Raw genomic sequence first — 111492 nt, 5'->3', positions numbered from 1 at the left:
GATTGACCTGCTGCGAAAAAGAAAGCGTGAAGGAATAGTCGAAGAAAAAGCTTTGGAACAACAAGCTGAAAAGCATACGTTTGATAGTAAGGGACACTCGGTCGAGCTGCTGATTAGCCAATTTACGCCGAAGCAAGCGGTAATCTTTTTCTTAAAAGAAGGATTCCGCTATCAGCTGAAAGAAATCGCTTCGATTTTACAAACGTCAGAAACAGCGGTAAAAAGCAATTTGCATCGTGCCAAGCAGCGGTTAGAAAAAGACGGGGAGCCATTTTCCACAGATTCTTTTTGGAATGAAAAAGAACGAAAAGAGCTGTCAGAGCTTTTTTATAAGACGCTAGAAGCGCAGGATCCAGCACTTTTGATTCAGGCTTTGCCTTCCTTAAAAAGTGTCATTCAAAAACCAACGTATACTCCGACGTGCACTCTCTGCATGGCTGCATAGCCGTATTACGTGTGATAAGGAGGATATATATGAGCACGATTCCATATGTAATTGAACAAAGTAACCGCGGTGAACGTTCGTATGATATTTATTCGAGGCTGTTAAAAGACCGAATTATTTTAATTGGTGATGAAATCAATGATCATATTGCCAACAGCGTGGTCGCACAACTCTTATTTCTTGCGGCAGATGATCCTAAAAAAGATATTTCACTTTACATTAACAGCCCTGGAGGTTCGACTTCAGCAGGGTTTGCGATTTATGATACGATGCAGTATATCGAACCGGATGTTCAAACGATTTGCACGGGCATGGCTGCTTCTTTTGGCGCACTGCTTCTCCTAGCAGGAGCAAAAGGAAAGCGCTATGCACTTCCGAATAGTGAAGTTATGATTCATCAGCCGCTAGGAGGAGCTAGAGGGCAGGCAACTGAAATTGAAATTAGCGCCCGGCGGATTTTAAAATTGAAGCAGCATATTAATGAAATCATATCAACACGAACGGGACAGCCGGTTGAAAAAGTGGCAAACGATACGGAACGAGATTATTTTATGAGTGCTGAAGAGGCAAAGGAGTACGGAGTTATTGACGGTATTCTGTTGCCGAAATAAAGAGGTGACAAGGAAGCATAGACGGCAGCGTCTATGCTTGCTTTCTATAGAAATAAGAAAAAAGACCTTAGTATTATCTTTATTTTTCTTAAAAAGGTAGGTATTATATAAAATATAGCAGATTTTAGAAAGAAGGTTTTACACATGCAAGAAGTGATTGGAGTAGAGCAGCGGTCTCTGTTTCAAAAAGTATTAGTAACATTTATTTTTTCGTTATTTATTTCAACAGTTGGCTTATACGTAGGTCAATATGTGCCGCCGGCTTATTTTATTCCGTTAGCGATTGCTGAACTTGTGATGCTGGTTGCGGCATTTATGTTACGAAAGAAAAAAAGCGTAGGATACGGTTTTACATATGCGTTTTCGTTTATATCAGGCATCACGCTGTTTCCGATTGTTAGCCACTATGCCTCAGTAGCGGGAGCGCAAGTCGTTCTTTATGCGTTTGGAAGTACGTTCGTTATTTTTACGGTGATGGGTGTAATTGGCGCAAAAACAAAAAAAGATCTAGGGTTTTTAGGCAGCTTTTTATTAGTGGCGCTGTTAGCATTAGTGTGCATCAGCATTTTCTCGCTGTTTAGTCCCTTAACAACGCCTGGACTGATGGCATTTTCAGTGATTGGTACCATCGTTTTCTCACTATATGTGCTGTATGATTTTAATAAAATGAAGCACGGTGAAATCACTGAAGAGCTTGTTCCGATTTTGGCATTGTCTTTGTATTTAGATTTTATTAATCTATTCATCAACTTGCTTCGCTTTTTCGGTATTTTAGGAAGCGACGATTAATAAGAAAGAGGCTGGGACAAAAGTGTTTTAGCTGAAGGAAGATCCGAACGTTGAAGATTCTTGATGGAGAATCAACTTCGTTTGGATTTTTTTATTGGTAGGATGAGCGTAGATTTAATCTACTTAGTTGCTTCTAGCTGTTGATTGGAGGACAAGACGGAGACTCCTGCGGGAGAAGCGGAACAGGTGAGACCCCGCAGGAGCCTATGCTACGAGGAGGCTCAGCGGCCGCCCGCGGAAAGCGAAAGTCTTGCACGGAAATAAACAGCGGTCTAATAAGCAAGCCATAATAGATCATTTGCCCAATTTGTTCGTCTTTAGATTAAAGTGATGTAGTCATGTCTCAATCTTTTTTTGTTTTAGTTATTCTCCGCCATCTCCATCCTCGCTAACGTCATCCTCTGTTTTTTCATAGTTTGGTCCGGTAGCGTAAGGTTCTTTAAAAAACTTGTCAAACCACGTGGAGCTTGTAGCGACCGCGCCGTTTTTAGCGTGAATAAATTCACTGATTGTATATATTTCAACGACTTGCTTTCGATATTTCCGAAATAAAAATGCGCTGGCAACAACGCCAATGCTGATGATTATATACGTATTCATGAAATCCTCCTTATAAAAGGGTTAGTGTTATGTATGCCGGATAAAGAAAGGATATGCGAATCTAAAACAAGTTCGTTTAGTGGTGCGAGTCTTTGAAAAAATGGTAGTATAGAGCGTGCTTAGTACACAGAGAACGTAAACTTTTTTGGAAGGATGCATGCTAGTGGTGAATTTTAAAGAGTTTTTTACTATTTCTTCATATGAAGTAGTTGAATATTGGAGTCGAACAGAAAACGGAAAGAATATAGATGAATACGAAGTGATGTTATATAACGAAAACGTCAGTCAAACAGAAAATGTGATGATTAAGTTTAAAAAGGTGAGCGATGAAATAGTAGTTGAAAAGGTCCAAACTCTCTCTTATTTTGATCAACAGCGTCCTAAACACCCCTGTAAGATTTGCGGCAGCGAAATGATGGCAAAAGAGAACAGTAGCGAAGAAACAGAAGTTTACGTGCATGATTGTTCATTTAACGGTGAGGAAATAGAGGATTGTTTAAGGGAACTAGTACAAAATGAACTTTTGCAGGATGGATTTACTCAAGAAGAATTTGAACGGAACTATGGAGTTAATTATCGTGATGAAAGTAATAAAGAATATGGCTTTTACGATGCGCAGCAACGAAATACTTTTTATACCATCTTTAACGATAGTGTTTATCACACCTCTTACGCAGGACCACAAGAGCTGCGCTGTAAGTTTTGCGGGATGGATGAAGAGCTGCTTGTTGTAGACGGAGCCTTCTATCAGAAATGCGCAGTGTTAACTCCACATACCAATCGAATTATTGATATGATTGAAGCAAGAAAACAAAACGAGCCGAACGTAACAAAACGTCCATGAGAGGAAAGGGGGTTGGCAGCTGCTTTATAACCTTCTTGGTAGGAGTTTGCAAAAAACATAAAAAAAGAAGCTTCCTTTTGAGCGAAAGGAAGCTTATCAAGTTTGTACCTATAGGGCTGAGTGCTGCGTAATTAAATAGCTATCGGAATAACCGACGAATCATTAAAGTAAACAACTTCTGAAAGAATACTGCAGCCTTTCAGCTTTTTTAGCTGAGAGAGCGCTTCTTCTTTACTGTCAAACTCGTACATTCTCATTTCACCTTTTCCTACATAACACGTAATTACATACATTTTAGAAGTACCTCCACCTATCATTTATCAATTTATTAATAAAAAGCCATGACAGCTTTTATTCCCTATTAAAATAGTGTAAGTGCGCCTGTGATGATAGCAAGGACAATCAGAACAAGAGACGTTAAAACGGCCCATTTAAATGCAAAGCGCTGATGTTCACCAAGATCAACACCTACCATACCTACAAGTAAGAAAGTAGACGCAACGAGCGGACTTAACAGATGAACAGGTTGTCCGAGTACTGAAGCTCGCGCAATTTCCATTGGATCAATTCCGTAAGAAGCTGCAGTTTCAGCGAAGATAGGTAAAACACCAAAGTAATAGGCATCGTTACTCATCACAAATGTAAACGGCATGCTTGTTAAAGCGACGATTGTCGGTAAAAACGAACCGAGTGAATCAGGGACTAAATGAATTAACAGGCTGGCCATTTCGTCAACCATTTTAGTGCCGGATAGTATTCCTGTAAAAATACCAGCTGCAAAAACAAGCGCTGCAACGGTTAACGCGTTGCCTGCATGAGCCATTAAACGTTCTTTTTGATCCTCGAGTTTTGGATAGTTAATCATAAGAGCAAGCGCAAAACCAATCATAAATAAAACGGAAACAGACCAAATGCCAGAAACTAACACGACCATGAGTGCAATGGTTAAAGCTAAGTTAATCCAGATTTTTTTAGGCTGTGTAATATCTTCTTGAGAAGTTAAGGACGCGTCTTCAGCAAAAGCAAGCGAGCTTTTTAATTCAAACTGCTCGATGTCAATAGCACCAAGTCGTCTTCGCTCTTTTTTCCCAAGGATATAGCCTGTAAAGATTACCCACAAAGCTCCGCCAATTAACGTTGGAAGAAGTGGAATAAAGAACTCTGATGCATCGAGGTGAAGGGCGACAATCGCACGAGTAGCCGGGCCTCCCCAAGGCGTCATGCTGCTCATGATACTAAGAGAAAGCATCGCAACTGTCGTTAACACTAACGGACTCATATTCAGGCGTTTATAAAGGGGAAGAAGAGCAGAAACCGTAATCATATAAGTGGTTGTACCGTCTCCGTCTAGTGCAACTAAAAGCGATAAAAGAGCCGTTCCGATGACGATTTTAAGCGGATCGCCTTTTACGATTTTTAACAGCTGCTTAATTAGTGGATCAAACAGTCCGGCATCAATCATAACCCCGAAATATAAGATGGCGAACAGCAGCATCGCAGCTGACGGAGCTACTTGTTTTAACCCTTCTAGCATCATGTCTCCGACGCCTTTACCAAACCCTCCAATCACCGCAAAAAGAAGTGGAATGACCATTAAAGCTACGATAGGAGACATCCTTTTTGACATAATGAGATACGTAAAGACAATAATCATTGTAAAACCTAGTAGTGCTAGCATTCAAACAACCTCCTTTATTTTCCCTCTTTTCTCTGAAAGCGTTTTCTTTTAGAGTAAAAAAACGTGACTAACATCTCTCATCCCCATGTATGAGTCGTAGTTTGATTATTAAGAATTTTTAAAGCCGCTCTTTACTCCCGCTGATGTTTCTTGTTTTCATGTTAGTACATTTTTAAAAATAAAGGAAATATAGGTTTTTTTAGAAAGTTCATAAAAAATTTTTATAATGGTAGTCTAGAAAAAAGCTTGGCCTAAAAGAGAGATTCTTCCAAGACGCAAACTTTTTAGCTTTTGCTTTATTTTTCACTTAGCTTTAAAAAGTCAATAAATGCTTTCACGACCGATAGATTCAAGTAAGAAGGATCATACATGAGCCACGTGTTTCGAAGCAAAGGTGATTCATCTCGGTATGAAAGTCCGTATGTATATAAGTTGTCGCTGGAGTGAAGGCAAATTTCAGGTAAAATTGCAAAGCCTAAATCATTTTTGACCATTTCTTTGGCCGTTTCTTGCCGGTCAACTTCCATTGCCACAAACGGAGGCTCTGAAAACTTGTCATGCCACCAGTCTTGAATGAGATCTTTTAGCGACGTATCGGTTTTATAATTAATATAAGGCAGGTTCGGCAAGTCATCGATCGCAATCTCTTTTTTCGAAATTAAGCAGAGTCGTTCTTTCGTCAGCAGTGATTTTTCTCCGTTCCACGGATAATTGCCTCGTAAAATACCAACGTGCACACGCGAAGAGTCTAATAGATTCATAACTTGCGTACTCCAGCCGGTATTGACGCTGAACTGTACATTTGGGTAGTGAAGAGAGAACTGTTTTAAAATTTTAGGAAGCTTATGCTGTGCAAAGTTACTCGATACCCCTAAGCGAAGCGTTCCCGTAACGGTTTCGCTCATATTACGCATGCTGTCTTTTGTTTCCTGCAGCTGCTTCCACATATTTTCCGCATAGCGAACAAGATGCTCACCTTCAGATGTAAACTCAATTCCTTTTTTCGTTTTGAAGAAAAGCGACACGCCAAATTCTTCTTCAAGATTTTTAAGGCGGTAGCTTAAAGAAGGCTGCGATACGTAGAGCCTTTCAGCCGTTCGCGTAATGTTCTTTTCTTCGTGAAGCGTTTTAATTAATATCCAATCTTTTTGATCCATCCCAATTCCCCCTTGCATTTAGATTATAAAAAAATTTTTAAAAAGACAATAAATTTTATGTATTTTACTTATGACCACCTCTATTATACGATAAATGGCAAATGAACCGGTTCTAAATAGTAAAAAAATAAAATGGTTTGATGAACGCCTCGGCGTTTGTTAGTAGGGGAGAAAGGTGATTAATATGACGCGCATTCCTGTAACGGTTATGAGAGGTGGAACGAGTAAAGGGGTTTTTATCAATCATGAAGAAATGCCTGTGAACAAATCTGATTGGGAACCGTTTTTGCTAGATATAATGGGAAGTCCGGATCAACGTCAAATTGACGGGTTAGGCGGAGCCAATTCGCTGACGAGTAAAATTGCGATTATAAAAAAATCAGATTTAGAGAAAGCTGACGTAGATTACACGTTTGCACAGGTCAGCATCAGCGAATCCCTCGTTGATTTTAAGGGAAACTGCGGCAATATCTCTTCAGCGGTCGGACCTTATGCCATCGAACAAGGAATTGTACAACCTGTGGAACCGGTGACCAAAGTGCGGATTTATAATACGAATACGAAAAAAGTAATCGTAGCGGAAGTAGAAGTAGAAAACGGAAAAGTGAAAACAGAAGGATCGTGTATGATTCCTGGAGTGCCAGGTACGGGTTCACCCATTTATCTTTCGTTTGAAAACGGAGAAGGAGCCGTTACTGGAAAACTGCTTCCGACCGGGAACGCTATTGATCTTCTGCAAACATCCATCGGGACAATAAAAGCATCAATTGTTGATGTAGGAAATCCGCTTGTATTTGTTAAAGCAGCGGATATTGGCCTAAAGGGAACAGAACTTCCGCATGAATACACGGACAAACAGCTGAAGCTATTTGAAGAAATTCGTTCCATTGCAGCGGAAAAAGCGGGGCTTGCACCTCAAAACAAAGCAACTAAACTATCACCAGCGGTTCCAAAAATGACGATTATTGCTCCTCCTATGGACCATCGCGACGGGACGGGCAGAGAAAAAGCTGCTTCTCAAATGGACGTATTAATTCGCATGATGTCGATGCAAAAACCGCATCAAACGCTTGCGATTACAGGAGCAATTTGTACAACGGCGGCTATTTATACAAAAGGCACGCTTCTGTCAGAAATGGTTCAACTAAAAGGCGATACCGTTCGGCTTGCTCATCCAATGGGAATTATGGAAACCAGTGTGGATCTAAAAGATGGACAGGTTAACGGAATCAAAGTAGTGCGTACAGCCCGTCTTATTTTTGAAGGATTTGTTTATACAAAGCACACGTACGATGTATGTTTATCAAGTTAATAATGTTCTCTAAAAAAAGCTCTTTCTAGGAAACTAGGAAGAGCTTTTTTATGTTAGAATATTTTTACTGAATATTGAAAAAGTGGGTGGGAGTATGAAAAAAAGAACGTATATTGATCTAAGCCACATCATTGAAGAAGGAGTTATCACACATAAAGGCTTGCCGGCACCAAACATTTGCGACTATTTAAGCCGAGAAGAGTCTAGAAAGCTTTATGAACCAGGGACTGAATTTCAAATCGGTAAAATTGAAATGGTCACGAATACCGGTACGTATATTGACGTGCCGTTTCACAGATATAAAGACGGAGCGGATTTGGCTCAAACGGCTATTGATAAAACAGCCGGACTGGAAGGAATAGTCGTTTCGGTTGACCCGACTTTAACGGCTATTGATGAATCTCATTTTCAACATATAGACGTAAAAGGCAAAGCGGTATTAATTCATACGGGATGGGATCGCTACTGGAATACAGACGATTATTTAGAAAACCATCCATACTTAACGGAAAGCGCGGCAGCTTATTTAGTGTCTCAACAGCCCGCTCTTGTCGGAATTGATTCGATGAATATTGACGACACAAAAGGAAAAGCAAGACCAGCTCATACGCTGCTGTTAGGGGCGGATATTGTGATTGCTGAACACTTATGTCACTTAGATCAACTAACCGAGTCCTTTTTATTTTACGCTGTGCCTCCTAAAATAAAAGGAGCCGGAACGTTTCCGATAAGAGCATTTGCGGAGGTAGAAAGAAAATGATCCAGTTACATAGATATAGAGAAGTGCAGGAATTTAAAAACCAAGTAGAACCGCTTTTATCAAAGAATGAAGTTCTTCATAACTTAGCGCTTGGCATTTTACACGGCTTAAATGAAAGCAGCAAACCAAATTTTATGGGCGTTATTTTTAAAGATAGCCGTGTTGTGCTTGTGTTACTGCAAACGCATCCTAAGCAAATCATCCTGTCTCAAATACAGAAGCTAACGGAAGGTGAACTAAGCGAAGCGGCAGAGCTATTACAAGAAATCGACATACCGGGCTTAGTTGGAGAGAAACAAACGGTTTTATATCTTTCTCAAAAACTAGCAGATTTAAAAAATCAAGAAGCTTCTTTGAAAATGGATCAGCGCATTTACCGGTTAGACAAAGTGAAAAAAGCTGCGGACGCGGAAGGAGTGCTGGTAAAAGCAAGGTTGGAGCACCTTCCGCTCGTGACAGAATGGATTTGGGAGTTTATGGGCGTCATTGGAGAGCCTGTGTCAAAAGAACAAGCTGTCAAAACAGGCGAAGCTTTTATTAAAGCAGGAAGGTTATTTTTATGGGAAGTGAATGGCAAGTACGTATCCATGGCAAATGCCGCGCGTCCAACAGCTCATAACATTACGATTAACTTTGTGTACACGCCCCGAAAAGAACGTAAAAAAGGCTATGCCTCAAGCTGTGTGTCCGCGCTTTCTCAGCTTATGTTAGACAGCGGATTTCAAACAACAAGTCTATACACAGATATGGCAAACCCTACGTCTAATAAAATTTATATGGATATTGGCTATGAACACGTAGCTGATTCAGCATTAGTTTTATTTCATGAAAAAAAGTAGCAGGCTGTCTGCTACTTTTTCTATTACTTAAGGCTTTTCAACTAAGTTTACGTGATTTAACGTTTTGGTATCGTCAAAAATAAATTCAAGATCATAGGCGCCGGCATGATACGTGTACTTTGTTTGAGTCGTACCATCACCTTTTACTTTACTTGTAAAGTTCGGTTGACCTAATTCTTTCTTTAAGTTAACTTGCGTAATGGAACCTAAATTTGTTTGACGCTCTACATTTGTACCAAAATAGCGGATTTCGTTAACGACGTTATTTTGGTCATAGCCAAATGCATAACCAGGGTGACCCATTTCCGCATGATAGTAGTCAAAGTTGTTTGATGAACCTTCAGGCGGTGGGCCGAACTGATCACGAACGTCTTGACGCAGTGTTTTGCCAATTTTGAAGTCTGCCGTTAAGCGTGGCACTTCACCTTTTACTGCGGCGTTGTAAATTTCATTAATGTTTTTTACAGCTGTTTGACTTTGACTGCTTGTTTCTTGAGATGTAGCTGCGTGTGCTGGTGTATCAAGCTGAGCGACAGGGGCAAATCCAAACGCAGCAATTCCTGTAATCGTTGCAGCCGCCGCCGCTTTTGATAGTCGTTGTTTCATTTTCATGATTTTTTCCTCCTATATATAACGATTTAGCAACCTCAGTCTACCTAAAAGAACAGGTAGGCCAGAATAGTCAAGGAGTCTTAGTTGAGTTGGTAACTGATATATATAATTTAACACGTCTTTTAGAATGTAAACATCAAGTAAAGTGAAAAGCAAAAAACGATTCATTTATCATAGGTGAAAAGATTGGTTTCTATTCCTTTATTAGGTAAAAAACGTAGTATAGGGACAATCCTAATTCATTATAAAACATTAGATATTAACCGAGATTACTATATACTAAAGCAGCTAAAAGAAAACACCACTTTACTAATAAACTTTACTAATAAAAGATGGTGCTTTATCTTATCTTAATTTCGCTCTTGCTATACCTGTTACTACCATACTACTAATAAAAATAACTACGATTCCAATATTGGTCGGGGTATCAAAAAAGATTTTTGAAACCGCCAAAGCGATAATGAGTCCAATAGCTACTCCAGATAATTCTTTCATCAATTTCAACGTTAACACCTCTTGAAAAATATCGCTCAGGAAAAGTCTAACATTCTTGGTAAAGTGATTTCAATTGATAGTGGATTAACAAAAGACATGTAATAAAAGTGCTCTGATCCAAATGACTCTTCTAGAAGACTAGCAGACTTACCGTAAGCGCTTTGCTAGGAAGCATACGATAATTAATTTAGAAGAGGAATTGACCTGTATTTTAGTAGCCTAAAACCGTATAATCCTATCTGTTTTTAAAGTTTTTTTACATAGAAAAGAAAAATAATATTGACAATTGTTAAAAAACTATTAATATTGACTATATTACATAAAACAAATAGCTATTGTTTTCCTTATCAAGAGAGGTGGAGGGACTGGCCCTGTGAAACCCGGCAACCGCTGTCTATGACAGAATGGTGCCAAATCCTTAAGAACAGTATGTTCTTGAAGATGAGGAAGAGACGTTTGGTTAACGAGCTCTTCCTTTATATAAAGGAAGAGCTTTTTTATATTATGGGGGGAGTAAGTCAAATGAAGAGATTTCTTGTTTTAGCAGTTGCGCTTGTACTACTCGTAACTGGCTGTCAGTCAAAAAGCACAAAAAGCAGTGGAAGCGAAGAGAAAGGAAAGAAGCGAATAGCTCTTGTTTTACCTGAAAAGATTGGAGTTAACCCGTTTTTTCAACAAATGGATGATGGAGCAAAACGCGCTGGGAAGAAGTATAACATTGATGTAAAAACAATTGAGTCTACGGATCAAGCAGCCATTGAAAGTAACTTGCGTGCTGCCGTAGCAGAAAACTATGACTTGATTATTACATCTTCTTTTGAATCCGAAGATGCGTTGAAAAAAGTAGCTCAAGAAAACCCGCAGCGTCAATTTGCGATTATTGATACAGTGGTCGATTTACCAAATGTAAGAAGCGTTGTATTCCGTGAACAAGAAGCTTCATATTTATTAGGAGCAGCGGCAGGATTGGTTACAAAAACGAATAAAGTAGGAATGGTTGCAGCTGATGATATTCCATTATTAAAAAAATGGACCGTAAGTTTTAAAGAAGGATTACAATCAACAAATCCAAAAGCAGAATTTCTAGTAAACTATGTTGGAAGCTTCTCCGATCCAGCTAAAGCAAAAGAACTTGCTATTTTACAGGCTTCAAAAGGAGCTGACTTTATCGCCGGAGCTTCAGCGGTAGGCGACTTGGGTGTATTTGAAGCAGCAAAAGAAAAGGGTTTTTATACGGCAGGCCAAGATATTGACCGTACGGAAGTAGATCCTGAGCATATCGTTTTATCGCAGTTGAAAGGATCTGATGCGGCTGCTTATGAAACGGTAGAAGCACTCGCAAATGACAAATTTAAATCCGGTGTAGTGACATACGGCTTAAAAGAAAAAGGTGTTGGGTTAACGTATGTGACTCAAGACAGCAAGACGCCTCTTAATGACTTTGTAGGGCAAGATGTAATTGATCAATTAAAAGAAATTAAAGATTCGATTATTGATGGAAAAACAGTGGTGAAAGATCCGTTAGCAAAGTGAGTTGAGAAGAGAAGTCGAGTAAGGCTGGCTTCTCTTTCTTATTTTTGAAAAAAAACTAAAGGAAAAGGAGCAACGAATAAAATGAGTGAGCTGCTGCAGTTAACGAATTTGACGAAGAAATACGGTTCATTTTTAGCAAATAATAACGTGTCCTTTAAACTGAAAAAAGGCGAGGTCCACGCGCTGGTTGGAGAAAATGGCGCTGGAAAAACAACGTTGATGAGGATGCTTTACGGAATGGAAAAGCCGAGTTCAGGAAATATTCAGCTACATGGGAAAACCGTCTCGTTTTCATCTCCTGCAGATGCGATTAAAAATGGAATAGGCATGGTGCATCAGCATTTTATGGTTTTTCCTCATTTTACAGTGGCTGAAAACATTGTCTTGGGGCATGAGCCAAAGAAGGGCCTCTTTTTTAATAGAAGGCAGGCGAAAGCAGATGTACAGCAATTAACCCAAACCTATCAAATTTCAGTAGATGTTCATAAGAAAGTAAAACATTGCTCAATTGGAGAACAGCAAAAAATTGAAATTTTAAAAGTGCTGTATCAAGGAGCAGAAATTATTATTTTAGACGAGCCTACCGCCGTTCTTACTCCTCATGAAGTGAAGGAACTATTAAAAACAATCCGTTTTTTAGCTTCTCAAGGTAAAAGTATCATTATTATTACACATAAGCTGCAAGAAGTGATGGAAGTAGCGGACCGCATTACGGTTCTTCGAAATGGTAAAGTAGCCGGCGTCACAAGTAAAGAAGATACCAATGCTCACCACCTAGCCAGGCTGATGGTAGGGCGAGAATTAAAAGAGCGTCCTGCAAGAATACCATCACAAGGTACCTCTCATTTAAACGTACAAAATCTCTTTTTAAAAGGAAAAGGACAAAAAAACGTATTGCAAAATGTGTCTCTTCACGTTTCTGCAGGCGAAATTGTCGGTATTGCAGGCGTTTCGGGAAATGGACAATCGGAGCTGCTTCAAACAATTTCTGGATTAGTAGAAACAGGTAGCGGAAGTATTAAACTTGGAGATGAAGATCTTACAGGGCGATCTGTGCGTGAAAGAAGAGAGGCAGGAATCGCCCATATTCCAGAAGACCGCTATATGTGGGGAGCCTCTAAGGACGATACGATCGAAGAAAATGCACTAATGGGCTATCAGTATAAAGCTTCTTACTCGAAGATGGGCTGGCTGAAAAGAAAGATATTCAAGTCGAGCGTGGAGGAATGGATAAATGAATTTTCGATTAAAGCCACTTCATCTAAGCAAAAAGCTGGAGAACTGTCAGGGGGAAATCTGCAAAAATTGATTGTTGCCAGAGAGCTTGGGCAAAACACTTCTTTTCTACTTGCTGCTGAACCAACGCGAGGAGTGGATATTGGGGCAATGGAACGTATTCATGATGCCTTGATTCAAAAACGGAATAATGGCTCCGCTATTTTACTTGTGTCTTCGGAACTGTCGGAGATTATCTCACTATCAGATCGAATTTTAGTTATGTACGAAGGCAGTATTGTTGGAGAGCTTACAAGGGAAGAAGCAACAGAAGAGAAACTAAGCATATTAATGGCAGGAGGAACGGTAGAAGGTGATACAGTTGCAGAAACTTCTTAAATCATTAATCCAGCCGGTTATTGCAGTCATTTTTGGCTTAGCAATAGGAGGCATTATTATTTCCTTAACTGGTGGTTCGGTTCTTCAAACATATACAGAGCTCTGGAATGGAGCGTTTGGTAATTTTTACTTCTTCTGCACTACGCTGGCTCGCGCTACGCCTATTCTTTTAATTGCGTTAGGTGTCGGGTTTGCTTTTAGAGCAGGTGTGTTTAATTTAGGGGGAGAAGGACAGATGGTCGTTGGAGCGATTAGTGCAGCAATTGTCGCTTATTACCTACCAGCTCCAGGGATAGTCAAGCTTATAGCGGCTATTGCAGCTGCTGTTGTGGCAGGAGGTTTGCTTTCTGTTTTAGCAGGCTGGATGGAAGCCGCGTTTAAAATTCAGCTCGTCATTTCTACGCTTTTATTAAATTATATCGCTGTTTTATTTGCAAGCTATTTAGCAGGCCATCCGTTTCAAGATAAAACAGGCTCAGCTGCTCTCGCTCAAACGCCTATGATTGAGCAAGGGGCGTGGCTTGGAAAAGTGTTTCAAGGAATGCCTCTTCATATTGGGTTTATCATTGCTCTAGTAGGTGCACTTCTGCTGGGGACTGTGCTTCGCTACTCTGTGTTTGGGTACGAAGTGAACGCATCCGGAAAAAATCCATTATTCGGGGCGTATGGAGGTATTCATCAAGTAAAAGTCATGCTGTTCAGTATGTTTATTAGCGGGAGCTTGGCTGGATTAGCCGGAGGGTTTGAAGTTCTTGGTTCACAGTACCGTTTTGTAGACGGTGCGCTCACCGTTCCTGGATATGCGTGGACCGGAGTGATGGCTGCCCTGTTAGCAAACTCGAATCCGATCGGCATTGTTTTTACGTCTCTTTTACTTGCCGCTTTGCAAACAGGAGCTATGGGGCTAGAGCGTAATACAGAAATTCCGTTAGAAATTGCGAGTATTATGCAAGCTGTGCTCATTCTATTTATCTCAGCAAAATTCACAAAGCAGTGGTGGAGAGCAAAAAAGAAAGGAGCTGATATTCGTGGAGCTGCTTGATTGGTCACTGTTAAATGCAACGTTACGAATGGTTGCGCCTATTTTATTAGCGGCGCTGGGTGGAATGCTTTGTGCGCGTGTGGGCATATTTAATGTAGGATTAGAAGGTCTGATTTTAATTGGGGCTTTTAGCGGGATTGCCGGCAACTATTATACTCATAATGTCTTTTTTGCTATCGTGATTGCTGCTGGAGCAAGCTTACTTTTTGCGTTGCTGTTTGGAATGATGGTCGTGGTGTTTAAAGCGAATGAAATTGTTGTTGGGGTGTCTATTAATTTTTTAGCACTGGGCTTAACGACATTTTTACTCCGGACTATTTTTCATACAAAAGGTGCCTATTACGATAAAAACATGCAGGGAATAGGCACATGGGATATTCCTTTGATCAAAGACATACCTGTAATCGGCGACATTATTTCAGGACAGTCACCGCTTGTCTATTTTGCATTTTTAGCAGCTATTGCTTTTTATATCTTTTTTTATCGAACGATTTTTGGTTTCCGTCTTCTAGCGGTAGGCTACAATAAAGTAGCAGCAAGTACGCTTGGTTTAAAAGCGATCAGATATCAGCTGTTTGCGATTGCAGCATGCGGAATCCTGTGTGGGATTGCCGGAGCACAGCTTTCATTAGGACAAGTCACGATGTTCTCAGAAGGCATGACTTCAGGACGTGGATTTATCGCACTTGTGGCGATGATGCTTGGTCAGTCTCATCCGCTTGGTATTTTAGCATCAAGTATACTTTTCGGCTTAATGGATGCTGTGAGTACACGGCTGCAAGGTTTTTCAATACCGACCGAGTTTACGATGATGGTCCCTTACGTGCTGACATTAGCAGCGATGTTTTTCCTGCGAGATAAAGGAGTCGAAACGAATCAAACAAGTCAGCAAAGTGCACGCTGATAAAAAAATAAAGAGGTGGTACCTATGAACAAAGCAGACCGTATTAAACGAATGAAAACACCAGAAATTGATCCAAAGTACGAAGGACGAGTGCCTCCGGGTCAGGTAGTAACAGAGCGCTTTCCTATTTTACATGAAGGAGACGTGCCGGAGTATAACCTAGAGGAGTGGACGCTTCGCGTATTTGGATTAGTAGACAAGGAAGTGACCCTTTCATATCAAGAGATATTAGACATGCCGCAAACGACGGTGAAATGTGATATTCACTGCGTAACGAGATGGACAAGACTTGATAATGAATTTACGGGCGTGCTGTTTACAGACTTTTTAAAAGCAATCGGCGTAGAGTTAAAAAGTAAATACATCATGCTGCACGGAGACAATGACTATACGTCAAACATTGAGGTAGAAGATTTACTGAGAGACGATATTCTTCTTGCTCATTCCTTTAACGGAGAGCCGCTTACAGCTAAGCATGGATATCCGCTACGATTGGTTGTTCCGCATTTGTACTTTTGGAAAAGTGTTAAATGGCTTCGAGGCTTTGAAGTCATTGATGAAAATCATCCTGGCTTTTGGGAGCAAAACGGCTTTCATCTTAGAGGAGATCCGTTTAAAGAAGAGCGTTTTTCTGGAGAAGATTTAGGCATTCCAGAAGATGAGTGGGTACATAAAGACTATGATTAATGAAAATGCCTATGCGCGCGCATAGGCATTTTGTTAGCGCTGGCGTTTTAATTCCCACACAACGTGGCGAAGCTCAGGTAAAATCAGCTTGGTCATGGCTAGACGAACAGCACCGCTTGATCCCGGTGTAGAGAAAACGGCTTTTTCGTTAATCGTCCCGGCAATTGCCCGGCTCATAATTGCTGCGCTGCCAATGTCTTCGATGTAGCTCAGCATGCGAAACAGCTCACCAAATCCAACGATTTCTTTATGAATCAGCGCTTGAACGGCTTCAATTGTGACGTCTCGTTTTGTGATGCCTGTCCCTCCATTTGTCAGAACAACGTCGATGCCATCATCACTGCATCCGGCAAGTATCGCTTGTTGAATCGACGTTTGATCGTCTTTTACAATTTCATAGGAGGCGACTTGCATGTCATGTTCTTTCAGAAGTTCCATCATCAGCGCGCCGCTTTTATCGGTTTCTTTTGTACGCGTGTCTGATACCGTAATAACTTTGCAGCGAACGGGCTGCGTTGCTTTGGATTTATGTTCGTGTACGCTCATTATGTACCTCCTTTACGCTTCTGTGCGTTTGTAGTCACCGTTTTTGCCGCCTGATTTTTCAAGCAAATATGTTTCGCCGATAATCATTCCTTTATCAATGGCTTTGCACATATCATAAACGGTTAGTGCACAGGCGGAAGCAGCGGTTAAAGCTTCCATTTCAACACCCGTTGAGCCTTCGGTTTTAACCGTTGCTTCTATTAATAAACGGTACTGATCATTGCTTGTGTCCCAGTCGAATGAAAGGTTTACACCTTTTAATAGAAGAGGGTGACACATCGGAATAATGTCAGACGTACGTTTTGCTGCCATGATTCCCGCTACTTGCGCGATAGCAAGTACGTCGCCTTTTCCGATTTTATGTTCTACAATGGCTTCGTGAATTTCTTTGTTAACAAGTATACTTGAACGAGCTGTTGCAACGCGGCGAGTGATAGATTTTTCGCTAATATCGACCATATTGGCACGGCCTTGGTCATTAAAATGTGTAAAAGAAGACATCGGTGTTTTCATCCTTTTTCAGTAAATTTTGTTGTATGATAGAAATAGTGAGATATGCTATGATTTTACACCATAGCGTAAAAAGTGAACAGACATAAAGGAAGTGAAGAATGTATGTTAGAAAGCAGAACACCTATTTCAATTCCTGAAGCAATTGAAAAAGTTATGACATATAAAAGAAAAGGCAGCATTGAACGCGTATCAATCACCGAAAGCTACGGACGCTATTTAGGAGAAGATATTATCGCCGACCAAAACGTTCCTCATTTTAATAAATCGCTTTATGACGGCTTTGCAATTCGAGCGCAAGACTGTGTAGAAGTCTCAAGTGAACATCCTGTCGAGTTCGAAGTAGTAGGTGAAATCGGCGCCGGCTCTGTTTTTGAAGGAGAAGTAAAGCCGTTTCAAGCGGTGCGCATTATGACAGGAGCGCAAGTGCCTCATTCATGTGATGCGGTTGTAATGCTTGAAGTAACGAAGTCTTATGAAAAAGAAGGAAAGACGTATATGGCGTTAAGCCGGCGGGCTTCAAAGTGGGAGCACATTGCATTAAAAGGAGAAGAAACGAAAAAAGGAGACGTGCTTGTTTCAAAAGGGACGCGAATCAATCCGGGCGTCACGGCTTTTTTAGCTACGTTTGGCTATGCCGATGTCGCTGTCGTGAAGCAGCCGGTTGTTGGGGTTTTAACAACGGGCAGCGAACTGCTTGATGTGAACGAGCCGTTAGAACCAGGAAAAATCCGCAACAGCAACTCCTATATGGCACTCGCGCAAATTATAAGAAGCGGCGGGGTTCCGAAATACTTAGGAAAGCTTGAAGACGACTTTGACCGCTGCTATGAAGCGGTAGAAAAAGCGCTCGAAGAAGTGGATATTTTACTGACAACCGGTGGGGTATCCGTTGGGGACTATGATTATTTGCCGGCTATTTATGAAAAGCTTGGTGCGAATGTGCTGTTTAACAAAATTGCGATGCGGCCGGGAAGCGTCACAACAGTCGCAGAACGAAACGGGCAGCTGCTGTTTGGACTATCAGGAAACCCATCTGCTTGCTATGTCGGGTTCGAACTGTTTGTTCGTCCAATTGTTCGCAGCTTTTTGCATTCACCGGCGCCCCATTTACATAAAACAAAAGCGGTGTTAAACGGACGTTTTAAAGAGCCTAATGCATTTACGAGAATGGTGCGAGGAGAAATTACAGACGAAGGCGGAAGGCTTGTTGTAACGCCAGTTGGAATGGACAAGTCAGGCGCTATTTCGTCATTAGCTGCAGCAAATGCGCTGGTTGTTCTTCCAGGTGGAGAGCATGGGTATGATAAAGGAACAGAAGTGAACGTGCTGCATCTTGAAAACGAAGGCACGAGTTCGCTTTGGGTATAAATAGCAGTCTGCTTATTGCTTGTCCTTTTTTTCAATAAGAACTTGAAGCAGCTCTGTAATTCGATCTAATTTGCTTTCAATGCGAACAAGTAAGTAAAAAGATAGGGCAATTGGAAAGCCTAAATCTTTAATATAGCTAACTAAGTTTTCCATAATAGCATACCTCCTTCACTTAGAAGATATATTATAATATGTGATTTCTAAGTATTTGTTCGCAGGGCAGACGTCCATTTTTAAGACAAAAGTCCTTGAAAAATAAGAAAAAGCAGCCTCGGCATTGAAGACAGCAAAGCATTACTGTACTTTTATTAATGCTAGGAATAGCAGCCATTTCTTTAGGGCTGGCTTTGAAAGATGTATTCGAGCACTCTCCTACGGTGGGCTGGCTTCTAGGAACCGCAATATTAATAGGTAATTCTATTTATACAGGTGTACAAATTAAAAAGAAAAGTCATACATAATTAATTTTTAAAGTGCTTGGATAATATTTATCCAAGCACTTTTTTAGCTTATTACATTACAGTAACTACTCGTGTATAGGCCATATCTAAAGTACACTAATCTATTAATAAATATAATTTATATTTAAATTTCTTCTTTTTCTATTGCTCTCGCATTAATAATTCTGTTCTTATGCGTTTCTCCCCAGTCTTTCATAAGCAAAATGATTGGTTCGAGAGATCTTCCGAATTCAGTTAGGGAGTACTCTACTTTTGGGGGGATTTCTTTATAGATTTCACGGTGAACAATCCCGTCTTTTTCTAACTCTCTTAATTGTAAAGTCAGCATGCGCTGTGTAATGGCAGGATATAGTTTTCGGAACTCATTAAAACGTTTCTTTCCATCAATGAGATGATAAAGTATAATCCCTTTCCATTTTCCACCTATTACGTCTAATGTGGTTTCGACCGGGCACCCGACTTTACTGGGGGAATAATCGAAGCCTACTTTTTGGTTTCTCATCCATTTTCACTCCCTGTAGTATACAGTTTTATACTATGTTTAATTAATGTGCGTACTTCCTCTAATTTATTACAAAATATACAATATAATCATACCAAAAATAACAAGGAGGTCTATATATGAAAACATTAGTACTCATTGCACATCCACATATTGAATCTTCTCGAGTAAATAAAAAATGGAAGGAATCAGCTTTGAATCAAACGGATGTAACGGTTCATGATCTTTATGAAACATATTGTGATCAACCCATTGATGTGAAAGTTGAACAGCAGCTGCTTCTTGCTCATGATCGTATTGTTTTTCAGTTTCCATTATACTGGTACAGCAGCCCGCCACTTTTAAAACAGTGGTTTGATGAAGTGTTTACCTTTGGGTGGGCTCATGGCCCTGGCGGAACGAAGCTTACGGGAAAGGAGTGGGTGTTGGCTATTTCCATCGGTTCGCCTGAACATTCTTATCAAGCGGGTGGGTATAATTTATTTTCAGTAAGCGAAATAACAAAGCCATTCCAGGCATCTGCTAGTTTAGTTGGCATGACCTACCTTCCTCCTTTTATTGAATATCGTTCAAATAAAATCAGTGACTATGATATCACTCAAAGTTCAATTGGCTATGTAAAGCATATTACAAATACAGAATTAAATCCGAAAATTCGTTTTCGTAATTATTTAAAACAGCTAGACGAAAGTACCTTGTCTGTTAATGAATAAACAAAGGGAAAAAGAAAGAGCATCTAGTGTGGTGATTAGATGCTCTTTTTAATACTTAGAAGCAGCATATGGCATACATTCTATTTTCTGAATAATTGAAGGTTTTGAGAGGACATAATCGTATAAATATCGAACTTAGTAGTAAGTCACTGCCTGTTATATGATTAAAGATTCTTGGTTTACAGTGCAAACGATTGATGATAAAACTTATGCCATTAGCGAATGTGGGCATTGGGAAAAAGTCCATTCTTTTTTGCTTATCGGAGAAAATAAAGCTGTGCTTATAGATACAGGGCTTGGGATTGATAGCATAATGTATTTAGTAACAATAGAAGGTACTGTAAATAGGTAACTTTCTTTAAGGTTTACGAAAGAATTTACTAAAAAAATTTGTATTTTACACACTAAATATAAGGTGGAATTAACTTTATTTTCCTTTTGGTCGCTATTAACATGAGAGGAATGGTTGTTTTGTCTAATAAATTAGAAATAAATAATGATATTCGAGATAATTTACGTTCCGACTGTTCAAGTTGTTTTGGTTTGTGCTGCGTAGCTTTACCTTATGCACAATCTGCTGATTTCGCATTTAATAAAGATGGCGGGACTCCTTGTCGTCATTTACAGCCAAACTATTCATGTTCCATTCATAAAAACCTTATCACTACGGGATTCAAAGGCTGTGTGGGGTATGAATGTTTTGGTGCAGGTCAAAGAGTTTCTCAAGCTATATATATAGGAAATGATTGGAGAGCTAACAAAACAAGGGCTAAAGAAATGTTTGAGGTATTTCCTATTGTTCAGCAGCTGCATGAAATGCTGTGGTATTTAAGTGAGGCACTCCAATTTCAAGCTACAAAACCAATTCACAATGATTTAAAAATTTCTTTTGAAGAAACTGAAAGCCTGATCAAACAAAGCCCAGAGGATATTTTAAAAATTGATGTACATGAACATCGAATGAAAGTGAAGGACTTGCTTGTACGTACAAGTGAATTGGTACGTCCTAAAACATCTAATAAAAAGTTGGGAAAGAAATTCAAGCGTAGTAGTGACTATATCGGTGCTAACCTAAGAAGAGCTAATCTTAGAGGAGCTAATTTAAAGGGAGCGTTATTTATAGCTGCTGATCTTAGAGATGCGGATCTCCGGTTAACTGATCTTATTGGTGCAGACTTTAGGGATGCTGATTTGAGCGGTGCCGACCTGACAGGAAGTATTTTTCTTACTCAGGCACAGGTGAATGCGGCAAAGGGAAATGTACATACAAAGTTGCCGTCTGCTTTAGCAATCCCAGAACATTGGGTAAAAGGAGGAGCTCAAGAACTAGTTCAATAGTTCTTGAGCTCCTTTTTTATGCTTAGAACCGCGCTTATATAAACTGTGTTTATATAAATGGTAAATTTTTAAAAATTTAAGTGATTATCTTTTTAAATAGTGATAACTTTTTCATTGTAGTAAATATTGATGAAAAAGGGGCAGAGTGATATGAATATGAAGATTGATACTTTACCAAATTACCGAATTGCATATGTGAGACAAGTTGGGCCATATGGTCCTCATAATGTTAAAGTGATGGAGAAGTTAAAACGTTTGGCTAAAAAGAAGGGATTGTTTACTAAAGATTCAATAATTCTGAGCATCGCACGGGACAATCCTGAAGACACAGCTCCTGAGAATTGTCGCTATGATGCTGGTATCGTCATTTCTAGTGAATATTACGTTGATGATGATTTTGTGAAGATCAATTAGTAGGGGGACAGTATGCAATATACAAAGTTAAGCATACTGCAGAAGAAATTCAAAAAGCGTGGGCTACCATTTTTTCTGGCTTGTTAGAAGCGGGTTATGAAGTTGATCCAAGGCCAATCTTTGAACGATATTATGGTGACAATAATGAGATTGATTATTGTAATATTTGTGTACCTATAACATTAAAAAAATAAGAGCTTTTTATTTGAAGATCCTGAACTTCCCTAGAAGTTTAAGATCTTTTTTCTACTTGTAACGCGTGTTATGATAGCTATTTTTAAGGCTATACAAACTAAAAAACTTCTATCCATGCTACGCGAAGATTTATTTGAAAAAATAAGTAAACTTAATTCTGTCATTATTTCTTGTTAGGCTTTAATTGTATTTGAAAAGGGGTATAGTATTCTTTAGTCAAGGCGCCAGAATAATTGCCGCAAACGTTATACCGTTTGCAATCAATATAGCTACACTGCTCTAAAAACAGCTGTACACCCCAAAACAAATGGGAGAACATCCAGTTTTGACAGACAAGAATGCAAAGCGTAGAATTGTTCTAACGAATAGACAATTTACTAGTTTAAGATTCTTGAAATTTAGGTTGATTTTATATAAGGGAGCGTACACACTTGAAAAATCAGTTTGCTCAATTAATACAGAATAATGAAAGCGTTCATATTTACTATAATATTGACGACATGAGAAGTTACTTAGATAATCTTGTGTCTTATATTGTGTCGGGAATTGAACAGGAGAGGCATACGTTAGTTATAGAAAGTGAAAGATTAATTCCATTAATTTTTGAAAAGTTAGAGGAAATTCTAACTGAAGACCAATTAACATATATACATACTATTAATAATTTTGATTATTACTGTTCAAGTGGAAGTTTTCAGCCTGCTATAATCTTTGAACATCTCTCTCGACACTTAGATCCCTTCTATAAAAACAATAGATCTTTTCAAATATGGGCTCATGTAGAATGGGGACAGCAAGAAGGAATTGTACCTATTTTAGAAGAGTTTGAAAATGAAGCAGACAAATTAGTAAATAAAGGCGGATTACATTTAGTATGCGCTTATGATGAAGAGAGAGTACCAGAAGTTCTTAAACTTGCTTTAATGAAGTGCCATCCATACGTAATTTTAGAAAACAAAATTATCCCATCCAATTTATATGTAATGACAGATGCAGTGTAATTGATATTTTAGTTGGGATTTACTACTGAAAACACACGTAAATAGAGAACAAATAAAGAGGCTTATAATTTAAGGCTCTTTATTTGTTATTTTCTAAAATTATTATGCTAGCTGAAATTGCACCTTGAATAGCTTATTTAAGTTTGTAGGAACTTATGAATAGAAGGAAAAAGCCTGCATAACTGTGCATGAAATGTCGGATAGCCTTATTCAAATCCTGCTATTCTGATAATAAGGGAGGTCATACAAATGGATTTGCTTAGAAATATGAATAGAGCTTTACACTATATTGAGGAGAATTTAACCAATGATATCGATTTTAGAGAAGTAGCAAGGCTGGCTCTTTGCTCTGAGTATCACTTTAAAAGGATGTTTTCTTTTCTTGCAGGCATTACTTTATCAGAATATATTCGCCGAAGACGTCTTACACTTGCAGCATTTGAACTTAAAGATAGTAACATCAAAGTCATTGATGTTGCGATCAAGTACAATTACAGCTCACCGGATTCGTTTACAAGGGCTTTTCAAAATCTACACGGTATAACTCCTTCGGAAGCTAAAAAAAATGGGAGTTCACTTAAAGCATTTCCAAAAATGGCCTTTCAGTTATCAATTAAAGGAGGAAATGAAATGAATTATCGAATTGAGGAAAAAGAGGCCTTTCATATCGTTGGTATTAAAGAAAGAGTTCCGATAATTTTTCATGGAGTTAACCCAAAGATTGCTGCTATGTGGGAAAGCTTGAACGATGAAACAATACGTAAATTAAAAGAACTTTCTAATGTTACACCATTAGGTTTGCTTAGTGCATCTGTGAACTTTTCTGAAGGGAGAATGGAGGAAAAAGGGCAGCTGGACCATTATATCGGTGTAGCCACAACTAAGGATTGTCCCGATCATTTAGTACAACTTGAAGTGCCCGCTGAAACATGGGCTGTATTCGAAGCAGTCGGGCCATTTCCTGACACATTACAAGATGTATGGGGACGAATTTATTCAGAATGGTTTCCATCCTCAAATTATGAACAAGTAGAAGGACCGGAAATCTTATGGAATGAACATAAAAATGTAACGTCGCCAACCTTTAAAAGTGAAATATGGATACCGGTGTTAAAAAAGTAATGATGACTCCGTAATGGAGAGAAAAGGTAGATCGCAAATGTGATCTACCTTTTCTCTTTTATAGCTTTCTATAAAATACATTGCGTTGACTAAATCTGTACAAGCCTTACATAAAAAGCAGAAAAAGCTCCCTATTTCCGTAGGGAGCTTTTCTGCTAGGAGAATTATTTCTCACATAGTCGATACGTTGCGGTATCTTGAGTAGTTTAAGCAAAAAGTGGAATATTATTCGCTTTTTAACTTACAGCTTTTAATTTTAATCTTGCTTTAGAGTTCAAGCTCCATAAACTAAGTAATACGGTCATTAACCCAAGTACGACGCTAGACCAAAGCACCCCGTCTGTTAATGAATAAATAAAGGGAAAAAGAATAAACCATAATCCGGTAATGAGCGAAATCCAATTTTGCCATGAATTCCATCCGGGTTTAGTAACTCCCCAAAAAGACATAATCACTTGAAGGCTTCCAAATACAATACTTGCTGAAGTAGCCCCTGCATCGTATGAAAACCCAAGCATCCAAGGGGCAATAACAAACCAAATACCGATTACAGCGTTAATAATACCGCTTGTTTTCACCATTATCCCTCCTCGATGTATGACACTCTGTATGATGTCATACTTAAACTACATGTTTGTAAGTAACGTGTGTTGAGTATTCTTCAACGTTTGTTGAGATTTTTTCAACTTTCCATGTAGGAACAAGCACTTCTGTTGATGAGTTCTCATAAGATGTTTCAAAATCAAGTATAAGAAAGAGAGTGAAAAACAAATGTACTATTGTGTTAATTGCTGCAGATTGCAAAATGAAAATCTTATTAAGAGTAAGTTATTTGAAAATGGAGTCTATATAGATCCATTTGTAGGAGAGAAAATTCCTTTAGGTATGTGTGCGCATAGATGTAACCATGAGTCATGCAAACCATGTGAAAAAGAAAAAATCATCAAAAAGATTGTGCCAAAGGAATTATCTAAATTAAAGAAAGCAATAGAGTATTTACCTGCTCATCGTCCAGAAAAAGTTCCGTTTTCACAATAAAAAGCGGTATGCCGCGTTCAGTTCCCTTAATAAAACGCAGTCTTTATTCTGTAAGTTGATTCATCACTAGTTGTACAGCTATTGCATCGTCTAGATATCCAATTGGAAAGACGTAGTCTGGGATAATATCGGTAGGCAAAATAAAATACAATAGCGCACTTCCCAAAATAGAGCGCTTGGCAGCCGAGGTTTCTTCGCTACAATATTCAAGATACATTTGCTTTAATTGATCAATAAAGGTACCAACGCTGCCTACTTGCTCTATTTTGGATTGAAAGTTATCTAGAATCATGCTGTGTCCTTCGTCGGTCTGTGCATATTGCTTGTATTTTGTTAGTTCTTGTTTTACACGTTCAATCGTAAAGTTTGTATCCACTATATCAAAAGATTTAAGTATTTCTTGAATTTTATCAATGGAGTAATGAATGCCTGTTTCTACTTCGTTTTCTGTATTGTTTGAAGCAGCTCCAGCAGGGTCAATTAATGCTTCAAGAGGCGTATTTAAATAATGCGCAAACTGCTTTAAATGATGTAGATTTGCTTGCTGCTTTCCATTTATAATCCGTGAAACAGTCGCCGTATCAATCCCCGTAAGTGAGCTGAGCTTCCGCATAGATAAAGCATTTTTCTTTAATAAAGACCTCAATAACAGACCAAGGTTTTGTTCATTTTTGGTGTTAGACATTGCGATTCACCTCTTTATATTTTTCAACGCGCAGTATTTATTTTATTGAAGGTTTATCAACAATATATGCAACAAGTAAGCAAATTTCCTCAATATTATCATCAAAAGGAGAATACAAAATGGAATGGTTATTCATTTTAGGTTTTGCCCTATCATCAAGTATAGATAACTTTGGCGTAGGAATATCTTATGGAGTACGAAAAATCAGGATAAGATGGCTTTCTAATTTACTAATAGCAGCTATTTGTTGATTTCTATGGTAACTACTTTTGAATATCGTGTTCATTCACAAAATTATGATAAAATGGAAATATAATCAATGTATTTCTATATATTAGGGGGATGTAAAGTGGAATATATTGATCAAATAACAAATGCGGCGGTGAATGGAGAAAGTGAAGAGATAAAAGCGTTATTAAATAAAGAGCCATCTTTACTTAGCGCTTTTAATTCAGATGGGTGGACGCCTTTACACTTAGCTTGTTATTTTGGGCAAGTGGATAGCGCTAAGTTATTGTTGTCGCTAGGGGCGGATATTCATATTAAGGCTAAAAATTCGAATGAAAACATGCCTCTTCATGCAGCAGTAGCAAATAAGCAAATTCAAGCTGTAGACTTGTTGCTTACAAAAGGCGCAGATGTAAATGCAAAACAAAGCGGTGGATGGACTAGCCTTCATGAGGCCTCGTTGCTAGGAGATGAAAATATGATTAAACTTCTCATCGAAAAAGGTGCAGATATTGAGATACAAAAAGATGATGGGAAAACACCTTTAGAGGTTGCAATAGAGAAAAAACAAGACAGCGCAGTTCATTTACTTACTCAGTATTTAAATAATAAAGCTTAATATATAGTAGGAGATTTTATGTTAACTAAAAACATATATAGTATGTATTTTCTATTTTCAATCTTTAATTAATTACTTATCTTTTTTTCATTTTCCATAATAAGTTTGCAATGAATGCACTAAAAAAGCCAATAGCAATTAAACAAAAACCAATTTGATATAAAATGAAATTCCAGCTGTCTCCCAAAGAAAAAAGTGTAACTCTTCCTGATTCTACGATATCAACGATAATAAATAATGAAAGTGTAATAAAATATACTAAAAAGAACTTACTGTAGAAATAGCTTTTATAATTATTGCTCATTTTAATCACCTCACCTTAATCTTACGGAATGTTTATCTATACGGTTATTATTTTAGTTGAAAGTGGCCTTAATTTAGAGGAATACTTATCGTGAACCATAGTAAAGGGAGACTACATTATTTTTTATTGGGGATAAACGGCAATATGCTAACTGAAAGTGTACACTGTATTCACAATTTGGAATACTTTATCGGGAAGTATGGATTCTGAATATTTAAACTCATATGCACCTAAAGTTGCTATAATAGATATTGATAGCAATAGAAAGGGATGAGGGTGTATGTTTAATCAATATCCGATTGGGAAATTTACGGTGAAAGAACATATTCAAAAAGAGGATATTCAAGGTTGGATTCATGACATTGAAGATGCACCAAAGCAATTAGCTGATGCTGTAGAAGGGCTGACAAACGAGCAGTTAGCTACGCCTTATCGAGAAGGCGGTTGGACATTAAGTCAAGTTGTCCATCATTTAGCTGACTCCCATATGAATGCTTATACCCGTTTTAAATTAGGGTTAACAGAGCAAGAGCCTACTATTAAGGCATATGATGAAGTGGCTTGGTCGAATCTTCCTGATAATGAGTTACCGATAGAAATTTCTCTCCAGCTTTTTTCAGCTTTACATAAGCGTCTTCATAAAGTGTTAAACTCACTTGATGAAATAGATTTAAAGAAAACGATCCACCACCCTGAAAACGGGGAAGTGACGATTGAGCAATTAATAGCCACTTACGCTTGGCATGGAAAGCATCATATTGCTCATATTACCACATTAAGAAATCAAAAAGGATGGTAGAATAACATTTAATATATGTGACTTCTGAAAAGAGGCTGGGACAAAAGTATTTTAGTTGAAGAAAAATCAGAACAGTTAATCAATAGTATCGATTAATTGTTCTGATTTTTTATTGATAGGGTGAACGTAGGTTTCATTTATCCCATTTGTTCGTCTGTAGATTCGATTGATTTAGCTATGTCTCAATCTCTTTTTTTATTAGTACCAATAGCGGTGAGTATGCTAACTAAGAATGTATGAAGTATACAATACAGAAATTTTGTTTTTATGCGTAGAATTGTTACTCAACCTTAATTTTGGAAAATGGTGATTATAAATGAAATACGGTGAGAGAGAATTCACATTACAGCTAAGAAACAGAATCAATAAAATCGAACAAGAATTAAGAGATGTCACGATGAAACTCGAACAAATATATACGCCTTTATTTCAGAAACAAAACTTAGACCTTTTTGTGAAGTTTGAGGTTACGAACGGTGATCATTTTGATGAAGGGTATGAATCTGTAGTCATTATATTTATCAATGATGATATAGAAGGAGATATGCTTGATTTTTATAACGTAGTAGTTTGGAAATGTAGCCGTACGTTTTTAGGTATACCACTCTCGAAAAAAATCTTTGGAAGCAAAGTAATAGGAGAACTAGTTGGTGAGTCACTTAGCGATATAAAAGTTGAGCTTGAAACACACTTAGATGATTTTTTAGAACTTCCCGATTAACAGTGTTTTTTCTTGAAATATTTCAATAGGTTGTCTAAAAGTAGTTTTATAATTTGTTTTTAATCTTTTGATTTTAATTAGAAGGTTGTGAGAAGCAAATGTTATAGAACATGATTAGTTTATTTTTAGACAGAATAAGTCCTCTTTTAGAATTAATTAATACTGTTGCTTTGATATCGATTGTTATTTTATTAAGAAATAAAAGGAAATTGTAATGACATTTAATAAATTCAAATGATATGGGAAAATATGCAGAAGTTAGAGAGTCGCAATCAATAAAATTTTAAACAGAAGACTGCCTGAATAAGATTCTTCATACAGCTTTTTTGGTTCTAATAAATGACATTATGCTAACTAAAGAGTATACAGCTTAAAAACAGAAAAACTTCCTCAATGTGTTAAGGAAGTTATCTCTAATCCTGAATAGTAATTCATTCATCCTGTATCTGGCCATTATATTGTACGGTGATGACTTATTTTTATAAGCCATCAGGTCTAACTTTTGAAACACCTAAGGCAAGATTTTTCCACAAAGTTTGTTCAACCGCTTCGGCGTCCGCAGCATGACAATCAACAATGAGTATGACTTCGGAATGTTTGCCACGTAGAAGCCGTTGATTTTTCCTGATTACTTTAAACATAAATATTTTAATTCCTAATCCTAAGATAAATCCGCTAAAAGCACTAATAATCCCCCAATAAATAGGTCCCCAGCTTAGTTTAAAACCAATACTTGCACCAATGACTGAAAAGGCTGTGGCTAGAGCCATTCCTAAATCAATAAGAGAAACACCATCTGCTCGATGAAGGCTATCAAAAATCCGGCGGTCTTCCGTTCTATTATTAAGAGGAACGATAAATATGTCCTCTTTCTTTATTCCTTTTTTTTCTAGATCGGAAATAGCTAATTCTATGTAACTGGAGTATTCAAATGTAGAAAAGATTTGCATATTTTCACTCCACCTTTTTTCCTTTCACAATACAAAAGCTTGGGTGTTGATACATTTTCTCGAAGAAGTTTTTCTGCACTCTTTCAACAAGTTTATTATTCTCAACGGTATTCATATAGGAATCAAAGGTAGCAAAACCATATAGAGAAGGAAAAAATAACAACCATTCTTTATTTAAAACGGAAGTAGCCTGTTTTATTTCTCCTAAAAATAGAAGAGAAATACCCTCAAGTAGATGAGAATAATAAAAGAAAACGACTGCCCAAATGATAACAAAGAAAGCACCAATGATCCGATGAATATAGAGTTGTCCTAGACCTGGCATCAACAAGGACCAGATAACGGATAAGATGGGATTCCGTTTATCTAAATAGTTTATTTCCATGGATCCTATACTAAAGGAGTTGAACTGATGATTTTCTCTTTCAGCTAACACGTATATTTTATTTAAATCAACGGTTGTTCGGTAACTATCCCATATAGCAAAAATATAAACGGGAATATAAATAAGAAGCCATCTTGTATCAAGCACGTCTTTGGCCATATCAATGTTTCCTTGAAAAGAATAAATCATGGCTAAATTCACATGAGATTTAAGGTTTATAATGACCTCCCATATAAATAATACAAAGCCGCGAAGGTATTTAGACAGTAGTAAGTGCCCAAACCCTGGAAAAGCTGCTGACCACCAAGCAACAATATAGGGGTTTCTTAAATGAATTTGAGTCGTTCCAAAGGTACTAACATGAGCAATATAGCGTCTTGCAGTATTGTCATTTTTATAATTATCCATATATAATCTCCCATAATTTGGAATGGATTATACTTTTTATACCTATCATTCATATTTAATTTTATACCTAGTATTCATATTTAATATGGTCTTGTTTACTTATTTTATGCAATCCATTGATATACACTTAATCTTTATCAAAATGGAGAATTCGTTGACGAGAAAAAGCTCTTTATTTTTCCATAGAGAGCTTCTTTACATGTTATTTTTGAAAATTGGTATTATGTTAATAAAGAAGTAGTTAGATGCTTCATAGCGTCTTGACTCGTTTGTTCATGATCTAGCATTATGTTCACTATGTTTTTATATTCTATACAACATAAAAACGGAAAAAACTACTGCTCCTGTGCAGTAGTTTTCCTAGTCGTTGAAATATAGATGTTGTGTTGATAATTCTCTATTGCATCTTGAGTAGTTTGCTCAAGTTATCAATAACTCATGTACTAAAAAGAAAAATACACCTTAAATGAGGATTTCCAAGCAATGTTTCGTAGCATGTGGTATGGTTCACTTAAAGTGAAATCTTCACGTTTTATAGTAATTTCATTATCAACAATCCGTGTTTTTTGACTTGTGAAGAGGTGGTGGAACTAACCAGCCTTTTTCTTTGTTAAGTCGCAAAAACTTTCCACCAAGAGCTACTTTTTGCATGTGAATTTGACCAAACATTGCTGCGATATCTTCACGAATAGATTGGCCAATCAGTTGACTACAAGCAACTAGACCAGCAGCTATATCCAGTGAAATAGCCGCAGCAACTTCGGGATCTTGAACACGTGCACCTACTGGAATATCATCTAAACAAGCTTCTGGACGTTCAGGCGGAGTTGGAGGTAAAGCCACTCCATTTTCTTTTAATAGCTTTTCTACACCTTTCATTTCCTGCTGACATTGTTCAATCGTTTCTTGTACCAACTTATGTAAATCCTTGTCTCCTACATGATTTAGAAACGTTTGATAACCAGCTACTAATCCTTTTGAAGCAGAAAGAAACGACCATGTTCCAAATACTTCACCATAATGCATCGGTTCATCTGTAGGATTTCCACTTAAAATACCCATTGTTATCCTCCTTAACATATTCATAATAATGTGCCACCTTTCTTACTATGCACACACTTAACGTCTCCATATCATGTTTCATTATTCTTCTAGATATAAAAAAAGAATTTTATCAGTGAATACAATCTACTATTTTACGTATACTATTCAAGCTGCCTATAAGGGCATAAGTCACAATACCCTTGTTATACAGAGAGCTGCCTTCTTTGGCAGTTTTTTGTTTTGTCATGCTTTATGCGGCTTTCTGCTTATGACGATAAATAGAAAATGTCCATAATAAAAGGAAGAGTGGATACCCACTCTTCCTTCAGCCATCAATTATAAAGTTGTCTTAGAAGCGTCCGCCGCCAAGTTGTTGCTCAGCTAATTGCACAAGACGCTTTGTGATTTCGCCACCTACTGATCCGTTTGCACGTGCAGTTGTATCAGCACCAAGGTTTACACCAAATTCGCTAGCGATTTCATATTTCATTTGATCGATTGCTTGTTCAGCACCGTATACTAATAATTCATTGTTGTTGCTGCTTTTGTTGTTTGCCATGTTGTGTCACCTCCTTGTTTTTCTTAAGTTTCCTAGGGGCCAAGAAGTATATACGCGGTAAATTATGGATGTTTATTTCTTGATCAGGGTGACATACTAATTTTTAGAAACAACCGACACTGTAAAAAGTGGGATTAGATGTTTCATTTCCTTGTTATCTAAAAGTTGCCATGTGAGAAGAGGATTGCAATTGCTATTGCAATCCTCTTTAGGTACCGTATCAATGGTTATTTTTATACGAAGCATAAAATTAAAAATGCAAGAGAGGAAGGGGTTATATTGTCAAAGACACGTCAGAAAAAAGAATACTGTAAAAAGTGCAGAAAAGAAACTATACATACCCTCACAGAAGATGCTTTAGAAATTAATTGGTACTGCCATGAATGTCATTCACAACACGATATTGTAAAAACATTTTTTTAATCATTTCTTAAAGTTTCATTCTCCAATAGACGAATAAATAACTATTTTTTTAGATATATCCATAACTAAACTCCCTATTCGCCTTCGCTATTGAATTTCATTTTGTACGATTATAGAAGCAGAGAAGAACGGGTAAAGTAACCGGGAAGATTTTTAGTGGAGGTGAACGAAAAGTGAGCAGTAGGGAAAGAGATCTTATAACCATTGAAGATGAAAAAGGTATTGAAAAACAATATGCAGTTGAGGCTTTATTTGATATGAGAAATCAGACTTATGCTTTGCTGCAATCGAACGGGGAAGCGCTGTTGATGCGCGTTGAAGATGAAAAGGGTGAACAATATCTTGTTGGATTGACCGATCCTGAGGAACGTGACTCCATTTTAGATGCTTATCAAATCGCTGTAGAGGCTACGCCTGCTGACGAAGAATTTCGCTAATGTGATGAGGAGTGCGTTATGAAGAAGAAAATTGTAGATGCAGCTCATTTGGAGCAAAAAACGCAGATTGAAAAAGTGATCAACGGAATGACCTTTACGAAAAATTTCCGGTCTGCTACAGCAGAAGAATGGTACGTATTTCTTCCAGGTTATGAAGATCCAAGAACAGGTGGAGCTGCAGGAAAAGCAATGATTCATTATAACCTTTATGGAAATAGAGATGTGTTTATTAACACTACAGTCATCTTAGATGATCCAGCACTATTTAGAACAGAAATCCACCCTCTTGTTTATGCAATTGCAGATGAGCTGGTCAACAGGCTAGTTGGCTATGCTGATACCTTGCTGTCTGTTCATGCCGGTGAAAACTCTTTTGATGCAGAATATAAACGAAAAAATAATTAATCTTGATTTATTCAATATCTTTCCTTAAGTATGTGTTTTTAAAAAGTTGCTCATTTGAGCAGCTTTTTCTTTTTTAGAGGAAATATTAGTATGAAAGCTAACTTGTATGAAAGCTTAAAAGGAGGGGAAGCTAAGAAAAAATGGCTTTGATACGGAGGAACAGAAAATTGCAAAAAAAGAATCGATTAACATCTCCTGAAATGGCAAATTTATGGACACACTATATCCGTGAAACATTATCTATATGTGTAAATAAATATATGCTTCACAAGATCCAAGATCCTGAGATACATAGCCTTTTTCAAACAGCTCTTCACTATTCACTTAAACACATAGATACTTTAAAAGCATTATTTAAGAAAGAGAAGTTTCCTATTCCTAAAGGATTTACAGAAGAAGACGTAAACTTAGAAGCTCCTCCTCTATTTACGGACGTTTTGTGTCTTAAATCCCTTTATATGATGAGCACACACGGACATAATGAAATGAGTTTATCTTTTACGACTTCCTTACGTCCAGACATTGTTGATTTTTATTATCAGTGCAACCTTAATGCGATGGAGATTTATAAAAAAACTAAGGATCTTCTTATTTCAAAACAACTTTATCAGCAACCACCTACTTACATAACACCGAACAAGGTGGAAATGATTAAACACTACCACTATGTAACAGATGTGTTCGGTAAACAGAGACCGATAAATACAATAGAAAGTGGACATGCTTATTTTAATTTACACAAAACATTTATTGCGAAAGCGATGATCCTTGGCTTTTCACGAGTTTCAAAAAATCAAAACGTACGAGCATTATTAGAAAAAAGCCTGCAAGTAAAAAACAAACACATTGATGTGTTTTCATCCTTATTAACCAAAGACAACCTTCATCTACCTCAATCATGCGAAACAGAGGTTACAAATTCCAATATTTCTCCTTTTTCAGATCGGCTTATGCTTCTTCAAACAGGTTTCCTTTTTGGTGTAGCAGTTACTTATTATAACGCAGCTCTCATTGCAAGTATGAGAGCTGATATTTCAGCACACTGTGAAAAGGCGGCCTTGGATAGCTTGTGGATTTATAGCCGTATTGGGAAAGATATGATTGATAATCACTGGATGGAACAGCCTCCTCAAGCAGATGACCGTAAAAGGTTAGATGATTAGAAAAACGTTCTTAATAAATAATGTTTCATCCTCCGAGCATGCTACTGAAGGTGTTTTAAAATATTACGTATAAAGAGAAAGAGCTACTGTTCAGGAGCAGTAGTTCTTTTGTGTTTAGGTTGTATGTAGTATTTTAGTTAACATAAAACGGACAGTAATCAAGAAAAGAAAACAAACTATAAGCCTATTTTTCGTACGGTCTATCAAAATTATTTCCGGGGGGATTTTTTTAATTATAAAAAGGATCTAACGTAATAGAAGTAGGTGATGTTCATTATCATATAAGCTACTATAAAAAAATACCACAGATAACAAATGAATATAACTTTAAATACCTTATAAGTATAAGTTTACCATATTAGGATTTTTATATATAATCTATAGAGGTTGTTACTTACACATTTTGAGGAGGAGAAAAGAAATGAAGAAAACGTTTGTCGCATTAATTTTTGCTTTATCCCTGGTTGTATCTGCATTAGGAATTCAGCCTTCGAATGCTAAGGCCGAAGCAAACCACAATCCGGTTATTCTTGTTCATGGAATCAGCGGTGCGTCCTATAACTTTATTGCTATCAAAAACTATCTAATCGCTCAAGGGTGGGATCGCAATGATCTTTATGCTATTGATTTTATAGATAAGACAGGCAACAATTTGAATAATGGACCTCAGCTTGCTCGATACATTGATCAAGTGTTGAAAGAGACGGGAGCTAAGAAGGTAGATATTGTTGCTCATAGTATGGGGGGAGCAAACACGCTGTACTATATTAAATATCTAGGGGGAGGGAATAAGATTGAAAATGTCGTGACGTTAGGAGGGGCGAATGGTTTAGTTTCTTCGACAGCACTCCCAGGTACAGATCTTAATCAAAAAATTCTTTATACGTCGATCTACAGCATAAATGATCAAATTGTTGTTAATAGTCTCTCTAGGCTGCAAGGAGCAAGAAATATTCAACTTTATGGCATTGGACATATTGGATTGCTTTCAAATAGTCAGGTTAACGCGTACATAAAAGAAGGGCTGAATGGCGGGGGACAAAATACAAACTAATTATTTTTCAGTTGGACAAGACAGGCTCGACTTTTATATATTGGGGATTACACTGTTTGCCTTTGTTTTTCAACAGCATGTACCCGATGAAACACAACCGAAGTCAAAGAAGCTCCCACGTCGAAATAGAGCAAACTTAAAAAAGTACCTTAGTTAATCGAGGTACTTTTTTAAGTTTTTGTACAAAGAATCAAGGATTAAAAACCGCTCAAATTGATTTTCAATCGCGCATTGCGCCTGCTTCTCGAGAAGTCATTGCACCTTGTCCTTCACTTACGTCTCTTTGGATTTCTTGTTTTACTTTTTGTGCATTTGTTGCAGAAGCTGCTGGTTTCTCAGTAAAACCCGCCTTTTCTTTAGCTAATTGATGTTGCTGCATATACTCTCTCCTTCCTTTTTTATTCGTACAAAAAGGAAGAATGGGGACCCATTCTTCCTTCAGCCATCAATTATAAAGTTGTCTTAGAAACGTCCGCCGCCAAGTTGTTGCTCAGCCATTTGTACAAGACGTTTTGTGATTTCGCCACCTACTGATCCGTTTGCACGTGCAGTTGTATCAGCGCCAAGGTTTACACCAAATTCGCTAGCGATTTCATATTTCATTTGATCGATTGCTTGTTCAGCACCGTATACTAATAATTCATTGTTGTTGCTGCTGTTGTTGTTGTTTGCCATGTTGTGTCACCTCCTTGTTTTTCTTAAGTTTCCTATTGTGGAAGAAATGTATTCGTGGTAAATAATGGATGTATATTTCTTTGTTAGGATGACATACTAATTTTTAGAAACAACCGACACTGTAAAAAGTGGGATTAGATGTTTCATTTCCTTGTGACTAAAAACTAAACGCTTGCCATGTGTAGGAGAGAGAATGACAACTCGTTTGTCATTCTTTTTTCACGTTCATGGGTATACTATTTGAATGACAAAGGACTAACTCTGTAAAGAGTTAGTCTTTGGCTTAATAAAAATGATTGCTTTTTATAGCTATTTTAAGAATTGTGTTTAGTTATTCTATCCATTGCTTCTTGAACTGCATTTACAACTAAAGGGTCTTTTTCTTTCAAATCATTCACGCTGATTTCACCTGATTGTAAACCTCTGCAAATTTCATGGATATCTTCTTCAATTGTAATCGGCAGCTTATTTTCTGTAAGCATGTTACTTAATTCATTTGCTAACATTTTTTATTGATCCATGAGACGCCCTCCTCGTCATGTAAAAGTATAAAATGCCCAAACTTATTTATTTTCTCTTCCTTCTTGCTGATTCTGTACTTTTTCAATTCCAGTGTTTGATTCAAATCCGACTCGATAAGTTCCTGATTTTTGTTGCTTTACTGACTCTGGCATTTGATACTGCTTAAAATCATCCTGAAACTGTCTTGTGCTTGGATTTCTTTCCACTTATATTCCTCCTCAGTAAATTAAATTTTGACGTTTTAGTTTCCCCATTTCGTAAAATAATTAAGCATGTTGTACATGTCTCTTAGCAACAAGTATCTATTTAATTCTCGGGAAATAAAAATATAACTTAACCTTCCACTTATTTTATCTTCAAATTTTCAAACAATATGGCTAGGAGGTGTTTTTATGCCAAAGAAAGACTTTAAAGGCGTTGATAATTCAGGAATTGCAGAAAGAGTTGATTATAACAACTATAAAAATAAAGATAGCAATAATGATCCTACGCTTAACCGTATTGTCGAAGAAGATGGGCGTGCCCTTGACCCGAGGGAAACCTTAGAAAATTTCTTTACTGACCTTGAAGGTGAAGAGCCACAAGAAATTACAACTTAATAAAAAAAGTAGAAAACGGCGGATCTTTTTAGCGAAAAGACCTACGAAACGTAGATATTTTCATTAGAGAACCTGCTGTAAACGAGTTAACATGGTTTAAAAAATGAGGACTATTAATAGAGGTGAAGTTAATGTCGCATACAGAAACTGAACGAACAACGTATATGTATGATCCTTTCACTATACAAGGTCTTGAAATGAATATACCTAAAGAAGACGAAGGCAGCCAACCGCTAATAAATCGTTCAGGACTGAGTACCTCTACGTTCAAAACAAATATGAATAGAGAACATTTTGAACGTTATATTTATTAGCAGGAATATCCTGCTGCTTTTTATCTTATAAAAAGATCCTTCTATTTTATATGCTAGAAGGATCTTTCCACTAAATATTCTCATTTCAGTATAGTAAATCAACTGCTCATTCCTAACGTATTGGAGATTTCATCTTGGTTTTAGGTGTGGATAGGTAATAAAAGTGGTTAGTGTTTTTTCATATATACTGTCTGTACATCGATTGTAGAAAGGATTTAACGAAATGCAGAAGCAAACCTTAATTTTTAATTTAGACGATACGCTTGTTCACTGTAATAAATATTTTAGAGACACCATAAATGCTTTTGTGGCTCAATTGCAGGAATGGTTTGAGAATCTGACTAAGGAAGAAATAAAACAAAAGCAGTTAGAGATAGATTTAAAAAGTATAGAAAAGTATGGCCTTCACTCTTCTCGTTTTCCAGAATCATTAGTAGCTACTTATTTATTTTTTAGTGAACAAAATCATCAAGATATCCATGAAGATAGAGTCGAAAGAGTCAAGAAAATTGGTCAAAGTGTATTTGAAGTACCGATAGAGCCTTTGCCAAATATGTATGAAGTATTAGATAAGCTTAAAGAACAAGGACATAATCTCTATTTACACACAGGTGGAGACGAGGAAAATCAAGGTAGAAAAATTGTTCAGCTAGAGCTAGCTAAATACTTTGAAAAAAGAGTGTTCATTTCTGAACAAAAAGATACACCTGCATTAAAAGAAATACTAAACCAAATTAAGTACGATCCAAAAAAGACTTGGATGATTGGCAATTCATTAAAAACCGATATAAGACCGGCAGTAGAAGTTGGAATACATGCGATTCACGTACCTTCTGAACTGGAATGGAGCTACAACCAAGTTAAAATTGATATTGCGCCAAAAGGTAAATTGATAACCGTTAATTCATTGCTGGAAGTTCCAGAAATCATCCAAAAGCATGCTCAAGAAACGGTTGTGTCCACCTAATACTAGGTCATATGTAAACACAATGCACAGAAGCAGCTAACCGTTGATATAAATCTAAACCTTACTCAACAATAAGCAGATAAAGTTCTTATGTTTTTCTTAATCAACTCACATAATATACAAAGGAGGTGACTGATATGGCAGATCAATCCAAAGAATCAGAAAAAATGATATGTGAAGATCATAATTCTCCAGTTGATGAAAGAAGTTACGATTTATACGAAGCGACGCGTAATTCACTTTTACGCAATGAATTAGACGATAAAAACAAAACCATTTTAAATAATATTGATAACGCAGCGATGGATGTGAATCTTGAGGAATAATGGACATAAAAAAACCTTCTATTTCTTAATATCATAGCTAACTAAGGATACACATTTCTTTTTCTCTTAGTAAAGAAGACCTTAAATAATTAGGGTCTTTTTTAGGTATTTCCCAAAACATTCTATGGTTGTTTCAGATACAGTAATAGGAGTCTACTAACAGCAAGGAGAAGATTTTTAATATGAGAAACAACTATCCTTATCAGCACTCTAATTACGGTGATTATCAAGGGGCTATGTATCCTCAGCAAGGTAACTGCGGTTATCCTCAATCTAAACCTTGTGGTCAATTGCCTCCTCAAACCATGCCTGCTCAGTATGACCCAGTTAAACAAAACACATCTTTTACTGGTCAAGATGTGTTTGTTCCAGTGGTGCATCCTAGCCATACCACAAATGTTTATCAAAAAAATTATAAATATATGCGCTCATTCCCGCATACAGAATCCGTTGTATATCAGGAAACGCATCAACATTTTTGTGCTCCAAGCTGTCCTCCTAGAACTCGGCCTTGGTGCTAATAGCCAAAAAAGCCCCTTCATTTTAACAATGAAGGATTTTTACTATGTGAAATTTATGATGTTATTTAGCTGTCGCTAAACAAAGTAGCCTATTTTAGGCCAAAATCCAATCGATATGAGCTATGTCTACATATAATACCTTAACCCATGTATATTTAAAGTTTTTTCCTTTAGTTAAATACAACGAAAAGAGGTGTTTGTATGTCTAGTTATGGTGGAGCTGGTTCTGGTTTTGCTTTATTAGTTGTCCTGTTTATTCTTCTTGTCATTATTGGATGCAGCTGTTACGGCCGCGGATTTGGCTATTAATAACAATAAAAAAGTCTTTCTCTAATTTGAGAAAGACTTTTTTATTCTAGGTTGTGCGGGGTTGCTTTTATACGCAATAGAACTGATTGGGCGGAATTCAAACAATCTATTGCAGAGGGAGTAAAACTCATATATGGGATCTGAGGATGCTTCATTGTATGTAAAAGAAACTAAAAGGTTATTATTTTTTATTTATAGTGATATAAAACGTAGTCTATCCACTTCGTGGAGCAAATTTCGTTTTTCATCATATGCTAAATGTATGAACGAGAAGGAGGTGAAGTTTATGTTCTTTGGCGGTTATGGCGGAGGTTGTGGCTATGGTTATGGCGGCGGCTGCGGTTACGGCGGTGGCAGTGGTTTTGCTTTAATTATCGTGCTGTTTATCTTATTAATCATTATTGGCTGTGCTTGTTGGGGAGGATTTGGCGGTTGCTAATTATTAGCCTGCCTTTATCTCTAACTTAAAAAAGTTAGCTTTATGCTAGCTTTTTTTATTTGTTAAATGGGGACATGTATAGTGATTAGTACTCACATCTGCTGCGTTAACCAATGGTTTACAGCTTGTTACTAAGCGTTTATGGAGTTTTTTACATAAAAGAATTGAATATACGATTCCTAAAGTATGAAAGTTATTATACTCAGCATAAGAACCATGAATATTTGAAATAAGTTTAGTTGAAAATTCACCTCTTTGTTTTGGAGAAATCATGTAAAATAATGATAAGAGGAGGGATGGAAATGAATGGAACAGACACAATAGTATTAAATATAAAAGAGATTAGAAGAAGAAGTATAAAGGTTTGGCAAGCAATTCCTGATGATAAACTCGATTGGAAGCCAGATAAAGAAGCTATGACATGCGTAGAAATGGTTCGTCATGTCTTGGAGTCAGAATACTATTATCATCTAGCTATCAAAAATTTGGGCAGCTTAAAGGAATTTGATTCTCCTTTTGAAAAAAGACCATTACAATCTATAAAGGATGAATTGGAGTTTGCAGCATCATACCACCAACAATTTTTAGACATGATTACTACTTTTTCTGAAGAAGATTTAACTAACATTCAAATAGACCGTTCAGATGTTGGTTATATTCGTTCTTTAGGGGATATGTTGATGCGGATAGGCTATCATGAATCCGTACACGCTGGACAACTCTTACAGTATTTGAGAATCATGGAGGTTGATCGACCTAGAATATGGGATTAAATCAATTAAATAATATGTATATCATAGATAAAGTTAGTTATCGTAATGTCCCTATTTGCTAAGAAATATTTTTTGTATTTATAGAAAGCTCATTGTTTGTAATCTGTGCTTTTTGCATGTCAATTTTACCAAACATCGCTGCAATATCTTTCCGAATAGACGAGCCAATTAATTAGCTATAAAACTATACCAGCAGCTATCTCCATGGAGATAGCCGCTGCGACTTCTGGATCTTGAAAACGTGCTCTGCATAGAATATCATCCAAACCTGCTTCTAAACGTTCAGGCGGAGCTGGGGGGAAAGCTACTTCATTTTCGTTTAATAGCTTTTCTGCGTCTTTCATTCATTAGATTAATCAAAATATGTTTCGACGCTTATTCTCCGTGCTTTAGTACTATTTATAAATAACCTGGATCCTCTGTAGAGTCCAGGTTATTTAATTGCTTTTAAAAACGCAATAAATTATTCTAAATTCCGATCTAACAATATGCCAGTTTGCTCAGCTATGACATCGGTTGGAACGTGCATGCCATTTTTAAACCACCATTCTACTGTCCCTACAACAGCTGAGGCAAAGAATTGAACAACAACTTCTTTATTTAACCCTTCGTTTTCACCTTTAGTTATATCAACTTCAGGACTATACTCTTGGATGACTAACTCGAGAAAACGGCTGCGGAAATAATGTGCGCCTTTACTTTCTAACATGGTGGAAAAGAACAGGTGGTGGCGCTCAAAGTATTCAAACCAAATATAATTTCCTTCTTGAAACGTCATATCAGCAGCCGAATGGCATAGTTCCTCGAGATTGTTCATATGCTCTTCAATCATCTTATCTAGTAAATCGTATTTATCCATGTAGTGAAGATAAATTGTGCCTCGGTTAACGTTTGCTTTGTCAGCAATGTCCTGAATGGTAATGTCATCAAATCGTTTTTGGGTCATTAACTCAGTAACTGCTTTTTTTATAGCCTCTTGGCTTTTGAGTATTCTTCTATCGACTTTAGCCACTTTAAAACCTCACTTTTTTTAAAGATATTCAACAATATCTCTTCATTTGTTGAGTAATCAACGAATCGCCTTTAATTAGCGATTGAAAGGATCTTATTTGCTTTTATAATTATAGACAGATGTTGATTAATCAATCAATATTGATTTTCAGCAGACAGGTAGATACTTTTAAAACTATAGAAAAATGAACTTCAATAGGAGGAATGTTTGTGAACCGCATTGACAGGAGTATAGAAAAATACAAGCAGCTGTTTGGCGATGGTGTTCCAGCTACACATGTTACCGATCCGGATTTTCAGGACATTCTAAGCCATTTTATTTTTGGAGAAGTTTTTTATCAAGGTGAGCTAGATGACAAGGAGCGCGAGCTAATTACATTGGTAGTTCTGGCTACTAACCAGACGTTGCCTCAACTAACAGCACATGTTAGCGCAGCGCTGAGTGTTGGTCTAACACCTGTAGAAATTAAAGAAGCTGTTTACCAGTGTGCACCATACATTGGATTTCCAAAAACGTTAAATGCCATCGATAAAGTTAACGAGGTTTTCAAAGCAAAGGAAATTGTTTTACCGATAGAGAGTCAAAAGACGGTAAATGAACAGAATCGCTCTCAAAAAGGGCTGGCTACTCAAGTAGAGATTTTCGGGGATGTTATTAAAAAAATGCAGAAGAATGCTCCATCGAATCAAACGCATATACAGGAATATCTTTCGGCTTTTTGTTTCGGAGATTTTTACACCCGCAGCGGACTTGATTTGCAAACAAGAGAGCTATTAACTCTCTGTATTGTAAGTGCGTTAGGTGGTGCTGAAGGTCAAGTGAAGGCACATGTACAAGGGAATCTGAATGTGGGAAATGCCAAGGAACAATTGATTGATGCAATCACTCACTGTCTTCCATATATGGGCTTTCCAAGAACACTAAATACATTAGCTTGTATTAATGAAATTAGCCCTGAAAACTAAGAGAAGAAAGTAAAGAATCTCTGTTTTATGTGAAGATTTCCCTGATAAGAAATGGGAAACCAAAGTATATAGGACAAGTTACTACAAAAATAGAACAATTCAAAGGAGATAAAAAACATGTTTAACGAAACGTATAAATTATCAAACAGTGTAGAAATGCCGCTATTAGGCCTTGGTACTTGGCTGCTTGATGATGAACAGGCAGCGCAGGCAGTGCGTGATGCGGTCTCTAATGGGTACCGTCACATTGATACGGCTCAAGCTTATATGAATGAAGCTGGTATAGGCGAAGGAATCCGTTCTAGCGGTGTTGAAAGAGAAGAACTTTTCATTACAACAAAGGTTGCAGCAGAAGCAAAGACTTATGAGGAAGTTACGGAGTCCATTGATGAGTCTTTAACAAAGATGGGGCTGGATTACATTGATCTTCTCATTATCCACAGTCCACAGCCTTGGACGGAGTTTAGAGAAGAAAATCGCTATTTCGAAGAAAACAAAGAGGCATGGAAAGCAATGGAGGACGCTTATAAAGCAGGAAAGGTAAAGGCAATCGGTCTTTCTAATTTCCTTCAGGATGATATAGAGAATATTCTTTCAAGCTGTGAAATCAAGCCTATGGTCAATCAGGTATTAGTACATGTGAGCAACACGCCTTTAGATTTAATTGAGTTTTGTCAGAAGAATGACATCTTGGTAGAAGCATATTCGCCAATTGCACACGGTGCAGTTCTTGATAATAAAGAAGTTAAGGTAATAGCTGATAAATATGGGGTATCTGTCGCGCAGCTTTGCCTACGCTATGATATTCAGCTTGGTCTTGCAGTAATTCCTAAGACCGCAAACCCAGATCATATGAGAATCAATGCAGAGCTTGATTTTGTGATTAGTGATGCAGATATGGAAATTTTGAAAAATGTCGAACCTATTCAGGATTATGGTGAGCATAGCTACTTCCCGGTATTTGGTGGGAAGTTGAAGTAAACATGTAATAGCAATGAATGAGCCAAGACATACAACTATGAATGATATTATTGGAGGAATCAAAATGGCAAAACATGAAGAAGTAAAAAATGGCGTTATTTTCCCAGTAGGAGAAAAAAACGAAGCGTATGCACAATTTTTTGTTGGACAAAGCTATCTTCAAACATTAATCGCCGATCCCAAAGTGAATGTCGGAGTTGGAAATGTGACCTTTGAACCTGGATGCCGCAATAACTGGCATATTCATCGTGATGGATTTCAGCTTTTATTAGTAACAGGTGGCGAAGGCTGGTACCAAGAAGAAGGAAAACCTGCACAATTCTTAAAAGCTGGAGATGTTGTTGTTACACATGATGGTGTAAAACATTGGCATGGTGCTGCAAAAGACAGCTGGTTTGAACACATTGCCATCACTGCAGGTACGCCGGAATGGTTAGAACCAGTAACGGATGAGGAATATAACAACATAAAATAATAGATTGCATATATGCTAGAAACAAAAAAATCTACGGATTATTGGTAATAATCCGTAGGTTTTTTATTATAAATTCAAAATATCATAGGGGAGGTACTTAAAGCTCTAAACATTCACCAATCGATTTGTTTTTCATCTTTAAAAAAGCCTCCGGAAGGTCCTTCAGTTCCAATCGTTGCTAACCAAAGGATAGAACGAGCAGCTTGCTCTGGAGTTCTTGGAGCTGATGGTCCACCCATATCTGAGCTTACCCATCCTGGATCGACCGCGTTAATTTTGATATCATTGGTGCTTTCTGCAGCTATTAATTGCGTTAAGCCATTTAGAATAAGCTTAGATAACTTATAAGCGCCTACTCCTGGAGATGACATTTCACTCATGGCTCCATATTCTGAGGAAACATTAATAATTCTTCCGTAGGCTTGCTGTTCCATAAGGGGGATAAAGGAACGGATTACATGGTAGGCACCGAAGAAATTCGTTTCGAGCGTTTTCTCTAGAACAGAAGGCTCCATATCTACTAACTTTTGATTTTCATCTAAATAGATGCCCGCGTTATTAATTAGCACATCCAATCTTCCATATTGTTCACTTACTGTAGCCGCAGCTTGACCGATACTTGTTTGATTATTTATATCCATTGTCAAAAATGAAACATCAAGATGAGAGTCTTTAAGTTTTTGCACGGCTTTATGTCCGGTTTCTGAATTACGGCTCGTCAAAATGACCTTAAAACCTTCCATCGCCAATTGTCTCACTAGTTCATATCCAATACCGCGATTTCCGCCGGTGACAAGTGCCACTTTAGTGTGGTTATCCATTTCAAGTCCTCCATTTTTTATATATTAATGCTGTAAGCATTGATTAGAACAGATTTCTGCTTTTCATAGATGTAATAAAAGAAAACAAAGGGAACCTGCTAGGGATCCCGAAAGAAAGTTGCGCTGATGTCTTATTTTGAAAGTTGCCTTACAGGACGCTGCATGTAGCTTCTTGGTAAAATGAATAGTACACTCAATATTAATGACAAGATCCCCACTAGTACAACATATTGTGTACCCATTCCTGATATAAATAGTCCACCCACAGCTGTACCAATCGTTGTTCCTAAGTTAACGGACGCTAAAAATAGTCCGTTTGCGAAATCAGGAGCTTCTGGAGCTGCGGAGGAAATCCAATATTGATTAATATTCGTTCCTATACCAGCGAATATTCCCCAAACTAAAGTCATGATAGCCATAGGCCAAGTAAACTGTCCGATGAAGAATAAAATGATGTAAACGACTCCCAATGCGAAAGGGAAAACGACTACAGTTTTAATGGCATTTTTCGTAAGTAACTTCCCTGCGATAATATTTCCGAGAATATTTGCCCCACCGAATAGAATCAACATGAAACTAATTAATTGTCCAGAGATGTTCGTAACGCTTTTAAGATACTCAGCAAGATAACTGTAAACCCCAAATACTGCTGAATTCAGTAAAAGGACGGCAATAATAGAAAGCCAAGTAATAGGTTTTTTTAATACGCTTAGCTGCGCTCCGTATGAAAGTCTTTCTGTAACAGGCATAGAAGGGAAGAATGCCCACGTAGCAATAAATACAATAGCATTAATAACAGCAAAAAACGTCATTGATAGTTGAAACGAAACTGTGCTTGCAAGAAAACTTGCGATTGGTACACCAAGTACCATGCCTGCAGATACGCCAATAAAGACTTTGGAAACAGCTTTTGGAGCGTCTTCCTTGCTGACTGAGTTCGCTGCCATTGTAAAAGCTGCTGAAAAATAAATTGGATGAAAGATAGCTGGAATCACACGCGCAATTATGGCAATAGCAAAGTTAGTGGTGAATATAGAGATAATGTTACCTAAAACGAAAATACCAAGTACAAGTAACATTGCTTTCTTACGGTTGACTCCTGAAAAGAGTAACGGCATCGTTGGACCAGATATTGATACAGTAAGCGCAAAGAGACTCACCAGCCATCCGGCCTTTGATACACTGATATGAAAGTGATCCGCAATGTAGGGCAGTATCCCTATAACCCCCATTTCGGTATTTATAATCCCGAAAGCTCCTAAGGTTAAGACAAATATAAGTAGCTTATTTTGTTTAGACATAAAATAAAGATCCCTCTTTCTAAAAAATGTTGTGTTCTAGTTGCTGTAAAGTGGGGTGGTTAAAGGTGTATTGTAATGTTTTCACTTAGTCACTTTTTCAATTCTAACTGTAAAAGCACCATCAACATTTTCAAAATTTTCCTTTCCTGATTCAATTTGACCTAGTATCATAAGGTCGTTTGTAGAATCCTCAAAATCTTTATAAAAAATAGCTAAATTTCCCCAAGGAGCGTAATAAGCAAAGTCTCCTTTTTTTGATTGATTTCCGGCTTGTACATCATCTATAGATAATTTTTTTTGTAAAATACTAATTTTCTCTTTACCTATATAATCTTCAAAAGTTACTGTTAAAGGTAATCGAGCTAGAAAATCCTTACTTATTGGGTTATTGTACATCCTTACTACTACTTCTTTGTTGTCAAATGTTAATTTTATTCTTGCATTTGAAATACTATCTTCTTTTGATTGTTCTGGTTCCCGGTTTAAGTTGTCATTTGCATTATGATTTCTGTCGGTTGCAGATGAATTATTGTTGCCACAAGCGGCAAGGACAACGCTTGTTACTAAGATAGAAGCTAGGCACAACAGCTTTTTCATCTTGTTAGACTCCTTCTATTTTTACCTTTAAATTTTCAAATTCTATTGGCGAAAACGTATGAATTCCGACAATATAGGCCGGAATTCATACAAATTACGATTAAGATGTCATGCTCTTTACGAGCCTTATTGTTTCTTCAAATTTTCTTTGAAGAAGGATTCAAGCTTGTCAAAAGGAATTAAATTCACTCGATCATACAAGTCCACATGCCCGGCGCCTGGAACAATATAGAGTTCTTTTGGTTGAGCTGCTAGCTTGTAGGCGTCTTCGCTGAACTCTCTAGAGTGAGCGTTTTCACCGGTAATGAACAACATTGGACGAGGAGAAATCGTCTCTATGTCTTCAAACGGATAAAAATTCAGGAATTTAACGTTGCTGGTAAGCCTCGGGTGAGTCGTCAGCTTTGGCGACGAACCTTTAGGTGTGTATTCACCTCTTGGAGTACGATAAAAATCATAAAACTCACGTTCAACGTCCGTAGAGTTTTCATTTAATTCGTGTACCGTTCCGCCGGTGTACTTAGTTTTACCGCCTTTAAATTCCACATAGCGCTGCTCTGCTGCCTCTTCAAGAATCTTCTTTCTCTGTTCGACAGTCTGAGAGTGTTTAAGCCCGTTGCGGCTAGCAGCCCCCATGTCATACATACTGACTGTCGCAATGGCTTTCATGCGCGGGTCGAGCTTGGCTGCGCTAATGGCAAAGCTCCCGCTGCCACAAATACCAAGAATACCGATTCTGCCTTTATCAACAAATTTTCGAGTGCCTATGAAATCCACTGCAGCACTGAAATCTTCTGCATAGATATCTGGTGAGACAGCGTTGCGAGGCTGGCCTTCACTTTCTCCCCAAAAAGATAAATCTAATGACAGCGTAACGAAACCTTTTTCAGCCATCTTTTGTGCGTATAAATTTGCACTTTGTTCTTTCACAGCACCCATAGGATGCCCGACGATGATTGCTGGGTGCTTCGTTTTTTTATTAAGACCTTTTGGAATGAAAAGATTCCCTGCAACTTTCATATTGTATTGATTTTCAAACGAAACCTTTTTCTTTGTTACCTTCTTGCTTTTGTAAAAATTATCTGCTCCATTGGACATGTCTGGTTTGTATGCAGCGTCGGTCTTCGATGCAGCGCTAACGTCAGTTTTTGATGCAACAATGGTCGTGGATACAAGCAAGCACAGGGCAATCACTTTACATACACGTGTAATCATAGATTTTTTTTTCATTTTAAGCTCCTTTCCACTTTGAATAAGTAAAGGTGTTGCTTTTGTGATATAAACTTCTTTGTTATTTATTCTAACGGCTTCTTTCGAATATAAAAAATACTTATATCTTATATCATGATATGTTTGATAAGCATTTCTGGAGTGTATATACTAAAGCTTATGAAAGGAGGAGGGGGTTATGGAAATTCGAGTTTTGCGGTATTTTCTTACGGTTGCAAGAGAAGGAAACATCACGAAAGCCGCTAATGTTTTGCATGTGACACAGCCAACTTTGTCTAGACAATTAAAAGACCTTGAACAAGAGTTAGGTAAAAAACTATTTATTCGCAGCAGTCACAGTATCATTTTGACAGATGAAGGAATGCTTCTGCGAAACAGGGCAGAAGAAATCGTTAATATGGTGGATAAATTAGAGGCGGAATTTAGTTCCATGGAAGAAACAATAGGTGGTGATGTCTATATAGGAGGAGGAGAAACAGAAGCAATGAAACACATTGCACGAGTAGCAAAAGATGTACAGCTACGTTATCCCAATATACGATATCACCTCTACAGCGGAAACGAAGAAGATATAACGGAACGGCTTGACAAGGGGCTGCTTGATTTCGGTATTTTAATTCAGCCAGCCGATATTTCAAAATATAATTATCTTAATATGCCTGCCAAAGATGTTTGGGGCGTTGTGATGAGAAAAGACAGCCCTCTTGCCCTCAAAGAAAGCATTCAAGCTGCAGATTTATTAAACGTTCCACTGATTTGTTCACGACAGGCCATGAAACAGACGTTTTCCAAAAATGAATTTGCGGATTGGTTTGGCGAAGATTTTCATAAATTAAACATCGTCACTACATACAATCTTGCATATAATGCGGCCATTATGGTTGAAGAAGGCGTTGGATATGCAATAACACTTGATAAAATAGTCAATACGTCTACTAATAGCAATCTTTGTTTCAGGCCGTTGCAGCCAAGGCTTGAATCAGGTTTAAATATTGTGTGGAAAAAGCATCATGTTCTTTCGGCCGCAGCTGATGCCTTTTTAAAAGAACTGCAGGAGGAATTTGCACAAACTCTAAACTGACAGGTGCATCGAGCTTAAGTGAATAGATTAAACCAGCTCCCAGATGATTTGTAACCGCCTAAGAGATTTTAACGAGAGTTAACGTTTAAAACCGAGGACAGTAAAAAGGCTTATCTATACGGTATGTATGATAGATAAGCCTTTTACTGCCGATATAGAGGTGATGTTAAGATCTTTTGGATGTTTTATTAGCATGTATTAAGTCCCATTCGCCAGGGTTAGTGTCATCTGGCGATAAACCGTTAATAATATCAAGATAATGATTTGCTTTTTCGTCCATATATTTTACAGTTCTTTTAGCTTCCTCTAATTGAGCTTGAGCGATCTCTTTTTGCTTTAAAATGATTTCATAGCGCTCATGAATAGTACTTCCACCTTCTAAACACAAATCTACGTAGGTTTTAATGTCTTCCACTGTCATTCCACATTGTTTTAAATATTTAACACCTGTCAGCCAATTAATGGACTCTTGATCAAAAAGGCGAATATTGTTTTTATCACGCTGTACACTTGGAACTAATCCTTTATCCGTGTAGAAACGAACCGTATGTTCCGTTATATCAAGCAGCTTGGCCACATCTTTCACCGTATACATTTTAGCCACTCCCATAAACATTTTTTATTCATCACTGCTTAAAATCCTATCACATTCGTGTAACACGAAGGCGATAGGATTTTTATCATTTACGTATTTAAATTTGAAGATATAGTTTAACCACTTTCTTCACCTTATACGCTTTAATTCCTCATCGAATAGCTTAAATTAATTTATTTAAAAGCCTTGACCTCGTGTTACACGAAGGTATTAGGATAATACTTGTGCAAGGTTAACGAAACTTTAAAACAGGAGGAATTTTATATGCAAAAAGTTACTTTAAACAATGGTGTTGAAATGCCTATCTTAGGCTTCGGTGTATTTCAAGTTCCTGATTCAGCTCAATGTGAACACGCAGTATCCAACGCGCTTGAAGCAGGGTATCGTCTAATTGATACAGCGGCGGCTTATATGAATGAGGAGGCAGTTGGTGCAGCCATCAAAAAAAGTGGCATTCCAAGAGAAGAGCTTTTTATTACAACAAAGCTTTGGGTTCAAGATCAAGGTTATGAAAGTGCTAAAAAAGCCTTTAATGTTTCTTTGGAAAAGCTAGGGCTTGATTATCTTGATTTGTATTTAATTCACCAACCATTCAATGACTATTATGGTTCTTGGCGCGCAATGGAGGAACTTTATAAAGAAGGGAAAATTCGTGCTATCGGTGTATCCAACTTTTATCCGGATCGTTTAGTTGATTTAATCTTAAATAATGAAGTTGTGCCAGCTGTAAATCAAGTGGAGAATCATCCTTTTTTTCAACAGAAAGCTGCAAAGAAAGTGATGGAAGAATACGGTGTGCAAATACAATCATGGGGACCATTTGCAGAAGGTCAAAATAATATCTTCCAAAATGAATTACTTTCCGGTATTGGAGCGAAATATGGAAAAACAGTGGCACAAGTTATTTTGCGCTGGCATATTCAACGTGGTGTCGTTACCATTCCAAAATCTGTTCGTAAAGAACGTATCGCTGAAAACTTTAACGTCTGGGATTTCACGTTAAGTGATGAAGATATGGCAGCCATTACTGCTATGGACAGCGGGAAAAGTGAAATCATTGATCATTTTACCGCCGATACGGCTAAAGCCTTAAATGGATGGAAAATTCATGAATAATGAAAGATTTGCACCACCTAGAAAATGAAATTTTTGATAGCACTCTACTTTAAAACAGCCATAAAATTGGCTGTTTTTTATTGTTTGAAAATGTAAAATAACGGTTTCTTTTTTCTTTAATTTATTACAAAAAAATCAAATGTATTTAAGGCATTTCTATCAATTATAGTAACAATTGTTAAATTTTATCTTAAAGGTGATATTCTTATAAATATTCAATCAGTATACTTTCAAAGCTATTTATGGATTTGATTTTACAGTATAAAAAAATATTGAGAGCCACGATTGCTTTATTACTCTTAGACGAAGGATGAGTGATGTATGAACAAACTTATAATACCAGCCATACTAGTGATATTCGCTTTATGGATCTTATTACAATTGGCTTTAGGCGGAGACGTTTTCAAAAACCCGCTAAACTATTTTATCTTAATAACGGTTTTCTTTTTATTTATCAAACAAGCAAAAGAAAAATAGCCTGGCTTGATCGCTGCTATGTAGTCTATAGTTATAGGCTGCTTTTTCTTTTGGCCGCGTTAAAAATAATTCCATATATAAGCTAATTAGAAAAAGAAGGTTGAACCTTGCTTTATAAAAAATACCTTACGATTGTAAAAATGGTTAAAAATTATTAAACAGTACCTTGCAATAAACAATAGCTGGTGATATATTGTAATTATTAGGAAATCATTATGAATCAGTACTATACAATAAACAGTAGTTGACTGTGAAAAGAAAAGGGTGAATAACAGTGAACGTGCAATTTAAAAAAGGAGTTTTAGAACTTTGTGTCCTTGTGTTACTTGATAAGAAAGACCGCTATGGATATGAATTAGTTCAAAAAATCTCCGATCAAATTGAAATATCAGAAGGGTCGGTATATCCTCTTCTGCGCCGATTAACAAAAGAAGAATATTTTACAACGTACTTAAAGGAATCTACAGAAGGTCCCTCAAGGAAGTATTATCAGCTTACAGCTAAAGGAAGGGATTATTTATACGAACTTATCGATGAATGGAACGAGTTTTCAAGAGGTGTTAATCAATTAATTAAAGAAGGTGTGAACAATGTCGAAGAGTAAATTTTTACAGCAATTAAATGAATCCTTAAAACCATTGTCTTCAAAAGAACGTGCAGATATTCTACAAGATTATGAAGAACATTTTTCCATTGGCTTAGAAGAAGGAAAAACAGAAGAAGAAATTGTAACGTCGCTAGGTTCTCCGAATCAAATAGCCAAAGAATTGCTGGCAGATTATCACGTTGAGCAAGCAACAGCTAAGGCAACAACTCAAAATATTTTGAGAGCCACTTGGGCCGTAATTGGTTTAGCTTTTTTTAATGTAGTGATTGTGCTTGGGCCCGCCGTCGCATTAGCTGGCTTCATTTTGTCAGCTTGGGCCATAGGTCTATGTTTCTTGCTATCTCCTATTCTAGTTCTCGGTGAGGCTATTGTACATTCGAGCGGCTTTTTTCTCTTTAATTTATTCATGTCTTTAGCATTTTGCGGAATTGGATATTTTATTATGTTAGGTATGTTAGTTGTAACGAAGCTAGCTATAAAAGGCTTTGTACGTTATCTAAAATACAATGTATCACTGGTGAAAGGCGGTTTAAAACGTGCTGAATAAAAAGAAACTCTCCATTCTTGCAGGTATTCTCATCCTTGTTGGGATTATAGGAAGTCTCCTTACTTATCGTGCGATTGATCCTGAACCTATTTCAAAAGAAAAAACGATCAACAGCAATCAAGTATCCAAGGTAAACATCGATACGGATAATACCCGTGTTCATGTGTACCCTATCAAAGGCGATAACATCAAAGTAACATTAAAAGGCGAAACATCCCCTAACATAAAAAGAGACTTCACTACTGACGTTAAAAATTCAACACTTTTCATCTCTTATAATGAACAGCAGCGAAGCTGGGTCAATTTTGATATTGTTAGTGTATTAAAACCGCTATCCATCAACGTTTATCTGCCTGAAAAACAGTATAATTCATTGGGGATTTCCAGCAACAATGGGTATGTGTCTGTTAAAAAATTACGCGCAGCGGATGTTTCCATTGGCGCAAACAATGGACGTGTAGAATTAGAGGACATTGATTCACAAAACCTGAACACCAGCGTACACAATGGACTTACAAGCATAAAAAATGCTGCAGCAAAAACGGTTCAAGCAAAAGGGAATAATGGAAAAATAACGCTGAGTAACGTGCAAGGTAGTTTAAAAGGGGAAACCCATAACGGAAGTATCGCTTTAGAAACAAAAGAACTTGATCGAGATATTGACTTTAAAACGAACAATGGAAAGATTAAGATTACGACGAAAAAAGAACCAAGTAACGTTCAATTTAATGTTTCCGTGGACAATGGAAAAGTCGATATCTTGGATAAATATGATAGGGACGCTGTTATTGGAAAAGGAAAGAATACGATTAAATTAGCCACTCATAACGGCAGTATTTCAGTAATAAAGTAACTGTTTGTTATCATAAGCTCCCCTACAAAAAAGCAATGGCACAGCTAGCCTGAGATAATCCAAAAAGGTTTCACTCATTGAACGTTGATGAGTGGAACCTTTTTTAATTTAGTTTATGGCGAAGTAATAGTGGCAGCTAAAAACGAGCCGTATACAAATCTCTCTTGGTTCACGCAATTTGAGCAGGGAAGGCCTATAAAAAATATAACTTCTTTTATTTTTTCTTAAAAAAGGAATATTTTTTAAAGTGGTACGATACTATTTTCTGATACAACCTATCTCCTTAACAGGGATGTTCTTCGCTTTACCTATCAGCCACTATCAGAAAGGAGCAAAAATAAATGAAACGATATGTTGCGTACGGCTTGTTACTCACAGTGTCTTTAGTATTTGCGATTTTTTTAATTGTTGATTGGCGCCAATACGAAACTGGGTTAGAACAGGCTATTAAGCCTGCTGATAAGAACTACGAGAACAGCAAAAACTATGTCTCTGACAAACGTATGATAAATGTCATTGTAAAGCTAACGGAAGAAAGTCCTGCAACATTTGGAACAAGATTAAAAAGTGCGCAAAGAATAGATGAGAGACGTGTCCATGTGAATACCAATAAGCTAGAGGGCATTATCGAGTTAAAGGATATAGAAGGCAAGACTTTGGTGTGGCGTGTACTAGACGGCACCTCAAATCATTTAATTATGGAAAGCAAGAACTGGGGAAATGAATAAGGAACCTGCTGATAGTTTCTTTCATTTTTAAAAGAGGGTGAGGCAAAAGTATGTTAGTGATGTCTCAACCTCTTTATGTCCTTCTTATAAGCTGTCGTTAACGATTGTTTTTAAAAAATTAGTCAAAACAGAGGATGAAAGATATTTTCGATTTAATACTCATTAAAATATTCTTGAATCTTTTGAGGATCCTTCGTTCTCGTTAAGGCAAGCATTAAAAGAATACGGGCTTTTTGTGGATTTAGCGAATCGGATGTAACAAACGTATCTTTAGCATCTGATTCTTCATGTGTCACAACTCCGCTTCCTACCCGGCTAGACCTCACAATAACTACGCCTTTTTTTACCGCATCTCTAGCACCTGTTAGGGCAGCATCCGATAGCAACCCATTTCCTGCTCCTGCAACGACTATTCCTTTTGCCCCAGCTTTTACGGCTGTGTCATAAAAGTCCCTAGAATCGTTTTGATACCCATATATGATGTCTACTTGAGGAAGCTTATCTAATTTTGATACATCGAATACTGATTGTGTTGTATGCTTGCGAGTTGGTTTGTTATAAAATATTACCTTATCTCCAGCTATTTCTCCTACATATCCTTGTTCAGGGGATTTAAACGTATCTACTGCCGTTGTATGTGTTTTTGTTATATAACGAGCTGCACTAATTCGATCGTTGAGCGCTACTAAAACACCGGTATTTCGTGCGTCTTTTGTAGAAGCAATTTTCACTGCATTATACAAGTTTAGCGGTCCATCTGCACTTATAGCGGTAGCTGGTCTCATTGAACCAACCACAACCACAGGTTTGTCACTCTTTACTACTAAATTTAGAAAATAAGCCGTTTCCTCCATCGTATCAGATCCGTGTGTCACGACAATTCCATCAACATCCTTAGAAGCTAATAGTGTATTAATTCGCTTCGCTAACTTTAACAAAATGCTGTTATCTATATTTTGACTTCCGATATTTACGACCTGTTCTCCGCTTACATTCGCTATTTTTTTCAACTGAGGAACAGCTTTGATAATTGTTTTAATGTTAAGAGCTCCTGATTCATATCCAGTTGTGTCTGTGCTGCTTTCAGAAGAACCTGCAATCGTACCTCCAGTGGCCAAAATTTTTATATTGGGCAGCTCTTCTTTCACTGAATGTTTTACAGTCATTTTAGAATCATTTACCGATGCATTGACCAATGATAAAGGTCCCGAAAATAAGATAACGCTTGATAAAAAGGTGAGGCCTACTATTCTTTTCAGTTCCATCGTTACTTCGCTCCTTTTACGCAAAAGACATGTAACGATATTATGGGTAATTTGAATTTAAAATATCCAAGGTGCTATTTTATTAAGATCTGTATTTGAAATATCTTTCTCCAAACAAATAAATTAGAAGAAAAGGTACACGCTGTATGGTAAAATGAGTCAATAATATCACAAATGAAGAAATTTATGGAACTGAACTATTCTAATAAACTACTCTAACCAGTTTTAATAATTTTTTATAGAGGATGGAAATATCTAAAATACATAAGGGTTAAAAGGGAGCGGTTAAAGTGAAGCCGACCCTTGTAGATGAACTAATAAAGAAGTTTTCCTTATTTGATTCAAAAAAAAAGAGTATGTGGAATTAGCAGTTGATTTAAACGACATTTACGAAAGCAGTAATAAAATTGATCGATTAATTAGAGAAACTCTTCGTTCTTCACTAAATCAAGAAAAGCTAATCAAACAATTAATTGAAATAGAGATAGAACTTGATCATATTCATTGGCATTATAAAAGCTTAAAAAAGGAATTAAAACAATTACTTAATACTTAAATTGGAAGAAGGTGAAGTTTTGAAAAAAGAATTTTATCGAGGAGATAGTTTTTGGAGCGACGATAGTGAATATAAGCGTATAGATTATCCGATAAATGATGAAATCATAAAGCAAGCTGAAGCTATTTTAGGTGTTAAGTTACCTAGTTCATTATTGGATTTAATGAAAATAAGAAATGGTGGAGGACTTAACTATCCATACTTTATGTTACCTGATGGAGATACCGAAAGTATTCCTTATGGAGGAAGAGCAAGGATTAGCGATATTGATCCTATACATTTTGAAAAGGAAGATATAAGCATCTTGTCTTCTAAAGAACTATTAAAAGAAGTAAGCCTCACCGGTGAATTTGTGGTATTATGGACAGATTTTCACTATTGGGTCGTGTTGGATTATCGCAATAGATCACAAAATCCTGCTGTTATGTATATCGCAGAAAACTTCTCAACTTCAACGTACGACACTACAGAATGGGAGTATATTAAAATAGCAGATACTTTCGATGATTTTTTAAAGCAGCTATTTCGTGTGCCACCATTAGATCCAAAATAATTAAAAAATGGTTATAGCCGTAAATAATGATTAAGCTAAATCAGTATCAAGGCTGTATATTTGATCATAAAAAGGGTTCCTATCTCTAAATGGATGGAACCTTTTTAAATACAATGAATTATTAATGTTTATTTCTTATAATAAAATGAATCCAGCTATTAATAAAACAGCACCAAGCATAATCCGGAATCCTGAAGATGACACTGGATCGGTTGCTATATCTGATGCTACTGCTAAAAAAACTAAAGCTTTTTTAGTTTTTCCTTTTATATTTTTATCCCTTATAATTATAAAAATTCCTGAAACTAACAGATACAAACCAATTATTAAAGATAATATAGGTATAAAAATCATTTTATTTCCACCTTGTTCTAAAGTGCTATAGCATAGTTGTTTTCTATGCTTTTTTGTTACGGTCTAAACTTCTTGACTATGGCAGTAGTACTTTACACCACTAACTTGTTCAACCATATTAAACCTACCTTTTTCACCAGCCTCTTTAGTTTACCTTCACTATTATAGAATATAAAACTAAAAATTCAATTAAAATCCAAAATTATACTATAAGATCAGTCCATAATGAGATGAAAAGAGTTAAAAACACTCTTATTTAATATTTAAATATTCCTGCCAGAAAACGTGTGCACTTTTGCATAATGTTTTGATTTATTTAGATGCATTATATTAATCTAGCAATTTTATTTGCGTTACTAAACACTTCATATTGATTATCCTCTTTTTCTTAGTTATAATGTAATTGTTACATTTGTAATAATAATGTAATATATTTGTAACTTATATACGTTTTGCGATGTTAGATAGAATGGTAGCTAATTTTAAAAAATGAAAAGCTGTTTATAGATAAGCCCTTAGCGGTTGTGGTAGCATCCGTGAGGGGAAAACTTTGGATAAAAAGGTGAGGACGATGTTGAAAAAAATATTTATTTTAGTTGTTCTAGGATATATATTCTTGAGTAGCAAGTATTTTCTTCAAAATTATGTGTATGCGGGCACGTATGAGCAAGATATAAAGGTTAACGATGACTTGGTGTCGAGTCTTCTTTTAGAAGAAGCTGTTTTTTAACGGCTTTTAAGAGGCTAAATTTTATATAAAGAGGTAATGGGTAGAGTTGTGATTTCTTCATATTGTCAGTCTCTTTCCTTATCTTCAAAGGTAAAAAGCAGGCGGTAGTTAAAATGATTGCAGGACTTCGGGTCCTAATAGATTTTTACATTGCCTAGACAACAACTAAGTAGAGAAGAACTATGTAATTGAGAAGAGAAGGCTGAGGGAGTAAGAAGAAAATGAAAAACTATTTAAATGTGGAAGAAGGAAAAAATAGCTGGAAGCGTTATGTAAGTACAACAATCCTTGCTTCTGTGTTTATGCTGTTAGGATCAATTATTTATATTATTGCTGAAATGATAATGGTTGCAGATGATGAAAGTGGAAAATCATATTTTGATTTTGATAGTGGGGTAGCTGTAGGAATCAATGCTAATCTTGATTTTCTGTTGTCTCATATTATGTACATATGCTGGATTTTTGGTTTATGGATCGGGATTCGTTTTATTCACAAACGAAAAATGAAATCATTAATCACTGCTAACAAACGTGTGAATTGGAAGAAAGTAATATGGTCTTTTGGAGCTTTTAGCCTGTTACTAATCGTTTCACAATTAATTGATGTCGTGTTTAACCATTCGGATTATTCATGGAACCATGTAAGTCTGAAAGAGTATGTACTATTAATACTTATTACATTTTTGTTAGTACCTATTCAAACAACAACAGAGGAGCTGTTTTTTAGAGGGCTTCTTCTTCAATGGGTGAGTAAGAAAGTGAAGCGTCCAATTTTACTTGCTATTATTGTTGGACTAATGTTTTCAATAGGTCATTTTGCTAATCCTGAAATGAATAAATCCATTATATTGGTGGGACTAGATTATATTGTAGCTGGTTTTGCTCTTACATATATCGCGATTAAAACAAAAAGCTTAGAAATTACCATTGGCGCACACGCAGCCAACAACATGTTTCTCGCTCTATTCCTTACAACGGACGATTCTGTTTTCGGATCTATACCGAGTTTGTTTAAGGTAGCTAACACTGACCCAGGAGCTAATCTTATTTGGTCGATTGTTATGTTTAGTGTTTTCTATATCTTATGTAGAGGGAAGATAAAAAAGGAAGAAGCAGCTGACAAAGATCAGCTTATTGCTTAAATTGGCAGAACCAATAACTAAACAGGATAGGAGATGTAACAGAGTGAGTGGAAATCACGATGAAAATAAACCATTGACTCGTGCAGAAATGAAGCGAGGCCACTTAGCTACTCAACATCGCATTTTGAATGTACTTATCGTTCTTGCATCGATTGCTGCAGTGTATCTAGTAATAAAAACCATACTTTAAAAGAGCAGCCTTTATGGCTGCTCTTTTTATTTTGTCCCAACACCTCGCAACTACCAATTGAAAAAAGCTTTTAACGAAATCATTGTAGCGGCGTAGACAAGAGATGAGATTAAAAAGGTTGGCAAGTGCGCGTGTTTTTCAAAAGGGAGTTCTTTACTGATCACGTTAAATAACATTGCACCTGAACTAAAAGCAATCATCGACTCGATAAGCAAGCCGGATGAGGGTCCGAAGACGCCCATGATGCACCCAAGAAAAGTTGCCCCGGCAAGCATATAGCGGCCTCTGCTTTTGTGTAAGCGATTATGTTTTTTTCCTAAATGATAGGACCACCCGATAAAATGAAGGCTGATAGCCAGTCCGTAGAATACTGATTCAACTCGCTTAACATCGGTTGAAAATACGACATAAGAAATGATAAAAGAATAAACCATAAAAAAACTAGCCTGTACCATGTACACGGTCAGTTCCGTTAGGTGTGTGGCTGCTTTTGTCTGAGCAAATGAATACACCGAAAAATAGACGAGTAAGCCGAGAAGACCAAGAAAATATAGTTCAGTATCAAGGGCTAGCGATCCTCCAAACTCTTCTTGTTTCTTATGAAGCGTCGGTAAGATATAAATAAATACGTAGGCAATAGCTACACCGCCTGATAATGAGAGCAGCTTTTGCTCTCCGATTGGAGAACGTTCGACAATCGTTAATGCGTATAGTTGAATGAGGATAAAAACAATACCTATTATGATTGATTCAATTGTAACCATGATGGTCTCCTTTTAAGGTTCACTTTTAGGGTTTAATTCCCTTTAATAGAAGAAGAGAAACCATGATTTAGATGGAAACATTGTTCAATTATAGATAGATGTTTTTAAACGTAATAGTTTGATATTGGTGTTATTTTACACTATATATATAAAGTGGTAAATTAAAATAGGTGATTGATCATGTACTTAGTTATATTTCTAATCAAGAATTAGGGGTGGTGTATGTATGAAAAAAGTGATGGTCTTTATTACAGATGGTTTTGCTGATTGGGAAGCCAGTTATGTGACAGCTGAGTTAAATAAACAGGGAACAGGATTTCAAGTTCAGACAATGGCAATCGACAAACACCCTAAAACTTCAATGGGAGGATTGACCGTTCTTCCAGATTACAGCCTAAAAGACTTTCCTTTTAAACTGGACTTTGCGATGTTAATTATGCCTGGGGGAACGGGATGGAGAGAAGAGAAAAATCATCAGGTAAAGAAACTGGTGAGCTTTTGTTTTGAACATAACATTCCGGTTGCAGCGATTTGTGATGCAACGACCTTTTTAGGGAACTATGGGTTTCTTGATCAGAATAAACATACAGGTAATTCATTACCTTATTTGAAAGAAGGAGCACCTAATTATCGAGGGGATGAAAATTATATAGAAAAACAATCTGTTAGTGATGGCTGTCTAATTACAGCTAATGGAAGCGGTGCATTAGAATTTTCGAAGGACATTTTAAATAAATTAAATGTTTTAAAGAGTAAAGAACTAGAAGAATGGTACGCTTTATTTAAAAATGGTTTTATTCCAATAACAGGAGAACATATTGAAAAATAACTCACTTTAAATTACTTAAAAAAAGGTCAGATAGTAATAAAGATTTACCCAATAGGATATATGGCTGCTTTTTTACCGTGTAGGAGGATTCAAAATTGAAAAGAAATTTGTTGTTTTTAGGATTCATGTCTATTCTTTTATTAGTATTGAGTAGCTGTGGGAGTAAGGAAGAAAGCGTGCGTTTTGAAGGGGAAGGGGATCAGTGGAAAGCTTTGTATCTTTTAAATAAAGGAGAGAATACTGAAAACGGACAAGGCAGTATTATCTATAAAGGAAAAGACAAAGAGAAATTAGGAAAAGTTTCTTATGTCGTGGAAGGGGAAACAAGCAAATTATCAGGTACGGATGACGAGACAGGAGGAAAAATTAATTTAAATGGGAGCTGCAGCGGATGTGCGACTCAAAGCAGCAGCGCTCCTTTTCATGTAACAATAAAATGGAATGGTAAAGAAGATAAATTTGATTTAAAAGCAAAGTAGAACGATAAACTAATAAGTGTCTAGAATGTTTGTTATGTTAGCTTTGCTTTTCACCATACGATTAACACAACAAACGCACTTTATAATTGCTTTCATCATTTACATAACTTGTCCAAAACATTCTATTTATCGTCACTAAGTGCAAGTGTTGAAGCTTCAATAATAACTAAAATACCTTAGTATTTCCAATAAAAAAAGAATCCTTTGCCTACATAGGAAAGGATTTTTTTATGTCCACATTTCCTAAAATACAAACCCTTATAAAATAACTTCCTTTAATTATAATTAATGGTAAAATAATCAATATAAAAGAAGGTTACAATGTATTCACCACAGGAAGCCTTATTGGCTAGTTCTCTTTATTTCGTATTTATTATTCTATCTTTTATAATTAGTTTCTTTATCGGAAGGATACTCATTATAAAATCCGATAGATCAGTAGGGGAAGTTCAGGCAATTTCTCTTTTTATTTATTTCGTTTTGTTCGGAACGGATTTTAGATATTGGTGGTGGGGACACGCTATGTCTATTCTTAACATCTTTGAGTTTTTAGCAACTACGCTTATAAGTTTTCTTATCTTTGTAATCAGCGAATGTATTCTTTATTTCTGGTTGAAACAGCTATATAAGACGAATGTACAAAAAGGTGCTTAAATTTAAAATAACAGGCGCCAAACTAATAATTATTTCGAACAGAAAGTTTAATGCTGTTACAGGTTATAATACTTACCGCGTTTTAAAAATGTCATTGAAAGAAGGGCAATATGTTGAAAAAAATCGTGACGGTCACCATTGCTGGAATTCTACTAATGGGAGCAGTAATTTTCTATTTTGTTACATTCTTTGCCTATATCCCATTCGCTAAATTTTCTGGATTTCCTGTCCCTAAAAATGCAAAGTTAGTAAAAGAAAAAGAACGTGTAGATATCTATGATTGGTCTAAAGCTTCTGAAGAAAACGGCATCCCGTCAGGATATAAATTAGTAATTAAATCAAAAGGGTGGAAGGAGAGGAGCCAAGAAGGGGCCTCCACTTACTATGAAAAAGGAAATAAGATAATTGATTTAATATCTCAAACTAATGAATTAACTCTAATTAAGGATAAAGATTGAATATACGTAAAAAGGAGTAGATAAATAAATGAGTACAAAAAAAATACACCTTACGCCATTTGAAACAACTCACATTCAATACTTACATAAATGGTTAAACGATGAACGAGCAATACGAATGATAGGCAGGACACCTTTAACTTATGAAGAGGTAGTACAAGAAGTAGAAAAGAAAAGAATGAACAACGATTTAATTTTAGGAATTAAAAGCGATGAAAAAGAATTAGTTGGATGGGTTTTTCTGAAGGATATAGATTACGCACATGGAAGAGCTAGTATAGGAATTCTTTTATCTTCAGAATCTAGAGGTCACGGGTACGGCCGAATAGCCATGGAGCAAATGATTGATCTAGGGTTTAAACAGCTCCGCTTAAACAAAATCTATTTAACTACAAGAGGAATAAACGAACAGGCAATTGCATTGTATGAAAAAATCGGTTTTGTTACCGAAGGGAAATTAAGAAATCATGCCTATGTGGATGGGAAGTACGTAGATACATATTTTATGGGTATATTAGCTTCGGAATGGAACAAGTAAGCTTACTTCTTCACCATAAAAAGCTAAGCTTACCGACTATCATGAAATTAAAAAAGCTAGTGCTTGTATTGTACAAAAATCACGATTTCATATATCATTTATTTGCCGCCCGTAAGTGCAAATGATAAAACTGTAATAATATACGAAGTACTTTAGTATTTACTAAATAAACTATGAATCTCAGGTAAGAGAGAATTAGAGTGATTATAACATTTTTAAACTTTGTATGTATATGAAACTACAAATCTGGTCACACTAATAACGTATTCTCTCTAGTCTAATAAAGTTAAAAATCCTTTGCCTACATCAGGGAAGGCTTATTTTTTTATAAATCCTGCTTTAATTGGTTGTTAATCTAAATAAAGGGGAATTACATATATTAAGAGCACACAAAGGGGATAAATATTAGTGACAAATTATAGGTACTATACGGGAACCCTGTTTGTCAGGGAATTAGAACGTTTAAAAGAAGAATATATTCAACTTGATCTCGACGATGTGAAAAGAATGGTTGAAGAAGATATTTTACTGTTAGAAAAAGCGGTGAATATGTTGTCTACGAATACAGTTTATTAAATTAAGCAACTTACTCAAGATGCAATAAAGCATTATCTAACGACTACTGTTAATTCAATTTTAAAAAAAGCTACCTCTTTTGACTGGGAAGAGGTGGTCTTTTTCAATTTCCAGACTGGATAGGGCATACTAAGTAAAAAAACGTTTGAAAGCATTTTATAATATTTCCTAGTTTCTAAGGAATATTGCCCAAACAAAAAAGGACATTTCTTCTATGTCCTGTTCCCTCGTATCAGCCCCGCCTACGCTAAATACTATGACAGCCACTCATGCCATCCAACCTATACTTAGTATAAACGAAAGCGTTTACAAAGTAAAGATATTGATGAAATATTCTGTCTATTTTTTATATTAAACTTATCTATTTCGAATAATATCAAACATGATAGGTGAAATTTTTAATGTCTAGAGATTAATTCACTCATTAATCTGTTTAAAGCAATGTGTAATATATCATGTTCTGTATACTCTTGTTCAAAGGCTAGACTTCTTTTTTCTTTTTTCTTCAACAACTTTTTAATTTCATCACATAAATAAATTTGAGAATCCAAAAGTTTTATTTCTTTTCTATCCTTTATTTGTTTAGACATGAAATCAACTCCTTTATGATTCTTTAAGGAACTATTCTATCTTAAAAAGTAAAAATCCTTCTTCTATTACATCGGAATAACGTAATAGGGTTTATCAGAAGGAACCACCTTAGATTAGAGAAAAATGGATCCTGTTTTTTGCTTTTCAGAATTGAATATGTTTTTATAATTTGAGCAACCTACTCAAGCTGCCATAAGGTATCAATAGATAAAGTCGTGAAACAGAAAAACCTACCTTTTTGACTGAAAAGAGGTAGGTCTTTTCTGTTTTTACTCTGTATATCGCGTTCAATCTTAGTTACTATAATCATTTTTAAAGGAACCAATCAAGTAGAAGAACCCTTGGATCAGTTCTGTTTACTGTCCAGGGTTCTTTTTCCGGAATAAGCAGCTTTGCATCATACATTCTTGATATGCAAACGTTCCTCTGAGAAGTTAGTAATGAAAGACATTACGCTCACAAGCAGCACGAGTGAAATGATATATTTAGAATATTATTATTATTATTGGTGAAAATGATTTAGGAGAGAAAACTATGGAACTCAAACAGTTAAAAATTTTTCAAATTGCTGCTCGAGAACTAAACTTTACTCGAACAGCTGAAATCCTTCACTATGCTCAATCAAGTGTAACAGCTCAGATTAAATCTCTTGAGGAAGAACTTGCTGTCCAACTTTTTGACCGGTTAGGGAAGCGAGTTATCTTAACTGACGCTGGAAAGCGCTTTAAGCTATATACGGACAAGGTGCTTGATTTAACCGAAGAGGCAAAGGAGACTGTAGGTGGGAATGAAGAGCCTAGTGGGACGTTAACAATATGTGCTTCAGAAACCCAATGCACCTATCGCTTACCAGCTTTGCTGAAACTATTTCAAGCTCGTTTTCCTAAAGTGAAACTGATTTTTCGACCTGGAATTTCTGAAAATGATTTTGAGGATTTACTTGCTCAAGGTCTCATAGATGCTGTTTTAATATCTATGACTCGCATTAACTCGGATAAGCTGATTGCCGAGCAGCTTGTCGCGGAACCTATTGTTATAGTAAGTCCGCCGAATCATCCTTTAGCCGATAAATCTGAAGTAAGACCCGCGGACCTGAATAGTCAGTCGCTGCTTTTTACTGAGAAATGCGATTATCGAAATATATTTGAAGCGTCACTTGTTGATGCAGCCGTTCAACCGTTATATGACCTTGAACTTGGTGATATAGAAGCCATCAAAAAATGTGTAATGGCTGGAATTGGAATAGCAGCATTACCTAAGCTAGCAGTGGAGAAGGAAATAGAGGAAGGGAGTATGAGTGTATTAAGATGGAAAGGTCCAGAGTTTCCAATCGTAACTCAGCTGGTCTGGCATAAAGACAAATGGGTATCTCCAGCTTTGAGTGCTTTTTTAGATGTAACTAGAGAAGTAATACTGGATCATTAAGGGGATTAGTATTTGAATCTATTTTTATTGAACACCAAGATTGGTTTACATAAATAAATTGATTACATATTATAGAGATTACTAATCGGTTTTTTAGATAGTAACAATCTAAATATTCATCTGTAATGATTGGGGCGGGGCTTGTATTATATATGATAAGAAGTTTGTTGGATATACATATAGTTTATTTATGTTCTCTACTACATTACTATTCTGTATGTGTATTGTCTAAACTACCATAAATATAAGTTACCCGCAGCCTAACAGTTGAATCTACTAATTGTAGAGGTAGAGAAGGTTAAAATTTAATTAAGATATGTATTTGATTTTAGATAATGGGAGGGGTATAAATGAAATCCTATAACTATTTGTGTTCTACTCAAATTGAGGTAGGGATGGGAAAAGCTCAAGAATTACCAGAAATGCTAAAATCCCTAAATATTGGTTCATCCATTTTAATTGTGAGTGATCCAGGTGTGGTCCGTACAGGACTAGTTTCACCAATTATAACGGCCCTGGAGGCTTCTGGATATCGAGTATTGTTATTCGACTCCATTGAACAAAATCCTCGAGATAAGAATTGCTTGGAAGGTGCTAAATTATTTCGTGACTTTGGTGCAGATGCAGTTGTTGCCATTGGTGGTGGAAGTGCAATGGATACTGGAAAAGCTATTGCACTGTGCGGTCCAAACGGCGGGGAACCATCTGACTATGCAGACGGCCGACTCCTGTATTCAAACATTGCACCAGTTATTTGTATTCCAACTACTTCAGGTACGGGATCAGAAGTTACTCGTTCTGCTGTTATTACAGAAGCATCTACACACCGAAAGATGACACTCAAACATAGTTTGTTAAGACCTGTCTTGGCGATTCTTGATCCTGAACTAACATTCAGTCTTCCGCCTTCTGTTACTGCCGCTACTGGCATTGATGCACTCGTTCATGCGATTGAAGGTTATACATGTAAAGTAACAAATCCTATTTCACAAGCGCTCGGAGCTCAAGCAATGAGAACCATTGTTTCGGCATTGCCTATCGTTTTCCGCGATGGTAAAAATGAAGCGGCTCGTCAAGATATGCTGGAAGGAAGTCTCTTAGCAGGCCTTTGTTTTGGATCTGCAGATGTTGCCTCGGTACACTGCTTAGCAGAAGCGCTTGGAGGACTTTATGATACCCCGCATGGAGTTGCCAATGCAGTATTTTTACCATATGTATTAAGGTTCAATTCTATGGAGAACAAGCAACTACATGCGACATTAGCAAGGTATATGAGCTTTGCCAAGGACTCAGATTCAGATGAAATAGCTGTTGAAAAATTAATTCAAGGAATTATAGAATTAACAGAATCATTAAACATTCCTAAATTGAAAGATTTAGAGGGTGTAAAGAAAGAAGATTTTCCCAGCATTGTAAGGTTGGCCATGCAAAATAACTCAACATCAAGTAACGTCCGTTTAATTACCGAGGGCGATTACATGCAAATTCTTGAACAAGCTTACTTTAACCGTGTAGATCAAAATTGGGATTCTGAAGTAGAGAACTTAAATTAAAAGATAAAGATTAAATACTGGCCCCCAATCATCAGGCTGTTTCTAACGATTGGGGGCCAGTTTATAAATAGTATCTATTTATTTTTAATCAGAAGATACGTAATACCAGTTTTTATGTGCTTTTTTATTGAAAATAAAAAGCCCTACTTTGACTGAGGACTTTTTTTAGGTTTATACTTTTTACTTATTTTCTAAAACATACTTTTTCCTCGTTTCCCTCATGCTCAAAACTACACCCAAAAGTACAATGATTCCACCAATAAATTGGTTTATGCCTACCACTTCATGAAGGAGTAGAACAGAAAATAACACACCAAAAATAGGAACAAGATTCATCAGCGTCATCGCAGAACTAGAAGATAATTTGCGTAATCCAAAATTATATAATAAAAAAGCGATAACCGAGCAGAAAACGCCTAGGTACAATAAGGTTAGAAATGATCGTATATCTGGTGTTTGCCAGCTTGACTTCTCTATAAAGGCTAATGGAATAAACGTAATAGCTCCCGCCAAAGTTTGATAAAAAGAGATAGTAATCATGGAATATTTTTTGACAACTTTACGAGTTGTGAAGTTATAGAGAGCAAAAATAAAACCTGCTACAATTAATATAATATTACCAATTAATTGCTTATCATCTGTCTGAGTTTCAGGACTATAGGATATTTGATATACACCTATCATCGCTACTCCAATTCCTAGGGCCTTTACCCATGATGTCTTTTTTCTAAAAAAAAGAAATTCCATCAAAACCGTTATAGCAGGATACGACGCTACAATAATAGCGGCATTAGATGCTGTTGTTAGTTCAACTCCTATGTTCTCCAGAGAAAAATAAAGGGTAGTGCCTAGTACACCACTCATAGACATTAACCCCATATCTTTGAATGAAGGCTTTGTTTTATCTTTCCTGATTAAGAGAATAAGTCCTAAAATAACAGCAGCTATAACAAAACGAGCCGCTCCTAATGTAAGGGGTGGAAAAGAGGTATAGGCTATTTTTGTTCCAACAAACGATGTACTCCATAAAAGGACGGCTATTACGGAAGCACTTATGTATAAACCATTTCCACTTCTAACCTTTCTTATTTTTAAGCTTTCTTGTTGTTTCGCTATCATTGTATCCATTATTACACCTCCAAGTAGGATTAAAAACTATATGGTAGCTACTTTTGTAGCAACTAGAATTAAATTATAATTTTTAACCCAAACTGTCAAGGGTACTAATGGTATACTTAGTTTAAAATTATTGACTTTACCCGGGTATTATCAAGGAGGACCAATCATGACACTAGATATAATAAAAATTTTGAAAGATGTAAATTTTACTGAATATGAGGCAAAAGCATATTTAGCTTTACTAGAAAAATCTCCTCTTTCAGGGTATGCTATTTCGTTAAATTCCGGAGTGCCAAGATCTAAAATTTATGAAGTATTAGGAGGACTAGTGGATCGAGGAGAAGTCATGATCAGTCATGAAAATCCCGCTCTATATACACCGTTACCTCCTAATGAATTAATCAACTTGAAAAAACGTAAAGCTGAATCCTCGTTTGAAGTAGCTGAAGAAGCTCTCGAAAATTATTCTTATGTATCTTTAAACAGAGAAAACATCTGGAACATTACAGGTTATGAGCCTATACTAAATCGTACAAAGGAAGCTATAAAAGAAGCTACAGGGCGTATTCTATTGGAAATATGGGCAGAAGATGCCCAGGAACTAAAAGAAGAATTACAAGCAGCAGCCAAAAGAGGCGTAGAAATTTTAATTGTATCCTATGGAGATTTAGTATTTGACTTTGCGCAGGTTCATCAGCATGATGCAAGCGAAGAAATAACCAATGAATATGGCGGACGATGGATTGTTCTAAGTGCTGATGATCGAGAAGTAGTTGCAGGTATATTATCACTTGGTAAGGATAGCCGTGCTGCCTGGACGATGCATCCGGGATTAGTTATGCCAATTACAGAAGTTATCATTCACGACTTGTATATCTATGAAATGATGAAAAAACATCGAGAGATCCTAGAGTCAAGCTTTGGACCGAACCTTATTGAACTTCGTAATCGATTTAAATTTAATTCATCAGGCTATAGCGTAGCAGCAAAATTAGGATTGATTAAATAGCCAGTATTAATGCATATATAACAATAATAAAGTTACTTATTATAGTCACTGTTATTGCTAGCTGTAACATGTTTTACGCAAACTAACTTCGTATAGGGGATGTCTTCATGGTTAATAAGGGCATTTATTTCCTGAGATCTTGAATATGACCATAATAACTTATGCTAGACGGTGAAATGAACTCTGTCTTGATATTATCAAATCAGAAACATAATTCTTAATAAAGTGGAAAATGATAGTAGTAATCTTATAAGGAGAATAGATGATGAGAGATCATGATGATCAAACGAACGAGGGATTAAATCAAATATTTGAAATCATCAATGCAAAAGGGGACATACGGGAATTAAATCAAATAGTAAAGAAATCCAAAAAGGAGCTCAATCAGGACAAAGACGATACTAAACCATAAAATTAAATAAGCTTAAGAAATCATTCTTAAAAGAACCGATTAAGTAAAAGAATTCTTGGAGCAGTAAGCTTTTTCCAAGGATTCTTTTTTAGATTATGAGGTTTTTATAGATCGTTGATATGACTAAATTCTTTGGATAGTTAAAAGAAAAGAGCATGTATAAAAAAGCCCGCATTCTATATTAAAAATCCACCTGTCCTGCAAACAATGGGTGGCATTTTAATAATTACTTTAACATCTTATAACTGATTTAAATAGATTGTCCGTAAACGTATAAGAAAGGGCAGCATTCTATTGAGGAAAGTGTCCTTAATGCAACATAACGTGTGTGAAAATTAATTGTAGCATGATGTTTCTTTGAAAAAGTTGAAACGATAAATACAAAAAGACTTGCTCAAGGTAAAAAGCAAGTTAAAAGAAAGATAATCACGTGGTAATTCCATTATAATCCACAAATAGTGAGCGTATATTAAAATATAGTTACAATCAAATTAATTCATAAAAAAGATCAATTGATCTTTTTTAATTGGTGGCAATTACATAACGTAAACACTAGCCACCTGAAAGGAGTTAGCTAAAAAATTCTATTACTTCTTTCATAAGAATTATACCTTAAAATAAAAAGCACCCGTGGAGGCGAGCGTTTTTATAAACTTAACGTGTAAAGGAGAAGCGATTCGTCAGCAAAGGGAGGAGGCTTAGTAGTTACAGGACATGCTCGTTTTGTTGTAGTTATACGTATTTAAAGTAATTCAACAAACATCCATTATCAAAGTACTATTTCGTTAATTGATTATACACTTCTTCTAGTTCTGAAAAAGAGATATCTTTAGATGCATAACCTACAGCAGCATCCACAATTCCATCAAAACCTTCAGGTGAGATACTTTCTGCTTTAAGGTATCGCTCATACTGCTCTAGTTCCTCTTGCTGGTTTTCTAAATCCCTCTCTTTCCCTTCGTAATCAGGAGCTTTCATAGTTTCGATATTTTTCTTAACAACATCAACATACCGTCTTAATTCTTCCACGCTTATCATTCTCCTTACATTTTTGAAGTAATACATAGGTCAAAAATATGAAACGCTGGGAAGGTAAAGGGACACTTTCCCTTTATAAATATTGTGTTAACCTTTCAAAATTATACATCCGAAAACTAAAACACCCATAAAAGGGTGCTTTTAGAAAACCTTCTTTATTGAAAGGAGAGACCATTCACCCGCAAAGGGAAGGACGGACTGCTTATAGTATGTGTTATTTTCTTAAATTTATATGTCAAATAGAAGAGGCGATTGAGCAAAAAACTATTAAACAAACTAACAGTATGAAGAAGCGTGCTCTTTCACATAGAAATTGATATGAGATGATGCGAGGTTTTATATGAAATACTTTCTTGTATTGAGCTTTTTAATTTAGCTGCAATCCATCACTTCTAGAGAGTAACCAGGGCAGGATTAGCTATTGGTTCTTTTTTGTAACATTAAATATTAAACAATGATAGGTTACTTTTATTCCGTTCTCATTACGATAATCATTTTCATATAGGTTGATTAATTCACGAAAAAAAGAAGGGCGTTGACAGTAGCTTTCCTCGTTACTGTTACTTGCTCCAATCTTTTTTATTGATGTAAAAAATGCCTGAACCGTTGGAAAATATTGAACCTCTAGTTTCTCCATTTTTGATAGTTTAAATGGATGCTCTCTCAATGGAACTAATGCTTGTTCACAAATTTGAGACAACTCTTCAAGAGAAAAAAATGATTGGCCAGGTGAACTGTTACTGAAAAGACCAAGCTTTTGTTTCGCATGACTGTAGCATGAATGAAGCTCTTGAAATGTACGATTTCCAAAGGTTGAAAATAGCAGGCTGCCTGTAGGCTTAAGTTGTTTATACAATTTTTTTATTGTCGTATGAAGACTATTAAACCACTGAAATGTTGCATTCGAAATGATAAGGTCATAATGTCTTTCAATACTTAGTTCCTCGATATCTCCACATATGAAAGAAACTCGATCTTCCATTACTTTTTTCTTTGCTAACTCAATCATTCCTGATGACAAATCAACTGCTGTAATAGTAGCCCTAGGAAATTTTTTGCACAATAATTGTGTTAAATAACCCGTACCGCAGCCAATTTCAAGAATAGTTATTTCCTGGTTGAAGAAATTGGTAGAAAGCTGGTCTATTAACTGGTTTGCCATACTTTTTTGTACATCGGCATAAGCATCATAAGTTTTAGCATGATTATTGAACCTTTTCTTTAAGAGTTGCTTATTAATCATAAATGAGCTCCTTTTCGAGAAATTTTTCTATAAGTTGCGTACATTGCTGAGGCTTCGTAAAAAAAGGAATATGGCCAGTTTTTTCTAGGATACACAGCTGTGCTTTTCCATCAATCCTTTCAGCTATGAAAGAAGAAGACTCAGGTAAACATATTTGATCATCTCTTCCATGGATTAACAAACAAGGAGTTTGAATTTGATTGAGTTGCATTCTAACATCTTTTTGAAGTAAATAATCTAGCCCTTTAAGGAGGGAGTACGTACTGTCTCCTTGATAATCACGCTGAACAACTTCAATAAATTGATGATGAAATTCTTCTTCTTTTTCAGATTTAGTGAACATGGCGTTATAAAATGCAGTAAGGGTTTTTTCTTTATTACGCTGTAGTTGTTTTTTCATACGTTCAACGATACGTTGCTCCCATCCAACTGTATTTGTATTATGCACGTCGTTTGTAAAGCGACTAGTTCCGCCAATTAATATGAGTCCTTCTATCTTGTTAGGGTATAAACTTGCAAGTTCAAGCGTTACAAGGGAACCTAATGACCAACCCATTAAATAAACAGTACCTTGAGTAGAAGTAAGCAATTGAATTGCTCGTTCTCTAAAGTCACTTAGTTCTTTTACACCTCTCCAGTCTGTACACAAAACGTTACATATAGTAGACAATGATTTTATGATTGGGTGAAACGCTGCTTTTTCCATTCCCCATCCGGGAAATATTATAATAGTGGATGGTTTCATTGAATCACACTCATTTCTTTTCCAATTAGAGAAATTCTCTTTATGGCCCAATCTAAATCTTCTTGAGTATGATCGGCTGTTACAGTAAAACGAATTCTTGCTTTATTCTCAGGAACAGTAGGAGGCCTAACTGCAATAGCAGCAATTCCTTCTTTCTGTAAACGCTCTGCAAACTGCATTGTTCTTTTGTTTTCTCCCGTCAAAATTGGAATGATTTGAGATTGACTTTTGCATGTGTTAAATCCTTCGTATGTAAGTGCTTTTCTAAAAAATAGTGCATGTTGTTGAAGAAGTGCGCGACGCTCTGTGTCTTGTTGCACCTTTTCAATCGCAGCCGTTATTGCACCGAGTATAGCAGGGGGAAGAGCAGTTGAATAAATGAATCCTCGCATTCTATTTTTAAAATAATCTATCAGCCACTGTTTTCCGGTAACATAAGCTCCAAATGACCCTAGCGCTTTACTAAACGTTCCCATTTGAATATCAATTTTATCTTGCAGATCAAGAAAATGTGCATATCCTTCACCATTTTTTCCGTATACACCGCTTGCATGAGCTTCATCAACCATTAACAGTGCGTTATACTGCTCTTTTAATTTAACAAGATCCTCGAGCTTGGCAAAATCACCATCCATGCTGAAAACAGTATCTGTTACAATTAACTTCCGTGACTCCAAGGGAACTTTTTTTAATAAATTTTCTAGGTGGTTCATATCGTTATGGCGATAGCGCTGCAGTTTTGCACGGCTCAGTAGGGCGCCATCAATGATACTTGCATGATTTAACTTATCGCTGAAGATGAAACCATTACGCGGAACCAAGGCTGAAATGATTCCTAGGTTTGCATTATAACCACTATTGATAATAAGTCCTGCCTCAGCTTTTTTCCAATTAACAAGTGCTTTTTCTGCTTTCTCATAAAGAGAGTGATTTCCTACTATTAAGCGTGAAGCTGCTGCTCCTATTCCATATGTCATCACAGCATCACTCATTGCTTTCTTCAGCCCCTTATCTCCTGCGTAGCCTAAATAGTTATTAGAGGCAAGGTTTAACATCTTATGTCCATTGACTGTAAGCCATGGTTGTTCAGCAAATTCTGTAGTAACAAGGTGCCGTTTTTGAAAAATTTCATCTAAATAGGCAAGTTCTCTTTTTATATCTTCTTCCCAATACAATGCACTTTCACCACCGAAAACAATATATGTTAACTTTATTTTATTTAAAGTTAACAATTATATCTAATCACGCCTTTAGAACAGTGTCAAGATAAAATAATTTAAAGAAGAGATACTAGATAATTGTCTCCACATAGCCTACTACAGTTCATTTTTTGAATCTCATGAGTACACATGCAGCCTTACTTCGGTACCTAAATAAAACGTAAAGAATCAATGCTTTTTTCAATAATCATTTGAAGGTGTTTTGAAAACAATGAGGAATACCTAATATTGGTCGTGGATTTTAGAATAAGGAGGAATCTCAAGTGAAGGGTCAAGAATTACAGTTTTATAACTACCATGTATGGGCAAATCAAAAGATTTTTAGTCACTTAAAAGGCTTGCCTCAGGATATTTACCACAAGGAGGTTAAGAATGTTTTTTCTTCTGTATCGGAGGTGTTAGGACATATTTATGCTACTGATACTATATGGTTAAGTGTCATGTCAGGTTATAGTTTTGATGAAATTATCAAATCAGGAAAACAACTAAGAGAGAATATAAAAGGCAAAAGCATCGAGGAAATGGAGATGATGTTTCTTAACTTATCTGAGCAATTTAAAGCATTTTTTGACCACCAAGATAACCTTAATCAACTCGTTTTCTGCGCATATCCTAATTTTGGCCAGCTAGAAACTAATCTATTTGAATTAATCCAACATGTAGTTAATCATGGAACATATCATCGTGGAAATATAACAGCTATGTTACGCCAAATGGGATATCCTGGAGTTATGACTGACTATGTTGCTTATTTATATGCAACGAAGGTAAGTAACAGTTAGATATCTTAAAGCGTTCTAAGTTAAAAACTCTCTAAAAATTAATCTTAATAATAAGTTAAGAGGATGATTTGATAACTGCAATTCATCTTACTTCAAAAGTTCTGTAAAGGGTCGCGTATTCTTATAGGAATGTTGAGAATGCGGGCTGAAGAAGAGTATTTGAGTAGAAATGAGAGAGGATTTTACATCATCTAAGTCCCAACATTTGTACTAAAAATCGTATAAAAAACGTAAAAGTCTGAGCATATTCGTACTTATTAATTAAGTTCTTTTCTTAAGAAGAAGCTGCCAAACAGGCAGCTAATAATACAACTCTAATTTTCTTTTAAGGTTTTGCGTTGCCAGGAGGCTTATTAGTTGGAAAAATTGCTTTTCCCACGTCTTCTGCTGCAATTACCGGATCTACCGTATTGCTATTTGGTTTGCCTTTCTGACTATTGCCTTTATCGCGTTTCTGACTCATTTTTAAATCTCCCTTCAAATTTAGTTACATTGTTAAGATGAGTTAATAGAGCGTAGCTTATTCAACCCATTGTCTTTTTTAATTATATTTATTTTATTGGTGTAAACAGGTGTCTAAGGTTCTAAAGAATCTCCTTTACCACAGTATTATTCCTTTTTTAATACCAATCTAGAACTTAAAAGTCCTTTTACCGGGACTTATCAGACAATAAGCTTCATTAGATAGTTGTTGGATAGGGCATTTGTTTTCTTAAACCGAATATATATTAGATGATTAAAACAAGTTAAGGTGGATTAGACATGGATAAAAGAGTCATTTTTGACTTTGAAGTCGATTTTACTAATGGCGGTGGAATACAAGGACAGGAATTTCGTCTTGATATTGATAGTGATGATATCTCTGATGAAGAATTGGCTAAATATATTGTAAAAGATATGAGACTACTAATGGTGGGTGAGGTAAGGATACTGAACAAGAGAATTATTAGTGAGAAACATAAACGAAAACCTGCTGATGAAGATAGTGAAAAATAAAAAACTTATATGTTTTTTTGTTTTAATCACATATGCATAGTAAAAAAAGAAGTTACCAAAAGGTGACTTCTTTTTTATTTAACCTTCTATCCTATCACTAACAGTAAGGAGCCGGTTCCTTTTAGCTTAGTTAAATTAATGGATTTATGGCTGGAAGATCAGCTTGGACATGCTGTTTTGTCTGAAAACCTGCTTGATCCGATTGAGATGATGGTATCTAAACAAGCAGATTCATATATTGGAAAGTTTCAAACATTCATTGTGCAAAATCATTATTTATTTAATTAGTCTGCTATGTAAAAGTTGCCTCAATAGTCCAATCTCCAGCTTATAAAAACCCAGTACTTTTTACATCGTCAGTTATATCTTTCAGTTCTTTTTCTTTCATTACAAAAGATTTTGCTCTTACGTTAACGCCATCCATATCTAACAACCAAATGATTCATTCTTAATCAGTTTTTGATATTGACAGATTGATTATATTTTGTGAGACTTAATATACATAATGTTCATTAGTTTACATCATGTGCAGAATGTATGTTGTTGATACCGGGTAGTTTAATTTAAATAGTTAATCATCAGAAAAGGCCTAAATGGCTGCACCTATACAAGTCATAATCATATGCCTGAGACTCAATAAAAGTTATACAAGGAGACGAACAATGTCTAAAAAAGCAAAAGTAGATCCTAGGATAAAAAGAACAAATAAATACTTAAGAGACGCTTTAGTTGAACTTCTTAAAGAGAAAGACGTTACATCCATTACGATTCAAGAAATTACGGAAAAAGCAGAATTAACGCGGGGAACCTTTTATTTGCATTATCAAGATAAGCAAGACTTTCTCATGCAGAGTATGAATGAAGTTCTAGAAGAGCTAATAGAGAAAGTAAAACCAAAACAAAATAATGAGGATTCTTCAGAAGTAGAAGAAAAAAATGAATCCGTTTCTTTCTTAAAGCTTTTCGAATTCATCTATGACCATGCCGATTATTTTAAAGTCATGCTAAGTGATCGAGGATTACCTCAATTTAGAAGTCATATGACGGAAATTGTAAAGAAAAGAGTGTATGGAGAGCTAATCTCTTCGATTGGAGAAGCAGAGGATGGACTTGATATCCCTAAAGATATCCTGATTAGCTATATCACATCAGCTCATATAGGTGTCATTTGTTCTTGGTTAGAAAGTGATATGAAATTTAGCCCTGCATTTATGGCTGAAAAATTAACCAGCCTAACACTTTTAGGGCCAATTCGAGTGGCAGGCTTAGAAAATAAAATAAAGCTTCCTTACTGAAGCTTTATTTTTTAGTTTGTTCAAATGCGGATAAATATCTTTCTTCTTCACCATAGCTAATGTGATGGTTGGAAGAAACGTGAGCTTCGCATTTTTAGCTTTTTACAATCATGAAAGGCAGAAAGGAATTGTAGTATGAAAATAGAAAAACACTGGGGGATTTCCTTACTGGCAGTTTTAGCTATTGGTCCTGGTTTAATGTTAAACACTTCATTAAATTCTATACGTGAAATTCTCCAACAAACGTTTAACGATCAATCTTATATTTCGATAACACCGGTTTTAATAGGGGTTATAAGCTTTGCATTTTGTATTCCGTTTGGACCTATCCTTCGACATAAGATAGGGGAGAGAAGGACTTATGTTCTTTCGATGTGTTTGTTTCTTATAGGAGCTATCGTAAGTATAGCTTCTAACAGCTTCTTAGGAATGGGTATTGGTCGTTTTTTTCAAGGAACAGGAACAGGTTTAGCACTTATGATGATGATTCCAATGCTGGTTCTTTCTTTTCCGATTCAGAAACGGAACTTGGCATTACTGATTCTTATCGGCGGATTTTATGGATCTAGCGTTGTCGGTATTTTTCTCGGAATGTTAGTGAACAGCTACGGACACTGGAGAGGGTTATTTTATATAGCGGCCGTACTTTCTTTACTGGGAATATGTTTCAGCTACAAATTTTTAACAAATGATCACGCCAAGCAACAGCACAAATATCATGAACCATTTGACATCATTGGTTTAGCGTTAATGTTTATGGTTACTGCATTTATTACGTTTACATTACTTAATCTTCAAAAATCAGGATGGACATCTACTTATGTATGGATAGGCATAGTAGGAAGCATCATTTTTTTATGCTTTTTATTCGTAGCAGAATGGCATATTAAAAATCCGTTAATTCCCTTTAGATTAGTGGCTTCTCGAAAACCAGCTCTCGCTATCTTAATTGCTGTTATAGGTAATATTAGTATGAGTTTAACTCTTTTATCTCTACAAGGATTGCTTAAAAGCGGATCTAGTTTTGATAAAGGAGACATTTCACTGATCTATATCGGGCTTTTTGCGGGAATAGTGATTGCGGCCATATTAAGTGCCGTATTATATGATAAAGTTGGACCGGGCGTATTAGGTATTATAGGAGCGGTCATTATTATGGGAGTGAACATACAGTGGATGTATTTAGACGGTCATGCTTCTGCATTCCTCTTTGTTAGCAGCTTTGCCGCTTTAATCGCAGGAGTAGGGTTCACAGTTGCTGCAGGTCTTATGGGTGCTGCTTTAGGCGGACCACTACCAAGCTTAGTCCCTCGAATGGTCACGGTTCAATTTATAAGAGTTACAGTATCGGCAGTCATCCCTGTAATCAGTGGTATCGTCTTTGCAAAGGTGTATAAAGATAACCTTATGACGGTAAGTGCAGAGGGCCAGGTTGCTAGTAAAGAAAATTTCACGCAATCTCTACATGTAAAATCTGAAATCATTACTTATCATACATTTTCTACGTTTTCGTGTGTATTGAGCATTGTGGTATTAATTCTTTCATTTTTGATGTTCCTAACAGGTAAAGGCCACAAGCTGGCTCATAAGCCTCATGACAAAGAAAAAAATAAAGAAAAGCTGAGTATCGAAGAGGTTCACCTTAAAAAAGATACTCCCGTTTTTGAGCGTTCGCCTAAAGAGGCTGTTTCGAATCAAGTCATTGGTGACAGCGAGTATAGAGAAGCTTTAAAAAAATTTGGTCAGCCTAAACCTTCTCCTGATAAAATGCTGCATATGAGAGATCAAGAGTATAGAAAAGCTCTTAAAAGGATGAAGGATATAGGACAATAAGTTAAACTGAAGAAATTTGAATAAAGAACAGAAAGAGCAAACTCACGTGTAAGGGAGTTTGCTCTTTTAATTTCTACACGTACTCTTTACAGATATGTTTTATGAAAATTAATAACTAATACAAAAATACAGAGGAGAACCTAGATGAATTCCTTCATTTATTAAAATGAAGAGACTGAATTTTAATAATTCTGTTCAGAACTACCAATTATCCACATAAATTTTTAACTATAATATTCTTCTGTTTAGAAGAATATCTTTTTAGTTAGATAAATTTAGTATGTGAATTCGAGCTGGAGAAAAATTTTAGTGACCAGAATGGGGAAAAGAGACTACCCTATAAGATAGTGTATGGATATAAAAGGACATTACTTTTGTAAATAACGTCCTTTTACATAGCTAATTATTCTTTTTCAACTACCGTAAAGTATTGGACGTTCCTTTTAACAATGACCAAATCATTTGCTAGATCCAATATTTTACTTTTGTCTTCAAATCTATACTGTATGTAGTTCTTTGCACGAATAAGTGATTTAGCTTCAACTAAATGACTTATTTCACCATTAATTAGGTGAAACGTTACTTCATACTTTTTCATAAGAAAACACCTCCATAGTATCAATTTTTACTATTACTTAATTTCTGATACTATTTCTTTTGACTGATGATTAAAAAGTTAGTTGTGTTCTATTAGGGCGAACAGAACAAAAAGCATACAACAGAAACAAATTTTAATTGTCACAGGGCACTAAGTTAGGTATATAGCTGTTGTTATTTAGTATATTTTAGATAGAAACAGTACTTATAGCTGTGTTACAATATTCCTGTTATGTAGAGTAAAATTCATTTTATAGTTCTATTTCCTTTTAACTTACTTATCAAAAAGTCCATATTAGGAATGGAAATGAGTTTACATAGGAAGGTTTCTAAAACTGATTTAGAAATGAAATGGAGAGGGATCTGTGGAAAGAAACGAATTTAGAAGACAAAAAGCACTTCGATCAAAAGAGAAGAGAAAGAAAAAGCTTAGTCAACATAATGCCTTAAACCTATCACTAATCTTTATATCAATATGCATTGTTTGTCTGCTAATCAACTTATCATTGAGATAGAAAAACGTTCACTAAAAAGAGTATGTAAAAGAGAGGAAGACAATTTAATATGAGTAATCAACAAACAGTGGCCGAAAGCTCTAACATCAAAGTGCTGCCGATTATTACGTCGTTTCTTATTGCTGGATTTATTGGTTTATTTAGTGAAACAGCTTTAAATATGGCGTTAAAGGAGCTAATTTCTGGCTTTGGTATTCACGAAACAACCGCACAGTGGCTGACAACAGGGTATCTGTTAACATTAGGGATTTTGGTACCTATTTCAGGTTTTATTCTTCAGCGTTTTACAACCAGACAGCTTTTTATAGCATCTCTAATCTGCTCCATCATTGGAACATTTATTGCCGCTATTGCACCAACATTTGGGGTACTCATGATTGCCCGTGTCGTGCAAGCCGTTGGAACTGCTTTACTTTTACCGCTTATGTTTAACACGATTCTTGTTATTATCCCGCCGCATAAACGTGGAAAGTCAATGGGGATTATCGGCCTTGTTATTATGTTTGCGCCAGCTGTTGGACCAACCGTATCAGGCTTAATCTTAAAAACATTAACGTGGCACTGGATTTTCTGGATTTCACTTCCGCTGTTATTTGTTGCCTTAGTGTTTGGAGCTTTCTTTATGCAGAACGTTACCACACCAACGAAGCCAAAAATCGATATAATTTCTGTTGTTCTTTCAACAGTAGGTTTTGGAGGAATTGTGTTTGGATTTAGCAGCGCTGGAGAAGGCGGAGGCTGGGGAAGTCTACAGGTTATTCTAACTCTTGTGATTGGAACCATTGCATTAGTGGCATTCTCTATTCGTCAAACGAAGATGAAAGAGCCAATGTTAGACCTTAAAGCCTTTAAGTATCCGATGTTTACAATCGGTCTTCTGTTAATTCTAGTCTGCATGATGGTACTGCTGTCTGCGATGATGATTTTACCTTTATACTTACAAACATCATTAGCTTTATCAACCTTTGCCGCTGGTCTAATGCTTCTTCCTGGAGGAGTGATTAACGGAATTCTTTCACCGGTTATGGGCGGATTATTTGACCGTTTTGGTCCCAAATGGTTAGTTATTCCAGGACTTGTGATTGTAGCCGGCACCATGTATGGTTTTTCAACCGTAACGCTGGAAACGTCAACAGGGTTTATCGTTGCTCTGCACATTGCGCTTATGATAGCCATTTCGATGATTATGATGCCGGCTCAAACAAATGGATTAAACCAGCTCCCACCTGAGCTGTACCCGCATGGAACAGCGATTATGAACACTTTACAGCAGGTTTCAGGCGCAATTGGAACAGCTGTTGGAATCTCCATTCTTTCATCAGGTTCAAGAAGCTTCCTTGAGACGGTATCAGATAAAATGGATCCATTAAATCAAGTTCTTGCCTTTACCAACGGTGTTCAGCATGCGTTCATCTTTGCGATTATTGTTTCAATTGTTGGATTGGTTATCTCGTTCTTTATCAAGAGAGTTAATGTTGAACAAAAAGCACATTAATAAAAAACACAGACCATCGGATGGTCTGTGTTTTTTTTGTAATAGGCGGACACTATAAGAAGAACTAGATAAAGTACATTGAGGTGAGTTCACTTATGATATCAAGAAAACACTTAGGATTTAACCTATCTATAATAGCGATTCCGTGATTATCGTTGTTTTTTATAGGAAAACACAGCATAAGACGTTATTCGTTAGCAGGGATTTTTATTATTATCTTTGAAATTATTAATCATTTGTATGGGCATCAGAGGAAGTGGTGGAGATTTTATGATAAAAAAGATTCGTTTATAAAAGATGAACTTCCTTTTAGTATTGGGCCTTATATGCCTCTTTCAATGTGGCTGCTTAAATCTTCGTATGGAAACTTTAAGAAGTTTTTACTACTGAATATTGTAGTTGATGGAATCTTTGCTTTTTTCTTCATTGATGTTCTTAAAAGGTTGAAAATTGTAAGTCTAAACCGGTTAAATCATTTTCAATTTTTTATCTACCTTCACTACAAAGCATATTTGTTATATGGAGTGCAGTATTTATTTGAAAAGGCAAAAAAATGGAGTTGATTTAAAAACTTAAGTAGAACTATGTAAGCACCTTTTAAAGTTTTACAGATATAGACACCAATCTTATTATTCAAGCAATTGAAAATGAATTAGGTAGCCAAATTGTTGAGATCAAGTTGAGATCAAATTGACAAACAGAGATACTGTATCAGTCATGATTGATTAGTAATTGGCTTATGTTGTATTTCAATCTTTAATGTAATTAAAGTTAAATATATAGAAGAGAGAGCTGTTTTCAAGAATCAGCCCTCCTTTTTTATGTTTCTATAAATCATTCATATAGATAGTATTCCAAATAATACAGCCACAATCGTCATAACTAACGCTGTTCCAATGGCATACTTGGCAGCAAAGCGAATATGGTCACCTATATCAATACCTAGGAGTCCCACTAAGACATAAATAGAACCTTGAAGCGGACTTAATAGATGCAAGGGTTGTCCCAGTAGAGAAGCTTGGCCAATTTCTAGTGGAGGGATACCAAAGTGCGCAGCCGTTTCAGACATAATAGGAATAATCCCGAAATAGAAGGGAGCATTTGCCATGAAAAAAGTAAATGGCATACTTATAAGCGCAACAATTACTGTTAATTTTGGTCCAAGAGCATCAGGAATAACTGCTATTAAAGTATCCGCCATAGCTTTAACAATACCTGTTCCATCTATAATTCCAGTAAATATACCTGCAGCAAATATCATGGAAACCACCGTTAATATATTTCCTGCATGAGCATGTAAGCGCTCTTTTTGATCTTGTAAATTTGGGTAATTAACAATCATCACGATAGCAAAACCAATCATAAACAAAGCTGGTAACGGCAAGAACCCTAGAACTAGAGCAGTTAGAAGTAAAAGTGTTAGGATTAAGTTGAACCAGAATAATTTTGGGCGCTTTATTGATGCATCCATTCCTACATCAAGAGCTGCAGCAATTTCATCGTTAAATTCTGTATCTATATTGATAACTCCTAGTCTTTTACGTTCACGTCGTCCAAGAAAATAAGAAACCCCTAAAACCCAAATCGTGCCTGCAATCATAGAAGGAATAAGTGGTAACAGTAAGTCCGTTACATCTGCTTTTACCGCCGCCGTAGCTTGTACAGCAGGACCACCCCACGGAGTCAAATTCATGATACCCATTGCTAGGGCAGGAATACAGGCTAAAATAAGTTTATTCATACCTAATCGATTGTATAGTGGGAGAAATGCAGTTACTACAATTAGATATGTAATGGTACCGTCACCATCTAGAGCAACTATCAGAGAAAGTACTGCAGTACCCATCACGATTTTTAAAGGATCGCCGCCAACCATCTTTATAATTCTTGCCACCAGAGGATCAAATAATCCTGTATCAATCAGCACGCCAAAATAGAGAATGGCAAAGATAATCATAATTGCTGTCGGAGCAATGGTTTCAAGACCCTTCATCATCATTGGTCCTAAATCAGTGAATCCGCCCAATAAAGCAAAAACAATAGGAACCACCGTTAATGCACTAAAGGCAGACAAACGCTTACTCATAATTAAATACATAAATACTACAATCATCGAAAAACCTAAAAATGTTAACATATTATACCCCCTCTAGAACTTTCCTTCATTTTCCCTCTTGTTTATCTTTAATGTCATACTTTTTAAATTCTCATGAAACTATCTAACTATCATTCTTTATTATAAAGCTGCTTTGCACAATCATTCATTAGTAGAAAACAATTGGCTTTTTTTACATATTATTGGTTTAAAACCTGTTATCAGAACTAATGTAAGGGTTTACAAAAAATCTAGCGTGAATTCCCCCCTTAAGCCCACTGTATATATAGAATCATTAATAGATTATTTTCTATTCTCGTGTTCCTTAACGAATCACTCCTTTACTAAAATCTTTTGTTGATGATTGCTCAGAACCAACGGTAGTGCTCGCATCATTTGCGTTTTAACAAGCTAAATACAAGTGTTAGAGTTAATAAACTTATAGTCACTTTGTAGTATCTAAGTAATGGAGCAGTCAGATATCTCCGGATGATATCTAAAAATGATTTTACAGAACTAACTATATTCATTATTACAACCTATCGTCTGAAGTAATAATTATTACTTTTTATTTAATTGTTGTAATAATTGTGACTATTTAAAAATATACTATCATGGCTTCTAATGAAAAGTAAATGTTTTTTTATAGAAATGAAAAGTGAAGGGAAGTATTAGACTTAATTAAAAAAATAAAAAAGTGGTAAAAACATAAAATATCGAATTATTTTATACATTCGATATTTCATGCTTTTACCACATTCGTAAATTTAATCAGTGTAATGATAATTAATTTTTGTAAGGACTGAAGTGATTTTATCGAGACGATCCTTTGTCTTTTCTGGATAATTTATAGCTATCGCACTTACAAGATAATCGGCCACAAGTAGCGACGCTATAGGTGAATTATGAAAAGCGATACTACTCGAGCTACAAGTCAGTACTAAATCTGAGTACTTAACTAAAGGAGAAGAATAACTGTCGGTAATTGAAATGACCTTGGCATCGTTACTTTTGGCAGCTGTTACAAACTCAACAGTTCTTCTAGCGTACCTTGGAAAGGAGGTTGCAATAACTAAATCTTTAGAAGTTAAAGTAATTCCTTTATCCACCCAATCACTTAAGTCAGAGACAATTAGCTCACAGTTTCCGAGTAGTCGATTAAGCCCAAAGGATAGATGCTGTGCCACGGGTAAACCACTTCTAACGCTTGTACAAAATATTCGGTCTGCAGAGACAATCATTTCTAACGCTTTATTTAGGCTCTCTGTAGAAATCATTTCTACTGTTGATTGAATGTTATTGAATTGACTTTCTGCACAGCGCATCCACAAATCACTCTCATCTAAGCCCTTCAAATTTGTTTCTAATCTGATTTGAGGAGCAGCATTGTTACGTAGAAGCTCCTGAAGTCCTTTTTGAAACTCTGCATATCCAGAATAGCCTAGACTAAAAGCTAATCTCATTATCGTGGTCGTACTAGTTTTTACTGTCAAAGCCAATTGATCAACCGTTAAAAAAGCTACATCGACAGGATTTTTAAGGATATAGTCTGCTACTCTCCGTTGAGTTTCTGTTAGTTGTGAGATATTATCTTTTAATTTTAATATTGGATTTTCCATACCTTCGCTCCAATTAAACAGATTATATTGTAAATTTTATTTTTTTAGTATATAAAAAGTATTTATCACAATACTTACTTGAATTTTAGCATGTTTACTTTTTTATGTAAAAATGTTTCTTCTAAGTAATAAGGCTTACGATATGTTTTTCCTGTGTTTTATTTACAAAAATAGATTTACTTTATTAGGCACCGGTGATAAGATACATTTAAGGTTGTTGTAATAAATATTACTGAAATATTAAATGTAGTAATATTTATTACTTTATTTATTTTTTACGATGTTTCTCTATCTTTTTCGAAAATGCAGCAAATAAACTGTAGATATTCTGCGAATAGGGGGGCAATATCTAATTTTACTAAATTAATTTTTGTAAGCGTTATCCTGAGTAGGGCATTGATTAGAATATATTAAAAGAGAAGAGGAGTGTATATCAGTGAGTAATTTAGCACCAGTATTATCTGAAGACATTATTAAGAGAGCAAAACTTCTTAACACAACTCTTATATCCGATGCAATGGGGTGTACAGGCTCAATGGATTATAAAATTAAGCCTGTATCTACAGGAATGAAGGTAGTTGGAACCGCTCTAACTGTAAGTTTAAGACCTGGAGATAACTTATTTCTTCATCAGGCAATCTATGATGGTACAGAAGGATATGTACTAGTTGTAGATGGAAAGGGGCATACGGCAAATGCTTACCTTGGAGAATTAATGGCAGCTGCAGCTAAAGCTATTGGATTTGAGGGGATTATTATAGATGGGGCAGTTCGGGACAAAGAGACCCTTAGTCAATCAGGATTTCCTATTTTCTCAAAAGGATTTATTCCAAATGGCCCCCTAAAAGACGGGCCAGGTGAGTTGCATAAGCCTATTTCTTGTGGAGGAGTATCCGTCATTCCAGGAGATCTAATTATAGGTGATGACGATGGAGTTGTTGTAGTTCCAAAAGAAAAGATTGAAGAGGTTCTTTTTAAAGCTGAAAAAAAACTAGAGTATGAGAAAACGCGTTTAGAAACAATCGAAGCATTTGAAAGAGCGCGTCTGCAAGGTGAATCTGGAGGCAACATTCAGCCTTCTTGGTTAAGAGAACAGATGAAAGCATACGGATTATAAACAGAAGGGAGAGCTTTAAAGTGAAATTAGGTTTTATTGGATTTGGAGAGGCGGCTTTTGAGTTGTCAGTTGGCTTAAAAGGCGAAGGTTTAGAAACCATTTTTGCTCATGATGTTATGATAGACCATCCTACATATGGTCCACAAATTAAAGAACGGGCTGCTCAAGCTCAAGTAAAACTTCTTTATAGACCCGAAGAAGTTTTAAAACAAGCAGATATAGTAATGGTAGCAGTACCCGCAGATAAAGCACTTGAAGTTAGTGAAATGCTAAAACCATTTATAAAGAAAGATTGTATCTATGTAGATGTATCAGCTTCCACTCCTATCGTGAAACAAAAAGTTAACACAAATATACAAGAAAAGAATGCATTCTTTGTGGATGCCGCAATGCTAGGTCCCCTGCCGGTTTATAAACATAAGGTTCCTATTTCAGCAAGTGGTAATGGTGTAGATCGACTGATTTCCTTAATGACTCCGTACGGTATGGACATAACTAAAGTAAGTGAAAAACCTGGTGATGCCTCTGCTGTAAAACTAATCCGCAGTATTTATATGAAAGGCGTAGTTGCTCTTTATCTAGAGTTATTAGAAGCTTCTCATGAATTTAATGTAGAACAATTAGTCTTAGATTCTATTAGTGAAACTCTAGATAGTAAGAGCTTTAGAGAAACAATGAACCGATTAGTAACGGGGACTTCTATACATGCGTTAAGAAGATCAATCGAGTTAGACGGCTCTATTCAAATGCTAGAGGCTTCTAATTTAAACTCGGTTATGTCTAAAGCAGCAAAAAGTAAGTTAGAAACATTAGCATCATTTAATTTGAAAGAAAAGTTTAAAGGACAAAAGCCAGACCACTGGTTGGATGTTATCAAAGCGTGTAAAGAAGATGCTGCTGTAAACAATTAAATAAACTAATTTATTGTATCAATAGTAAGATACGGGGGGATTTACTTGGGAACATGGAATTTTCAAAGCGGTTCTATTTGGTTAGAAAAGGGGTTCATTCCAAATAAGTCTACAGGTATAACAGTTACTCATAAGAATGCCAGAGATATTCATTTATCAGAATCAAATTTAATTGTAACAACCCTAGGGGGTTTTTAATGTGGGTGGTTACTGTAATCAATGCTTATTCAAGAGAAAATAATATTATCATGTTTGAATTTAAAACAGAAAGGGAGGCAAGAGAAACTTTCGTGAAATTACAAAATCATAAAATTTTTTCTGAAATTGTCTGTTGTTATAATCCTGCTTCTCCCCTAGCTGTTAACTGAGTTCTTTTAGGTTTAGGAAATCTACTTAAAAAAGATAGTGAAGAAGACCAAACAAAATGAATGAACAAGCAAATATGGTAATTCTCCAGAGCTTGATAATAAAAGAGATATAAACGTTATGTTTAAAAATAAGATAGTGTTGGTAACCAATGGCGGCACAGGAATTAGAAGGGCTGCTTCCCATGATCAAACTTGTGGAAATTAAAAAATACCTCATATGACACTTATATAAAAGATAATTGCAGGTAAGGAATTGTAAAAGAGGTTACAGGAAGAACTGTAACCTCGATGTTAAACTTCCATTCCTTTAAAAGTGTCGCTAAGGGAGTTATTTAACTCAATAAACTGTTTTTCTATAGGGGTAAATTCATAATTTAGGCGAGAGATGAGATAAAAGTCAGTGTATCTATAGGGTGATGGAACTTCTAAATAATTGTTGATGTTATAACGATTTGCGATACGCTTAGATACTAAGGAAATACCCATACCCATTAATGCAAATTGTACTAATGTTTCTGGATCACCCACTTCAATAATGTCACCTTGTTCAATATTTAAGCTCACATAAATATTATGTAGTATTGTCATGTACAAGCACTTATCAGATAGTACAAGTATATTTTTTTGTCTTACATAATCATCAAATGTTGTGTGTTGATCAATCCCTCGACCAATTACAACCATTTCTTCTACTCCTACTTCTTTATACCTTATCTTTTTGTTGTTTAATGATCCAATTGTATAAGCTACATCAATTTGTCCAAGTAGAACTTGATTTTCAATATATTCGGTTGAACCGGTTTTTAACGTTACTGCTAAATCGGGATATGTGTTATAAAGTTTGTTTAAAGCGCTTGAGAATTCAGTTCCCCCAACTGATATCATGGTACCAATACGGAGTTTTTCGTCTTGTTTTTTCATTTTATTTTCAGTTTCTTCCCAAAGATGCAATATTTTTTTAAATTGATGGTACAATTTTTCTCCTTGTTTTGTTAATTTAACTCCTTTTGAATTTCTGATAAACAGTTCTTGGTTATAATACATTTCAATTTTCTTTATTTTTGCGGTCATATTAGATTGCAGATGGTTCAATTTCATCGCAGCAGCAGATATACTTCTTAATTCCGCCACTGAAACGAAAGCTTTCATGTTTTCAATATCCATTCATTTTCACCATCCATCAAAAAAAGTGATATATCCATCATATTTTAACATTTAAAATGATGATTCATTTTAATTATACTTGATTAAAAGGTAAGATTTTCTACAAAATTTTGGAGGAATGTCTAATGACGGATCAATTAATAAAAGTAGGAATTATAGGAGGATCTTTGAATAATCAATGGGCGAGTAAAACACATATTCCAGTACTTAAAGAAAACCCTTTTTATCAAATAACCGCGATTGGAACATCAAAAGCAGAAACCGCAAAGGAAAGTGCGAGGGTACTTCATGCTTCCCATAGTTTCACAGATTATAAGAAATTAGCTAAATCTAAAGATGTTGATTTAGTAGTAGTTAGTGTAAAAGTTCCATTCCATTACAAAGCTTCAATTGCAGCCATAGAGAAAAATAAACATATTTATTGCGAGTGGCCGTTAGGCATAGATACTATGCAGGCTGTTAAACTAGCAAGGTTAGCGGGTCAGGCGAACATTCACCATGCTATTGGATTACAAGCAAGACAATCTCCCGAAGTGAATTATATAAAGGAGGCTATTAAACAAGGAGAAATTGGGAGAATCATTTCCTGCACCATGCAGGTAGCCACACAAGGGAAAGGGGGAGTAACAGATGAAGCAAACAGTTATATTTTGAAAAAAGAAAACGGAGCGAACCTTCTTACCATTAACGGTGGGCACTCGCTTGATGTTCTTTGCTACATCTTAGGTGATTTTAGAGAGTTATCGGCTGTAATGAATACGCATTATACAGAAACTCTCATACAAGGAACAGGAGTTACGATACCAAAAGATACAGCGGACCAAATCTTAATACAAGGGACACTCATCGATGACATTTCGGCTTCTGTCCATATTCAAGGCGGAGTTTATCCAGCTTTTCAATTAGAGATTAGAGGGGAAAAGGGGGTTTTTCGTTTAGCACAAAATCATTCCTCAGGCCACGTGCAATTTGGTGATCTCAAAGTCGAAAAAGTTAAATATCCTACTTATTTATTAAGTGCTAAAGGTGTTTATTTTGAAGAAATAAACGTATCTTCAGTAAAAGATAATAATCCAAAAGGCTATGTTGAAAAGGCTTATAATATGTTGGCAAAAGATATATTCGAAAATAGAGGTCAAATTCCCAACTTCAATGATGCCGTTAAGCTTCATCAGCTATTGGATGCGGTTCGGACATCTGCAGAGACTGGTGAAAAAGTAGTACTTGATAGGTAAGGCATATTCATAACAACATGTATATTATGTAAAATAATTTAGGTTTATCACTTCTTGGAACGTATACAATTAAAGGTAAAAGGCAGCTAAAGGTGTTATGTGGCTGCCTTCTTAGTAATTTGAACAACTAGAATTATATTTGTGTAAATTCTCATGTAAGTCATTTGGCATTGCTCCCTCAAATATAAAAGCTATGTTAGAAACCCTCTTTTATCAAGCAGCACCTTAGTTGACCTTATCTTTTTCTTTTGAATCCACAACTCATCATATAAGCTATTGCTAGAGAAATAACAGCAGCAATACTAACCTTTATGTAAGAAATCCTCTAAAGCCCAAGGACAATTTAAACTTTAAACCTTGAATCTCCCCCATAAACTTAATAGTAAACGTTTACTATTAAGTTATTCTGTGATAATTATGTTTTCATTGGTATATTCTACGATTGAAAGCTTTTTTTGTCTTGTTTTATCAGAAAATAAAAATTATATTGACAATTAACCGTTTACATTTTATGATTAATTACGTAAACGTTTACTATAAATTTAAATTAAAAACTAAAACAACAAAGGGGATGTTTTTAATGAAAAACAAAGTAAAATGGAGTGGCGTATTTCCAGCAGTTCTTATCCCATTTAAGGACGATTATTCAATTGATGAAGAGGGCTTTCGCTCTTTAGTTCGCTGGGTTGCAGGTCATGAAGGGGTTAATGGAATTGTAGTAAATGGTCATACAGGGGAGATTATGACTTTATTACCTGAAGAACGTGCAGAGGCTGTAAGAATTGCAGCTGACGAATTAAAAGGTCGTATTCCTGTTATCTCTGGTGTATCGGCAGAAGGAACAATCGAGGCTATCCAACATGCGCAAGCTGTAGAAAAAGCAGGAGGCAGTGGGATCCTTCTTATGCCTCCGCATTCTTGGCTGCGATTTGGGATGCAAGAAGAATCACCTGTTCAGTTTTTTAAAGATGTGGCAGAAGCGATTAATATCTCAATCGTTGTTCACCAATACCCAACTTGGACAAAAACTTCGTATACAACCAGTCAATTATTAGAAATGGCTGCTATTCCAAACGTTGTGTCTATTAAAGTCGGCCAACGAGATATTGCACAATATGAAGTAGATATTCGAGCACTAAAAAAGAATGCGCCTGATGTTTCACTGTTAACGTGCCATGATGAATACTTGTTACCTACTTTAGTTCAAGGAATTGACGGTGCATTAGTTGGCTTTGGTTGTTTTGTGCCAGATTTAATTGCAGAACTAGTGAAATGTGTGAAAGATCAAGACTTAACGGCTGCGAATGCTGTGTATGACCGTATCTTTGAATTAAAGCAGGCTGTATATAAAATGGATGAGCCTTCTTCTACTTCTCACTTGCGTATGAAAGAAGCGATGTATCAACGTGGATTAATTAGTAGTTCATTAGCGAGACGTCCAGTATTACCTTTAAAAGAAAAGGAAGTAGAAGAAATTCGTCAAGGCTTACTAAAAGTCGGATTATTAAAAGATGAAGTGAAAGCGTAATAAATATTGTAGGTAGTGGTTGCAAGATTGCAACCACTATTCTTTAGTATTTAGGTGGGACTCGTTTATAATAGATAGATATACTTGACCCACGGAGGTATGTACTATGAGTGTAAGTATTAAGGACGTGGCACTTAAAGCTGGTGTGTCAACAGCTTCTGTCTCACGAGTATTAACAAATAAACCTGGTGTTGGCGCGAAAACCGCAGAACGAATTCGTAAAGTAATGGAAGAATTAGATTATCGTCCTAATTTAGGAGCTAGAGGACTTGTTAAACAAAACACAGGAAATATTGCGGTTGTGGTTCCACGAGGATCATTTATTCTGAATAATCCATTTTTTTCAACCGTTTTAGAAGGAATAGCGAAAGGGATCGACCAAACAGACTATAATATGATGATGTCATTTACCTCTTCTCAACAGAAGCGGTTGCTTGAAACTCAGGCTGTAGATGGTGTTATTCTTTTTGCACCTAGAAATGAAGAGCTAAGTCTAGAATGGTTAGAAAGTATCCGGTTACCGATTGTCGTAGTAGGGAGCTATTTAGAAGGATCTCCTTTCCCATGCGTACGACCGGATGATGAAGATGGTATCAAACAAGCAGTGGATGCTCTTTATCAGCTAGGACACCGGAATATCGGAATCGTAAATGGACCGATGAGCTCCATGCATAGTGTCAGGTGTTTAAATGGATATAAAAAGAAAATGGATGAACTAGGTTTACCTTTTTCTTCTGAAAACGTATTTGAGATTGATGAGTTTGACGCTTTAAAAGCAACAACAGAAGTAGCGACATTTTTAAAGAAACATAGCAACATTACAGGGGTCGTTTGCTCATCTGATTATTTAGCCATCGGTGTTATTAAGGCAGCCAATATGCTTGGACTATCTGTACCCAAAGATCTATCTGTGGTTGGGGCAGATGATGTTCCAATTTCAGATTTTATCACGCCTGCTTTATCTACAGTGCATGTCGATTTATTAGATATTGGTCAAAGAGCAACCTCGATACTGATGAATATGCTCGAAGGAAAACAGATTCGAAAAAAAGATGTTGTATTTAAGATGGAATATATCAACAGGTCCACAACCGATAGTCCAAAACATAACTAAAATGTATACCTAGGCTCTAAAAAATTTTAGAGTCTGCTATTTGCTGTCTTTAACTGTAAACCCTTTCATTGAATTCCTAGTTTAATAAGTTTTGTTTCACGCATCTTAGGGTCATTGTCATTCCGATTTGAAGGAATCGCTACTAAGGAGGATTTATGTATGAATACAGAATTGAACAGAAATTCTTCAGAAGCTACTAAGAATATCAACTATAATCATGAAGAAATTGGCTTGTCAAATCGTGCTGCCGAACTGCTTACACGTATAGAAAGCGTTCCCTTTTCACGCTGGCATATTAAACCACGTGTGATTATGGGTTCAGCCACGTTTTTTGATGCTTTTGATGCGTTATCTCTGGCGTTCGTTTTACCCGTATTAATTGGAATATGGAATTTAACCCCTGGTCAAATCGGTATTCTTATCGGTTCTGGATATCTTGGACAAGCGATTGGAGCTATCTTCTTTGGGTGGCTGGCGGAACGGTTTGGACGTGTCTATAGTGCTAAATGGACCATTTTTTTAATGTCTGTCATGAGTATTGCTTGTGCATTTGCAGGTAATTTCCATGCACTACTGTGGCTGCGGTTCGTACAAGGCATCGGAGTAGGTGGTGAAGTTCCTGTTGCTGCAGCTTATATAAATGAACTTTCAGTTGCACAAGGACGGGGACGTTTTTTTATGCTGTATGAGATGATTTTTCCGCTAGGGTTAATGATATCCGCGCAGATTGGTGCTTTAGTTGTACCTAGCTTTGGGTGGAAGTGGATGTTTTTGATCGGTGGTATCGGCGGATTAATTGTCTTTTTATTTTTCTTTAAGCTGCGTGAATCGCCTCGTTGGTTAATTTCAAAGGGCAGGTTTGACGAAGCAGAACGAGTAATTGAAGAAATTGAATCGAGTACGGATAAACGTATAGAAGCAAAAATTAGTGCACCTCAAGCTGTAGTAAAAGGCAATTGGAAAGAATTATTTTCCCCTTTTTACCGCAGTAGAACGCTAATTGTCTGGACACTTTGGTTTTCTTCCTACTTTGTTGCGAATGGACTTAACAACTGGCTCCCAAGTTTATATAAAACAGTTTATAATCTTCCATTAGAGGATTCTCTACACGCAGCGTCACTAACGAATGTGATTCAAACAGTGGCTGTGTTTGCTTGCGCCTTACTTATTGATAGAGTTGGCCGTAAAAGGTGGGCAACTATTGCTTTTCTTGTTGTAGGATTACTTTTAACGACACTTTGGTTTAATGGTGCCAAATCTGCCGAAAGTGTTATGTATTTAGGTTCAGCAGCTTACGGCGTTATGGGAACAATTACGGTTCTACTCTATCTCTACACGCCAGAAATTTATCCAACACGTATGAGAGTACTTGGAATCGCGTTTGCGACAGCATGGCTGCGACTAGCTTCGGCTATTGCTCCTACGATACTTGGCTTTGTGTTAGGCGCTAAGGGAATTACCTCTGTTTTTGTTCTGTTTGCTTGTGTAGCTGCAGTAGGTGCATTTATGGCATTTAAGATGATTGAAACACGTGAAAAGGTTTTAGAAGATATTGCACCATAAAAGAGCAAGTTCCAAGAGGTAAGATTAAGCCAATCTTACCTCTTTTATTAGTGAATGCTGCTATTCATTAATTCTTACAATTTTTAAAACGTTCATTATAAGGAAAGGTTGCTTTTTTGATTGCCGTTATCTTTTATAAGTAATTTTATAAAGAATAGAGGGTAAATCATCAAGTACAAATTAAAAGCCCACCATGTGAAATCGAAATCTTTAATAAATGCCCAATACGCAATAGCTTGTAGCCCTGAGCAAAATGTTAACACTAGAGAAATTAAAGCGTAACCTTTCCATGATTCTCTATGCAGCTTGTATAAATATAGGCTAAACAATCCAGTGAATGAAACAAGAATATCTAGAGGGAAGAACGACCAGTTCCAAGCTATGACTATGGGGTTATCATAATCTTTGAAGGCTACACTTTTGGGTATCAATTCAAAGTAAGTAACAATCCAATAGATAATAAATCCGATATCTGTAACAAGAAAAAAAGGTTTTAAATATTTCATCTTTTTACCTCGTGTGTTCTTCCAAAGTTGATTTACTAGTATTAGCTTCTTTTTCCCCGGTCATATTTAATGTTACTACGCCGATAATAATGAGAGCTATAGCAACAATCTTTAGCAGGCTTACACTTTCATTAAAGTACATAAATCCAATTAGCGTAATAATTATAATCCCCATACCTGACCAAATAGCATAAGCAATTGAAACCTCTAAACTTTTTAAAGTTAACGTCAAAAAACACAAACTACAAATATAAAAAAATATGAGCAACACACTTGGTATAACTTTAGTAAAACCGTCTGATAATTTCATGGATGTAGTACCAGCCACTTCAAAAAGTATAGCTAAACATAGATAGATCCAATGCAAATCTTTTCGCCACCTTATTTTTTTATAGAAATGCCATTCAAAAGAATATCAATAACAGATTTTAATATTTCACTTATTGTTAAGGTAGATTTTAGAGAGAAGCTTGGCTGATAAATTTGATTGATTGCGCCCAGGTATAGCTCTATAAATAGTTGTGAATCAATTTCACGTAGAACTCCTGTTTCTATTCCTTCTTCCATCAGTTTTACCACTAGATCCCACTCTTGCTTTAAAAAGTCATCTATCTTAACCCATTGATTATAGTGAAGCCGTTTTAAATCTGCTAATAGGCGAAAGTCCATTGTACTAAACTCTTTAGGAACACATATAAGGACTTGGGTAATCTTTTCAAGTAAACTTAGACTTTCATCATGGAAGATTTCTTCTTCTTTGTTCTTGATCTGTAGGATGAGATTTTCAATTATCGAGTCAATGATGTCGTCTTTGGAGCTGAAATGTTGGTACATGGTTCGTTTGCTCGTTCCTAAATTCTTAGCCAAATCGCTAATAGTAAAAGACAACCCTTTTTGCTGAATTAAAAAAATGGCTTCTTGTGTAATTCGCTCTTTCATAAAAAACCTCCATGTGGTACCGGAAATAATTTTATAGTACCAAATGTATTTTACAATATATTTTTCCAAAAATAAACATTTTTATCTTGTGTTTACTTTTTTAGATGTGAAGGATCTGGGCTCTTATTGTTTTGGTTTTAGAGCAATTTATCAATATTTTTAAAATTAAAGTTAATATATTTAATTTTTAATATAAAATTATTTAATTTTATTGTTTTTAATATTAAATATTTGTTATATAATCAAATTAACTAAAAGAAGGAGATTTGATTATGGCTTATAAAGTAATTACAAATTGTCCTGTTTGCAGTGAAACATTAAAAATTACAAAGCTGCAGTGCACTCATTGTCACACGACAATTGAAAATGAGTTTGAATTATCTAAACTGGCATCCTTATCAAGTGATCAGCTTCATTTTGTAGAAGTATTTTTAACATGCAGAGGAAATATCAAAGAAGTGGAAAAGGAACTGGGCGTTTCCTATCCAACCGTTCGAGGCAAGCTCACAGACATCATTTCGTCCCTTGGATATGTAGAGAAGAAGAAAAACGAAGTAGATGAGAAAAAAGTTGTGTCCATGTTAGAAAATGGTGAAATTACAGCAGAAGAAGCCATCAAGCTCTTAAAAGAAGAATAGGGAGGGAATTTTTATGAAAGAGGAAATTACAAGAGTGTTAACAATGGTTCAAGAAGGCAAGATTGATGCAGAAAAGGGATCAGAACTGATTCAAGTATTAAAAGAAAAAGAAGAAACAGGCAATAAGCTTTTGAAGAAACCGACTGCGTATTTAGATAAAACGTTAAAAATTCGAGTTGTGTCAACTGAAAACGATAATGTGAAGGTTAATTTGCCTATAAAACTAGTCAAGCTGGTATTAATGGCTGGACACAGCATCGCAGCGAGTATCCCTCAATCAGAAAAATATGTGAAAGATATAGACATAAACCTTATTGTTGAGGCAATCGAAAACGAGTTAGATGGCCAAATTGTTGATATTAAATCGGCAAACGGCGATACCGTTTCAGTCATTATTGAGTAATGGTTCGCTTATGATTCATGTAAAAGTGAAAACCAAAGAAGCTCGGTTTAACATCCCTATTCCATATGCTCTTTTAAACGTTGTTATCAGCGTTGTTTTTTCGAAATTTATCCAGAAGCATGCAGATAAATGGACAAAAGAACATTTTAAAAGAAAAGAGCTGAATTTTACTTTTCCGCTAATCGATAAAAGCATGCTAAAGCCTATTGTTAAGGAACTGAAGAAACATAAGGGAATGGTACTAGTAGATGTCAAAGCTACTGACGGTACAGAGGTAAGAGTTAAACTATGATGTAGCTTTGCAAAGTGCCTACCCGCGTGTAAAAATAAAACCTTATTCGTCCATATAGATGTAAAAAAGGCTAAAAAAAGAGATCATACAGTTTGCTATCGTGCTGTATGATCTCTTTTTTTCTCTGCTTCTTTCCTTTTCTTATTTAACCTATATCCGGAATATGTGCCCCCAAATATGGCAACAAACATAGCAATCCATATTCCTATCCACACTGACATCGTATTAAAACGCCCCTTTGCTACTTGATTTTATTAAGTATTTCTTTTTATTAAGCAGCTCTGTAGTTGATTTTATCTTTTTAAAAAATCCAAAACTCACTATCATAAGCTATTACTAACAAAATAACAGAATACTAATTTTTATGTAAAAAGCTTTAAAGCCCAGGGACTATATCTATGCGAATTAAACTGGAGTGTATACCAACATCTTCCACTTTTACCTTTAGAAAAAGAAGTGATAAGTCATAGAAGAAATAAGGTTTCCTTCATAAAGTAAATATTTTCGCGTCAAAATGGGTCATTGACAAAGAAAGTTCAGAAAAATATAATACTTATTATATTCTAATATTTTAATGCTTAAATGTTTAAAAGCAGCTAGGAGTTTACATATGACTCATACATTATCCTTAAATTCTTTATGCAGACTTCATACAAATCTAGCAGAAGTCGATATTCAAAAGATTGATGAAGTTGCTAAAAATTTGCCGCTTATTGCTGATTTAAACCGAGCAAATGTGTTTATCGATTGTTTAACAAAAGAAGGACAGCATGCAGTTGTAGTGGCAGAAGCTGCACCAGAAACTGCACCGTCAGTTTATGAACGTCCAGTCGCAGGGAAATTTGTGTACGAAGCGTTTGAACCAGCAGTATTTTACACGCTGCAAAATGGAAAACCGATGTCTTTAAATCGTGCCTTAACACAAGAAGGAAAAACGGTAGAACAAAGTGTGGTTCCTATTAAAGGATTTAATAATCGTGTAATTGCTACATTGATTATGGAGAAAGATATCAGTGAAGTAGTTGAACGTCAAGAAAAAATGAAAACGTTATCAAATACAAATGATACGTTAAGCGAAATTTTAATGGAGATGACAGAAAATGCTTCGCTTATTCCAGAGTTTATTGGAGAGGCACTTTTCTTTATTGATCCTAATTTACACATTCTATATTTTAATTCTGCTGCTTTTAATTTGGTTTCTGAAGTCTGTTCCTCAGAATGTAAGACAGGCAATCAAATCATCGAATATTTTCCTTGTTTAGAAGAGTTATTTTATCATCCAGAAAAGTTGTTTATGCACGAAGTGACCATTTTAAATAAGGTGTTTCAAGTCAAAAAAGTTAGTTTAAAACAAGAAAATCCAACGAATGGCGCTTTTATTACATTTCGAGATATGACTGAACTTAGAGAGAGAGAAAGAGAACTTGTTGTCAAATCAGTCATGATTCAAGAAATTCATCATCGCGTCAAAAATAATTTACAGACTATTGCGAGTTTATTAAGGCTCCAGATGAGAAGGGGCCTTCCTGAAGAAAGCAAGGCTCATTTTGTCGAGAGTCTTAACCGGATTTTAAGTATCGCTTCTGTGTACGAGATTATTCTTTCCAACTCTAGTGTAGACAATGTAGATATTCTTAGTTTGATTGAGAAAATTGGTAATATGCTAGTGTATAGCTCTACGGATGAAAATAAAAATATTTCAATTGAATATTCGGGCACTCAGCTTTTTACAAAGTCGGATAAAGCTGTCTCCATAGCATTAATTATTAATGAGCTCATTCAAAACTGTATGAAACATGCGTTTAAGGGGCGAGAAGAAGGTAAGGTTCACGTTTCTTTTCAACAGAATAACTGTGAGATAGAGGTTACAATTAAAGATAATGGTGTTGGATACTCAAAAGAAGCCAAACCATCTTTAGGATTAGATATAGTTACCATGATGGTCACTCACGATTTATCTGGTCAATTTTCGATTGAGAGAACTGCAAATGGCACCATGGCATCAGCTAGGTTCCCATTAGAAAGAGGCGGACACCGTGACTAAACGAATTATGATTGTTGAAGATGAGTCAATTGTACGACTAGATTTATCAATGATGCTCTCTGATAATGGTTATGAAATAGTAGGAGAAGCTGGAGATGGAGAAAAAGCGGTTGAATTAGCTTTTGCACTAAAGCCAGATCTGATTATTATGGATATAAAAATGCCTAAGTTAAATGGACTAAAAGCAAGTGAAATTATTTCAAATAAATATAATATTCCTATTCTGCTGTTGACAGCATACAGCCAGAGGGAGTTTATTGATAAAGCAAAAAAAGCGAATATAGTAGGCTATTTAGTAAAACCGATAGCTGAATCAAATTTAATTCCAGCAGTTGAAATCGCTCTACAGCAAGCAGAAAATGCAAAAATGTATGAGCAAAAAGTTCAGGAAATGAATAATGAACTGAAGAAACGAAAAATTGTTGAAAAAGCAAAAGGAATTTTAATGGATAAATATAATTTAACAGAAGATCGTGCTTTCAAAAAAATGCGGACTATTAGCATGAAAAAGCAGGTTACACTAGAGAAGTTAGCAAAACACATCATTGAGAAATATGGAACTTAACCTCACTGTACAAGTAAATAGTTTGAGCAAAGGTGCTTAGTGGTTTTAAGTGATAAAAAACCACCTGGCACCTTTTTGTCTTTTTTAAGGGAACAATTTTAATCTTTCTCTAGTAGCAAAGCTCTTGACAGGTTACTTCATACGCTTTAAATAGATAGAAATAGTTAAACTATTATCTATTTAAATAAAAATCATCATATAGGGGGAATTGGGTGTGGTTATCATTGGGAAAATCGTGATTTATATTATCATGACTTGTGCAGTGTGTGGGGCTATTGCTGCGATTAGAAATAGTGATGAAGGATTAGGAAAGCAATTCATGGAAGGGTTACATTCTATCGGGTATATTTTTATACCAGCGGCTGGTATCATGGCTGCAACTCCATATCTTTCGTGGTTTATTAGTACGGTATGCGGTCCTTTTTTCTCAGCTATTGGGGCAGATCCTGCTATCGCTGCAACCTCTATCTTAGCAACGGATATGGGAGGATATCAATTAGCACACGTATTAAAAGAGTCGTATGAAGGATGGGTCATGGCTATGATAGTAGGATTTATGGCCGGAGCAACCATTGTATTCTCGATTCCAGTAGGACTTGCCATGCTTGATAAACGCGACCATAAATATATGGCGCTCGGCGTTATGTCAGGTGTGTTAACGATTCCAATTGGGGCTTTTATTTCAAGTGTTTTAATTATGGTAACCAATTCTGATGTGCGTAAAATTATTTCCACTACAAGTGATTCAACATACGAATTTACGATAAGTTATTTGAAAATTATTTTGAATTTATCTCCACTTTTATTATTTGTTGTGCTGTTAGCGGTAGGACTATATTTCTTGCCTGATTTAATGATTAAAGGGTTTATGTGGTTTGGGCGTATCATGGATGCTGGAATTAAGCTAGTTCTTGTTTTTTCCATTGTTGAAATTTTTACAGGCTTATTCTCTCATCTATTTGGAAGCTGGGGATTTCATCCGATCATGGCAGATAAAGCGGATCAATTCCGTGCGCTAGAAACAGCAGGTTATATTGGCATTATGCTTGCTGGTGCATTTCCAATGGTTTATTTGCTTCAAAAATATGCAGGAAAGCCGCTTGAAGCTGTAGGGAAAAAACTTGGATTAAGTAAAGAAGGCAGTGCAGGTATTTTAGCTACAATTGCTAATATTTTGGCGATGTTTAAGCTCATTCGAAGCATGCCTCCAAAAGACAAAGTTATTAATATTTCGTTTGCAGTTTGCTCGGCATTTTTATTAGGAGATCATTTATCCTTTACAGCCAATTTCCAGCCGACATTAATTCTCCCAGTTATTATCGGGAAGTTCTCTGCGGGTGTAATAGGCATCGGTTTAGCATATTGGCTATCTGTTCCAAAAGCCTTAGAGCTAGAAAGGAAGGATCGTGAAGCAGGCATTATTGGAAAAGACGAGTACTTAAGTTCAGCAGCTGAAGAAAATGAAAAGGTAGAAGAAAAAAGCAGTAAGACACAAGTGATGTAAGCATTGTATAGAATTTGTACGATAAGGGAGAGGTAATTTTTTATGAGTGAAGAAAAAAAGCGTTTTATTCAAGAGTTTGTGCCGGGAAAACAAATTACATTGAGCCATTTAATTGCAAATCCAGATCCGGATATGTTCGAAAAATTAGGTATACAACAAGAAGGAGCTTTAGGTATTTTAACATTAACTCCAAGCGAAACGGTTATTATTGCAGGTGATTTGGCTACAAAAGCTGCACATGTTCAGTTAGGTTTTTTAGATCGTTTTACAGGAAGTCTTGTTATTGTAGGAAGCGTTTCGGAAGTGGATATGGCCATGAGAGAAATCAATCGTTTTCTCTCAGAAACATTAGGGTACACGCCTTCAATTATTACAAAATCCTAATTGTATAGTAGGGAGGGAAGACGTATGCATAAAAAAAATAGAGCCATGCTCATTGGCTCAATTGGTGCCGGCAAATCGACATTAACAAATGCTCTGCTTGGAAAGCCGGTCGAGGCAGTTAAAACACAAGCTTTAATCTATTATGATTGGATTGTTGATACACCTGGAGAATATGTTGAAAATCCTTTTTTTTATAAAAATATTATGGCAACCGCTCTTGAAGTTACACATGTGTTATATTTGCAGGACGCCACAAAGAAAAAGACAGTCTTTCCACCTAATTTTAGTACAGGCATTAATAAGTTAGCTATTGGGGTCATTACAAAAAGTGATGCAAAAGATGCTGATGTGAGCTTAGCTATTAAAAAAGCAAGGCAAGTAGTTGTAAATGGTCCTATTGTTGTCACTTCTTCTCGCAATAAAGAAGGGCTTGAAGAGGTTCGAGCTTTGGTACAGTGTCAGTCTTTACAAGAGATGAAACAGTATACTGATAACTGGAAATCGAAATATATTATTTTTTAATGAAAACCTTTACATTTTGTAAAAAATCAGTTATATTCTAAATATACAAAAAAATCACGGGCAAAGGCGCCTTATACAGCTATCTTTTAGGGGATAGTTCGTATGAGGTGCCTTTTTTATTTGACTAAAACACGACTAATTAGCAATCAGTAATGAATAAAACCTTTTGCTGATTGAAGGTTGATGAGGTGGAGGGATATGAAACAATACGAACCGCTAAAAGAGGAGATTATCAGCGCAGGAATTGATATAGGAACAAGCACAACCAAAATTGTGTTAAGTCAATTTTCTCTGATGAATATGGCAGGAGGAACACACTTGCCGCGTATTGAGATTATTGATAAAAAAATTATTCATCGTAGCCCGATTTATCGGACACCACTTCTCACATCAACAACAATCGATATTGAAGCAATAGAGAAGCTTGTTAGAAATGAGTATGATAAAGCAAACGTTGGTTCTGGAGATATTAAAACAGGTGCCGTGATTATTACAGGTGAAACAGCAACTAAGCAAAATGCGGAAGAAATGATTCACCATCTTTCAAATCATGCCGGTGAGTTTTTAGTTGCAACTGCGGGTCCTGATTTAGAGGGAATTATTGCAGCAAAAGGATCAGGAGCTTATCAATATTCTAAAAAAATGAGCAAAACTATTGCCAATGTAGATATTGGCGGGGGAACAGCTAATGTAGCAGTTTATCGAATGGGAAGGCTGTGTGGAACCTGCACACTGCACATAGGAGGCAGGCTGATAGAGTTTTCGGAAGATAAAATCAGCAATATTTCGCCACCCGTTAGAAACCTATTAAGAGAGTGGAATAGTACTCTTGCAACAGGTGACGTAATGGTGGAAAAAGAGATAAAGAATATAACAAATTATATGGCCGATGTGATTAGTAGAATGCTAACACGTACCATGACAGCAGAAGACAAGGTACTGCTTTTAGGTCATGAACCGAATTGGAAAGAAGAAATTGATGTCATTATGTTTTCTGGTGGAATCAGTGAGTGCCTCTATCAATATGAATCTAAAGGTTTTGAACAAGCTCCTTACCAAGACATAGGAATGATGCTTGCGGACTCTTTAAGGGGTAGTCAGAGTTTGAAAGGATGGTCATGGATTCAGCCTGATGAAACCGTTCGCGCAACTGTTCTTGGTGCTGGTACACAAACGACTGAAATCAGTGGAGCCACGATTCAAGTAGAAACCAAAGATTTACCTGTACGAAATGTACCTGTTTATCAAATTTCTTTTAAGGATGGGTTTCAAAAAAGTGTTCATCACTTAAAGGATGCTGTAAAAGATGCAATTGAGATACATGACCCACAACAGGAGGGACAAAATTTTGCCTTGTACTTATCTGGGCTTCCATACGTAGGATTTCGAGATATTCAACAATTGGCAAAAGGTCTGCTAGAAGCGGTGAAACAAAAAAACAAAAGAGATCAGCCGCTCATTATTGTTCTTGAGAGCGACCATGCCAAGGTATTGGGCCAAACGCTTGTTGCTCAAGATTCGTCGCAAAGCATTATTTGTATTGATCAAATTAAGGTGGAACACGGTGATTACTTAGATATTGGTCAGCTGCTACAAACAAGCGTAGTACCGGTAGTAGTCAAAACCCTTACGTTCCATTCATAAGAAAGGGGGCTTCACTGGTGAAGTTACATACACATTATTTAGGTGCTGTTTATCAATTTTCTGATTTAAAAGATCTGTTCGCTAAGGCAAATGAAGAAAAGTCTGGTGACCGGCTGGCAGGTTTAGCTGCAGAAACCGTTCAAGAAAGAATTGCTGCAAAAGAGGTGCTTAGCGAATTAACACTTGCTGATATTCGCGAAAATCCAATGATTTCACCTGAAGAAGACGAAGTATCTCAAATTATTGAAAATCAAGTCAATGAGCCCATCTATCAATCAATGAAAAATTGGTCCGTAGCAGAGCTTAGAGAGTATATCTTAAGCGATGAAACAACGGGTGAGGATTTAAAGAGGATTAGTCGAGGGTTAAATAGTGAAATTATTGCTGCAGTAGCAAAGCTAATGTCAAATCTTGATTTGGTTCACGCAGCGAATAAGATTGAAATTTTAACAAAATGCAATATTACGATTGGCCAAAAAGGAGTCTTAGCTTCTAGACTGCAGCCTAACCATCCTACAGACAATGTAGAAGGCATGATTGCTTCGTTAAAAGAAGGGCTGTCTTACGGAATTGGAGACGCCGTTATTGGTATTAACCCTGTAGATGATTCGGTTGAAAGTGTAAAACGGCTGCTCCACGCCACAAAAAACTTTATGAATGATTGGGAGATTCCAACTCAAAACTGTGTTTTAGCTCATGTTACGACTCAGATGAAAGCCATTGAACAAGGAGCACCAGCGGATATGATTTTCCAAAGTATCGCTGGAACAGAAGCCGCTAACCGTTCATTTGGAATCAGCGCTGCCTTACTAGAAGAGGCAAATCAATTAGCTAAGAGTCACGGAACAGGAACAGGGCCTCAGTGCTTATATTTTGAAACAGGACAAGGTTCCGAGCTATCAGCTGAAGCGCACTTTGGAATGGATCAGCTAACGTTAGAGTCGCGTAACTATGGGTTTGCACGTCATTACGACCCTTACATTGTAAATACCGTGGTTGGCTTTATTGGACCTGAGTACTTATACAACAACAAGCAAGTTATTCGCGCAGGCTTAGAAGATCATTTTATGGCAAAGATGCATGGGATTCCAATGGGTGTAGATATTTGTTACACCAATCATATTAAAGCAGATCAAAATGATATTGAAGATCTAGGTGTATTGCTAACAGCTGCAGGCGTTAATTTTATTATCGCAACACCAATGGGTGATGATTGTATGCTTAACTACCAATCAATGAGCTACCATGATGTAGCGACTTTAAGGCAAACGATGGGGAAACAGCCTTCTCCTTTGTTTGCAGAGTGGCTCGAGAAAATGGGGATTTTTGAACAAGGGAAATTAAGTAAATATGCAGGAGATCCAAGTATTTTTACAAGGTAGGTGATAAAGAAGATGAATCCTGAATTGATTGAAAAAATTACACGATCCATTGTCGAAAAGCTAGAAAAACAATCTAGTTTCGAACAAAGCTTTCCTACTGACGATCGTCAAAGCAGCGTAACTTTCTGGGATCATACATCCAGTGCAAATAAGAAAGTAATTAATGGTCCTCTAGCTGAAGTAGTAGAAGATGATTCGGTAAAGGAATTAATTAAATTTCCGAATATTCAAGAAAATAATTTGACATCTCTGCCTGAAAGTAAAATGGCTATTCAACAGGAAGAAGATATTGAATCAAAACAGCAGGTGTCTGGTATTAAAAATCCAGTGAATCAAGAAGAATTAGACACATTGATTCAGAAAACACCTGCTCGAATCGGGATTGGCAGAGCAGGCTTACGTCCACGAACAGAGACATGGCTGAAATTCCGCTATGACCATGCAGCAGCCGTTGACGCTGTGTATGGCAATGTGAACGACGACCTTTTAAAACGATTGAATTTATTTAAAGTAAATACTCAGGTAAAAGATAAAGAAGTGTACATTCGCCGACCGGATTATGGACGAAAGTTATCAGATGAAGCAAAAAAGTGCATTCAAGAAAAATGTACCAAATCACCAACTGTTCAAATTATTGTTTCTGACGGTTTAAGCTCCAAAGCCATTGAGGAAAATGTGGAAGATGTTTATTTATCTCTTCAACAATCCTTAAAAAGCGCAGATTTAGATGTAGGCATTCCATTTTACATAGAAAAAGGCCGGGTTGCTGTAATGGATGACATCGGAGAACTTCTGACGCCAAAAGTGGTGGTGCTTTTGATTGGAGAACGCCCAGGACTTATAAGTGCAGAATCTTTAAGTGCCTATTTATGCTATGAACCGAGAAAAGGAATGATCGAAGCTGAGAGAATGGTGGTTTCCAATATTCATAAAGGCGGTATTCCTCCAGTTGAAGCGGGTGCTTATCTCGGTACATTGGTTCAAAAAATTTTAAAATATGAAGCTAGCGGAGTATCGCTTGTTCAAAAAGAACAATAGAGGTGAATAAGAGTGGCTTTAACACGTATCCATGCTGACATTTTAGCTGTTCGTGTGATTCCAAATGTGGATGACGCCTTAGTTCAACAGTTTAACTTGCAGCCTTACCATAGAAGTTTAGCCATGTTTACATCAAGTATTGATGACGTGGGCTATACAGCTTTAGATGAAGCCACTAAAAGAGCAGATGTTGAGGTAGCTTATGCCCGTTCCTTTTATGCTGGCGCTGCCCATGCGTCAGGTCCGCTATCAGGTGAAATGATTGGGGTATTAGCGGGTCCAAGCCCAGATGAAGTTAAAGCTGGCATTGAGGCTGTTTTACAAGTGACAAAATCAGATGCTTATTTTGAAGCGTTAGATGAAGAGAAAAATCACGCGCTGTATGCACATGTGGTGGCAAGAACAGGTTCTTACCTTTCTAAAGAAGCAGGAATCGATATTGGCGAACCACTAGCTTATTTAATTGCCCCTCCACTAGAGGCTATGTATGGACTTGATGTAGCGCTTAAAGCAGCTGATGTAGAACTTGTGAAATTTTTTGGTCCTCCTTCTGAAACAAATTTTGGCGGTGGGTTTTTAACAGGGTCTCAATCAGCCTGTCAAGCAGCTGCTGATGCGTTTCGCCAGGCTATTTTAGACATTGCAAGAAATCCAGTTCATTATTAAAAAGCTTATAGACAGTAGAAAGGAGTTGTTGGATGTGCAGTTTGATAAAGATCTTCAATCTTTACAAGAGATGCGAGATGCAGTGGAAAAGGCAAAAGCCGCACAGCAGGTATACTTAGATTTTTCACAAGAACAAGTAGATCGTATCGTTGAACGAGTTGCCGAAGCAGCTTATTCTAAAGCATTGGAATTAGCGAAAATGGCTGTTGAAGAGACGCGAATGGGTGTTGTAGAACATAAGAAAATTAAAAATGAGGTAGGATCTAGAGCTGTTTATGAATCAATTAAAAACGAAAAAACAGTAGGTATTGTTCACGAAGATAGAGCGAACAAAGTTGTAGAAGTTGCCTCTCCTTTTGGAGTCGTTGCTGGAATTATTCCGACAACTAACCCAACTTCAACGGCTATCTTCAAGACATTAATTAGTTTAAAAACTAGAAATGCTCTAGTAGTCAGCCCTCATCCCCGGGCAATGAACTGTACAGTAGAAGCGCTTAAAATTTGCTCCCGTGCAGCAGTTGAAGCAGGAGCTCCTGAAGGGCTTATTGGTTGGATTTCTAATCCTTCTATGGAAGCAACTAACGAATTAATGAAGCATAAAGATGTGAATTTAATTTTAGCAACAGGTGGAAGTGGTCTCGTTCGCGCAGCGTATAGTTCTGGGAAACCAGCTTATGGTGTAGGGCCAGGAAACGTACCTGTATATATTGAGAAGACTGCGAAGGTTGACCAAGCAGTAAAAATGATTGTCGATAGCAAAACGTTCGACAACGGCACGATCTGTGCAACCGAGCAAGCGATTGTTGTCGACCTCAATATTCAACAAATGGCTATTAGAGAATTAAAGAATAATGGAGCCTACTTCTTAAATTCAGAAGAGAAAGCCAAGATGGAAAAAGTGATTTCACCCATTCCAAAGAAGCTTAACCCAAATATTGTTGGTCAAAGTGCTGTGAAAATTGCTGAAATGGCAGGTATTACAGTACCTTCTGATACACGCATCTTAGTTGCTGAAGAAACAAAGGTGGCAAAGGATGTACCATTTTCGATTGAAAAGCTAGCACCTATCTTCCCATTGTATACAGCTAAGAACGACGAACAAGCAAGGGAATTATGTTTAAGCTTATTAAATCTTGGAGGAAGAGGTCACAGCTTATCGCTTCATACAAACGATGATGCTGTAGCTAAAACGTTTGCTCTTGAAATGCCGGTCTCAAGACTGATGGTTAACACACTCTCGTCAGTTGGAGCTGTGGGTGGTACGACGGGACTTAAGCCTTCCTTTACACTAGGATGTGGTTCGTTCGGAGGTAACATTACGTCAGACAATGTGACCGCTCGACATTTATTAAATATTAAGCGAATGGCTTATGGTACAAAAGAGGTGACAATTCCAAAACCATCCATATCTTTTACCTCTGCTTCCTCAGATACAAAAGATCATCAAGACGTACAGGAAATTGTCAACGAAGTTATGAATCAATTAAAACCACAGGGACCAATTGATTCGGCAGCAATTTCTGAAATGGTTAATCAAGCACTTCAAAAATATCAAACAAACTAATTAGGGGGAATTAAAAATGGCAAGAGAACTAACAGCATTAGGAATGATTGAAACAAAAGGATTAGTAGCATCAGTAGAGGCAGCAGACGCAATGGTAAAAGCAGCAAACGTACATTTAGTTGGTAAAGTGCACGTAGGTGGAGGAATTGTAACGGTTTTAGTACGCGGTGACGTAGGCGCGGTAAAAGCAGCGACAGATTCTGGTGCGGCGGCTGCGCAGCGCGTTGGAGAACTTATTTCCGTTCATGTTATCCCACGCCCACACAATGAATTAGAAAGTATTTTACCCAAAATTGATAGTGAACTATAAGCTTAAAAAGTTAGGAGCATAGCGCATGAATAAGCAGGCCATTCAATCGATTGTAGCAGAGGTTGTTCAGCAGTTAAGTCAAACAACCAAGCAAAGCAATACAGTCCCAATGGCTGTATCTGCTAGACACTGTCACTTAAGTATAGAAGATGTAGAAGCTCTTTTTGGAGCAGGGTACGAACTAACAAAAAAATCAGACCTGTCTCAGCCTGGTCAATTTGCAGCTAATGAAACAGTTACTATTGTGGGGCCTAAAGGAAGCATCGAAAAGGTGCGAGTCCTTGGCCCAGCAAGGAGTATAACTCAAGTAGAGGTCAGTAAAACAGATTCAATTAAACTTGGTTCTGTTCCTCCACTACGTGAGTCTGGAGATATAAAGAATTCAGAAGCGATTACATTAGTTGGACCGAAGGGGAGCATTTACAAGAAAGAAGGCTTAATCATCGCACGAGCTCATATTCATATGACGCCAGGTGATGCTGAAGCTTATGGTGTAAAAAATGGTCAGTGTGTTCGCATTACCTCTCAAGGAGAAAGACCTACTACGCTCGAACGTGTATTAATCCGAGTTTCACCAAAGTTCAAGCTTGAAATGCATATTGATACAGATGAAGCGAATGCCGGGCTAATTTCTACTGGAGCTACAGGAGTTCTTTCTCTATACGAGGAAGCTTTATGAACCATCATGCTCTGATTGAACAAATTGTAGTAGAAGTTTTAAAACGATTAGATAAATCAGACAAACAGCACCTAAATGTAAAGCCAAAGCTGCTGATTGTGGAAGAGGCAGCAGCAATTGATCCAATTCAACTCGAAAAATTAGAAACAAGCTGGACACTGGTTTACAGCGATGACCAAAAAGAAAACCTTCCAAAAGATATACAAGGTATTTTATTTGCAGAAGCAAAGCAAGACCTGCTAGTAAAAGGAGCGCTTGGCATGACAGATACACTAGAAAGTTCTCTTTTAGCTGAGGCTTTGCTAGAAGGAATTTCTGTTTCACTCATTCCTTCTGTAACTTTAGGAAACGTCTTGCTATCTACTAATCAAAAAAAGCCAGTAAACAACAAATATGCAGCCCATTTAATCGCTTATAAAAATACATTAGAAGGCTTTGGGGTGAAAATCCAATCGTTTGAGAGATTTTTACAATCAGGCTTAAACAGACATTCTTTATCATTTACAGAACGAGTGCTAACCCAAAGACATGTGAAATTAGTAGAAGAAGAAAAAATTACTGTTTCACCTAAAACGATTATCACTCCTTTAGCACGCGATACAGCAAGAGAATTAGGAAAAGAAATTTGCGTGATAGACATAGAGGGAGCGGATGTTTTATGAAAATAGGGACGGTAATTGGCAACGTCTGGGCAACAAGAAAAGAAGATAATTTACGCGGTTTAAAATTTTTAGTTGTTCAACCGGAACTTTTAAATAAATCGAATAACGACTCTTCTTTTATTGCAGTTGATCGTATTGGAGCGGGGATTGGTGATAAGGTAATGGTTACGCAAGGAAGTGCCGCAGCACATATGGCATCCGACACCCCATTACCCATTGATGCAATTATTATCGGGATTATAGACTCTGTTGATATAGAAAGAGGTGGAGAGAATGGCTAAAGCGCTTGGCATGATTGAAACAAGAGGTTTAATAGGTTCGATTGTCGCAGCGGATGCGATGCTAAAATCAGCTGATGTTCGCTTAGTGAAGCAAGAAAAAGTGGACGCGGCTCTTGTAACAGTGTTAGTTGAAGGTGATGTTAGTGCAGTACAGGCAGCTGTAGATATGGGAAAAGAAGAAGCGGCTCGCGTTGGAGAATTAGTGTCAGCACACGTAATTCCTCATCCCGATGAAGAGGTTGGAAATAGCCTATTAAAAGATGAAACGAAAGAACTAGAGTCAAAAGCAGCACCTAAAGACAATAAAACGCCTAAAAAACCATCGGCTGCTAAAGCAAAATCCAGTATTCAATATAAAGCAAAAGCAGATTCTGCTGCTGTAGAAGAAGATCAAAAAGTAGAATAACATACATATAAACGACGAGGAACGGGGGATAAATCATGGCATTTAAGCGTAAAAAAATAGCTGTAATTGGAGCGGGATTTACAGGAGCCACAGCAGCATTAATGATGGCGCAAAAAGAACTTGGAGACGTAGTATTAGTCGATATTCCTTCCCAGACTAACCCAACCAAAGGAAAAGCACTTGATATGTTAGAGGCAAGCCCAGTTCAAGGGTTTGACGCTAATATCAAGGGAACATCTAGCTATGAAGACATTCAGGATGCAGATTTAGTATTAATTACTGCAGGACTTCCAAGAAAACCGGGAATGAGCCGTGACGACCTAGTCTCAACAAACGCAAAAATTATGAAAGAAGTATCGGAAAATGTAAAAAAACATGCACCAAACAGCTATATTATTGTATTGAGTAATCCAGTCGATGCAATGACCTACGTTTGCTATAAAACCACCGGGTTCCCTAAAAATAGAGTAATAGGCCAATCTGGTGTATTAGATACAGCCCGCTTTAATACATTTGTTGCTCAAGAATTAAATATCTCTGTTGAAGATGTATCAGGGTTTGTTTTAGGCGGACACGGAGACGATATGGTGCCATTAGTCCGTTATTCGTATGCTGGAGGAATTCCACTTGAAAAAATCATTTCACCTGAACGGATAGAAGCTATCGTAGAGCGAACACGCAAAGGTGGAGGAGAAATCGTTAACCTGCTTGGAAATGGAAGTGCCTATTATGCTCCTGCTGCTTCTATGGTTCAAATGGCAGAAGCGATTCTAAAGGATAAGAAGCGAATTCTGCCTTCCGTAGCTTATCTAGAAGGTGAATATGGCTGTAATAATCTTTACCTAGGTGTACCTACAATCCTAGGAGGAGATGGAATTGAACATATCATTGAACTTCCTTTAACGGAAAAGGAAAATGAAGGGCTAAAACGTTCAATCGAATCCGTACAAAGCGTTATGGCTATTTTAGAGTCACCAGAAGTATTCAGCTAAACCAACTTATTATTATTTCAGCTGCCTATTATTAAAATTTAGAGGTATTTTCAAGTTATGTACTTGAAGATATCGTAAATAATAGTAAAAGTAAAACATAACATAGATTTTAGATAAAAGCCTTTAGCTGCTGTGGGACTGACCCCTGTTTTTGAGACAGGAATCAAAACACCTTTTAAACGACCAGTTGCCGATATTGTACAGGTGACTGGTTGTTTAGTTTTGTTTGAACGGGCATTGTTATAGTAAGTAT

General features: G+C 36.4%; 137 protein-coding genes, 3 pseudogenes and 1 riboswitch (1 of these 141 only partly in view). Of the genes and pseudogenes, 95 read left to right on the top strand and 45 right to left on the bottom strand.

Annotated features, from left to right (window positions below; genetic code table 11):
* From ACFX4N_RS13600 to ACFX4N_RS13585, 4 genes are all read left to right on the top strand, one after another.
* On the top strand, nt 1-445 hold the 3' portion of the coding sequence (locus ACFX4N_RS13600) for a sigma-70 family RNA polymerase sigma factor (protein WP_029323655.1). The gene continues 221 nt to the left of window position 1, outside the view; only the last 445 of its 666 coding nucleotides appear in the window; its start codon lies off the left edge, out of view; its stop codon occupies nt 443-445.
* A 29-nt stretch (nt 446-474) separates the two neighbouring features.
* Nucleotides 475-1056, top strand: coding sequence for an ATP-dependent Clp endopeptidase proteolytic subunit ClpP (clpP, locus tag ACFX4N_RS13595; protein ID WP_029323654.1), 582 nt, complete (start codon nt 475-477; stop codon nt 1054-1056).
* Between the two features lie 144 nt (nt 1057-1200).
* On the top strand, nt 1201-1845 hold the full coding sequence (locus ACFX4N_RS13590; RefSeq protein ID WP_013058492.1) for a Bax inhibitor-1/YccA family protein: 645 nt from the start codon (nt 1201-1203) through the stop codon (nt 1843-1845).
* Nucleotides 1846-1985: 140 nt separating this feature from the next.
* Nucleotides 1986-2135 (top strand): hypothetical protein, encoded by a 150-nt coding sequence (locus ACFX4N_RS13585; protein WP_162257213.1) that lies wholly within the window; start codon nt 1986-1988, stop codon nt 2133-2135.
* A 73-nt stretch (nt 2136-2208) separates the two neighbouring features.
* On the opposite strand, the gene ACFX4N_RS13580 is transcribed toward ACFX4N_RS13585, so the two are convergent.
* Entirely contained in the window at nt 2209-2445 is a 237-nt protein-coding gene (locus ACFX4N_RS13580; RefSeq protein WP_013058490.1) for a hypothetical protein, read from the bottom strand.
* Between the two features lie 163 nt (nt 2446-2608).
* Here ACFX4N_RS13580 and ACFX4N_RS13575 point away from each other — a divergent pair, with 163 nt between their 5' ends.
* A complete protein-coding gene (locus tag ACFX4N_RS13575) occupies nt 2609-3289 on the top strand; it encodes a hypothetical protein (protein WP_057273812.1) in 681 nt (226 codons plus the stop codon).
* Between the two features lie 131 nt (nt 3290-3420).
* Here the strand turns inward: ACFX4N_RS13575 and ACFX4N_RS13570 are convergent, their stop codons facing one another.
* The 3 genes from ACFX4N_RS13570 to ACFX4N_RS13560 all read right to left on the bottom strand — a co-directional run bounded on the left by ACFX4N_RS13570 (nt 3421) and on the right by ACFX4N_RS13560 (nt 6124).
* Nucleotides 3421-3582 (bottom strand): hypothetical protein, encoded by a 162-nt coding sequence (locus tag ACFX4N_RS13570; protein WP_013058488.1) that lies wholly within the window; start codon nt 3580-3582, stop codon nt 3421-3423.
* 68 nt (nt 3583-3650) lie between these two features.
* Nucleotides 3651-4967 (bottom strand): CitMHS family transporter, encoded by a 1317-nt coding sequence (locus ACFX4N_RS13565; RefSeq protein ID WP_057273811.1) that lies wholly within the window; start codon nt 4965-4967, stop codon nt 3651-3653.
* Between the two features lie 296 nt (nt 4968-5263).
* Nucleotides 5264-6124 carry a LysR family transcriptional regulator gene (locus ACFX4N_RS13560; RefSeq protein ID WP_025750019.1) on the bottom strand — a complete coding sequence of 287 codons (861 nt, stop codon included), beginning with the start codon at nt 6122-6124 and terminating at the stop codon, nt 5264-5266.
* 184 nt (nt 6125-6308) lie between these two features.
* Here ACFX4N_RS13560 and ACFX4N_RS13555 point away from each other — a divergent pair, with 184 nt between their 5' ends.
* The 3 genes from ACFX4N_RS13555 to ACFX4N_RS13545 all read left to right on the top strand — a co-directional run bounded on the left by ACFX4N_RS13555 (nt 6309) and on the right by ACFX4N_RS13545 (nt 9035).
* Entirely contained in the window at nt 6309-7436 is a 1128-nt protein-coding gene (locus ACFX4N_RS13555) for a 2-methylaconitate cis-trans isomerase PrpF family protein (RefSeq protein WP_053487636.1), read from the top strand.
* Nucleotides 7437-7530: 94 nt separating this feature from the next.
* The gene (locus tag ACFX4N_RS13550) at nt 7531-8196 is read left to right on the top strand and encodes a cyclase family protein (protein WP_377261588.1); all 666 of its coding nucleotides are present in this window, start codon (nt 7531-7533) and stop codon (nt 8194-8196) included.
* Nucleotides 8193-9035, top strand: a complete 843-nt coding sequence (locus ACFX4N_RS13545) for a GNAT family N-acetyltransferase (protein WP_377261585.1) — start codon at nt 8193-8195, stop codon at nt 9033-9035. The genes ACFX4N_RS13550 and ACFX4N_RS13545 overlap by 4 nt, the downstream gene beginning before the upstream one ends.
* Nucleotides 9036-9062: 27 nt before the next feature.
* Here the strand turns inward: ACFX4N_RS13545 and ACFX4N_RS13540 are convergent, their stop codons facing one another.
* Nucleotides 9063-9647, bottom strand: coding sequence for a YjgB family protein (locus tag ACFX4N_RS13540; protein ID WP_057273808.1), 585 nt, complete (start codon nt 9645-9647; stop codon nt 9063-9065).
* 345 nt (nt 9648-9992) lie between these two features.
* On the bottom strand, nt 9993-10151 hold the full coding sequence (locus tag ACFX4N_RS13535) for a hypothetical protein (RefSeq protein ID WP_155660636.1): 159 nt from the start codon (nt 10149-10151) through the stop codon (nt 9993-9995).
* Nucleotides 10152-10483: 332 nt separating this feature from the next.
* Nucleotides 10484-10590: riboswitch (SAM riboswitch) on the top strand.
* A gap of 74 nt (nt 10591-10664) precedes the next feature.
* Here ACFX4N_RS13535 and ACFX4N_RS13530 point away from each other — a divergent pair.
* The 5 genes from ACFX4N_RS13530 (at nt 10665) to ACFX4N_RS13510 (ending at nt 15922) form a co-directional block, all read left to right on the top strand.
* Entirely contained in the window at nt 10665-11675 is a 1011-nt protein-coding gene (locus tag ACFX4N_RS13530) for a BMP family lipoprotein (RefSeq protein WP_029323627.1), read from the top strand.
* An 81-nt stretch (nt 11676-11756) separates the two neighbouring features.
* Nucleotides 11757-13289 carry an ABC transporter ATP-binding protein gene (locus tag ACFX4N_RS13525; protein ID WP_057273807.1) on the top strand — a complete coding sequence of 511 codons (1533 nt, stop codon included), beginning with the start codon at nt 11757-11759 and terminating at the stop codon, nt 13287-13289.
* Complete coding sequence (locus tag ACFX4N_RS13520; protein WP_377261581.1) at nt 13264-14331, top strand: ABC transporter permease; 1068 nt, start codon at nt 13264-13266, stop codon at nt 14329-14331. The genes ACFX4N_RS13525 and ACFX4N_RS13520 overlap by 26 nt, the downstream gene beginning before the upstream one ends.
* Complete coding sequence (locus tag ACFX4N_RS13515; RefSeq protein ID WP_098326200.1) at nt 14318-15235, top strand: ABC transporter permease; 918 nt, start codon at nt 14318-14320, stop codon at nt 15233-15235. Before ACFX4N_RS13520 ends, ACFX4N_RS13515 begins: the two co-directional genes overlap by 14 nt.
* Before the next feature lie 24 nt (nt 15236-15259).
* A complete protein-coding gene (locus ACFX4N_RS13510) occupies nt 15260-15922 on the top strand; it encodes a sulfite oxidase-like oxidoreductase (RefSeq protein ID WP_057273804.1) in 663 nt (220 codons plus the stop codon).
* 33 nt (nt 15923-15955) lie between these two features.
* Here the strand turns inward: ACFX4N_RS13510 and ACFX4N_RS13505 are convergent, their stop codons facing one another.
* Both ACFX4N_RS13505 and moaC read right to left on the bottom strand, forming a co-directional pair.
* The gene (locus tag ACFX4N_RS13505; RefSeq protein ID WP_013058476.1) at nt 15956-16468 is read right to left on the bottom strand and encodes a MogA/MoaB family molybdenum cofactor biosynthesis protein; all 513 of its coding nucleotides are present in this window, start codon (nt 16466-16468) and stop codon (nt 15956-15958) included.
* A gap of 12 nt (nt 16469-16480) precedes the next feature.
* Nucleotides 16481-16969: a cyclic pyranopterin monophosphate synthase MoaC gene (gene moaC, locus ACFX4N_RS13500; protein WP_377261578.1), complete on the bottom strand. Its 489-nt coding sequence runs from the start codon at nt 16967-16969 to the stop codon at nt 16481-16483.
* 114 nt (nt 16970-17083) lie between these two features.
* Between moaC and ACFX4N_RS13495 the strand changes: the two genes are divergently transcribed.
* The gene (locus ACFX4N_RS13495) at nt 17084-18349 is read left to right on the top strand and encodes a molybdopterin molybdotransferase MoeA (RefSeq protein WP_053487630.1); all 1266 of its coding nucleotides are present in this window, start codon (nt 17084-17086) and stop codon (nt 18347-18349) included.
* A 12-nt stretch (nt 18350-18361) separates the two neighbouring features.
* Here ACFX4N_RS13495 and ACFX4N_RS13490 read toward each other — a convergent pair whose 3' ends face one another.
* Nucleotides 18362-18502, bottom strand: coding sequence for a YvrJ family protein (locus ACFX4N_RS13490; protein WP_013058473.1), 141 nt, complete (start codon nt 18500-18502; stop codon nt 18362-18364).
* A 158-nt stretch (nt 18503-18660) separates the two neighbouring features.
* On the opposite strand from ACFX4N_RS13490, the gene ACFX4N_RS13485 reads away from it, so the two are divergent.
* Complete coding sequence (locus ACFX4N_RS13485; protein WP_377261575.1) at nt 18661-18810, top strand: hypothetical protein; 150 nt, start codon at nt 18661-18663, stop codon at nt 18808-18810.
* 124 nt (nt 18811-18934) lie between these two features.
* Here ACFX4N_RS13485 and ACFX4N_RS13480 read toward each other — a convergent pair whose 3' ends face one another.
* Nucleotides 18935-19312 (bottom strand): winged helix-turn-helix transcriptional regulator, encoded by a 378-nt coding sequence (locus tag ACFX4N_RS13480; RefSeq protein WP_013058468.1) that lies wholly within the window; start codon nt 19310-19312, stop codon nt 18935-18937.
* Nucleotides 19313-19431: 119 nt separating this feature from the next.
* Here ACFX4N_RS13480 and ACFX4N_RS13475 point away from each other — a divergent pair, with 119 nt between their 5' ends.
* The 6 genes and pseudogenes from ACFX4N_RS13475 (at nt 19432) to ACFX4N_RS13450 (ending at nt 24095) form a co-directional block, all read left to right on the top strand.
* Nucleotides 19432-20025 (top strand): NAD(P)H-dependent oxidoreductase, encoded by a 594-nt coding sequence (locus ACFX4N_RS13475; RefSeq protein WP_063672468.1) that lies wholly within the window; start codon nt 19432-19434, stop codon nt 20023-20025.
* Nucleotides 20026-20185: 160 nt separating this feature from the next.
* On the top strand, nt 20186-20377 hold the full coding sequence (locus ACFX4N_RS13470) for a hypothetical protein (RefSeq protein ID WP_098901280.1): 192 nt from the start codon (nt 20186-20188) through the stop codon (nt 20375-20377).
* Nucleotides 20378-20496: 119 nt separating this feature from the next.
* Complete coding sequence (locus tag ACFX4N_RS13465) at nt 20497-21363, top strand: pentapeptide repeat-containing protein (protein ID WP_257128878.1); 867 nt, start codon at nt 20497-20499, stop codon at nt 21361-21363.
* 150 nt (nt 21364-21513) lie between these two features.
* A pseudogene (locus ACFX4N_RS13460) lies at nt 21514-21971 on the top strand (AraC family transcriptional regulator).
* Between the two features lie 432 nt (nt 21972-22403).
* Nucleotides 22404-22973 (top strand): MEDS domain-containing protein, encoded by a 570-nt coding sequence (locus tag ACFX4N_RS13455; protein WP_098547179.1) that lies wholly within the window; start codon nt 22404-22406, stop codon nt 22971-22973.
* Nucleotides 22974-23222: 249 nt separating this feature from the next.
* Nucleotides 23223-24095: an AraC family transcriptional regulator gene (locus ACFX4N_RS13450; protein ID WP_098901281.1), complete on the top strand. Its 873-nt coding sequence runs from the start codon at nt 23223-23225 to the stop codon at nt 24093-24095.
* 236 nt (nt 24096-24331) lie between these two features.
* On the opposite strand, the gene ACFX4N_RS13445 is transcribed toward ACFX4N_RS13450, so the two are convergent.
* Nucleotides 24332-24676: an SPW repeat domain-containing protein gene (locus ACFX4N_RS13445; RefSeq protein WP_098547177.1), complete on the bottom strand. Its 345-nt coding sequence runs from the start codon at nt 24674-24676 to the stop codon at nt 24332-24334.
* 190 nt (nt 24677-24866) lie between these two features.
* Between ACFX4N_RS13445 and ACFX4N_RS13440 the strand changes: the two genes are divergently transcribed.
* On the top strand, nt 24867-25133 hold the full coding sequence (locus ACFX4N_RS13440; RefSeq protein ID WP_057273798.1) for a DUF3973 domain-containing protein: 267 nt from the start codon (nt 24867-24869) through the stop codon (nt 25131-25133).
* A gap of 43 nt (nt 25134-25176) precedes the next feature.
* Here ACFX4N_RS13440 and ACFX4N_RS13435 read toward each other — a convergent pair whose 3' ends face one another.
* Entirely contained in the window at nt 25177-25818 is a 642-nt protein-coding gene (locus ACFX4N_RS13435; RefSeq protein ID WP_013058460.1) for a DUF1232 domain-containing protein, read from the bottom strand.
* Nucleotides 25819-25937: 119 nt separating this feature from the next.
* Here ACFX4N_RS13435 and ACFX4N_RS13430 point away from each other — a divergent pair.
* Nucleotides 25938-26066 (top strand): annotated as a pseudogene (locus tag ACFX4N_RS13430) (sporulation membrane protein YtaF); the annotation flags it as partial.
* Nucleotides 26067-26167: 101 nt separating this feature from the next.
* The gene (locus ACFX4N_RS13425) at nt 26168-26665 is read left to right on the top strand and encodes an ankyrin repeat domain-containing protein (RefSeq protein WP_057273796.1); all 498 of its coding nucleotides are present in this window, start codon (nt 26168-26170) and stop codon (nt 26663-26665) included.
* Nucleotides 26666-26741: 76 nt separating this feature from the next.
* On the opposite strand, the gene ACFX4N_RS13420 is transcribed toward ACFX4N_RS13425, so the two are convergent.
* Nucleotides 26742-26969: a hypothetical protein gene (locus ACFX4N_RS13420; RefSeq protein ID WP_057273795.1), complete on the bottom strand. Its 228-nt coding sequence runs from the start codon at nt 26967-26969 to the stop codon at nt 26742-26744.
* 280 nt (nt 26970-27249) lie between these two features.
* Here ACFX4N_RS13420 and ACFX4N_RS13415 point away from each other — a divergent pair, with 280 nt between their 5' ends.
* Together ACFX4N_RS13415 and ACFX4N_RS13410 are read left to right on the top strand one after the other, a co-directional pair.
* Entirely contained in the window at nt 27250-27768 is a 519-nt protein-coding gene (locus tag ACFX4N_RS13415) for a YfiT family bacillithiol transferase (protein WP_098901282.1), read from the top strand.
* A gap of 316 nt (nt 27769-28084) precedes the next feature.
* On the top strand, nt 28085-28489 hold the full coding sequence (locus ACFX4N_RS13410) for a hypothetical protein (RefSeq protein ID WP_013058456.1): 405 nt from the start codon (nt 28085-28087) through the stop codon (nt 28487-28489).
* 479 nt (nt 28490-28968) lie between these two features.
* Here ACFX4N_RS13410 and ACFX4N_RS13405 read toward each other — a convergent pair whose 3' ends face one another.
* The 4 genes from ACFX4N_RS13405 to ACFX4N_RS13390 all read right to left on the bottom strand — a co-directional run bounded on the left by ACFX4N_RS13405 (nt 28969) and on the right by ACFX4N_RS13390 (nt 31835).
* The gene (locus ACFX4N_RS13405) at nt 28969-29439 is read right to left on the bottom strand and encodes a hypothetical protein (RefSeq protein ID WP_013058455.1); all 471 of its coding nucleotides are present in this window, start codon (nt 29437-29439) and stop codon (nt 28969-28971) included.
* Nucleotides 29440-29443: 4 nt separating this feature from the next.
* Nucleotides 29444-30232: a hypothetical protein gene (locus tag ACFX4N_RS13400; RefSeq protein ID WP_055990542.1), complete on the bottom strand. Its 789-nt coding sequence runs from the start codon at nt 30230-30232 to the stop codon at nt 29444-29446.
* Between the two features lie 549 nt (nt 30233-30781).
* Nucleotides 30782-31294: a DUF3231 family protein gene (locus ACFX4N_RS13395; RefSeq protein ID WP_013058453.1), complete on the bottom strand. Its 513-nt coding sequence runs from the start codon at nt 31292-31294 to the stop codon at nt 30782-30784.
* A gap of 331 nt (nt 31295-31625) precedes the next feature.
* Complete coding sequence (locus ACFX4N_RS13390) at nt 31626-31835, bottom strand: alpha/beta-type small acid-soluble spore protein (RefSeq protein ID WP_013058452.1); 210 nt, start codon at nt 31833-31835, stop codon at nt 31626-31628.
* Nucleotides 31836-32431: 596 nt separating this feature from the next.
* Between ACFX4N_RS13390 and ACFX4N_RS13385 the strand changes: the two genes are divergently transcribed.
* The 4 genes from ACFX4N_RS13385 to ACFX4N_RS13370 all read left to right on the top strand — a co-directional run bounded on the left by ACFX4N_RS13385 (nt 32432) and on the right by ACFX4N_RS13370 (nt 35317).
* The gene (locus tag ACFX4N_RS13385; protein WP_013058451.1) at nt 32432-32695 is read left to right on the top strand and encodes a DUF1292 domain-containing protein; all 264 of its coding nucleotides are present in this window, start codon (nt 32432-32434) and stop codon (nt 32693-32695) included.
* Between the two features lie 18 nt (nt 32696-32713).
* On the top strand, nt 32714-33100 hold the full coding sequence (locus ACFX4N_RS13380) for a hypothetical protein (protein WP_057273793.1): 387 nt from the start codon (nt 32714-32716) through the stop codon (nt 33098-33100).
* Nucleotides 33101-33267: 167 nt separating this feature from the next.
* Nucleotides 33268-34263: a DUF3231 family protein gene (locus ACFX4N_RS13375; RefSeq protein ID WP_235567334.1), complete on the top strand. Its 996-nt coding sequence runs from the start codon at nt 33268-33270 to the stop codon at nt 34261-34263.
* A 421-nt stretch (nt 34264-34684) separates the two neighbouring features.
* A complete protein-coding gene (locus ACFX4N_RS13370) occupies nt 34685-35317 on the top strand; it encodes an esterase/lipase family protein (RefSeq protein WP_377261569.1) in 633 nt (210 codons plus the stop codon).
* A 220-nt stretch (nt 35318-35537) separates the two neighbouring features.
* On the opposite strand, the gene ACFX4N_RS13365 is transcribed toward ACFX4N_RS13370, so the two are convergent.
* The 4 genes from ACFX4N_RS13365 to ACFX4N_RS13350 all read right to left on the bottom strand — a co-directional run bounded on the left by ACFX4N_RS13365 (nt 35538) and on the right by ACFX4N_RS13350 (nt 36720).
* Entirely contained in the window at nt 35538-35696 is a 159-nt protein-coding gene (locus ACFX4N_RS13365) for a hypothetical protein (RefSeq protein ID WP_013058447.1), read from the bottom strand.
* Between the two features lie 83 nt (nt 35697-35779).
* Entirely contained in the window at nt 35780-35992 is a 213-nt protein-coding gene (locus ACFX4N_RS13360) for an alpha/beta-type small acid-soluble spore protein (RefSeq protein ID WP_377261566.1), read from the bottom strand.
* A 314-nt stretch (nt 35993-36306) separates the two neighbouring features.
* Nucleotides 36307-36498 carry a hypothetical protein gene (locus ACFX4N_RS13355; RefSeq protein WP_057273791.1) on the bottom strand — a complete coding sequence of 64 codons (192 nt, stop codon included), beginning with the start codon at nt 36496-36498 and terminating at the stop codon, nt 36307-36309.
* 57 nt (nt 36499-36555) lie between these two features.
* Nucleotides 36556-36720 carry a hypothetical protein gene (locus ACFX4N_RS13350; RefSeq protein WP_013058444.1) on the bottom strand — a complete coding sequence of 55 codons (165 nt, stop codon included), beginning with the start codon at nt 36718-36720 and terminating at the stop codon, nt 36556-36558.
* Between the two features lie 186 nt (nt 36721-36906).
* Between ACFX4N_RS13350 and ACFX4N_RS13345 the strand changes: the two genes are divergently transcribed.
* From ACFX4N_RS13345 to ACFX4N_RS13310, 8 genes are all read left to right on the top strand, one after another.
* A complete protein-coding gene (locus tag ACFX4N_RS13345) occupies nt 36907-37113 on the top strand; it encodes a hypothetical protein (RefSeq protein ID WP_013058443.1) in 207 nt (68 codons plus the stop codon).
* A gap of 131 nt (nt 37114-37244) precedes the next feature.
* Complete coding sequence (locus tag ACFX4N_RS13340; RefSeq protein ID WP_013058442.1) at nt 37245-37427, top strand: hypothetical protein; 183 nt, start codon at nt 37245-37247, stop codon at nt 37425-37427.
* Nucleotides 37428-37650: 223 nt separating this feature from the next.
* Complete coding sequence (locus tag ACFX4N_RS13335; RefSeq protein ID WP_057273790.1) at nt 37651-38394, top strand: HAD family hydrolase; 744 nt, start codon at nt 37651-37653, stop codon at nt 38392-38394.
* Nucleotides 38395-38531: 137 nt separating this feature from the next.
* Nucleotides 38532-38720 carry a hypothetical protein gene (locus tag ACFX4N_RS13330; RefSeq protein WP_013058440.1) on the top strand — a complete coding sequence of 63 codons (189 nt, stop codon included), beginning with the start codon at nt 38532-38534 and terminating at the stop codon, nt 38718-38720.
* A 182-nt stretch (nt 38721-38902) separates the two neighbouring features.
* Nucleotides 38903-39241 (top strand): CotD family spore coat protein, encoded by a 339-nt coding sequence (locus tag ACFX4N_RS13325; protein ID WP_057273789.1) that lies wholly within the window; start codon nt 38903-38905, stop codon nt 39239-39241.
* A 201-nt stretch (nt 39242-39442) separates the two neighbouring features.
* A complete protein-coding gene (locus ACFX4N_RS13320; RefSeq protein ID WP_016766356.1) occupies nt 39443-39550 on the top strand; it encodes a YjcZ family sporulation protein in 108 nt (35 codons plus the stop codon).
* 286 nt (nt 39551-39836) lie between these two features.
* Nucleotides 39837-39989 carry a YjcZ family sporulation protein gene (locus ACFX4N_RS13315; RefSeq protein WP_013058439.1) on the top strand — a complete coding sequence of 51 codons (153 nt, stop codon included), beginning with the start codon at nt 39837-39839 and terminating at the stop codon, nt 39987-39989.
* A gap of 302 nt (nt 39990-40291) precedes the next feature.
* A complete protein-coding gene (locus ACFX4N_RS13310; RefSeq protein WP_057273788.1) occupies nt 40292-40762 on the top strand; it encodes a DinB family protein in 471 nt (156 codons plus the stop codon).
* Between the two features lie 176 nt (nt 40763-40938).
* On the opposite strand, the gene ACFX4N_RS13305 is transcribed toward ACFX4N_RS13310, so the two are convergent.
* Nucleotides 40939-41106, bottom strand: coding sequence for a hypothetical protein (locus ACFX4N_RS13305; protein ID WP_156622794.1), 168 nt, complete (start codon nt 41104-41106; stop codon nt 40939-40941).
* A 119-nt stretch (nt 41107-41225) separates the two neighbouring features.
* A complete protein-coding gene (locus ACFX4N_RS13300) occupies nt 41226-41774 on the bottom strand; it encodes a TetR/AcrR family transcriptional regulator (RefSeq protein WP_057273787.1) in 549 nt (182 codons plus the stop codon).
* Nucleotides 41775-41983: 209 nt separating this feature from the next.
* Between ACFX4N_RS13300 and ACFX4N_RS13295 the strand changes: the two genes are divergently transcribed.
* From ACFX4N_RS13295 to ACFX4N_RS13285, 3 genes are all read left to right on the top strand, one after another.
* Nucleotides 41984-42739, top strand: coding sequence for a carboxymuconolactone decarboxylase family protein (locus ACFX4N_RS13295; RefSeq protein ID WP_057273786.1), 756 nt, complete (start codon nt 41984-41986; stop codon nt 42737-42739).
* 117 nt (nt 42740-42856) lie between these two features.
* Entirely contained in the window at nt 42857-43720 is an 864-nt protein-coding gene (locus ACFX4N_RS13290; protein ID WP_057273785.1) for an aldo/keto reductase, read from the top strand.
* A 64-nt stretch (nt 43721-43784) separates the two neighbouring features.
* Nucleotides 43785-44195 (top strand): cupin domain-containing protein, encoded by a 411-nt coding sequence (locus tag ACFX4N_RS13285; protein ID WP_029323553.1) that lies wholly within the window; start codon nt 43785-43787, stop codon nt 44193-44195.
* A gap of 113 nt (nt 44196-44308) precedes the next feature.
* Here ACFX4N_RS13285 and ACFX4N_RS13280 read toward each other — a convergent pair whose 3' ends face one another.
* From ACFX4N_RS13280 to ACFX4N_RS13265, 4 genes are all read right to left on the bottom strand, one after another.
* Nucleotides 44309-45016 (bottom strand): SDR family oxidoreductase, encoded by a 708-nt coding sequence (locus ACFX4N_RS13280; RefSeq protein ID WP_057273784.1) that lies wholly within the window; start codon nt 45014-45016, stop codon nt 44309-44311.
* Between the two features lie 131 nt (nt 45017-45147).
* A complete protein-coding gene (locus ACFX4N_RS13275) occupies nt 45148-46317 on the bottom strand; it encodes an MFS transporter (RefSeq protein WP_057273783.1) in 1170 nt (389 codons plus the stop codon).
* 81 nt (nt 46318-46398) lie between these two features.
* The gene (locus tag ACFX4N_RS13270) at nt 46399-46914 is read right to left on the bottom strand and encodes a cyclophilin-like fold protein (RefSeq protein WP_057273782.1); all 516 of its coding nucleotides are present in this window, start codon (nt 46912-46914) and stop codon (nt 46399-46401) included.
* Nucleotides 46915-47040: 126 nt separating this feature from the next.
* A complete protein-coding gene (locus ACFX4N_RS13265) occupies nt 47041-48144 on the bottom strand; it encodes an alpha/beta hydrolase (RefSeq protein WP_377261561.1) in 1104 nt (367 codons plus the stop codon).
* Nucleotides 48145-48322: 178 nt separating this feature from the next.
* Between ACFX4N_RS13265 and ACFX4N_RS13260 the strand changes: the two genes are divergently transcribed.
* Nucleotides 48323-49225, top strand: coding sequence for a LysR family transcriptional regulator (locus ACFX4N_RS13260; RefSeq protein WP_057273780.1), 903 nt, complete (start codon nt 48323-48325; stop codon nt 49223-49225).
* A 166-nt stretch (nt 49226-49391) separates the two neighbouring features.
* On the opposite strand, the gene ACFX4N_RS13255 is transcribed toward ACFX4N_RS13260, so the two are convergent.
* Nucleotides 49392-49820: a MerR family transcriptional regulator gene (locus tag ACFX4N_RS13255; RefSeq protein ID WP_057273779.1), complete on the bottom strand. Its 429-nt coding sequence runs from the start codon at nt 49818-49820 to the stop codon at nt 49392-49394.
* A 264-nt stretch (nt 49821-50084) separates the two neighbouring features.
* On the opposite strand from ACFX4N_RS13255, the gene ACFX4N_RS13250 reads away from it, so the two are divergent.
* The 6 genes from ACFX4N_RS13250 to ACFX4N_RS13225 all read left to right on the top strand — a co-directional run bounded on the left by ACFX4N_RS13250 (nt 50085) and on the right by ACFX4N_RS13225 (nt 54148).
* On the top strand, nt 50085-50936 hold the full coding sequence (locus ACFX4N_RS13250) for an aldo/keto reductase (RefSeq protein WP_192100147.1): 852 nt from the start codon (nt 50085-50087) through the stop codon (nt 50934-50936).
* A 321-nt stretch (nt 50937-51257) separates the two neighbouring features.
* Nucleotides 51258-51413, top strand: a complete 156-nt coding sequence (locus ACFX4N_RS13245; RefSeq protein ID WP_013058429.1) for a hypothetical protein — start codon at nt 51258-51260, stop codon at nt 51411-51413.
* A gap of 274 nt (nt 51414-51687) precedes the next feature.
* Nucleotides 51688-52017 carry a PadR family transcriptional regulator gene (locus ACFX4N_RS13240; protein ID WP_013058428.1) on the top strand — a complete coding sequence of 110 codons (330 nt, stop codon included), beginning with the start codon at nt 51688-51690 and terminating at the stop codon, nt 52015-52017.
* Nucleotides 52004-52567, top strand: a complete 564-nt coding sequence (locus ACFX4N_RS13235; RefSeq protein ID WP_013058427.1) for an HAAS signaling domain-containing protein — start codon at nt 52004-52006, stop codon at nt 52565-52567. Before ACFX4N_RS13240 ends, ACFX4N_RS13235 begins: the two co-directional genes overlap by 14 nt.
* Complete coding sequence (locus ACFX4N_RS13230) at nt 52557-53420, top strand: DUF4097 family beta strand repeat-containing protein (protein ID WP_057273777.1); 864 nt, start codon at nt 52557-52559, stop codon at nt 53418-53420. The genes ACFX4N_RS13235 and ACFX4N_RS13230 overlap by 11 nt, the downstream gene beginning before the upstream one ends.
* Before the next feature lie 365 nt (nt 53421-53785).
* Entirely contained in the window at nt 53786-54148 is a 363-nt protein-coding gene (locus ACFX4N_RS13225) for a hypothetical protein (protein ID WP_257129541.1), read from the top strand.
* Between the two features lie 152 nt (nt 54149-54300).
* On the opposite strand, the gene ACFX4N_RS13220 is transcribed toward ACFX4N_RS13225, so the two are convergent.
* On the bottom strand, nt 54301-55413 hold the full coding sequence (locus ACFX4N_RS13220) for a type II asparaginase (protein ID WP_057273775.1): 1113 nt from the start codon (nt 55411-55413) through the stop codon (nt 54301-54303).
* Nucleotides 55414-55703: 290 nt separating this feature from the next.
* Between ACFX4N_RS13220 and ACFX4N_RS13215 the strand changes: the two are divergent.
* Both ACFX4N_RS13215 and ACFX4N_RS13210 read left to right on the top strand, forming a co-directional pair.
* Nucleotides 55704-55969, top strand: a pseudogene (locus ACFX4N_RS13215) (hypothetical protein).
* A gap of 19 nt (nt 55970-55988) precedes the next feature.
* Nucleotides 55989-56522 carry an SMI1/KNR4 family protein gene (locus ACFX4N_RS13210; protein WP_013058421.1) on the top strand — a complete coding sequence of 178 codons (534 nt, stop codon included), beginning with the start codon at nt 55989-55991 and terminating at the stop codon, nt 56520-56522.
* A 135-nt stretch (nt 56523-56657) separates the two neighbouring features.
* On the opposite strand, the gene ACFX4N_RS13205 is transcribed toward ACFX4N_RS13210, so the two are convergent.
* Entirely contained in the window at nt 56658-56876 is a 219-nt protein-coding gene (locus ACFX4N_RS13205; protein ID WP_013058420.1) for a hypothetical protein, read from the bottom strand.
* A gap of 951 nt (nt 56877-57827) precedes the next feature.
* Between ACFX4N_RS13205 and ACFX4N_RS13200 the strand changes: the two genes are divergently transcribed.
* Both ACFX4N_RS13200 and ACFX4N_RS13195 read left to right on the top strand, forming a co-directional pair.
* Nucleotides 57828-58748, top strand: a complete 921-nt coding sequence (locus ACFX4N_RS13200; RefSeq protein WP_377261556.1) for a CPBP family intramembrane glutamic endopeptidase — start codon at nt 57828-57830, stop codon at nt 58746-58748.
* A gap of 43 nt (nt 58749-58791) precedes the next feature.
* On the top strand, nt 58792-58938 hold the full coding sequence (locus ACFX4N_RS13195; RefSeq protein WP_014458831.1) for a hypothetical protein: 147 nt from the start codon (nt 58792-58794) through the stop codon (nt 58936-58938).
* A gap of 50 nt (nt 58939-58988) precedes the next feature.
* On the opposite strand, the gene ACFX4N_RS13190 is transcribed toward ACFX4N_RS13195, so the two are convergent.
* Complete coding sequence (locus tag ACFX4N_RS13190) at nt 58989-59702, bottom strand: hypothetical protein (protein ID WP_057273773.1); 714 nt, start codon at nt 59700-59702, stop codon at nt 58989-58991.
* Between the two features lie 226 nt (nt 59703-59928).
* Here ACFX4N_RS13190 and ACFX4N_RS13185 point away from each other — a divergent pair, with 226 nt between their 5' ends.
* The 5 genes from ACFX4N_RS13185 (at nt 59929) to ACFX4N_RS13165 (ending at nt 63236) form a co-directional block, all read left to right on the top strand.
* Entirely contained in the window at nt 59929-60531 is a 603-nt protein-coding gene (locus ACFX4N_RS13185; protein WP_057273772.1) for a type 1 glutamine amidotransferase family protein, read from the top strand.
* Nucleotides 60532-60626: 95 nt separating this feature from the next.
* Nucleotides 60627-61010, top strand: coding sequence for a hypothetical protein (locus ACFX4N_RS13180; protein ID WP_057273771.1), 384 nt, complete (start codon nt 60627-60629; stop codon nt 61008-61010).
* A gap of 764 nt (nt 61011-61774) precedes the next feature.
* Nucleotides 61775-62122: a hypothetical protein gene (locus tag ACFX4N_RS13175; protein WP_013058414.1), complete on the top strand. Its 348-nt coding sequence runs from the start codon at nt 61775-61777 to the stop codon at nt 62120-62122.
* Nucleotides 62123-62150: 28 nt separating this feature from the next.
* On the top strand, nt 62151-62660 hold the full coding sequence (locus ACFX4N_RS13170) for a GNAT family N-acetyltransferase (RefSeq protein WP_013058413.1): 510 nt from the start codon (nt 62151-62153) through the stop codon (nt 62658-62660).
* Nucleotides 62661-63068: 408 nt separating this feature from the next.
* Nucleotides 63069-63236 (top strand): hypothetical protein, encoded by a 168-nt coding sequence (locus ACFX4N_RS13165; protein ID WP_013058412.1) that lies wholly within the window; start codon nt 63069-63071, stop codon nt 63234-63236.
* Between the two features lie 398 nt (nt 63237-63634).
* Here the strand turns inward: ACFX4N_RS13165 and ACFX4N_RS13160 are convergent, their stop codons facing one another.
* Nucleotides 63635-63826, bottom strand: coding sequence for a hypothetical protein (locus ACFX4N_RS13160; RefSeq protein ID WP_013058411.1), 192 nt, complete (start codon nt 63824-63826; stop codon nt 63635-63637).
* A 535-nt stretch (nt 63827-64361) separates the two neighbouring features.
* Here ACFX4N_RS13160 and ACFX4N_RS13155 point away from each other — a divergent pair.
* The gene (locus tag ACFX4N_RS13155; protein ID WP_057273770.1) at nt 64362-65252 is read left to right on the top strand and encodes a LysR family transcriptional regulator; all 891 of its coding nucleotides are present in this window, start codon (nt 64362-64364) and stop codon (nt 65250-65252) included.
* 350 nt (nt 65253-65602) lie between these two features.
* Entirely contained in the window at nt 65603-66805 is a 1203-nt protein-coding gene (locus ACFX4N_RS13150) for an iron-containing alcohol dehydrogenase (RefSeq protein WP_057273769.1), read from the top strand.
* 180 nt (nt 66806-66985) lie between these two features.
* Here ACFX4N_RS13150 and ACFX4N_RS13145 read toward each other — a convergent pair whose 3' ends face one another.
* Entirely contained in the window at nt 66986-67933 is a 948-nt protein-coding gene (locus ACFX4N_RS13145; RefSeq protein WP_013058408.1) for a DMT family transporter, read from the bottom strand.
* 157 nt (nt 67934-68090) lie between these two features.
* Here ACFX4N_RS13145 and ACFX4N_RS13140 point away from each other — a divergent pair, with 157 nt between their 5' ends.
* Both ACFX4N_RS13140 and ACFX4N_RS13135 read left to right on the top strand, forming a co-directional pair.
* Nucleotides 68091-68933, top strand: coding sequence for a TrmB family transcriptional regulator (locus tag ACFX4N_RS13140; protein WP_013084386.1), 843 nt, complete (start codon nt 68091-68093; stop codon nt 68931-68933).
* 265 nt (nt 68934-69198) lie between these two features.
* On the top strand, nt 69199-69345 hold the full coding sequence (locus ACFX4N_RS13135; RefSeq protein ID WP_162257212.1) for a hypothetical protein: 147 nt from the start codon (nt 69199-69201) through the stop codon (nt 69343-69345).
* A gap of 777 nt (nt 69346-70122) precedes the next feature.
* On the opposite strand, the gene ACFX4N_RS13130 is transcribed toward ACFX4N_RS13135, so the two are convergent.
* The 4 genes from ACFX4N_RS13130 to bioF all read right to left on the bottom strand — a co-directional run bounded on the left by ACFX4N_RS13130 (nt 70123) and on the right by bioF (nt 73546).
* Nucleotides 70123-70383, bottom strand: coding sequence for a YnfE family protein (locus ACFX4N_RS13130; protein WP_235567333.1), 261 nt, complete (start codon nt 70381-70383; stop codon nt 70123-70125).
* 418 nt (nt 70384-70801) lie between these two features.
* The gene (gene bioC, locus ACFX4N_RS13125) at nt 70802-71626 is read right to left on the bottom strand and encodes a malonyl-ACP O-methyltransferase BioC (RefSeq protein WP_057273768.1); all 825 of its coding nucleotides are present in this window, start codon (nt 71624-71626) and stop codon (nt 70802-70804) included.
* A complete protein-coding gene (locus tag ACFX4N_RS13120) occupies nt 71619-72371 on the bottom strand; it encodes an alpha/beta fold hydrolase (protein ID WP_057273767.1) in 753 nt (250 codons plus the stop codon). Before ACFX4N_RS13120 ends, bioC begins: the two co-directional genes overlap by 8 nt.
* Nucleotides 72368-73546: an 8-amino-7-oxononanoate synthase gene (bioF, locus tag ACFX4N_RS13115; RefSeq protein ID WP_029323503.1), complete on the bottom strand. Its 1179-nt coding sequence runs from the start codon at nt 73544-73546 to the stop codon at nt 72368-72370. Before bioF ends, ACFX4N_RS13120 begins: the two co-directional genes overlap by 4 nt.
* A 308-nt stretch (nt 73547-73854) precedes the next feature.
* On the opposite strand from bioF, the gene ACFX4N_RS13110 reads away from it, so the two are divergent.
* On the top strand, nt 73855-74373 hold the full coding sequence (locus tag ACFX4N_RS13110) for a DinB family protein (RefSeq protein WP_377261549.1): 519 nt from the start codon (nt 73855-73857) through the stop codon (nt 74371-74373).
* Between the two features lie 325 nt (nt 74374-74698).
* Here the strand turns inward: ACFX4N_RS13110 and ACFX4N_RS13105 are convergent, their stop codons facing one another.
* Nucleotides 74699-74836 (bottom strand): hypothetical protein, encoded by a 138-nt coding sequence (locus tag ACFX4N_RS13105; RefSeq protein WP_013058400.1) that lies wholly within the window; start codon nt 74834-74836, stop codon nt 74699-74701.
* A gap of 299 nt (nt 74837-75135) precedes the next feature.
* Between ACFX4N_RS13105 and ACFX4N_RS13100 the strand changes: the two genes are divergently transcribed.
* The 4 genes from ACFX4N_RS13100 to ACFX4N_RS13085 all read left to right on the top strand — a co-directional run bounded on the left by ACFX4N_RS13100 (nt 75136) and on the right by ACFX4N_RS13085 (nt 78497).
* Nucleotides 75136-75369: a hypothetical protein gene (locus ACFX4N_RS13100; RefSeq protein ID WP_057273765.1), complete on the top strand. Its 234-nt coding sequence runs from the start codon at nt 75136-75138 to the stop codon at nt 75367-75369.
* Between the two features lie 138 nt (nt 75370-75507).
* A complete protein-coding gene (locus ACFX4N_RS13095) occupies nt 75508-75657 on the top strand; it encodes a hypothetical protein (protein ID WP_156622793.1) in 150 nt (49 codons plus the stop codon).
* A gap of 374 nt (nt 75658-76031) precedes the next feature.
* Nucleotides 76032-76664, top strand: a complete 633-nt coding sequence (locus tag ACFX4N_RS13090; protein WP_055990508.1) for a TetR/AcrR family transcriptional regulator — start codon at nt 76032-76034, stop codon at nt 76662-76664.
* A gap of 135 nt (nt 76665-76799) precedes the next feature.
* A complete protein-coding gene (locus ACFX4N_RS13085) occupies nt 76800-78497 on the top strand; it encodes an MFS transporter (protein WP_057273764.1) in 1698 nt (565 codons plus the stop codon).
* Between the two features lie 403 nt (nt 78498-78900).
* Here the strand turns inward: ACFX4N_RS13085 and ACFX4N_RS13080 are convergent, their stop codons facing one another.
* Nucleotides 78901-79095 carry a hypothetical protein gene (locus tag ACFX4N_RS13080; RefSeq protein ID WP_013058394.1) on the bottom strand — a complete coding sequence of 65 codons (195 nt, stop codon included), beginning with the start codon at nt 79093-79095 and terminating at the stop codon, nt 78901-78903.
* 563 nt (nt 79096-79658) lie between these two features.
* Between ACFX4N_RS13080 and ACFX4N_RS13075 the strand changes: the two genes are divergently transcribed.
* Both ACFX4N_RS13075 and ACFX4N_RS13070 read left to right on the top strand, forming a co-directional pair.
* Nucleotides 79659-81104, top strand: a complete 1446-nt coding sequence (locus ACFX4N_RS13075) for a DHA2 family efflux MFS transporter permease subunit (protein ID WP_098277784.1) — start codon at nt 79659-79661, stop codon at nt 81102-81104.
* 155 nt (nt 81105-81259) lie between these two features.
* Nucleotides 81260-81667 (top strand): hypothetical protein, encoded by a 408-nt coding sequence (locus ACFX4N_RS13070; RefSeq protein ID WP_235567332.1) that lies wholly within the window; start codon nt 81260-81262, stop codon nt 81665-81667.
* A 275-nt stretch (nt 81668-81942) separates the two neighbouring features.
* On the opposite strand, the gene ACFX4N_RS13065 is transcribed toward ACFX4N_RS13070, so the two are convergent.
* Nucleotides 81943-83241 carry a CitMHS family transporter gene (locus tag ACFX4N_RS13065; RefSeq protein ID WP_053487609.1) on the bottom strand — a complete coding sequence of 433 codons (1299 nt, stop codon included), beginning with the start codon at nt 83239-83241 and terminating at the stop codon, nt 81943-81945.
* A gap of 725 nt (nt 83242-83966) precedes the next feature.
* A complete protein-coding gene (locus tag ACFX4N_RS13060; RefSeq protein WP_013058390.1) occupies nt 83967-84818 on the bottom strand; it encodes a MurR/RpiR family transcriptional regulator in 852 nt (283 codons plus the stop codon).
* A 436-nt stretch (nt 84819-85254) separates the two neighbouring features.
* Between ACFX4N_RS13060 and ACFX4N_RS13055 the strand changes: the two genes are divergently transcribed.
* Genes ACFX4N_RS13055 through ACFX4N_RS13040 form a run of 4 tightly spaced genes read left to right on the top strand, consistent with a single transcriptional unit; the run spans nt 85255 to nt 87214 of the window.
* Entirely contained in the window at nt 85255-85935 is a 681-nt protein-coding gene (locus ACFX4N_RS13055; protein WP_061859408.1) for an RraA family protein, read from the top strand.
* A 20-nt stretch (nt 85936-85955) separates the two neighbouring features.
* Nucleotides 85956-86846 carry a prephenate dehydrogenase/arogenate dehydrogenase family protein gene (locus ACFX4N_RS13050; RefSeq protein WP_097826852.1) on the top strand — a complete coding sequence of 297 codons (891 nt, stop codon included), beginning with the start codon at nt 85956-85958 and terminating at the stop codon, nt 86844-86846.
* Nucleotides 86847-86891: 45 nt separating this feature from the next.
* A complete protein-coding gene (locus ACFX4N_RS13045) occupies nt 86892-87044 on the top strand; it encodes a hypothetical protein (RefSeq protein WP_157835277.1) in 153 nt (50 codons plus the stop codon).
* Nucleotides 87044-87214, top strand: coding sequence for a hypothetical protein (locus tag ACFX4N_RS13040; RefSeq protein WP_176520304.1), 171 nt, complete (start codon nt 87044-87046; stop codon nt 87212-87214). Before ACFX4N_RS13045 ends, ACFX4N_RS13040 begins: the two co-directional genes overlap by 1 nt.
* A gap of 291 nt (nt 87215-87505) precedes the next feature.
* Here ACFX4N_RS13040 and ACFX4N_RS13035 read toward each other — a convergent pair whose 3' ends face one another.
* Entirely contained in the window at nt 87506-88378 is an 873-nt protein-coding gene (locus ACFX4N_RS13035; RefSeq protein WP_013058387.1) for a LysR family transcriptional regulator, read from the bottom strand.
* Between the two features lie 125 nt (nt 88379-88503).
* Between ACFX4N_RS13035 and ACFX4N_RS13030 the strand changes: the two genes are divergently transcribed.
* The 4 genes from ACFX4N_RS13030 (at nt 88504) to ACFX4N_RS13015 (ending at nt 93818) form a co-directional block, all read left to right on the top strand.
* Entirely contained in the window at nt 88504-89613 is a 1110-nt protein-coding gene (locus ACFX4N_RS13030) for a Gfo/Idh/MocA family protein (protein ID WP_274588683.1), read from the top strand.
* Nucleotides 89614-90193: 580 nt separating this feature from the next.
* Nucleotides 90194-91141 (top strand): dihydrodipicolinate synthase family protein, encoded by a 948-nt coding sequence (locus ACFX4N_RS13025; RefSeq protein WP_057273757.1) that lies wholly within the window; start codon nt 90194-90196, stop codon nt 91139-91141.
* A gap of 106 nt (nt 91142-91247) precedes the next feature.
* Complete coding sequence (locus tag ACFX4N_RS13020) at nt 91248-92255, top strand: LacI family DNA-binding transcriptional regulator (RefSeq protein WP_057273756.1); 1008 nt, start codon at nt 91248-91250, stop codon at nt 92253-92255.
* Nucleotides 92256-92414: 159 nt separating this feature from the next.
* Nucleotides 92415-93818: an MFS transporter gene (locus tag ACFX4N_RS13015; protein WP_013058383.1), complete on the top strand. Its 1404-nt coding sequence runs from the start codon at nt 92415-92417 to the stop codon at nt 93816-93818.
* Between the two features lie 95 nt (nt 93819-93913).
* Here the strand turns inward: ACFX4N_RS13015 and ACFX4N_RS13010 are convergent, their stop codons facing one another.
* The 3 genes from ACFX4N_RS13010 to ACFX4N_RS13000 are packed head-to-tail and all read right to left on the bottom strand — an operon-like array spanning nt 93914 to nt 95263.
* Nucleotides 93914-94324, bottom strand: coding sequence for a YvaD family protein (locus tag ACFX4N_RS13010; RefSeq protein WP_057273755.1), 411 nt, complete (start codon nt 94322-94324; stop codon nt 93914-93916).
* Nucleotides 94325-94328: 4 nt separating this feature from the next.
* Nucleotides 94329-94691 (bottom strand): DMT family transporter, encoded by a 363-nt coding sequence (locus ACFX4N_RS13005; RefSeq protein ID WP_057273754.1) that lies wholly within the window; start codon nt 94689-94691, stop codon nt 94329-94331.
* Nucleotides 94692-94705: 14 nt separating this feature from the next.
* Nucleotides 94706-95263, bottom strand: a complete 558-nt coding sequence (locus ACFX4N_RS13000) for a TetR/AcrR family transcriptional regulator (protein ID WP_057273753.1) — start codon at nt 95261-95263, stop codon at nt 94706-94708.
* A 272-nt stretch (nt 95264-95535) separates the two neighbouring features.
* Here ACFX4N_RS13000 and ACFX4N_RS12995 point away from each other — a divergent pair, with 272 nt between their 5' ends.
* The 19 genes from ACFX4N_RS12995 (at nt 95536) to mdh (ending at nt 111239) form a co-directional block, all read left to right on the top strand.
* Nucleotides 95536-95901 carry a DUF2089 domain-containing protein gene (locus ACFX4N_RS12995; RefSeq protein WP_057273752.1) on the top strand — a complete coding sequence of 122 codons (366 nt, stop codon included), beginning with the start codon at nt 95536-95538 and terminating at the stop codon, nt 95899-95901.
* A 13-nt stretch (nt 95902-95914) separates the two neighbouring features.
* Complete coding sequence (locus ACFX4N_RS12990) at nt 95915-96304, top strand: SHOCT-like domain-containing protein (protein WP_057234365.1); 390 nt, start codon at nt 95915-95917, stop codon at nt 96302-96304.
* 10 nt (nt 96305-96314) lie between these two features.
* Nucleotides 96315-96596, top strand: a complete 282-nt coding sequence (locus ACFX4N_RS12985; protein ID WP_057273750.1) for a hypothetical protein — start codon at nt 96315-96317, stop codon at nt 96594-96596.
* A gap of 610 nt (nt 96597-97206) precedes the next feature.
* Nucleotides 97207-98640 (top strand): sensor histidine kinase, encoded by a 1434-nt coding sequence (locus ACFX4N_RS12980; RefSeq protein WP_053487605.1) that lies wholly within the window; start codon nt 97207-97209, stop codon nt 98638-98640.
* Nucleotides 98633-99205 carry an ANTAR domain-containing response regulator gene (locus ACFX4N_RS12975; protein ID WP_013058374.1) on the top strand — a complete coding sequence of 191 codons (573 nt, stop codon included), beginning with the start codon at nt 98633-98635 and terminating at the stop codon, nt 99203-99205. Before ACFX4N_RS12980 ends, ACFX4N_RS12975 begins: the two co-directional genes overlap by 8 nt.
* Nucleotides 99206-99419: 214 nt before the next feature.
* Nucleotides 99420-100709 carry an ethanolamine utilization protein EutH gene (gene eutH, locus ACFX4N_RS12970; protein ID WP_078082073.1) on the top strand — a complete coding sequence of 430 codons (1290 nt, stop codon included), beginning with the start codon at nt 99420-99422 and terminating at the stop codon, nt 100707-100709.
* 42 nt (nt 100710-100751) lie between these two features.
* Complete coding sequence (gene eutS / locus ACFX4N_RS12965; protein ID WP_013058372.1) at nt 100752-101093, top strand: ethanolamine utilization microcompartment protein EutS; 342 nt, start codon at nt 100752-100754, stop codon at nt 101091-101093.
* Nucleotides 101094-101117: 24 nt separating this feature from the next.
* A complete protein-coding gene (locus ACFX4N_RS12960) occupies nt 101118-101615 on the top strand; it encodes a EutP/PduV family microcompartment system protein (RefSeq protein WP_053487604.1) in 498 nt (165 codons plus the stop codon).
* A 198-nt stretch (nt 101616-101813) separates the two neighbouring features.
* Nucleotides 101814-103259, top strand: coding sequence for an ethanolamine ammonia-lyase reactivating factor EutA (locus tag ACFX4N_RS12955; protein ID WP_057273748.1), 1446 nt, complete (start codon nt 101814-101816; stop codon nt 103257-103259).
* Nucleotides 103260-103276: 17 nt separating this feature from the next.
* Nucleotides 103277-104641 (top strand): ethanolamine ammonia-lyase subunit EutB, encoded by a 1365-nt coding sequence (locus ACFX4N_RS12950; protein ID WP_053487603.1) that lies wholly within the window; start codon nt 103277-103279, stop codon nt 104639-104641.
* A gap of 12 nt (nt 104642-104653) precedes the next feature.
* Nucleotides 104654-105679, top strand: coding sequence for an ethanolamine ammonia-lyase subunit EutC (gene eutC, locus ACFX4N_RS12945; RefSeq protein WP_057273747.1), 1026 nt, complete (start codon nt 104654-104656; stop codon nt 105677-105679).
* Nucleotides 105680-105691: 12 nt separating this feature from the next.
* Nucleotides 105692-106345: an ethanolamine utilization microcompartment protein EutL gene (eutL, locus tag ACFX4N_RS12940; protein ID WP_057234380.1), complete on the top strand. Its 654-nt coding sequence runs from the start codon at nt 105692-105694 to the stop codon at nt 106343-106345.
* A 34-nt stretch (nt 106346-106379) separates the two neighbouring features.
* On the top strand, nt 106380-107909 hold the full coding sequence (locus tag ACFX4N_RS12935; protein WP_192100159.1) for an acetaldehyde dehydrogenase (acetylating): 1530 nt from the start codon (nt 106380-106382) through the stop codon (nt 107907-107909).
* 16 nt (nt 107910-107925) lie between these two features.
* Nucleotides 107926-108219: an ethanolamine utilization microcompartment protein EutM gene (gene eutM / locus ACFX4N_RS12930; protein ID WP_013058365.1), complete on the top strand. Its 294-nt coding sequence runs from the start codon at nt 107926-107928 to the stop codon at nt 108217-108219.
* A 25-nt stretch (nt 108220-108244) separates the two neighbouring features.
* Complete coding sequence (locus tag ACFX4N_RS12925; protein ID WP_057273746.1) at nt 108245-108898, top strand: phosphate propanoyltransferase; 654 nt, start codon at nt 108245-108247, stop codon at nt 108896-108898.
* A complete protein-coding gene (locus ACFX4N_RS12920) occupies nt 108895-109560 on the top strand; it encodes a hypothetical protein (protein ID WP_274588680.1) in 666 nt (221 codons plus the stop codon). The genes ACFX4N_RS12925 and ACFX4N_RS12920 overlap by 4 nt, the downstream gene beginning before the upstream one ends.
* Nucleotides 109557-109841, top strand: a complete 285-nt coding sequence (locus ACFX4N_RS12915) for a EutN/CcmL family microcompartment protein (protein WP_013058362.1) — start codon at nt 109557-109559, stop codon at nt 109839-109841. Before ACFX4N_RS12920 ends, ACFX4N_RS12915 begins: the two co-directional genes overlap by 4 nt.
* Nucleotides 109834-110247, top strand: a complete 414-nt coding sequence (locus tag ACFX4N_RS12910; protein WP_057273744.1) for a BMC domain-containing protein — start codon at nt 109834-109836, stop codon at nt 110245-110247. Before ACFX4N_RS12915 ends, ACFX4N_RS12910 begins: the two co-directional genes overlap by 8 nt.
* A 35-nt stretch (nt 110248-110282) precedes the next feature.
* Entirely contained in the window at nt 110283-111239 is a 957-nt protein-coding gene (gene mdh, locus ACFX4N_RS12905; RefSeq protein ID WP_057273743.1) for a malate dehydrogenase, read from the top strand.
* Nucleotides 111240-111492 lie beyond the last annotated feature (253 nt).

The organism is Priestia sp. YIM B13551 (assembly GCF_042787905.1).
Lineage (GTDB): Bacteria > Bacillota > Bacilli > Bacillales > Bacillaceae_H > Priestia.
The sequence above is the reverse complement of the archived record's forward strand: the minus strand, read 5'-3'. Positions and strand labels throughout refer to the sequence as shown.

Excerpts from the sequence above, each read along its gene's own strand:
- ACFX4N_RS13360 (WP_377261566.1), bottom strand. The coding sequence starts at position 35,992 with ATGGCAAACAACAACAACAGCAGCAACAACAATGAATTATTAGTATAC.
- ACFX4N_RS13085 (WP_057273764.1), top strand. The coding sequence starts at position 76,800 with ATGAAAATAGAAAAACACTGGGGGATTTCCTTACTGGCAGTTTTAGCT.
- ACFX4N_RS13570 (WP_013058488.1), bottom strand. The coding sequence starts at position 3,582 with ATGTATGTAATTACGTGTTATGTAGGAAAAGGTGAAATGAGAATGTAC.
- ACFX4N_RS13140 (WP_013084386.1), top strand. The coding sequence starts at position 68,091 with ATGACACTAGATATAATAAAAATTTTGAAAGATGTAAATTTTACTGAA.
- ACFX4N_RS13260 (WP_057273780.1), top strand. The coding sequence starts at position 48,323 with ATGGAAATTCGAGTTTTGCGGTATTTTCTTACGGTTGCAAGAGAAGGA.
- ACFX4N_RS13530 (WP_029323627.1), top strand. The coding sequence starts at position 10,665 with ATGAAGAGATTTCTTGTTTTAGCAGTTGCGCTTGTACTACTCGTAACT.
- ACFX4N_RS13275 (WP_057273783.1), bottom strand. The coding sequence starts at position 46,317 with ATGTCTAAACAAAATAAGCTACTTATATTTGTCTTAACCTTAGGAGCT.
- ACFX4N_RS13490 (WP_013058473.1), bottom strand. The coding sequence starts at position 18,502 with ATGGAAAACTTAGTTAGCTATATTAAAGATTTAGGCTTTCCAATTGCC.
- ACFX4N_RS13285 (WP_029323553.1), top strand. The coding sequence starts at position 43,785 with ATGGCAAAACATGAAGAAGTAAAAAATGGCGTTATTTTCCCAGTAGGA.
- ACFX4N_RS13335 (WP_057273790.1), top strand. The coding sequence starts at position 37,651 with ATGCAGAAGCAAACCTTAATTTTTAATTTAGACGATACGCTTGTTCAC.
- ACFX4N_RS12990 (WP_057234365.1), top strand. The coding sequence starts at position 95,915 with ATGAAAGAGGAAATTACAAGAGTGTTAACAATGGTTCAAGAAGGCAAG.
- ACFX4N_RS13420 (WP_057273795.1), bottom strand. The coding sequence starts at position 26,969 with ATGAGCAATAATTATAAAAGCTATTTCTACAGTAAGTTCTTTTTAGTA.
- ACFX4N_RS13245 (WP_013058429.1), top strand. The coding sequence starts at position 51,258 with ATGAACAAACTTATAATACCAGCCATACTAGTGATATTCGCTTTATGG.
- ACFX4N_RS13095 (WP_156622793.1), top strand. The coding sequence starts at position 75,508 with ATGGATTTATGGCTGGAAGATCAGCTTGGACATGCTGTTTTGTCTGAA.
- ACFX4N_RS13480 (WP_013058468.1), bottom strand. The coding sequence starts at position 19,312 with ATGAGAAACCAAAAAGTAGGCTTCGATTATTCCCCCAGTAAAGTCGGG.
- ACFX4N_RS13510 (WP_057273804.1), top strand. The coding sequence starts at position 15,260 with ATGAACAAAGCAGACCGTATTAAACGAATGAAAACACCAGAAATTGAT.
- ACFX4N_RS13340 (WP_013058442.1), top strand. The coding sequence starts at position 37,245 with ATGTCGCATACAGAAACTGAACGAACAACGTATATGTATGATCCTTTC.
- ACFX4N_RS13250 (WP_192100147.1), top strand. The coding sequence starts at position 50,085 with ATGCAAAAAGTTACTTTAAACAATGGTGTTGAAATGCCTATCTTAGGC.
- ACFX4N_RS13000 (WP_057273753.1), bottom strand. The coding sequence starts at position 95,263 with ATGAAAGAGCGAATTACACAAGAAGCCATTTTTTTAATTCAGCAAAAA.
- ACFX4N_RS13400 (WP_055990542.1), bottom strand. The coding sequence starts at position 30,232 with ATGGATAATTATAAAAATGACAATACTGCAAGACGCTATATTGCTCAT.
- ACFX4N_RS13320 (WP_016766356.1), top strand. The coding sequence starts at position 39,443 with ATGTCTAGTTATGGTGGAGCTGGTTCTGGTTTTGCTTTATTAGTTGTC.
- ACFX4N_RS13435 (WP_013058460.1), bottom strand. The coding sequence starts at position 25,818 with ATGTCTAACACCAAAAATGAACAAAACCTTGGTCTGTTATTGAGGTCT.
- ACFX4N_RS13025 (WP_057273757.1), top strand. The coding sequence starts at position 90,194 with ATGAAAAACAAAGTAAAATGGAGTGGCGTATTTCCAGCAGTTCTTATC.
- ACFX4N_RS13135 (WP_162257212.1), top strand. The coding sequence starts at position 69,199 with ATGAGAGATCATGATGATCAAACGAACGAGGGATTAAATCAAATATTT.
- ACFX4N_RS13075 (WP_098277784.1), top strand. The coding sequence starts at position 79,659 with ATGAGTAATCAACAAACAGTGGCCGAAAGCTCTAACATCAAAGTGCTG.
- ACFX4N_RS13470 (WP_098901280.1), top strand. The coding sequence starts at position 20,186 with ATGATTAAAGATTCTTGGTTTACAGTGCAAACGATTGATGATAAAACT.
- ACFX4N_RS13545 (WP_377261585.1), top strand. The coding sequence starts at position 8,193 with ATGATCCAGTTACATAGATATAGAGAAGTGCAGGAATTTAAAAACCAA.
- eutC (WP_057273747.1), top strand. The coding sequence starts at position 104,654 with ATGAATCCTGAATTGATTGAAAAAATTACACGATCCATTGTCGAAAAG.
- ACFX4N_RS12920 (WP_274588680.1), top strand. The coding sequence starts at position 108,895 with ATGAACCATCATGCTCTGATTGAACAAATTGTAGTAGAAGTTTTAAAA.
- ACFX4N_RS12915 (WP_013058362.1), top strand. The coding sequence starts at position 109,557 with ATGAAAATAGGGACGGTAATTGGCAACGTCTGGGCAACAAGAAAAGAA.
- ACFX4N_RS13365 (WP_013058447.1), bottom strand. The coding sequence starts at position 35,696 with ATGCAGCAACATCAATTAGCTAAAGAAAAGGCGGGTTTTACTGAGAAA.
- ACFX4N_RS12955 (WP_057273748.1), top strand. The coding sequence starts at position 101,814 with ATGAAACAATACGAACCGCTAAAAGAGGAGATTATCAGCGCAGGAATT.
- ACFX4N_RS13130 (WP_235567333.1), bottom strand. The coding sequence starts at position 70,383 with ATGATAAGCGTGGAAGAATTAAGACGGTATGTTGATGTTGTTAAGAAA.
- ACFX4N_RS13325 (WP_057273789.1), top strand. The coding sequence starts at position 38,903 with ATGAGAAACAACTATCCTTATCAGCACTCTAATTACGGTGATTATCAA.
- ACFX4N_RS13475 (WP_063672468.1), top strand. The coding sequence starts at position 19,432 with ATGAAAACATTAGTACTCATTGCACATCCACATATTGAATCTTCTCGA.
- ACFX4N_RS13255 (WP_057273779.1), bottom strand. The coding sequence starts at position 49,820 with ATGTATACGGTGAAAGATGTGGCCAAGCTGCTTGATATAACGGAACAT.
- ACFX4N_RS12910 (WP_057273744.1), top strand. The coding sequence starts at position 109,834 with ATGGCTAAAGCGCTTGGCATGATTGAAACAAGAGGTTTAATAGGTTCG.
- ACFX4N_RS13290 (WP_057273785.1), top strand. The coding sequence starts at position 42,857 with ATGTTTAACGAAACGTATAAATTATCAAACAGTGTAGAAATGCCGCTA.
- ACFX4N_RS13060 (WP_013058390.1), bottom strand. The coding sequence starts at position 84,818 with ATGGAAAATCCAATATTAAAATTAAAAGATAATATCTCACAACTAACA.
- ACFX4N_RS13415 (WP_098901282.1), top strand. The coding sequence starts at position 27,250 with ATGTTTAATCAATATCCGATTGGGAAATTTACGGTGAAAGAACATATT.
- ACFX4N_RS13270 (WP_057273782.1), bottom strand. The coding sequence starts at position 46,914 with ATGAAAAAGCTGTTGTGCCTAGCTTCTATCTTAGTAACAAGCGTTGTC.
- ACFX4N_RS13015 (WP_013058383.1), top strand. The coding sequence starts at position 92,415 with ATGAATACAGAATTGAACAGAAATTCTTCAGAAGCTACTAAGAATATC.
- ACFX4N_RS13390 (WP_013058452.1), bottom strand. The coding sequence starts at position 31,835 with ATGGCAAACAACAAAAGCAGCAACAACAATGAATTATTAGTATACGGT.
- ACFX4N_RS13120 (WP_057273767.1), bottom strand. The coding sequence starts at position 72,371 with ATGAAACCATCCACTATTATAATATTTCCCGGATGGGGAATGGAAAAA.
- ACFX4N_RS13280 (WP_057273784.1), bottom strand. The coding sequence starts at position 45,016 with ATGGATAACCACACTAAAGTGGCACTTGTCACCGGCGGAAATCGCGGT.
- ACFX4N_RS13505 (WP_013058476.1), bottom strand. The coding sequence starts at position 16,468 with ATGAGCGTACACGAACATAAATCCAAAGCAACGCAGCCCGTTCGCTGC.
- eutS (WP_013058372.1), top strand. The coding sequence starts at position 100,752 with ATGAGTGAAGAAAAAAAGCGTTTTATTCAAGAGTTTGTGCCGGGAAAA.
- ACFX4N_RS12985 (WP_057273750.1), top strand. The coding sequence starts at position 96,315 with ATGATTCATGTAAAAGTGAAAACCAAAGAAGCTCGGTTTAACATCCCT.
- ACFX4N_RS13100 (WP_057273765.1), top strand. The coding sequence starts at position 75,136 with ATGGATAAAAGAGTCATTTTTGACTTTGAAGTCGATTTTACTAATGGC.
- ACFX4N_RS13355 (WP_057273791.1), bottom strand. The coding sequence starts at position 36,498 with ATGTTAGCAAATGAATTAAGTAACATGCTTACAGAAAATAAGCTGCCG.
- ACFX4N_RS13105 (WP_013058400.1), bottom strand. The coding sequence starts at position 74,836 with ATGAGTCAGAAACGCGATAAAGGCAATAGTCAGAAAGGCAAACCAAAT.
- ACFX4N_RS13080 (WP_013058394.1), bottom strand. The coding sequence starts at position 79,095 with ATGAAAAAGTATGAAGTAACGTTTCACCTAATTAATGGTGAAATAAGT.
- ACFX4N_RS13190 (WP_057273773.1), bottom strand. The coding sequence starts at position 59,702 with ATGGTTACAATTGAATCAATCATAATAGGTATTGTTTTTATCCTCATT.
- ACFX4N_RS13035 (WP_013058387.1), bottom strand. The coding sequence starts at position 88,378 with ATGGATATTGAAAACATGAAAGCTTTCGTTTCAGTGGCGGAATTAAGA.
- ACFX4N_RS13370 (WP_377261569.1), top strand. The coding sequence starts at position 34,685 with ATGAAGAAAACGTTTGTCGCATTAATTTTTGCTTTATCCCTGGTTGTA.
- ACFX4N_RS13410 (WP_013058456.1), top strand. The coding sequence starts at position 28,085 with ATGAAATACGGTGAGAGAGAATTCACATTACAGCTAAGAAACAGAATC.
- ACFX4N_RS12995 (WP_057273752.1), top strand. The coding sequence starts at position 95,536 with ATGGCTTATAAAGTAATTACAAATTGTCCTGTTTGCAGTGAAACATTA.
- ACFX4N_RS13200 (WP_377261556.1), top strand. The coding sequence starts at position 57,828 with ATGAAAAACTATTTAAATGTGGAAGAAGGAAAAAATAGCTGGAAGCGT.
- ACFX4N_RS13345 (WP_013058443.1), top strand. The coding sequence starts at position 36,907 with ATGCCAAAGAAAGACTTTAAAGGCGTTGATAATTCAGGAATTGCAGAA.
- ACFX4N_RS13030 (WP_274588683.1), top strand. The coding sequence starts at position 88,504 with ATGACGGATCAATTAATAAAAGTAGGAATTATAGGAGGATCTTTGAAT.
- ACFX4N_RS13155 (WP_057273770.1), top strand. The coding sequence starts at position 64,362 with ATGGAACTCAAACAGTTAAAAATTTTTCAAATTGCTGCTCGAGAACTA.
- ACFX4N_RS13315 (WP_013058439.1), top strand. The coding sequence starts at position 39,837 with ATGTTCTTTGGCGGTTATGGCGGAGGTTGTGGCTATGGTTATGGCGGC.
- ACFX4N_RS13590 (WP_013058492.1), top strand. The coding sequence starts at position 1,201 with ATGCAAGAAGTGATTGGAGTAGAGCAGCGGTCTCTGTTTCAAAAAGTA.
- eutM (WP_013058365.1), top strand. The coding sequence starts at position 107,926 with ATGGCAAGAGAACTAACAGCATTAGGAATGATTGAAACAAAAGGATTA.
- ACFX4N_RS13395 (WP_013058453.1), bottom strand. The coding sequence starts at position 31,294 with ATGGGTATTTTAAGTGGAAATCCTACAGATGAACCGATGCATTATGGT.
- bioC (WP_057273768.1), bottom strand. The coding sequence starts at position 71,626 with ATGATTAATAAGCAACTCTTAAAGAAAAGGTTCAATAATCATGCTAAA.
- ACFX4N_RS13550 (WP_377261588.1), top strand. The coding sequence starts at position 7,531 with ATGAAAAAAAGAACGTATATTGATCTAAGCCACATCATTGAAGAAGGA.
- ACFX4N_RS13145 (WP_013058408.1), bottom strand. The coding sequence starts at position 67,933 with ATGGATACAATGATAGCGAAACAACAAGAAAGCTTAAAAATAAGAAAG.
- ACFX4N_RS13405 (WP_013058455.1), bottom strand. The coding sequence starts at position 29,439 with ATGCAAATCTTTTCTACATTTGAATACTCCAGTTACATAGAATTAGCT.
- ACFX4N_RS13580 (WP_013058490.1), bottom strand. The coding sequence starts at position 2,445 with ATGAATACGTATATAATCATCAGCATTGGCGTTGTTGCCAGCGCATTT.
- ACFX4N_RS13310 (WP_057273788.1), top strand. The coding sequence starts at position 40,292 with ATGAATGGAACAGACACAATAGTATTAAATATAAAAGAGATTAGAAGA.
- ACFX4N_RS13525 (WP_057273807.1), top strand. The coding sequence starts at position 11,757 with ATGAGTGAGCTGCTGCAGTTAACGAATTTGACGAAGAAATACGGTTCA.
- clpP (WP_029323654.1), top strand. The coding sequence starts at position 475 with ATGAGCACGATTCCATATGTAATTGAACAAAGTAACCGCGGTGAACGT.
- ACFX4N_RS13330 (WP_013058440.1), top strand. The coding sequence starts at position 38,532 with ATGGCAGATCAATCCAAAGAATCAGAAAAAATGATATGTGAAGATCAT.
- ACFX4N_RS13540 (WP_057273808.1), bottom strand. The coding sequence starts at position 9,647 with ATGAAAATGAAACAACGACTATCAAAAGCGGCGGCGGCTGCAACGATT.
- ACFX4N_RS12980 (WP_053487605.1), top strand. The coding sequence starts at position 97,207 with ATGACTCATACATTATCCTTAAATTCTTTATGCAGACTTCATACAAAT.
- ACFX4N_RS13185 (WP_057273772.1), top strand. The coding sequence starts at position 59,929 with ATGAAAAAAGTGATGGTCTTTATTACAGATGGTTTTGCTGATTGGGAA.
- ACFX4N_RS13020 (WP_057273756.1), top strand. The coding sequence starts at position 91,248 with ATGAGTGTAAGTATTAAGGACGTGGCACTTAAAGCTGGTGTGTCAACA.
- ACFX4N_RS13265 (WP_377261561.1), bottom strand. The coding sequence starts at position 48,144 with ATGAAAAAAAAATCTATGATTACACGTGTATGTAAAGTGATTGCCCTG.
- mdh (WP_057273743.1), top strand. The coding sequence starts at position 110,283 with ATGGCATTTAAGCGTAAAAAAATAGCTGTAATTGGAGCGGGATTTACA.
- ACFX4N_RS13150 (WP_057273769.1), top strand. The coding sequence starts at position 65,603 with ATGAAATCCTATAACTATTTGTGTTCTACTCAAATTGAGGTAGGGATG.
- ACFX4N_RS13440 (WP_057273798.1), top strand. The coding sequence starts at position 24,867 with ATGTACTATTGTGTTAATTGCTGCAGATTGCAAAATGAAAATCTTATT.
- ACFX4N_RS13220 (WP_057273775.1), bottom strand. The coding sequence starts at position 55,413 with ATGGAACTGAAAAGAATAGTAGGCCTCACCTTTTTATCAAGCGTTATC.
- ACFX4N_RS13565 (WP_057273811.1), bottom strand. The coding sequence starts at position 4,967 with ATGCTAGCACTACTAGGTTTTACAATGATTATTGTCTTTACGTATCTC.
- ACFX4N_RS13160 (WP_013058411.1), bottom strand. The coding sequence starts at position 63,826 with ATGTCTAAACAAATAAAGGATAGAAAAGAAATAAAACTTTTGGATTCT.
- ACFX4N_RS13065 (WP_053487609.1), bottom strand. The coding sequence starts at position 83,241 with ATGTTAACATTTTTAGGTTTTTCGATGATTGTAGTATTTATGTATTTA.
- ACFX4N_RS13090 (WP_055990508.1), top strand. The coding sequence starts at position 76,032 with ATGTCTAAAAAAGCAAAAGTAGATCCTAGGATAAAAAGAACAAATAAA.
- ACFX4N_RS13450 (WP_098901281.1), top strand. The coding sequence starts at position 23,223 with ATGGATTTGCTTAGAAATATGAATAGAGCTTTACACTATATTGAGGAG.
- ACFX4N_RS12925 (WP_057273746.1), top strand. The coding sequence starts at position 108,245 with ATGAATAAGCAGGCCATTCAATCGATTGTAGCAGAGGTTGTTCAGCAG.
- ACFX4N_RS13555 (WP_053487636.1), top strand. The coding sequence starts at position 6,309 with ATGACGCGCATTCCTGTAACGGTTATGAGAGGTGGAACGAGTAAAGGG.
- ACFX4N_RS13445 (WP_098547177.1), bottom strand. The coding sequence starts at position 24,676 with ATGGTGAAAACAAGCGGTATTATTAACGCTGTAATCGGTATTTGGTTT.
- ACFX4N_RS13010 (WP_057273755.1), bottom strand. The coding sequence starts at position 94,324 with ATGAAATATTTAAAACCTTTTTTTCTTGTTACAGATATCGGATTTATT.
- ACFX4N_RS13380 (WP_057273793.1), top strand. The coding sequence starts at position 32,714 with ATGAAGAAGAAAATTGTAGATGCAGCTCATTTGGAGCAAAAAACGCAG.
- ACFX4N_RS13175 (WP_013058414.1), top strand. The coding sequence starts at position 61,775 with ATGTTGAAAAAAATCGTGACGGTCACCATTGCTGGAATTCTACTAATG.
- ACFX4N_RS13170 (WP_013058413.1), top strand. The coding sequence starts at position 62,151 with ATGAGTACAAAAAAAATACACCTTACGCCATTTGAAACAACTCACATT.
- ACFX4N_RS13205 (WP_013058420.1), bottom strand. The coding sequence starts at position 56,876 with ATGATTTTTATACCTATATTATCTTTAATAATTGGTTTGTATCTGTTA.
- ACFX4N_RS13305 (WP_156622794.1), bottom strand. The coding sequence starts at position 41,106 with ATGAAAGACGCAGAAAAGCTATTAAACGAAAATGAAGTAGCTTTCCCC.
- ACFX4N_RS13495 (WP_053487630.1), top strand. The coding sequence starts at position 17,084 with ATGTTAGAAAGCAGAACACCTATTTCAATTCCTGAAGCAATTGAAAAA.
- ACFX4N_RS13040 (WP_176520304.1), top strand. The coding sequence starts at position 87,044 with ATGTGGGTGGTTACTGTAATCAATGCTTATTCAAGAGAAAATAATATT.
- moaC (WP_377261578.1), bottom strand. The coding sequence starts at position 16,969 with ATGTCTTCTTTTACACATTTTAATGACCAAGGCCGTGCCAATATGGTC.
- ACFX4N_RS13560 (WP_025750019.1), bottom strand. The coding sequence starts at position 6,124 with ATGGATCAAAAAGATTGGATATTAATTAAAACGCTTCACGAAGAAAAG.
- ACFX4N_RS13485 (WP_377261575.1), top strand. The coding sequence starts at position 18,661 with ATGCTAGGAATAGCAGCCATTTCTTTAGGGCTGGCTTTGAAAGATGTA.
- ACFX4N_RS12960 (WP_053487604.1), top strand. The coding sequence starts at position 101,118 with ATGCATAAAAAAAATAGAGCCATGCTCATTGGCTCAATTGGTGCCGGC.
- ACFX4N_RS13235 (WP_013058427.1), top strand. The coding sequence starts at position 52,004 with ATGTCGAAGAGTAAATTTTTACAGCAATTAAATGAATCCTTAAAACCA.